89 protein-coding genes and 1 tRNA gene are annotated in these 102298 nt (G+C 33.8%); 25 read left to right on the forward strand and 65 right to left on the reverse strand.

All coding sequences use genetic code 11. The features are described from left to right. Positions 1-118: 118 nt before the first annotated feature. From waaA to ACQY56_RS03095, 11 genes are read right to left on the reverse strand one after another with little or no spacing between them, the layout of a single operon-like run. Entirely contained in the window at positions 119-1288 is a 1170-nt protein-coding gene (gene waaA / locus ACQY56_RS03045) for a lipid IV(A) 3-deoxy-D-manno-octulosonic acid transferase (protein ID WP_428738079.1), read from the reverse strand. 3 nt (positions 1289-1291) lie between these two features. Then, entirely contained in the window at positions 1292-2005 is a 714-nt protein-coding gene (locus ACQY56_RS03050) for a zinc ribbon domain-containing protein (RefSeq protein WP_428738080.1), read from the reverse strand. Between the two features lie 48 nt (positions 2006-2053). Continuing rightward, positions 2054-2776, reverse strand: coding sequence for a Nif3-like dinuclear metal center hexameric protein (locus ACQY56_RS03055; RefSeq protein WP_428738081.1), 723 nt, complete (start codon positions 2774-2776; stop codon positions 2054-2056). Next, positions 2773-3333 (reverse strand): tetratricopeptide repeat protein, encoded by a 561-nt coding sequence (locus tag ACQY56_RS03060; protein WP_428738082.1) that lies wholly within the window; start codon positions 3331-3333, stop codon positions 2773-2775. Before ACQY56_RS03060 ends, ACQY56_RS03055 begins: the two co-directional genes overlap by 4 nt. Then, entirely contained in the window at positions 3330-4199 is an 870-nt protein-coding gene (locus ACQY56_RS03065; protein ID WP_428738083.1) for a M23 family metallopeptidase, read from the reverse strand. Before ACQY56_RS03065 ends, ACQY56_RS03060 begins: the two co-directional genes overlap by 4 nt. Next, on the reverse strand, positions 4196-4651 hold the full coding sequence (gene smpB, locus ACQY56_RS03070; RefSeq protein ID WP_428738084.1) for an SsrA-binding protein SmpB: 456 nt from the start codon (positions 4649-4651) through the stop codon (positions 4196-4198). The genes ACQY56_RS03065 and smpB overlap by 4 nt, the downstream gene beginning before the upstream one ends. A 2-nt stretch (positions 4652-4653) precedes the next feature. Next, positions 4654-5847 (reverse strand): MFS transporter, encoded by a 1194-nt coding sequence (locus ACQY56_RS03075; protein WP_428738085.1) that lies wholly within the window; start codon positions 5845-5847, stop codon positions 4654-4656. 44 nt (positions 5848-5891) lie between these two features. Continuing rightward, a complete protein-coding gene (locus tag ACQY56_RS03080; RefSeq protein WP_428738086.1) occupies positions 5892-6674 on the reverse strand; it encodes a 4-(cytidine 5'-diphospho)-2-C-methyl-D-erythritol kinase in 783 nt (260 codons plus the stop codon). Next, a complete protein-coding gene (csrA, locus tag ACQY56_RS03085; RefSeq protein ID WP_428738087.1) occupies positions 6675-6905 on the reverse strand; it encodes a carbon storage regulator CsrA in 231 nt (76 codons plus the stop codon). Further along, positions 6899-7720, reverse strand: coding sequence for a tRNA pseudouridine(55) synthase TruB (gene truB / locus ACQY56_RS03090; protein ID WP_428738088.1), 822 nt, complete (start codon positions 7718-7720; stop codon positions 6899-6901). The genes csrA and truB overlap by 7 nt, the downstream gene beginning before the upstream one ends. Continuing rightward, positions 7717-9765 carry an ATP-dependent helicase gene (locus ACQY56_RS03095; protein WP_428739981.1) on the reverse strand — a complete coding sequence of 683 codons (2049 nt, stop codon included), beginning with the start codon at positions 9763-9765 and terminating at the stop codon, positions 7717-7719. Before ACQY56_RS03095 ends, truB begins: the two co-directional genes overlap by 4 nt. 147 nt (positions 9766-9912) lie before the next feature. Here ACQY56_RS03095 and ACQY56_RS03100 point away from each other — a divergent pair, with 147 nt between their 5' ends. Beyond that, a complete protein-coding gene (locus ACQY56_RS03100) occupies positions 9913-10815 on the forward strand; it encodes a LysR substrate-binding domain-containing protein (RefSeq protein WP_428738090.1) in 903 nt (300 codons plus the stop codon). A gap of 108 nt (positions 10816-10923) precedes the next feature. Here the strand turns inward: ACQY56_RS03100 and ACQY56_RS03105 are convergent, their stop codons facing one another. The 4 genes from ACQY56_RS03105 to ACQY56_RS03120 are packed head-to-tail and all read right to left on the reverse strand — an operon-like array spanning position 10924 to position 13334. Continuing rightward, on the reverse strand, positions 10924-11388 hold the full coding sequence (locus ACQY56_RS03105) for a hypothetical protein (RefSeq protein WP_428738091.1): 465 nt from the start codon (positions 11386-11388) through the stop codon (positions 10924-10926). Further along, positions 11382-11960 carry an aminotransferase class IV family protein gene (locus tag ACQY56_RS03110; protein WP_428738092.1) on the reverse strand — a complete coding sequence of 193 codons (579 nt, stop codon included), beginning with the start codon at positions 11958-11960 and terminating at the stop codon, positions 11382-11384. The genes ACQY56_RS03105 and ACQY56_RS03110 overlap by 7 nt, the downstream gene beginning before the upstream one ends. Continuing rightward, positions 11953-12876, reverse strand: a complete 924-nt coding sequence (gene cysK, locus ACQY56_RS03115) for a cysteine synthase A (RefSeq protein ID WP_428738093.1) — start codon at positions 12874-12876, stop codon at positions 11953-11955. The genes ACQY56_RS03110 and cysK overlap by 8 nt, the downstream gene beginning before the upstream one ends. After that, positions 12873-13334: a low molecular weight protein-tyrosine-phosphatase gene (locus ACQY56_RS03120; RefSeq protein WP_428738094.1), complete on the reverse strand. Its 462-nt coding sequence runs from the start codon at positions 13332-13334 to the stop codon at positions 12873-12875. The genes cysK and ACQY56_RS03120 overlap by 4 nt, the downstream gene beginning before the upstream one ends. A gap of 56 nt (positions 13335-13390) precedes the next feature. On the opposite strand from ACQY56_RS03120, the gene ACQY56_RS03125 reads away from it, so the two are divergent. Next, positions 13391-13648: a hypothetical protein gene (locus tag ACQY56_RS03125; protein WP_428738095.1), complete on the forward strand. Its 258-nt coding sequence runs from the start codon at positions 13391-13393 to the stop codon at positions 13646-13648. A gap of 11 nt (positions 13649-13659) precedes the next feature. Here the strand turns inward: ACQY56_RS03125 and ACQY56_RS03130 are convergent, their stop codons facing one another. Next, positions 13660-15978, reverse strand: coding sequence for an ABC transporter substrate-binding protein (locus ACQY56_RS03130; RefSeq protein WP_428738096.1), 2319 nt, complete (start codon positions 15976-15978; stop codon positions 13660-13662). A 149-nt stretch (positions 15979-16127) separates the two neighbouring features. Between ACQY56_RS03130 and ACQY56_RS03135 the strand changes: the two genes are divergently transcribed. Further along, positions 16128-17729: an HDOD domain-containing protein gene (locus ACQY56_RS03135; RefSeq protein ID WP_428738097.1), complete on the forward strand. Its 1602-nt coding sequence runs from the start codon at positions 16128-16130 to the stop codon at positions 17727-17729. Here the strand turns inward: ACQY56_RS03135 and ACQY56_RS03140 are convergent. The 14 genes from ACQY56_RS03140 to ACQY56_RS03205 all read right to left on the reverse strand — a co-directional run bounded on the left by ACQY56_RS03140 (position 17730) and on the right by ACQY56_RS03205 (position 36288). Next, a tRNA-Leu gene (locus ACQY56_RS03140) sits at positions 17730-17814 on the reverse strand. Between the two features lie 74 nt (positions 17815-17888). After that, positions 17889-18206: a F0F1 ATP synthase subunit C gene (locus ACQY56_RS03145; protein ID WP_428738098.1), complete on the reverse strand. Its 318-nt coding sequence runs from the start codon at positions 18204-18206 to the stop codon at positions 17889-17891. A 139-nt stretch (positions 18207-18345) separates the two neighbouring features. Further along, positions 18346-20961, reverse strand: a complete 2616-nt coding sequence (locus ACQY56_RS03150; RefSeq protein WP_428738099.1) for an HD domain-containing phosphohydrolase — start codon at positions 20959-20961, stop codon at positions 18346-18348. Between the two features lie 65 nt (positions 20962-21026). After that, positions 21027-23201, reverse strand: coding sequence for a polyribonucleotide nucleotidyltransferase (locus ACQY56_RS03155; RefSeq protein ID WP_428738100.1), 2175 nt, complete (start codon positions 23199-23201; stop codon positions 21027-21029). A gap of 165 nt (positions 23202-23366) precedes the next feature. Further along, a complete protein-coding gene (locus ACQY56_RS03160; protein WP_428738101.1) occupies positions 23367-24023 on the reverse strand; it encodes a phosphoribosyltransferase in 657 nt (218 codons plus the stop codon). 1 nt (position 24024) lies between these two features. Beyond that, complete coding sequence (locus ACQY56_RS03165) at positions 24025-26208, reverse strand: LPS-assembly protein LptD (RefSeq protein ID WP_428738102.1); 2184 nt, start codon at positions 26206-26208, stop codon at positions 24025-24027. Beyond that, complete coding sequence (locus tag ACQY56_RS03170) at positions 26201-26650, reverse strand: RDD family protein (RefSeq protein WP_428738103.1); 450 nt, start codon at positions 26648-26650, stop codon at positions 26201-26203. The genes ACQY56_RS03165 and ACQY56_RS03170 overlap by 8 nt, the downstream gene beginning before the upstream one ends. 8 nt (positions 26651-26658) lie before the next feature. Next, positions 26659-27927, reverse strand: a complete 1269-nt coding sequence (purD, locus tag ACQY56_RS03175; RefSeq protein ID WP_428738104.1) for a phosphoribosylamine--glycine ligase — start codon at positions 27925-27927, stop codon at positions 26659-26661. A 388-nt stretch (positions 27928-28315) separates the two neighbouring features. Beyond that, complete coding sequence (locus ACQY56_RS03180) at positions 28316-30910, reverse strand: ATP-binding protein (protein ID WP_428738105.1); 2595 nt, start codon at positions 30908-30910, stop codon at positions 28316-28318. 60 nt (positions 30911-30970) lie between these two features. Continuing rightward, entirely contained in the window at positions 30971-31618 is a 648-nt protein-coding gene (locus ACQY56_RS03185) for a uroporphyrinogen-III synthase (RefSeq protein ID WP_428738106.1), read from the reverse strand. 17 nt (positions 31619-31635) lie between these two features. Beyond that, positions 31636-33186: a glutamine-hydrolyzing GMP synthase gene (gene guaA, locus ACQY56_RS03190; protein WP_428738107.1), complete on the reverse strand. Its 1551-nt coding sequence runs from the start codon at positions 33184-33186 to the stop codon at positions 31636-31638. A 138-nt stretch (positions 33187-33324) separates the two neighbouring features. Continuing rightward, on the reverse strand, positions 33325-34677 hold the full coding sequence (gene nhaD, locus ACQY56_RS03195; protein ID WP_428738108.1) for a sodium:proton antiporter NhaD: 1353 nt from the start codon (positions 34675-34677) through the stop codon (positions 33325-33327). Then, positions 34678-36129 (reverse strand): L-aspartate oxidase, encoded by a 1452-nt coding sequence (gene nadB, locus ACQY56_RS03200; protein ID WP_428738109.1) that lies wholly within the window; start codon positions 36127-36129, stop codon positions 34678-34680. A 9-nt stretch (positions 36130-36138) separates the two neighbouring features. Further along, complete coding sequence (locus ACQY56_RS03205; RefSeq protein WP_428743719.1) at positions 36139-36288, reverse strand: hypothetical protein; 150 nt, start codon at positions 36286-36288, stop codon at positions 36139-36141. Between ACQY56_RS03205 and ACQY56_RS03210 the strand changes: the two genes are divergently transcribed. The 6 genes from ACQY56_RS03210 to ACQY56_RS03235 all read left to right on the forward strand — a co-directional run bounded on the left by ACQY56_RS03210 (position 36289) and on the right by ACQY56_RS03235 (position 44318). Further along, positions 36289-36741 (forward strand): hypothetical protein, encoded by a 453-nt coding sequence (locus ACQY56_RS03210; RefSeq protein ID WP_428738111.1) that lies wholly within the window; start codon positions 36289-36291, stop codon positions 36739-36741. Further along, positions 36731-38530, forward strand: a complete 1800-nt coding sequence (uvrC, locus tag ACQY56_RS03215; RefSeq protein WP_428738112.1) for an excinuclease ABC subunit UvrC — start codon at positions 36731-36733, stop codon at positions 38528-38530. Before ACQY56_RS03210 ends, uvrC begins: the two co-directional genes overlap by 11 nt. Before the next feature lie 70 nt (positions 38531-38600). Continuing rightward, complete coding sequence (locus tag ACQY56_RS03220; RefSeq protein ID WP_428738113.1) at positions 38601-39011, forward strand: PAS domain-containing protein; 411 nt, start codon at positions 38601-38603, stop codon at positions 39009-39011. A gap of 9 nt (positions 39012-39020) precedes the next feature. Beyond that, on the forward strand, positions 39021-40700 hold the full coding sequence (locus ACQY56_RS03225; RefSeq protein WP_428738114.1) for an Hpt domain-containing protein: 1680 nt from the start codon (positions 39021-39023) through the stop codon (positions 40698-40700). A 3-nt stretch (positions 40701-40703) separates the two neighbouring features. After that, positions 40704-43928, forward strand: coding sequence for an ATP-binding protein (locus ACQY56_RS03230; RefSeq protein ID WP_428738115.1), 3225 nt, complete (start codon positions 40704-40706; stop codon positions 43926-43928). A 12-nt stretch (positions 43929-43940) separates the two neighbouring features. Beyond that, a complete protein-coding gene (locus ACQY56_RS03235; RefSeq protein WP_428738116.1) occupies positions 43941-44318 on the forward strand; it encodes a response regulator in 378 nt (125 codons plus the stop codon). 21 nt (positions 44319-44339) lie between these two features. Here the strand turns inward: ACQY56_RS03235 and lon are convergent, their stop codons facing one another. Together lon and ACQY56_RS03245 are read right to left on the reverse strand one after the other, a co-directional pair. Beyond that, complete coding sequence (gene lon, locus ACQY56_RS03240; protein ID WP_428738117.1) at positions 44340-46757, reverse strand: endopeptidase La; 2418 nt, start codon at positions 46755-46757, stop codon at positions 44340-44342. Between the two features lie 12 nt (positions 46758-46769). Then, positions 46770-47507 carry an outer membrane protein assembly factor BamD gene (locus tag ACQY56_RS03245; protein ID WP_428738118.1) on the reverse strand — a complete coding sequence of 246 codons (738 nt, stop codon included), beginning with the start codon at positions 47505-47507 and terminating at the stop codon, positions 46770-46772. Positions 47508-47744: 237 nt separating this feature from the next. Between ACQY56_RS03245 and ACQY56_RS03250 the strand changes: the two genes are divergently transcribed. The 5 genes from ACQY56_RS03250 to hpf are packed head-to-tail and all read left to right on the forward strand — an operon-like array spanning position 47745 to position 54097. Further along, positions 47745-51554, forward strand: coding sequence for a choice-of-anchor L domain-containing protein (locus tag ACQY56_RS03250; protein WP_428738119.1), 3810 nt, complete (start codon positions 47745-47747; stop codon positions 51552-51554). After that, complete coding sequence (locus ACQY56_RS03255; protein WP_428738120.1) at positions 51548-52171, forward strand: prepilin-type N-terminal cleavage/methylation domain-containing protein; 624 nt, start codon at positions 51548-51550, stop codon at positions 52169-52171. Before ACQY56_RS03250 ends, ACQY56_RS03255 begins: the two co-directional genes overlap by 7 nt. Next, positions 52171-53055, forward strand: a complete 885-nt coding sequence (locus ACQY56_RS03260) for a type II secretion system protein (protein ID WP_428738121.1) — start codon at positions 52171-52173, stop codon at positions 53053-53055. The genes ACQY56_RS03255 and ACQY56_RS03260 overlap by 1 nt, the downstream gene beginning before the upstream one ends. After that, on the forward strand, positions 53031-53504 hold the full coding sequence (locus ACQY56_RS03265; protein ID WP_428738122.1) for a hypothetical protein: 474 nt from the start codon (positions 53031-53033) through the stop codon (positions 53502-53504). The genes ACQY56_RS03260 and ACQY56_RS03265 overlap by 25 nt, the downstream gene beginning before the upstream one ends. A gap of 59 nt (positions 53505-53563) precedes the next feature. Next, the gene (gene hpf, locus ACQY56_RS03270; RefSeq protein ID WP_428738123.1) at positions 53564-54097 is read left to right on the forward strand and encodes a ribosome hibernation-promoting factor, HPF/YfiA family; all 534 of its coding nucleotides are present in this window, start codon (positions 53564-53566) and stop codon (positions 54095-54097) included. A gap of 4 nt (positions 54098-54101) precedes the next feature. Here the strand turns inward: hpf and recG are convergent, their stop codons facing one another. The 8 genes from recG to ACQY56_RS03310 form a co-directional block, all read right to left on the reverse strand. Further along, a complete protein-coding gene (gene recG, locus ACQY56_RS03275; RefSeq protein WP_428738124.1) occupies positions 54102-55889 on the reverse strand; it encodes an ATP-dependent DNA helicase RecG in 1788 nt (595 codons plus the stop codon). A gap of 221 nt (positions 55890-56110) precedes the next feature. Continuing rightward, the gene (glyQ, locus tag ACQY56_RS03280) at positions 56111-56995 is read right to left on the reverse strand and encodes a glycine--tRNA ligase subunit alpha (protein ID WP_428738125.1); all 885 of its coding nucleotides are present in this window, start codon (positions 56993-56995) and stop codon (positions 56111-56113) included. A gap of 63 nt (positions 56996-57058) precedes the next feature. Further along, positions 57059-57838 (reverse strand): hypothetical protein, encoded by a 780-nt coding sequence (locus ACQY56_RS03285; protein WP_428738126.1) that lies wholly within the window; start codon positions 57836-57838, stop codon positions 57059-57061. Between the two features lie 10 nt (positions 57839-57848). Then, a complete protein-coding gene (locus ACQY56_RS03290) occupies positions 57849-58706 on the reverse strand; it encodes a damage-control phosphatase ARMT1 family protein (RefSeq protein WP_428738127.1) in 858 nt (285 codons plus the stop codon). After that, the gene (locus ACQY56_RS03295) at positions 58706-59179 is read right to left on the reverse strand and encodes a DUF3972 domain-containing protein (RefSeq protein ID WP_428738128.1); all 474 of its coding nucleotides are present in this window, start codon (positions 59177-59179) and stop codon (positions 58706-58708) included. Before ACQY56_RS03295 ends, ACQY56_RS03290 begins: the two co-directional genes overlap by 1 nt. A gap of 19 nt (positions 59180-59198) precedes the next feature. Beyond that, positions 59199-59696: a 5-(carboxyamino)imidazole ribonucleotide mutase gene (gene purE / locus ACQY56_RS03300; protein ID WP_428738129.1), complete on the reverse strand. Its 498-nt coding sequence runs from the start codon at positions 59694-59696 to the stop codon at positions 59199-59201. A gap of 47 nt (positions 59697-59743) precedes the next feature. Next, complete coding sequence (locus ACQY56_RS03305) at positions 59744-61036, reverse strand: peptidase U32 family protein (protein ID WP_428738130.1); 1293 nt, start codon at positions 61034-61036, stop codon at positions 59744-59746. Continuing rightward, complete coding sequence (locus ACQY56_RS03310; RefSeq protein WP_428738131.1) at positions 61036-61707, reverse strand: chemotaxis protein; 672 nt, start codon at positions 61705-61707, stop codon at positions 61036-61038. The genes ACQY56_RS03305 and ACQY56_RS03310 overlap by 1 nt, the downstream gene beginning before the upstream one ends. Positions 61708-61780: 73 nt before the next feature. Between ACQY56_RS03310 and ACQY56_RS03315 the strand changes: the two genes are divergently transcribed. Next, entirely contained in the window at positions 61781-62560 is a 780-nt protein-coding gene (locus ACQY56_RS03315; RefSeq protein WP_428738132.1) for a histidinol-phosphatase, read from the forward strand. On the opposite strand, the gene ACQY56_RS03320 is transcribed toward ACQY56_RS03315, so the two are convergent. Continuing rightward, complete coding sequence (locus ACQY56_RS03320) at positions 62557-63000, reverse strand: globin (protein WP_428738133.1); 444 nt, start codon at positions 62998-63000, stop codon at positions 62557-62559. The two genes, ACQY56_RS03315 and ACQY56_RS03320, sit on opposite strands and share 4 nt — an antisense overlap. Before the next feature lie 191 nt (positions 63001-63191). Between ACQY56_RS03320 and ACQY56_RS03325 the strand changes: the two genes are divergently transcribed. Together ACQY56_RS03325 and ACQY56_RS03330 are read left to right on the forward strand one after the other, a co-directional pair. Continuing rightward, positions 63192-64532 (forward strand): hypothetical protein, encoded by a 1341-nt coding sequence (locus ACQY56_RS03325; protein ID WP_428743720.1) that lies wholly within the window; start codon positions 63192-63194, stop codon positions 64530-64532. Further along, positions 64525-66408 (forward strand): hypothetical protein, encoded by a 1884-nt coding sequence (locus ACQY56_RS03330; RefSeq protein ID WP_428739779.1) that lies wholly within the window; start codon positions 64525-64527, stop codon positions 66406-66408. The genes ACQY56_RS03325 and ACQY56_RS03330 overlap by 8 nt, the downstream gene beginning before the upstream one ends. Here the strand turns inward: ACQY56_RS03330 and ACQY56_RS03335 are convergent. After that, positions 66362-67093 (reverse strand): outer membrane lipoprotein-sorting protein, encoded by a 732-nt coding sequence (locus tag ACQY56_RS03335; protein ID WP_428738136.1) that lies wholly within the window; start codon positions 67091-67093, stop codon positions 66362-66364. The genes ACQY56_RS03330 and ACQY56_RS03335 overlap by 47 nt on opposite strands. After that, positions 67090-68991 carry a hypothetical protein gene (locus ACQY56_RS03340; protein WP_428743721.1) on the reverse strand — a complete coding sequence of 634 codons (1902 nt, stop codon included), beginning with the start codon at positions 68989-68991 and terminating at the stop codon, positions 67090-67092. Before ACQY56_RS03340 ends, ACQY56_RS03335 begins: the two co-directional genes overlap by 4 nt. 141 nt (positions 68992-69132) lie before the next feature. Here ACQY56_RS03340 and ACQY56_RS03345 point away from each other — a divergent pair, with 141 nt between their 5' ends. From ACQY56_RS03345 to dapB, 5 genes are all read left to right on the forward strand, one after another. After that, positions 69133-69333, forward strand: coding sequence for a hypothetical protein (locus ACQY56_RS03345; RefSeq protein ID WP_428738138.1), 201 nt, complete (start codon positions 69133-69135; stop codon positions 69331-69333). A gap of 107 nt (positions 69334-69440) precedes the next feature. Further along, the gene (gene trxA / locus ACQY56_RS03350) at positions 69441-69758 is read left to right on the forward strand and encodes a thioredoxin (RefSeq protein WP_428738139.1); all 318 of its coding nucleotides are present in this window, start codon (positions 69441-69443) and stop codon (positions 69756-69758) included. A gap of 10 nt (positions 69759-69768) precedes the next feature. Next, a complete protein-coding gene (locus ACQY56_RS03355; RefSeq protein ID WP_428738140.1) occupies positions 69769-70269 on the forward strand; it encodes a hypothetical protein in 501 nt (166 codons plus the stop codon). A 15-nt stretch (positions 70270-70284) separates the two neighbouring features. Next, positions 70285-71223 carry a thioredoxin-disulfide reductase gene (gene trxB / locus ACQY56_RS03360; protein WP_428738167.1) on the forward strand — a complete coding sequence of 313 codons (939 nt, stop codon included), beginning with the start codon at positions 70285-70287 and terminating at the stop codon, positions 71221-71223. Positions 71224-71271: 48 nt separating this feature from the next. Further along, complete coding sequence (gene dapB / locus ACQY56_RS03365) at positions 71272-72042, forward strand: 4-hydroxy-tetrahydrodipicolinate reductase (RefSeq protein WP_428738141.1); 771 nt, start codon at positions 71272-71274, stop codon at positions 72040-72042. A gap of 1 nt (position 72043) precedes the next feature. Here dapB and ACQY56_RS03370 read toward each other — a convergent pair whose 3' ends face one another. The 21 genes from ACQY56_RS03370 to ACQY56_RS03470 form a co-directional block, all read right to left on the reverse strand. Continuing rightward, the gene (locus ACQY56_RS03370; protein ID WP_428738142.1) at positions 72044-74401 is read right to left on the reverse strand and encodes a DUF7494 domain-containing protein; all 2358 of its coding nucleotides are present in this window, start codon (positions 74399-74401) and stop codon (positions 72044-72046) included. Between the two features lie 30 nt (positions 74402-74431). Next, positions 74432-75940, reverse strand: a complete 1509-nt coding sequence (nuoN, locus tag ACQY56_RS03375; RefSeq protein WP_428738143.1) for an NADH-quinone oxidoreductase subunit NuoN — start codon at positions 75938-75940, stop codon at positions 74432-74434. Continuing rightward, a complete protein-coding gene (locus tag ACQY56_RS03380) occupies positions 75940-77505 on the reverse strand; it encodes an NADH-quinone oxidoreductase subunit M (RefSeq protein ID WP_428738144.1) in 1566 nt (521 codons plus the stop codon). The genes nuoN and ACQY56_RS03380 overlap by 1 nt, the downstream gene beginning before the upstream one ends. Position 77506: 1 nt before the next feature. Further along, positions 77507-79432, reverse strand: a complete 1926-nt coding sequence (gene nuoL, locus ACQY56_RS03385; RefSeq protein ID WP_428738145.1) for an NADH-quinone oxidoreductase subunit L — start codon at positions 79430-79432, stop codon at positions 77507-77509. A gap of 3 nt (positions 79433-79435) precedes the next feature. Further along, on the reverse strand, positions 79436-79744 hold the full coding sequence (gene nuoK / locus ACQY56_RS03390) for an NADH-quinone oxidoreductase subunit NuoK (protein WP_428738146.1): 309 nt from the start codon (positions 79742-79744) through the stop codon (positions 79436-79438). Continuing rightward, the gene (locus tag ACQY56_RS03395) at positions 79741-80313 is read right to left on the reverse strand and encodes an NADH-quinone oxidoreductase subunit J (RefSeq protein WP_428738147.1); all 573 of its coding nucleotides are present in this window, start codon (positions 80311-80313) and stop codon (positions 79741-79743) included. Before ACQY56_RS03395 ends, nuoK begins: the two co-directional genes overlap by 4 nt. A gap of 12 nt (positions 80314-80325) precedes the next feature. Beyond that, positions 80326-80943: an NADH-quinone oxidoreductase subunit NuoI gene (gene nuoI, locus ACQY56_RS03400; protein ID WP_428738148.1), complete on the reverse strand. Its 618-nt coding sequence runs from the start codon at positions 80941-80943 to the stop codon at positions 80326-80328. Positions 80944-80954: 11 nt separating this feature from the next. Further along, entirely contained in the window at positions 80955-81944 is a 990-nt protein-coding gene (gene nuoH, locus ACQY56_RS03405; protein WP_428738149.1) for an NADH-quinone oxidoreductase subunit NuoH, read from the reverse strand. A 3-nt stretch (positions 81945-81947) separates the two neighbouring features. Further along, positions 81948-84434, reverse strand: a complete 2487-nt coding sequence (locus ACQY56_RS03410; protein WP_428738150.1) for an NADH-quinone oxidoreductase subunit G — start codon at positions 84432-84434, stop codon at positions 81948-81950. Beyond that, complete coding sequence (locus ACQY56_RS03415; RefSeq protein ID WP_428738151.1) at positions 84431-86677, reverse strand: NADH-quinone oxidoreductase subunit G; 2247 nt, start codon at positions 86675-86677, stop codon at positions 84431-84433. The genes ACQY56_RS03410 and ACQY56_RS03415 overlap by 4 nt, the downstream gene beginning before the upstream one ends. Positions 86678-86685: 8 nt before the next feature. Then, positions 86686-88722: an FAD-dependent oxidoreductase gene (locus ACQY56_RS03420; protein ID WP_428738152.1), complete on the reverse strand. Its 2037-nt coding sequence runs from the start codon at positions 88720-88722 to the stop codon at positions 86686-86688. A gap of 9 nt (positions 88723-88731) precedes the next feature. Beyond that, entirely contained in the window at positions 88732-88959 is a 228-nt protein-coding gene (locus tag ACQY56_RS03425) for an NADH-ubiquinone oxidoreductase subunit E family protein (protein WP_428738153.1), read from the reverse strand. Further along, positions 88959-90200 (reverse strand): NADH dehydrogenase (quinone) subunit D, encoded by a 1242-nt coding sequence (nuoD, locus tag ACQY56_RS03430; protein ID WP_428738154.1) that lies wholly within the window; start codon positions 90198-90200, stop codon positions 88959-88961. The genes ACQY56_RS03425 and nuoD overlap by 1 nt, the downstream gene beginning before the upstream one ends. A 12-nt stretch (positions 90201-90212) precedes the next feature. Continuing rightward, positions 90213-91019, reverse strand: coding sequence for an NADH-quinone oxidoreductase subunit C (locus tag ACQY56_RS03435; RefSeq protein ID WP_428738155.1), 807 nt, complete (start codon positions 91017-91019; stop codon positions 90213-90215). Then, entirely contained in the window at positions 91019-91528 is a 510-nt protein-coding gene (locus ACQY56_RS03440; protein WP_428738156.1) for a NuoB/complex I 20 kDa subunit family protein, read from the reverse strand. Before ACQY56_RS03440 ends, ACQY56_RS03435 begins: the two co-directional genes overlap by 1 nt. After that, a complete protein-coding gene (locus ACQY56_RS03445) occupies positions 91510-91899 on the reverse strand; it encodes an NAD(P)H-quinone oxidoreductase subunit 3 (RefSeq protein WP_428738157.1) in 390 nt (129 codons plus the stop codon). Before ACQY56_RS03445 ends, ACQY56_RS03440 begins: the two co-directional genes overlap by 19 nt. Before the next feature lie 302 nt (positions 91900-92201). Next, positions 92202-93938 (reverse strand): ATP-binding protein, encoded by a 1737-nt coding sequence (locus ACQY56_RS03450; RefSeq protein WP_428738158.1) that lies wholly within the window; start codon positions 93936-93938, stop codon positions 92202-92204. An 8-nt stretch (positions 93939-93946) separates the two neighbouring features. Then, positions 93947-95152, reverse strand: a complete 1206-nt coding sequence (locus tag ACQY56_RS03455) for an OmpP1/FadL family transporter (RefSeq protein ID WP_428738159.1) — start codon at positions 95150-95152, stop codon at positions 93947-93949. A 10-nt stretch (positions 95153-95162) separates the two neighbouring features. Beyond that, complete coding sequence (locus ACQY56_RS03460) at positions 95163-96482, reverse strand: alpha/beta hydrolase (RefSeq protein WP_428738160.1); 1320 nt, start codon at positions 96480-96482, stop codon at positions 95163-95165. 97 nt (positions 96483-96579) lie between these two features. Next, complete coding sequence (gene nfo / locus ACQY56_RS03465) at positions 96580-97467, reverse strand: deoxyribonuclease IV (RefSeq protein WP_428738168.1); 888 nt, start codon at positions 97465-97467, stop codon at positions 96580-96582. Beyond that, positions 97464-97931, reverse strand: coding sequence for a hypothetical protein (locus tag ACQY56_RS03470; protein ID WP_428738161.1), 468 nt, complete (start codon positions 97929-97931; stop codon positions 97464-97466). The genes nfo and ACQY56_RS03470 overlap by 4 nt, the downstream gene beginning before the upstream one ends. A 144-nt stretch (positions 97932-98075) precedes the next feature. On the opposite strand from ACQY56_RS03470, the gene ACQY56_RS03475 reads away from it, so the two are divergent. The 3 genes from ACQY56_RS03475 to ACQY56_RS03485 all read left to right on the forward strand — a co-directional run bounded on the left by ACQY56_RS03475 (position 98076) and on the right by ACQY56_RS03485 (position 101236). Further along, on the forward strand, positions 98076-98861 hold the full coding sequence (locus tag ACQY56_RS03475; RefSeq protein WP_428738162.1) for a glutaredoxin family protein: 786 nt from the start codon (positions 98076-98078) through the stop codon (positions 98859-98861). Positions 98862-98919: 58 nt separating this feature from the next. Then, positions 98920-100200: a Y-family DNA polymerase gene (locus ACQY56_RS03480; RefSeq protein ID WP_428738163.1), complete on the forward strand. Its 1281-nt coding sequence runs from the start codon at positions 98920-98922 to the stop codon at positions 100198-100200. A 94-nt stretch (positions 100201-100294) separates the two neighbouring features. Continuing rightward, positions 100295-101236 (forward strand): DUF234 domain-containing protein, encoded by a 942-nt coding sequence (locus ACQY56_RS03485; RefSeq protein ID WP_428738164.1) that lies wholly within the window; start codon positions 100295-100297, stop codon positions 101234-101236. Here ACQY56_RS03485 and ACQY56_RS03490 read toward each other — a convergent pair. Continuing rightward, on the reverse strand, positions 101229-102032 hold the full coding sequence (locus ACQY56_RS03490; protein WP_428738165.1) for a J domain-containing protein: 804 nt from the start codon (positions 102030-102032) through the stop codon (positions 101229-101231). The two genes, ACQY56_RS03485 and ACQY56_RS03490, sit on opposite strands and share 8 nt — an antisense overlap. Positions 102033-102298: the final 266 nt, after the last annotated feature.

Genomic DNA, 102298 nt, shown 5'->3' on the forward strand with positions numbered 1-102298 from the left:
TCTTTTTGCCCTACGGGAAGCATAAAAAGAGGCAATCTTGCATAAAAAAATATTTTCACCTTAACTACGGTTAGGCTGAAAAATTTGTTTTACACAATCTTACCTCTTTTTATACTTCTCATATCTTTGTATAGTTTTGCATGAAGTCTATAACTTTTTCTAAATCTATTTTTTCTTCAACCATTGACGGTGGAAGCTCTTTTGCATTTTCGAGCGCTTGTAAAATCTCATAACTTTCTACATATTGCACATGGTGTACATATTTAAATAACTCTTTTTGATGGAAAAAATGTTTTCCAGTAATTATCTTACACCCAAAAGATGCAGGTTCAAGTGGATTGTGTCCACCAACATCTGCTTTAAAAGCACCGCCGAGTATTGCTATATCGCTGATCGCATAGATGTTATTTAACTCACCCATAGCATCAACTAAAACAAGATCACTTCCTATTTCTTGTGTTTGGGAAAATCTTTCCAACGTCAAGTTATGTTTTTTTGCAAACTCTTGCATCAACGTATACACACTCTCAAAACGCTCTGGATGACGTGGAACTATTATGAGTTTTGCATCATTTATGTGTTTATACTCTACAAAAGCTTCAAGTACACTTTGCTCTTCTGTTAAATGAGTACTTCCAGCTACTATCACTTCACATTCTGGCTTTGCATACTCTTTTGTTTTTACAATCTCACCTGCTAGTTTTATATTGCCAATTACTTCTATGTTTTTAGCCCCTAATGCTAAAAATCTGTTTTTATCAATTTCGCTTTGTGCATAGATGATCTCTACGCGTGAGAGCATCTTTTTATAAAACCACGCAAATTGTAAGTAGCTTTTTACACTCTTATCAGATATACGAGCATTGAGTAAAATAATTTTTGCACCCTTATTAAATGCTATAACAAATAGCAAATACCAAAACTCAGCCTCTAATACCACAAGCAGTTTTTGTTTTTTCATCCAAAACGGCAAAAATATCTCATACGGCAAATAACGTACTTCTGCATCGTATTTTTTAGCTTCCTCTTGCCCAGTATGTGTGATCGTTGTGATCACAACCTCTTCATCTAACTCTTTTAAAATCGGTTTTAATGCTCTTGCTTCTCCAAGTGAACATACATGAAACCAAATTTTGTTTATGGAGTGAAAACGGGGATTTTTAAAAAGGAAAAAACGAGCTGGAATAGATTCTTTGTACTTGTACTTAAAAGCTAAAACAAAAAGGAGTGGTAATGCTACTATATAGAGTACTACACCTAAGATGTAGTACAAAAGAGCAAAGAACAAAACTTACTCTTCGCTAGCTTTCACGTAAAGGATACGGCCACAGTGTGGACAAGTTGTAATTTCTTCACCTTTAATTACGTCTGAGTAAACTTTATCACCAATCACCATGTGACAACCCATACAAGCTTGTTCTTCAACAGGAACAACAGTTGTATTTTTTGCCCAACGACGAATTTTTTGGTAAAAAGCCAAACCTTTTTGGTTGATCTCTGAAAGAAGTACCTCTTTTGTTTTAAATACTTCTTGACGATCAGCATCAATTTTTTGAAGTTTTTCATCAACCTCAGCTTTTACACTTTCTAATGAAGCATTTACTTCTGCTAAGTTTGTCTTTGAAGCTTCAATCTGCTCTTTTTTATTTTCAATAATTTTTTCTAAACGCTCAATCTCTTCGTTTGCGAAAGTGATCTGCTCTTTTGCGATTTCTTCTTCAAGTTGCAGTGACTTCATCTCACGTTCTGTTTTTACTTCAGCAGATTTTTTTGCATTCTCTTCAAGTTTTGCAGAGAGTTCAGCAAGGTGAAGTTCATTTTTTGACTTTTTAAGTTCTTCGTCTTTTATCTCGTTACTTAAATTCTCAATATCAGACTCAATGCTACTAGTTTTAGCAAGTGCAGCTTCATATTTATAGTTAGCTTCTTCTATCTGAGGCTCAAACGCATCGATCTCTTTGTCTACTTGTGCAAGGTCGATAAGTTGTTTAAGGTGCTTATTCATTGGGTTCCTTTGGGAGTTTTACTTGTACCATTTTTGTTCAAAATATACTTAGATATATGTAAATGGATTTTCTGATGACGCAATTATAACTTTTAAACCTAAATTTTTCAAATGTTTCGCTAAAATTTCTGCAAAAAAGCGTTCACTTTCAAAATGCCCTATATCAATTAGGGAAAGATTTATACTTTTTGCTTCCATTGCATCGTGATATTTTACATCTCCAGTTAAAAAACAATCTGCTTTTAAACTTCGCATTAAAGAACATCCCGAACCGGTTGTCAGTGCTGCTACTTTAACCTCATCTGAACATTTTACACATTTTGCAAACTTAAGTCCAAAAGCAGTGGATACTTTTTTAGCAAAACTATCGAAATCTTCATTTACTTCCAAATACGCTATAAAACCGTCTTTCTCTTTTATCTCATATCCTAAAACTTCTTGTGCTACATACTCGTTTAGGTGTGTTTGATCAAAATTTGTATGCATTGCGATATTTGATATATTTTTTTGTATCATCTTTTGGATGAGATTTGCTGGATACTTACTAAACTCTAACTGTTTGAGTCCTCCAAAGATAAGCGGATGGTGTGTAATTAAGAGTGCATTGGATTCAAGTGAATCGATCAATGTCTCATCTACATCAATGCTCAGTACTACAGTTGAAATATCGTGTTTAAAGTCCCCAACTAAAAGTCCAGAATTATCCCAAGACTCTTGAAGATCAAACGGTGAGAGTTCATTTAAAAAGTCGTATATCTCTAGTACTTTCATAAGAGTTTCCCCAGTTCTTCTTTAGCTTCTGTAAACTCAGGATTAAGCTCTAGTGCTTTTGTATACATCTCTTTTGCATCATCAAGACTCTGCATATCAACTAATAAGTTTCCATAATTGTAGTAAGTGATTGGATTTGTATCATTGATCAAAAGTGCTGCCTCAAGATTTTCTTTAGCTTTGTCTAAATCTCCCGATTTTCTATAAGCAGATGCAAGTGCTTGATGGATAGCTGGATTGTTATCATCAAGACGTAATGCGCTGTAAAACGCTTCAATCGCTTCATCATAACGCTCTTGTTCAACTAAAGCAAAACCCATTTTAAAAATTATTTCTGCGTTATTTGGAGTTTTATAGTTTGCTTCACTGTAAATAGCTAGTGCTTTTTGAAAATCCCCTTGTTGCATCTGTTCATCACCTTGATCTATAAGATGATCGATATTATTTGATTCATCAGAAGTACTTTGATGTGGGTCCTGAAGTGTTTGAATATGTTCATAAATTTTATATGCAAAAAATGCAGATGCACCAAGCATCAATAGTTGAAATATACTCACTTGTTCTCCTTTAAGATTTTAGTATTGAGCAGTGAAATTAGTTGCAGGGGATCAACTTGAACACCACCAACTCGAACTGCAAAATGTAGATGTGGACCAGTAACTCTGCCACTTTGTCCACTAAGCCCCAGCAGCGCACCTTTTTTTACCATATCACCCTCTTTAATATCAAACTTGCTCATATGAAAATAGCAAGTGTATATCCCATATCCATGATCTAAAACTACTGTACCACCAGAGTAAAAACGATCCGCTACAAGAACTACTTTCCCATCATTACTTGCTTTTATAGGGGTACCTACTTTTGCTCGAAAATCTGTCCCACTATGGTACCCTTTGAGTGAACCATTATAAAGTCTTGCTTTTCCAAAGTCTGAAGTTATATTGCTATCAAGTGGCAGATCAAAAGGCTCTGAGATATAAAGTTTTGGAGTTACAGTGCCATAAACATTCATCGCTTGGTTATACTCTTTTTCTATCCTTTTTTGTACCTCTTTTGACTTTGGATTTACTTTTGAGCTATCTACACTTAACTTTTCATGTGCATACATCCCTTTTTCAACATTTAAAAAAAGTAGCGTTGATTGTTGTTTTTTATTTTCACTATAATTTACATATACCTCTTTTGAAGCCACTTTTTCATAATACCCTATGGGTACAAGTGCAAAGCATCTATTTTGATCTATTGGGGAAGTAATGATTGGAAACTTTTTTTTATCTACTGAAATATCTTGAAGTTTTACACCTTGTTGCTTTTGAAATGTTATAAGTGCTGTTTTTCCATTGACAACCTCATCATCAAAACTTTTTATTTGCAATGCGAAAAGATTGAAAACTAAAAAAACTAGGACAAATAAAAGTCTCACTTATAATCCTTCATAGCACGAGCGATATCTCTTTTTTGATCTTTTTCTTTTAAGTCGTGACGTTTATCGTGAAGTTGCTTCCCTTTTGCTGTTGCTATTTGAATCTTAGCAATATTTTTAGCATTAAAATAAAGTTGTAAAGGTACAACTGTATAACCATCTCGATCAACTGCTTTTTGGATCTTTGCTAACTCTTTTTTGTGCAGAAGAAGTTTTCGCGTACCACGCTCTTCATGCCCATAAAAGTAGTGAGTAGTTTCAAGTCTGCCAATATGGGCGTTAAATAAAAATGCTTCATCTTTTACAAAACGGATAAAACTGTCTTTTAAATTTACACGACCGGCACGAATCCCTTTTACTTCACTTCCGGAGAGTACAAGCCCTGCTTCATACTTCTCTTCTATAAAATAGTCATGATACGCTTTTTTATTTTTCGCTATGGTTTCACCCATAATTATAGATTTCCTTTTAAACTTTTTTTCTCTTTTAATAGAGTTTCATACCCTCTTGAAGGTGCTTTTGGTATTAACAATCCTAACAAAAACGAACTTAAAGCAATCATCGCACCAATAATAAATACCAATTTATAAGAGTAGAGCCAAACCAGTCCTAAAACCACTGGTAAAAACACAGCCGCAACATGGTTTATAGTAAAGCTTACAGCACTTGCACTTGCTATATCTTTTGGATCAGCTATCTTTTGAAAATATGTTTTGAGTGCTATTGCCATAGAAAACAGTAGATGATCTACTACATACAGCGCAAAAGCGATATAAACATTTTCAACATACGCATAAGATACAAACACAAGTATCAAACCTATATATTCTAGTCGTAAACTAGCTCTCTCTCCATAAGAAGCTATAAATTTTCCAATCTTTGGAGCTAGATAAATATTTAAAGCAGAGTTTATCAGTAATAATGCCACCATATTATGGATATCTACACCAAATTTTTCAACAAGTAAGAAACCTGCAAAAACTACAAATATTTGTCGTCTTGCTCCCGCTAAAAATGTTAACAGATAAAAAAGCCAATACTCTTTTTTGAGTTTAAGCGATTTTTCTTGCACCACATCATCTTTAAAATGCTCAAAGCCAATCCATGCAATAACGCCCACAAGAGTAGTAACACCACCAAAGATGATATACACTGTTTTATACTCTACACTATAAAACTGCATCATCACATAAATAAGCCCAAATACCACTAATCCACTTAAAGATTTAGCAGCTGTAATCTTACCTAGAACTACAGGTGCATCTTTTTTATCGAGCCATTGGAGTGATAATGATTGGTTAAGTGTCTCTAAATAGTGAAACCCTATCGACATAATCACTGTAGTTGTATAAAGTCCCAATGCACTTGGATATACACCAGTTAAAGCTGTTCCAACTCCTAAAAGTATCATTGAGATATAGGCAAGACGTTGTTGTGAAATGATAAGAATCACCAAAACAACACTAAAAGCCAAAAATCCTGGAATCTCTCGAAGACTTTGTAAAATACCAATTTGTTTACCATCAAAAGATGCCACTTCAATCACAAAGTTATTTAACAAACTCATCCATGTTGAGAATGAAACTATCATGAAAATAGACAAAAGGTATAGTAGTGCTACTTTTGAGGTAAATATATTTTTAATCATGTGGAATAATATAGCGATTTATCTAAATAGAAAGTAAAGATGCTCTATTTTATGTGGAAAAAGCTACTACCACTTCCACTAAAAAAGTAACCTTGTTTATAGTGATTTTTCAACTCTGGGTACTCTTGTAAAGCGGGTGAAAAGAGATCATTTGCCTCTACAGCCAAGTACGTTTCTAAGACTTTTTTTGAACTCATATTTTTTAATTTTTGTGCTTCAAAAACATCTATAGGGTTATAAAAGTTTTCTCTATATGCAGTATAAACTTTTGGTGTTGATATTTTTACATCTGGAGTGAAGACCTCAAACTCCAAAACTTCTTCATCAAATGGCTCAACAACTTCACCAATACCAGCTACATTAGCACTCTCAAATCCAAAAATAAAAAATGGTACATCAGCTCCAACTTTTAGACCAATTGTAGCTAATTGATTTAAACTTAGACCCAAATCTAAAACAGAGTTACACATCTTCATAAAAGTTGCTGCATCACTACTGCCACCACCAAGTCCAGCATACGCAGGAATATTTTTATCAACAGCAATTGCATGGGTTTGCATCAGCTTTTCTAGGGAAGCTGATTTTGTGTACTCTTTTAAGGCTACATATGCTTTATAGATTGTATTTTGTGTTACTGTACAGTCAAAATCTCCAATGATTTTAAACTCATTCATCTTTGCATCAGTTTCAGCTTTTGATACAAAATAGAGTTCATCATATAAAGAGTTTACTTTTACAAAACGGGAGATTATTTCGTGATAATTATCACGTTTACCTGTAATTTTTAAAAATATATTAACTTTAGCGTATGCTTTATATTTTTTCATCTATTTTCCAAGCAGTTCGCCTAATGATTTTAATTCATTCTCATCACTTTTGTGAAGTGCAGCTTTATTGCTAAGAGCTACTTCACGTGCAAGTTCATCTCTTAAAATAGAGACCTCTTTTGGAGCATCAATTCCAAGTTTTACAACTCCATTTTCAACAGCTATAACTTTTACAACAATATTGTCACCAATTACTATCGCTTCATCTACTTTTCTTGCTAATACTAACATTCTATCTTTCCTAACTCATATCTCACCGAATTGTCGATGATCGTAATTATTGATATATTGTCGCCGTTATCGACAAAATACGTCCCTTCATTTTGCACTTTAAAATCCTCTAAAGCAAGAACTCTTCCAAAGTTGATATTTTCTTGATTACCTAAGTAATAATTTTGCTCTAAGAAGAGTGAAGATTTGATATCTAAAGCCTTTTCATCTTCATAGATAAACTGTCCTTCACATAGTCTCTCTAGTGCACTTAAACTTCCAGCTTCCAGTCCTAACTTTTTTGCTATTAAAAGTCCGAGTGATCGGATGTATGTCCCCTCACTCACAGTTGCTTCAAATGTTACAAAAGGGTGGCAATAGTGAAGCAATTTCATCTCATAAATAGTAGAGTGAATTTTATTTAAAACGACCTCTTTTCCTGCACGAGCAAGATCATAAGCACGTTGTCCTTCTATCTTTTTTGCACTAAAAATAGGTGGTTCATACTCAAGCTCACCTTGTAGAGATTCTACTGCTTTTAAAATCTCATCTTCCTTAAAAGGCTCTACTGTGTTTACTTCTTCTATCATCTCTGTATCGAGTGAATCACTTTTAGCACCTAACCAAAGTGTCGCACGATAAATTTTTGGAGTTTTGTTTAAAAAACGAAAAAGTTTTGTATGCGATCCAAAACCAATAACAAGTACCCCTTTTGCAAAAGGATCGAGTGTGCCTGAAAACCCTGCTTTTTTTACACCATATTTACGTTTGAGTTTTGATAAGAAAAGATTTGAGCCAATTCCTGCTGGTTTATATACTACAAAAAGTCGATTCATAATTTCTCAACAAATGATGCAAGAATCTCTCTTTTATTTCCTGCAAAATTAATATTGAGTTTAAATTCACGTCCAGCTTTACTTACGCCTAGGACACGACCAGTTCCAAAAATCTTATGACGAACAAGATCGCCTTTTTTATATGCAGTATTTTTTTCCACCTTTAATGAGCCATCACAAAGTCCAGCCTCATTAAAAAATCTACTTTTTTCAAGATCACTTCTGCGACCTTTATAAAACCTACTTCCTGCATGAGAAAGTGTTAATGTTTCTTTTGCTCTTGTAAAGGCAACATATCCTAAACGACGCTCTTCTTCAAGGTCACTTCCATCACCAACCAATGGCAAAAAGCCCTCTTCCATACCTATGACAAAAACGTGTTCAAACTCTAAACCTTTTGAAGCATGAATACTCATCATATAAATAGATTCTCCCTCTACCTCATCTTGGTCACTTTGTAATGTAAGCTCATTTAAAAATTCATCTAACGAAGTCTGGGGATTATTTTTTATAAAATCACGGAAAAGTGCATAAAACTCATCCATATTTCGTATACGATCATCAGCATCTGGCATGGCACTATAAATATCTTTGAGATGAAATGTTTCTTCTAAAACATCTATAAACTCATAGGTAGATTCTTGTGCAACTTTTGCAACACTCTCAAGATTAGATATAAACTCTTTAAGTGTTACTGCATTTTTCTTTTTTACAAGATCAACTAGTTGTGTATCGTCCACGGTTGAAAGGTATTCATAGATTGAAGTGCCTTTTTCATGTGCAGCTAACTCAATCTTATCTACACTTGCTTTGCCAAGTCCCCGTTTTGGTTTATTTACAATTCGTTTGAAAGAGAAATCATCATGATGATTTGTGATAACACGAATGTATGAGATCAAATCTTTAATCTCAGCTCTATCGTAAAAACGAACTCCCCCTACAACTTTATATGCAATGTGTGCACGGTTTAATCCATCCTCTATAGAACGAGAAAGTACATTTACACGATAAAGAATTGCAATTTCACTTGCTTTAACACCACTATCTAACAATTTTTGAATTTGAGATGCTACTTTTCTAGCCTCTTCACTCTCATCTTGAGAATTAAGTGTTGTAATCTCATCACCATCTCCGCGTGTAGCTATCAGCTCTTTTCCAAGACGAGAACGATTGTGTTCAATGAGAGCATTTGCAACTTTTAAAATTGGTGTGCGTGAACGGTAATTCTCTTGAAGTTTGAAAACTGTAACATCTGAGAAATCTTCATCAAACTCCATAATATTTCTTATGTGTGCACCACGCCAACCATAAATGGACTGATCGTCATCTCCAACTACACAAATATTGTTATGCGTTGCGCAAAGTTTTTGTAAAAGTTTAAGTTGGAGTTCATTTGTATCTTGATACTCATCAATCATAATATATTGATATTTTTGGCTTGTTTTTTCTGCTAACTCTTCATTGAGGTCTAAAAGTTTATACGTGAGTGCAAGAAGATCATCAAAATCAACTAGATTATTTTCTAAAAGGTGCTTTTCATACTCTCCATATACCTCTGCTATCTGCTTATAATTAAAAAGTTCTGCTTGTTTATAAGCATCATCTGGCGTCATTAAAGAGTTTTTATATCGTGATATTTCAGAAGCAATGAGAGGTGTTGGAATCTCAGAGTTGATATTTTTAATGATTTTTTTCTTATCATCTGTATCGATAACTACAAAGTTATTTTGACGACCTAGAAGATGAATATTAAATTTTAAAAAAAGTAATCCAAATTTATGAAAAGTACAAAGAAGTGGTGGGTATGCAGCATTTTCAATCATAGCCATTGAGCGCTCTTTCATCTCACGTGCTGCTTTATTTGTAAAGGTAAGTGTTAATGTATTTGAAGCAGGGATACCTATAGCTTCTATTAAGTATGCTAAACGTGAAACAATAGTTGTAGTTTTCCCACTTCCAGCCCCTGCAAGGATTAAAACAGGACCTTCTGTTTGTTTAACAGCAGCAGTTTGTGACTCGTTTAGTCTTGCAAATATCTTTTCCATTTCTTCTACTTTAGAGTTCTTACCTATAGTATATAACTATAAATTAAAAATATTATAACAAAAAAAGCTAAAATTATTACAAAACTATTGCAATCATTATAATAATCAGTTATAATTTTAGTATTATTATAACTTATAGGAATTATTATGTTAAGAGATTTTGCGAAATTACAAACTTTTTTGATGGTTATCAAAGAAAAGAGTTTTTCCAAAGCATCGGCTAAACTAGGTATCTCTCAACCTGCCGTTACACAACAAATCAAATTTATAGAAGATTATTTAGATACAAAAATCGTTGATAGAAAAAAGAATGGTATCATCCTTACAAAAGAGGGTGAAGATCTTTTTAGAATTGCACAAAGATTAGAAAAAGCAATCCAAAACTCTGAAAAAGAGCTTTTAAAAATCATCAATAAAGAGTTTACTTTTGTTATGGGTGCATCTTTTGCCATTGGTAACTATATCCTTCCAAATTATCTAGGTGAAATCAAAAAAAGAATCGATAATGAAGTATTTATGAATGTTGATCTTTCATGCAATATCATCGAACAACTAGAAGATAAAAAAATCGATGTAGCACTCATTGAATCTCCTGTATTTAAAGATGGCATTATCTATAGAGAATGGGTTGAAGATGAACTTGTAGTTTTTTCTAACCAACCAATCAAAAAACACTTAAGTGCTGATGATCTACTAGAGTTTGACTGGATTTGTAGAAATGAAGATTCACACACAAGAAAACTAACAAGTGAAGTTTTTGAAGAGATGGGTGTTCAATGTAATAACTTCAATGTACTCGCAGTTTTACAAAGTCCTACAGCTATTAAAGAAACAATTATGAACTCTGATAAAAACTCTGAGAGACCAATTGTTTCTATTATGTCAAAACATGTACTCAAACATGAATTTGAAAATGGTACACTTTATGAGGGACGTTTAAAAAATCATAAAATTACTAGAGAACTTTATATAGCATACTCAAAAGATAGAAAACATGATGCCTTTGTTGATAATGTTGTAAACTATCTTTTAGCACTTCATAGAGTATAGTTTAAACGTTTAACTTCTTCGTAGAGGAAACTCGTATCTGCTCCAGCTAAACTTTTTTACAAAAGTTTGCTCGTCGTAGAAGTTTCCACTACTAGAAAATTCTCAAGTTTATTTTATAAACTTGGAATTTTCTGGATTCGCTAAAAAAGAAGCCATTGAAGTCTCAACCCCTTTTTCATCAATCTCTTCTTGTTTAGTAGTTGTAGGTGCTATCTCTTTTGGGTTTGCCAGATTGATAAATATAGGTGTTTCATCGATAATAACTTGCAAGATACTGAGTAATGGTACACTTACCAAACTTCCAAAGTTTTCACTTCCAAAACCTGCTTCAAAGATGAGATAATCATCATCTACTCGAGCACTCTCAAAAGTATACCCAGCAAGAAAAAAAAGTGTTAAGGGTCGAAACTCTTGGCTAATATCTTGTGGAATTTCAGGATGAAAGATCACATCCTCTATTCTGCATAATATACCAAAGTTTTGCTCTTTACGGAAAAAAAATCCTATCAACTCTTGAACATTTTTTTTCATTAAAAGTGCAAAATCTCTATCTTCAACCAAATTATCTAACAAATTATATCCTCAATGTTATCTTGTGTAATTATATCAAAATCTATCATAGCATTCATCAATGCTACTTTTTTAAATTTATAAATATCTTTATATGAAATATATGTAGCATAAATTTTTTTTTCTTCTAATAGCTTTGCACGCATAGTCCCCTCTAAAAGAGGTTGTTTTGGAGTTAGCCAAATATCCCCATCAAAAAAAGCGACATTGGCAATTGTTGTATCTGTGATAAGTCCATCTTTCACTATCAAAACATCATCACACCCTTCTTTTTTTTCCAAAATGGTATTTAATTTTTCACGGTTTTCAAATTTTTGAGCATACTCTACAGTATCGTCAAATACAAGCTTTAAAGTTTGAATTTCACGTTTTTTATAGGGAAGATATTCAACACTATAAGAGTCTTTATCATAGACAATTCGACATCTCAGCACTCCAGAATCCTGTGGTTTTATAATCTCTTTTAAAGTTACAATACCTTCACCAATGGTTCTATCAAGACGTTGTTGATGGTATTTTAAATTATAAACCTCTCGATCAACTATTTTTATAGTCTCTAAAAATCTACTATTCACTAAAAAGCTCTGTTGAGAGATATCGCTCTCCTGTATCACAAAGAATAGTTACAATCGTTTTGCCTTGAAATTCTGGGCGTTTGCCTACTTGCATAGCTGCATACACATTCGCACCACTTGAGATTCCAACTAAAAGTCCCTCTTTTTTTGCAAGCATTCTAGCCGTTTCAAAAGCATCCTCATTACTCACTTTGACAACTTCACCATACACAGAAGTATCTAAAATATCTGGTACAAAACCAGCACCAATCCCTTGAATTTTATGCGGAGATGGTTGCTCACCAGAGAGGATAGCACTTGCTTCTGGTTCTACTGCAAAAATAGCAATATTTTGCACCTCCTCTTTTAATACCCTTGAAGTCCCAGTAATAGTCCCACCAGTTCCAACTCCAGCTACAAAAGCATCAAGCTTTCCCTCAGTATCTGCAAGTATTTCACGCGCAGTTGTAAGTGTATGAATCTCAGGGTTTGTTGGATTTTGAAATTGTTGTAAGATGATGGAGTTATGTGTTAGTGCTTTTAACTCTTCTGCCTTAGCAATTGAACCTTTCATCCCTTTAGCTGCTGGAGTTAAAACAAGTTCAGCTCCTAACGCTTTTAAAAGATTTCGACGCTCCATACTCATAGAATCCGGCATAGTAAGAATAAGTTTAAGTCCTAATGCTGCACAGTTTGCTGCAAGTGCAATCCCTGTATTTCCACTTGTTGGTTCGATGATAGTCGTATCTTCTTGAATCACACCACCCTCAATCCCCCGACGGATCATATTCATTCCGATTCTATCTTTTACAGAACTTGTTGGATTCATAAACTCACATTTACCCACTATTGTTGCACCACTTAATTCTGACGCTGTGTTTATTTTCACTAGTGGCGTATTTCCAACCAATTCTGTAATATTTTTTGCTATTTTCATCTTTTTTTACCCTCATTTTTTAGTTTCATCTCAAAGATGTTGTTCACACAACTCTCAACCATCTTATACACTTCATTAAATCCATCAAAACCATTAAAAAAGTATGGGTCTGGCACATCAGCGCCATCGTACCCAAACTCCCCAAGTTTTACAAGGTTTTTAGCCCCCATTCTTTGCAGGTCACTGTAATTGCTACTATCTAAAGCAACGATAAGATCAAATTGTTCAAAATCTTGCTTTGTTACTTTTCTTGCTTTATAACTAGCGATATCTATTCCATTTTGTTTAGCAACTTTAATAGAGTTGATGCAAGGTGCTTCACCAATGTGCCAATCCCCTGTTCCAGCTGAGTCAATACTTATATTCAAATTCTTTTCCGCTGCAATCTTGTGTGCCACTCCTTCGGCAATTGGAGAGCGACAAATGTTTCCTAGACATACAAAAATTATAGAATTCATACTTTTGCCTATTTTTTGTTATTATTATACAAAAAAAGTGTTCAAGAGGTCTAAAAATGGCAATTTATTATAGCGATGGGAAAAAACTAGTTGATGTTGAATACGATACTATCGTAGAAGTTGGTGACATAGTTGATGGGATGCGTGTACTTTCAACCAATATCAAATCTTCAGATGAATATGCCGTTTTTTTACTTGAACCAAATACACGTGTGACTTGTTATGTTTTTGATGAAGTGTTCATTGTTGGAAAAATGGATGGTTTTGAAAATCTTGCCGATGCAGTTGCAGCTTGGAATAATGACGAAATCTAACTTTTCAAAAATTATTGTTGATGTACTAAATTTCTTCCTTTATTTTTTGACATATAGAGTGCTTCATCTGCACGTGAAATAGTCACTTCAATAGGTTCAGAAACTCTATAGATTGTTATACCTATACTTATTGTAACTTTGTGCTTTTCTATAAAAAGATGTTGTTCAACTTTTTTTCTCAATATATGTGCAAATGTGCTGATGGATTCTTCATTTACTTGAGGGACTATAATTAAAAACTCCTCTCCACCCCATCTTCCAATGATATCACTTTCACGAGAATTTACTTTTAATATAGTAGCTAAATCTTTAAGTATAGTATCACCTGTATGGTGTCCATATGTGTCATTGATCATTTTAAAAAAGTCTATATCTATAATCATAACTCCAAAGATTTGTCCATATCGATCCGCTCTACTTTTTTCTTTTTCAAGTACTCTATCAAGTTCATGTCGATTATATAATTGTGTCAATTTATCTGTAATAGCCATTTGTTGCAGTTCATAATAGGCCCGTTCAAGTTTTTCATTTGTTTCTTTTAAATTTCGTTTGAGTTTTTCTTGTTTTCTCATTATGTAAATGCCAAGAAGTGCTATGAGAGTAAATACACCGATAACTTTCCATAGTGCAGAATAGTCTTTCCCTTTTTCATACTTAATAGATATCCATCGATTTAATATCTCTCGATGTTGTTCTTTCGTGATTTGGTTGATCCCTTTTTCTAAAATTGTTAATAAGATTGGGTCATCATTTCTTACTCCTATTCCTAGTTCCCAATTCTCTGCAATCTTTCCTGTGATTTTCAAATCACCCCCATATTTATTTTGAAATCTATACCCAATAGTTGCAAGAGTTCCAATATATCCAAATAACTCCCTCTCTTTAACTCTCTGCAATCCATCATCAATATTTTCTACTTCAATAATATTGAGTTCTGGATATTGTTTTTTTAATAATTCTACAAATGCATAATCTTTTGCAATCCCTATCTTTTTACCTTCTAAATCTTTAATGTCATTGATAAATGGTACATTTAAACGAGTCGCTACAACCAAAGGAATCTTTAAATATGGTGTAGTGAAATTCCAATATTTTTTTCTTTGAGGGGTTTGCATCGCTAAAGATAAAATATCACATTTTCTCTCTTTAGCAAGTGCAACTGATTCACTCCAACTAGATGCTTTTATCACTCTAAAATCAACCCCTAAATTTTTTGTTAATACGTTAAAATAATCAGCACTCATCCCTTCATAATTTCCATCTTCATCAAAATGTTCAAATGGCATCCAGTTAGGGTCTATACACATAGTTATTGTTTTTTTCTTTTGAAGATACTCTTTTTCTTTTTGACTTAACTGTAGGGCTGCTATATACTGATCATATATAATCTCATCAAAATCTATTTTTTTTTGAATTAATCCTAAAAGTTTATATACATCATAAACTTTTTCTAATTTATATTTTTCCATCTTACCAAGGGTATCTGTTCTAAAATATGCTAATTTCTTTAACTCATTTGCTTCAAAGTTCAAAGCATTTTTTGATTTTTTTTGTGTATTATATTTTTTATAGATTGTGTGCACACTCTCTTGTATATGTGAAAAGGCGTATTCCCATCCTTTCAAAGTTGCTTCTTTGAAATTTTTCACCTCTTGAGGAGCTTCCAAAAGATGTTTTTGACTTGTAATGATCATGTCGTTATAAAAATTAAAACCATAATCTTTTGGACTAAATATAACTGGTGAACCACCTTTTTCTTTTAATATAAAAGGTTCATTTGAGATATATGCAGCCATCAAATCTGTTTTACCATCTAAAAGGTCTGATGGGTTAAAAGATGGTTTTTGGATATCAAGGTCTTCTAATGAAATATTATGGGAAAACATCATACTTAGTAAAGATGTATCAGAGTTTAAATCTCCAGTTGTCATCACCCTTTTATGTTTAAAGTCTTTGATTGATGTAATTCCAGAGCTTTTGTCAGTTAATAATATTAAAGGGCTAGATTGAAAGATAGTAGCTAGATAGATGATCTTTTTACCATTTGAAATATCAATTAAAGAAGTCGGACGAGCAACTGCATATTCACTATGTCCATTGATAACTTCATCCACCATATCGATATCATAGTTCCACTCTTTTATATCTACATCTAAGCCTACATCCTTGTAAAAGCCTTTCTCTTTTGCCATAATATAACCAGCAAATTGAAACTGATACTTCCACTGCAATTGTAAAGAAACTTTTTTTGTTTCTGTTGCATAACATGATGAGATTATCAAAAAAAGTATAAAAAATATCTTGTTTATTTTTATGTTTAAAAGTTCCATCAAAGATAGTTTATCTATTTTTTCTAAGAAAAAAACTGAAATTTTGAAATTATAAATATTTATATTTATTTCTTACCCTTTATAAGCTATATCTTATTTTGAAACAGCAATAATATAACCATTATTAAAAATTGTTTGAAAGTCGCAGGATGAATGCTACAGATAGATTTAATGATGAGGTATTAGAGATTTTTTTTGATCAATTTGTTAAAAGCACAGTTGAGTTTGAAGAAGCCCTTAACGATTTAAAAGATCATAAAAAATACGAAGCTGCTACTAATACTCTATTTCGTATATTTCACAATTTAAAAGCAAATAGTAAGTATTTTAATTTTAATGAGATGGGACAACTCTCTACAAAAGTTGAAACAGTTTTAAACTCTTTACGCGATATCAATCCACCAATTTCAGAAAATGTGTTAACATGGCTTGAAAAAGTTTTAGATCAATATAGGCTTTGGGAAGATAATATAACCAATAAAGAAAACTTTGCCCCTTTAATGCCTACTCTTTTAGAAGAAATTTCTACCCAAGATACAACAACAGACCCTATACATCTGTTACAACAACAAACTATTTACTATTTTAATGACAATGTTACTCTCTCAACAAAAATCTATGAAGCTTTACAAAGTTATACTACGGAGGTAGTTCATGTCAAAACTTTTGAAGAGTTTGAGAAACTTTTAGAGCAAAATCGTATAAATATATGTATTTTGGACCTTCAAAAAGATTATATAAAAGCAGCCAAAATTTTTTATAAATACACCACAACTGCTGCACTCATAGCTTTTTTAAATAGCAATATAGATAAAACTACAAAAATAAAACTCTCTTTAGCAGGAATTTTTCATACTCTCACTCGTCCTATTTTACTTGATGCTTTACAAAGGGAACTTATCACTGTAACCGAATCACATTTTACTTCAAGAAGATTTATTATCAACAATAAAAAGATTGAAAATTTCATCCAAACTATTGAGCCACTGAGTGATACAATCAAAAAAATTCAAAAAATTTGTAATGATGAAGAATCTTCAATTAATGACCTAGCAAAAGTTGTAAAACACGATCCTATCATCTCAGGTATGGTTTTAAAAGAGGCTAAAAATCCTCTATACCAATTAAAAAATGTCAATAATATCGATTTAGCAGTAAGTCTTTTTGGAAAACGTTATATTCAAGCTATAGCATTAAAAAAAGCAGTAGATAGTTTTGATACAAAAGAGCTCTCTTTATACGAGATGGATTACACAACTTTTTCAAAAGTCTCAATTTTACGACTAATGTTGATGATTAAATGGTATTCAAAGGTTTCGATATCTTCTTTAGAAATTTTATCGAGTACTGCTGTTTTAGGTAATATCGGTCAACTCCTTTTAGCAAAAGAGATACAAAGGATAGATAAAGCAAAAGAGTTTTCATCACTTGCAAATAAATACTCTATAACGTATGCAGAAGGAAAAATCCTTCATACTACAACAACACATGTAAGTAGCGATATCTGTAGTCATTGGAAGTTACATAAAGATATAGTAGATTCTCTACGTTTTAGTGAAAATCCGCAATACGCACCTGTAGAAATCTATGATTTAGCTTTAGCGAATCATGTTGTTTTTCATCTCATACATCTTGATGGGACAATAGAGCCAACTATTCCAAAAAGATTAGAAAAACTACTCTATTCAAAAGGATTATCTTTAAAAGATTTACAAAAAGCACTTGAAAATGTTATAGAAGCAAGTCAATAATGGTGCGCAGAGAGGGACTTGAACCCTCACAAGCGTAGCTTACTACCCCCTCAAGATAGCGTGTCTACCATTCCACCACCTGCGCAATTTTTGAAGAAAAAAAAAGCTTAACTCAAAAAAGAGTTAAGCTTTATGAGGTACTTTGAGATACTCTAAGAGTTACCCTAAGTATGGGTTAGCGTAAAGAGCGATTAATGCAACAACAAGTGCATAAATAACTTGCGCTTCGATCATTGCAAGAGCGATGAACATTGTAGTCATAAGTTTAGCACCTAAACCTGGATTACGTGCAGTACCAGCGATTGTAGCAGCAGCAGTATGACCCATACCGATAGCTCCACCAAGAGCAGCTAAACCAAGACCAAGACCAGCAGCGATCATAGAGTAAGCTTTAAGAGTTTGGTTAGCAACCTCACCACCATCATTAGCTAAAAGTGCAGCAGAAAATGCTACTAAAAGAAAAAGAATTTTTTTCATAATATATCCTTAAAATAATTACAATCCGTTCGGCTAGCGTAACCTCATCTTATGATGAGGCAATCTAAACATAAATGCCTAGATTTCCCTACTAGAAATTGATAAGCGCAATTTTACACAAGAAGTTCTAAATACTTCCTTATAAAACATCTATCTTTTGCTCAATCTTTAAAAAACTATCAAGATTTTCTAAAAATAGATCCACAAGTATTGGATCAAAATGTTTTCCTCGCTGCTCTTTAAAAAATTCTAATATTTTATCAAGCTCCCATGCTTTTTTATATACCCTATCATGCCCTAGTGCATCAAAAACATCTGCTATAGCAGTTATACGCCCAAAAATAGGTATATCCTCACCTTGAAGAGCACGAGGGTATCCAGAACCATCCCATTTTTCGTGATGTGTATAGGCTACAATTGCTGAAGCTTTTAAAATATCTCTGTTTGAATGTTTTAACATATCATACCCTAACTGGGCATGTGTCTTCATAATCTCAAACTCTTGCGGAGTTAATTTCCCAGGTTTATTTAAGATATTATCAGGGATTCCAACTTTTCCTATGTCGTGCATTGGACTTGCTTGTTTTAAGAGTGTAGCCTCCTCTTCACTCAAACCATGTAATAGGGCTAACATATAAGAGTATTCAGCCACTCTTTGAACATGCTCACCCGTTTCTTGGCTTCTTGTTTCTCCAATAGCACCCATTTTTTCTACTACTTCTTTTTGAGTATTGATAATCTCTTCATTGAGTTTATAAATATCTGTAACATCGTACATAACTTGTAAAAACTCAACAACTTCATCTTGTTTGTCTTGAATAGGATAAAAAAGTGTATTGGTAATAAATTCACTTCCATCCTTTGCGATATTAGTCATCACATGCTTTACAGTTTTATTACTCTTTAAATCTTTGATAATTTTTTTACACTGATTTTGATCTCTATGTTTTTGATGGCGAATCTCTTCACAATTTTTTCCAATTAACTCTTCTCTTGTAAACTTACTTAATTTTATAAATTTATCATTTACATAGGTGATTACATTATCAGTATTTGTTCGTAAAACTGCTGTTGATAAGTTAATCGCTTCTTCATATTGTCTAAAATGATTTAAATTTGTCTCAAGATTTTCTTTTGAAGATTTCATCTCATTTTCAAAAAAATCTCTTACTATCTCGAGTTCTGTTACATCATTGCCTATACAGATATACTCTCGAAAGTTTCCGTTTTTATAATAGATCGGTGCAATCTCTGAAACAACCCAATAATCATTTTTACGTTTGCCTTGATTATGGATAAGCCCTTTCCAGATATTTCCAGCTTTAATGGTACTCCACATCCCTTTAAACAAAGTCGCTTCAGTATCAGAATGTTTAACAATACTATGCGGCTTTCCAATAAGTTCTTCTTTTGAATAGTCTGAAATTCTTTCAAAATTTTCATTTGCAAAAGTGATCTTACCTGAAGCATCCGTAGCAGAAAAAATTGAAGCTGAAGAAACAGCATTTTTAAACTGCTGTAAGTAGAAAATATTTTCATCTAAATCTTTACTTGTTTCTTTGATTAACGTTGTTAATGCAGAAAAACGAATATCATCGTTTGAAGGTTTTATGTCATTAGCAAAATTTATCACTTTTCCATCAAAACTACCTTCATTCAGAGTTACATATGTTGTAGTCATATTTAAAAGATTATTTTGACAGTTACTATTGTTATGAAAAAACTCCCCATAAGTTATAAATCCAGAAGTAGGTCCTATAGAACTTAATGTATGTATTTCCTTATCTATAAAGCCACCTAAAACTTGTCGTCTTGCAGCACAAGCATATACAAAAGTCACCTCATTTGTTGTAGAATTGTTTTGTTTTAAATAGTGAATATTCTTATTTTCAATCGTATCTATATCTACAAAACCAAATCTTACTTTTGTACCTTCTGGAATTTTACCTGCAAAAGTGATACTTCCATTTTCATAATCAACTGCCACTAAAGCTCTTGCAACATCAATATCACCACTTTTAAAAACTAAAGGAAATTGACTCCCATATTGCAGTAAATCATCTCGAACTATTTTGCCTAAATATCTTCCAAAAATATCGATAGTTGGTATATGATCGAGTTCATAGATAATTCCTCCATCTGCTCTAGTAACTACCATCTCTTGTCCAATTGTTTCTAAATTAAATAGATAACCAGTATCTACTTGAAGTACTTTTGAGTCTATAACTGCAAAAACTATATCAGCATCATCTTGTTCATTTGAACTTACATAGTTACTTTGATATTGGAAATCATCACCTGCATTTCCACCTACAATCATTAGATTAGGTTTGCTAAGGGCGAGTTGTTGCAGTAAATTAGAAGCATCTAATTTAAAAGTGTTTGCAAAAGAGATAACTAGCTTCGTATCATCACAAATATAGTTATTCTCTAAATCTTGTAAAATATCTTCTATAGCAACATTGCTATACCCGACACTTCCAACTACTGAATGTTCAAAAAGGGAAAATGATAAAACAATTTTTTCATCAAAAATCTGCCCATTATCAACAATTCCAGCCGAGCTAGTAGTTATGATAGCACTTTGTTTTAAAAGTGCTTTTAACTCATTTTTTATACTTAAAACTTTTTCGTATGTTATGCTTGAACTAAAAATCTGAACTAAAATATTTTTTTGGTTATTAAACTTAATGTTTTGCTTTACGAATTTCTCTAATGAAACTGCATTACAGTACTCATAGTTAATTTGCTGCATTGCAACTCCATAAATAAAAAAAACTTATTTTATTGTAACATATTTAGCGATAAAAGAGTTTAATTTTATACCATAGATAAAGAGATTTTGTTTCCTTTAAACTCTATAATTTCTACTGTAACTTTATCACCTTCATTTAATACATCTCGAACATTATCAACTCTCTCTTTAGAGATTTTCGAGATATGTAAAAGTCCATCAGTACCATCAGGAAGTTCAACAAAAGCACCAAAATCTACTATACGTTTTACAGTCCCTTCATATTTGTCACCAACTTCATACTTGATCTTAGCTACTTTTGGTTTTGAAACGATAGAGTTTATATGCTCTTTTGCACCCTCAATTTTTGACTTACTTGTACCAGTGATTTTTACTTTTCCATCTTTTTTATCTATGTCAATCGCAACTTCAAACTTCTCTATAATTTCACGAATAGTTTTTCCAGCCTGACCAATAATCTCACCTATAAAACTAGGATCGATATGGAAAAAATCTGTTGTTGGGAGCACTCCATCATTGAACTCTATTTGAGACTCAGCTTCTAACATAATGTCGATGATGTGTGAACGCCCCTCTTTTGCTTGGTAAAGTGCTTCTTTTAATACCTCTAGTGAAATACCGCCAAGTTTAATATCCATCTGCATAGCAGTAATGCCATCTTTTGAACCTGTTACTTTAAAGTCCATATCGCCATCATGATCTTCAAGACCCATAATATCTGATAAAACAGCATATTTATCACCTTCACTTACCATACCCATCGCAATTCCAGCAACTGTATCTGAAGTTTCTATATCAGCAGCACGAAGAGCCATATAACCACCACATACAGTAGCCATTGAACTTGAACCATTTGATTCTAAAATTTCAGACACTAAACGGATAGTTTTTCCATCTGTGTTTACAATTGACTCTAGTGCACGTTTAGCCAGATTTCCATGACCCAATTCACGACGTTTTACACCAGTAATTGGACTCGCTTCTCCAACAGAAAAACCAGGGAAGTTATAGTGCACCATAAACTCTTCATTTTGTGTACCCTCATCTGTAAGTGTTTCAAACATCTGGGCATCTTTAGGACCACCTAAGGTAAGTACTACCAAAGCCTGTGTCTGACCACGAGTAAAGAGACATGAAGAGTGTGCTGATGGAAGTACATTTGTCTCAATTGTAATTGGTCTTACCTCATTTAAAGCTCTCCCATCTGCACGCACTTTTTCATTAAGGATTTGTGAGCGAACTTGAAGTTTTTTTACACTCTCAATTGCCGCTTTTAGCTCCTCTTCATCCCACTCCTCTTTTGTTTTTAAAATAGCTTTTCTTAAATTTCTAAGTGCTGATGAGCGTTCAGATTTCGCCATCTGATTCATTGCTTCTTTTATATCATCCAGATGATTTTGTTCTATGTATGCAACCATCTCAGAGTTGAGCTGATTCACATTTAACTCTAATACTAAAGTATCTTTTTTAAATGGTGTAAAACTCTCTTCATATTTACTATTTGCTTCAAATAAAACCTCTTGCGTTTTACCAAGAATCTCTATAAGTTCATCTTCTGCTAAAGCATTAGAGATATGTTGATCTATAACTACACCACCCATACCTGCATTAATAGGGTCAAGTATTGGTTCAATACTAGGTTCAATCTCTACATTTTCACTGCCAATCGAGCGCATCTCTATCATTAAAAGATCATCTTTTGTTCCTGAAAGATATAGATCAAGCGTAGAGTTATTTAGTTGTGAGAGTGTTGGATTTAAAACGAGTTCTCCATCAACTTTTGCAGCGCGAACTGCTGATACACTTCTATTTATATCAATATTTGAGACATAGAGTGCTGCTGAAGCGGCATTAAGTGCTAGTACTTGTAAATCTGCCTCACTATCTACACTAAATACCATAATAGTTATCTGTGTTGGATGTCCAAAACCTTTTGGGAACAGTGGACGTAAACTTCTATCAACTATACGAGACGTAAGTGTTTCAAAGTCACTTGGTTTTGTTTCACGTTTAAAAAATCCACCTGGAATCTTTCCAGCTGCATATGTTTTTTCTATGTATTGTACCGTGAGTGGTAAAAAATCTTCACTTACTGTTTCATTCTCTTCAATCACAACTGTAGCTAACATTACAGTGTTACCAGATTTTAACCATGCTGCACCATTTGCTTGACGTGCTACCTCATTAAAACTGTACGCTTCTTGTTTATTTTGTAATTCTAAACTTACATCATATTTCATCATTAAACCTTATTTTTATACTTACTCTATTATTCTTCAGTAAATTATACAAACGTATCAAAAAGATATACTTGTATAATTTACCCGAAGTGAGAGTTAAAAAGAATCAAGCTTACAAAATTTATGCTTAACTCTTTTTAGCTCTCTAAGCAGAGTATTTAAACTCTACTTATTCTCTTCTAAAATTTTTTCTACTATCTCATCATCTATTTTTTCCAGTTTTTTGTAATACAATGACGTTTCTACATAATCGTCAATATCATAGAGAAAAAATATATCATCTACAAATGGTTCTAGCGTTTCAAATACATCGCTTGGGATTACAGGAACAGCAATATAAACGGCTTTTGGTGATTGTGCCAAAATAGTTTTAACAGCTGTCATAAGCTTTGTTCCAGTCTCACTTCCCTCATCAATAAGTAAAACAACTTTATTTTTCATCGAGGGAAAAGGGCGACCTTTTCGAAACTTGTATATATTGCTAAGTATACCCTCTTCATGCTTTCTATGTGCTTCACCATAGATATAGTCAAGCTGAATCTCAAATGACTCGATCAAATTTTCTTGAATAACTATCTCTTCTGTTTCGCTTACACGTGCAACTTCACACTCAGCATTATTAGGTGCCATAATTGGTTCTAAAAAAAGGATGTTGAGACGATTTTTCAATCTATTTTTTAAATATGAGCCTAAAACTAATCCACCATGAGAAACTCCAACTAATTCCCACTCTTCATCTTTCATTTTGTTCATTGGAATTACATCAGATAGCCTCTTAGCCGCATCTTCTCTGTTAAGTAATATCTCTTTGTATTGTTTCATTTTAATTACTCTCTTTTGCTGGTAATTTGTACTCTACTAAAGCATTATTTGGATCAGACTTCATAAATGGTTTAAGTACAACACTTACAAATATATAGCGATCGTTCACTGAGGATGCATCCCCATTACTATCAAGGATTGGTCTTGTATTTTCACTATACTTGACACCAAAATCCCAACACCGTTTTTTATACATAAAACCTATTGAACCTGTTTTTAACTTACTGAGTTCAAAATCGTAGTTGTATACAGCTGAAAAACTATAATGTCTATCGTAATCATACTCTAACGATGCAGTTAAATATTTCGTAAAAGGATCATCAGTTGTATTTACTTTTGCAATATCATACTTAAAAAGATGAGAAATATTCAAGTTTAAACCATAATTATTATAATTTATGGAGTTAAAAACTTTTGTAAAGCGATGTTCTTGATAGTTATAAAACATATTATTATAATAAGAAAGGTACTTTGTAACTTTATAATCTAACTCATTTTCTAATTCACCCAGTTTATCTGCTCCTGTTTCATAAGAGAGCTTTTGTGAAAGTCTATGATATAAAATTTCATTAGCAGAAGTATCGTAAAAATATTGTGTAAAATCTAAGTATGCTTCATCATCTACGGCATTAATACTGTAAAGCTCACACCGTGCATCATTTTGATTTTCCTCTTGAGAACAAAGATCAGATACATCATCATAAAAACCTGTTTTAGCACTTTGGTCAAACCTGTTATATCTAGCTGTAAAACCTACAACATGAATAAAATCATCAAATGCCTTAGTTAATTGAGTTGAGGCACTTAAGGTATGGTAATTACGCAAAAAGTAACCATCTGTATAATCAAAATTCGGTATAGAACTAACACTTCCACGAAATGCAGAGTGTTGCATATATAAATTTGCTTTATAAGATACATTAAGATATTCATCAAAAAGATATCCTTGTAGTGTTACTGGTAAATTAATATCTGTTTGAATTACATTTGTATCAACACGTCTAAAAATATTTTTGCTTTGAACATCTAAAGAATAAAGGAGATGATCTTTTAAAAAAGTGTCTAAATAATAGTGATAATGTAAATTTGGTAACTGTTGTAAAACATCCTCATTTGTCTCTTGCTCCAAATCTTGGTAGTATTTAAAATAAGCAGCCACGTAATGATTGTCTGTATTGTAAAAAGTATTTATTCGAGAGAGTACTTGATTTGAAGTTACTTGATCTTGAGCATTATTTGAAGAAAGGTTGATATACTCAACATCATTCATATGCCCTATATCAACATATAACCCTGATTGCCCTTGCAAATCTGTATTAAACCATTGGTTGAGAATATCCGTGTTTTCATACTTTAAACTTGCACCATAATGTTGTTTATTTTTTAAACCTGTTGTTAATGAATTTAGATATGAATCATATTCGTTAAAAAAACCAACATTGATTTCCCCTTTAGAAACTGGGGAATCAACAAATCGAAATTTTGAATAAATTCCATTTCCACGATCAGTTCTAATTTGTGGTTTTAATTCTAAGTCCCACCAATTATACTCTGCAATGAAAATAGGTTGTTCATAATATAAACCCTCAGCTTGAGAGATTCCAAGAGAAGGCATCAATAAACCAGTACGTCTTGTTGTATCTAGTGAGTAACCAAAATAAGGGGTATAAAAGATAGGGATATCGTAAAAATAAAATCTTGCATTATAGAGATTTAACCATTTTGAGTGCGTATTATAATCTGAAGAAGTAAAAGCCATTTTCCACATTGGATCAATAGGATTACATCCACTCACCATTCCAGAGCGAATATCTACATCTGTATCTTTAGACTCTCCACTTAATCCACTTATCCAAACCTCAGAAGAGGTGTCAAGCATATAAAATGGTTTAAAGACTTTCTCTTTTTTTTCTAAATTAATTCTTGCATATTCACCTAAAAGTTTATAGTTCCCTTTATAGTTGATTTTGATATTATCAAAAAGTTCTAAATCAGAAGTACTTCGATTGTATATTGCTCGTGATGCAGTTAAAAAATAATCATTGTAAATAACCGTAACCTCACCATTTGCCATCACTATAGAGCCATTTGTATCCATCTTTGATGCATATACCTCTACTTTAGAAGATGCAGCATAGAGACAAGAACTCAAAAAGATAAGAAAAAAAAGAAAAAATTTAAACATCTACAACCAAAGTTTTTGCTGTTTTATCATGCCAAGTTTGTCGAAATGGGTCTAATACTCCCCATAAAAAACCAAGGTATAAAAATATTTCACTTATTACTTTGAAAATTGCACGATTGAGTGCACTAAAAATAGTAGGATTATCGAGTGTTTTTATCTCAATCACTCGAATTTTCATAACAAGTTTTCCAATAGTTGCACCATATTGCATAATAAAATATGTATCATATACTATCTTCATCATCATTATTTCAAAAAAATATTTTTGCATAAAAAGAATCTGTGCTTCTAAATCTTTATTGGCACTCATTTGTTCATATAAAGCAATATTGAGTAAAAATGAGAGTAGCATAGTATCAATGAGTAAAGCTATCGCTCTTTTGGTTATACTAGCTAAAACAATATCTTCACGATGTAGTTTGCTCTCTATCTCTTCATTCAATGTTATTCCTATAGTGCTTGATAAGCAATATCCGTTCTGAATTTTTTACCAGCAAAATGAACTTGTCCACATCGCAGATATGCACGGTCACGAGCTTGTTTAATTGTATCACCTAAACCTATACAAAGTAAAACTCTACCACCTGTAGCATACAGTTTACCATCATCCTCTTTTGAAACACCAGCAAAAGAGATATGTGTATATTTTTCAATCTCTTCATGATGCACTTCATCTAAGATAATCTCCGCTGGTTTTGAACTTCCATATGGATAGTTTTCACTTGCCATTACAATACCAACAGCGTATTGCTTTGAAAACTCTACCTCTATCTCACCTAAGCGATTTGTTGCAGCTTTATAAAACATATCACTTACACTTGAGTTCATTAATGGCATAAGGATTTCACATTCAGGGTCACCAAAACGTACATTAAATTCTAGTGTAATTGGCTCACCATTTACAACCATAACTCCAATAAAAAGTACACCCTCAAAAGGTGCACCCTCAGTTTTCATCCCATCGAGTGTCGGGCGAATAATACGATCTTTTACTTTTTGGTAAAGCTCATCATCTACAAGAGGAGTCGGAGCATAGGCACCCATACCACCAGTATTTGGTCCAGTATCACCATCTCCTATACGTTTATGATCTTGCGCAGCTTGTAGTAAGATATAATCATCACCATCACAAATAGCAAACATTGAAAGCTCATATCCATCTAAGAACTCTTCAACAATCACTTTTTTACCAGCATCACCAAACGCTTTTCCACTCAACATCTCACCGATAGTTTTCTTTGCTTCATCGTGAGACTGAGCGATAATTACACCTTTTCCACCACAAAGACCATCTGCTTTTACGACGATTGGTGTACTTAAGGTATCTGTAAATTTATATAACTCTTCAATCGAATCACTTTCAATATAACGAGCTGTTGGGATATTGTATTTTGCTAAAAAGTTTTTCATATAAACTTTTGAACCCTCTAATTGTGCAGCCTGTGCACTTGGTCCAAAAATAGTTAAACCATTTGCTTTAAAAATATCTACAACACCATCAACAAGTGGAGCTTCTGGTCCTACAATTGTTAACTCAATCTCATTATCTTTTGCCCAAGTAGCCAACTCATTATAGTCTTTAATATTTATATTTGTACCAAGCTTATCAGTCGCACCGTTACCAGGTTGAAAGAAAATCTCATGTCCAGCATTTTCATTATAAATTGCTAAACCAATAGAATATTCACGACCACCAGAGCCTAAAATCAATATTTTCATCTATTTCTCCACTAAAATATATAATCAACTCATCTCAATAAATTCAATATATATTTTTATCGAAAACTGAAAGTTTTTTTGTAATATGAGAAGGTTTTATCATAGCCCAAATGACCGTCACACGAATGGCTTTGGTTCTAGAAAGCCTAAAGTGTGTGAAGAGAGATCTATCTCAGGCGGCAGTTTCTCGGCTGCATTGGCATACCTCAAACGAAATTACCGACACACAATAGATCTACATATTCACAATATGAAAATGTAGAACCCTCATATTTGTGCTGGCACGTGCCATTCAGACTAGTAGAATTCTTGCAAAACCACACATCGTACAGCTTCTCAAGAAGTCTAATACAATTATACAAAAAAGATACTTGAAGTTTTTTTATTTCTATTCACTCTCTAGTAAATATTTATCTATATCTTTAAAAAGTTTTTGTAACTCTTTATCATAAAAAGGGATAAACTCACTCCAACTACTTCGTTGCCCTTTTTCAAGTTCATACTCCATAGTTGCTGCTGCTTCAAAAACATTATATGCTCCAATGTTCAATGCAGTATCTTTAATTGTTCTTGCCATTTTCCGAGCAGCATGAAAATCACCATCTTGGCACAGTTTTAAAAGTGTTTTTGCAGAGTTAATGTACATCAGTTTAAAATCTTTTAAAACAGATTGATAAAACTTTGCACTTTGATTATATTTTGCAAGGCCTACTGATATAGATATTTCATTATAAAGTTGATTTTCTTGTGAAAAATCTTCCTCTTCACCACGTGATGGAGCACTAAAACCAAATTTTAGACTATCTAAAATCTTTTTATAAAAAATATCTACAACTATCGGTTTTGCTATATGACCTTGCATACCTGATTCTAAAACTTTACGAATTGCTTCTTCCATAACATCTGCACTCAGTGCAATAATCGGTAATTTATCATATTTTGCATTTTGTCTAATTTTTTGAGTCGCTTTATATCCATCCATTGTAGGCATATTGATATCCATTAAAACAAGATCAAACTCTTGTTCATCCAGTTTTTCAAGTGCCTCTTCTCCATTGAAAACAAAACAAAGTTCTATTCCTGTATCATTTAACAACCCTTTAATCACTTTATGATTTAGTTCATTATCTTCAGCGATTAAAACTTTTTTCCCCTGCATCTCTTTGAGTTCATCTTTATAGCTACTGATATGTGACTTTTTCTTCTCTTTTTGTTTTGTATATAACTCTATAAGTAGATTTAGAACACTTAGCTGTGTGAGAGGAACTTTGAGATAACCATCTATCTCTAAACCATCAATATTTCTTGCTGATGATGTACTGATTCTGTCATTGAGAAGGACCACTTTTGCAGGATGCTTTTTCTGAAACTCTTTTATATTCTCAATAGCCAATGGTGATATACACTCTTGACCTATAACTATAATGTCATAATTTAACTCTTCATGCAGTGTAGCCTCTTCAAAAGAAGGGATTTTATACGTTTCATAATTAAAATAATCAAAAGCACGAATCAACATCAATATATTTTTATCAATAGGATGTACAATGAGCACTTTTTTGTGTAAAAGATTCTCTGAAGGAAATCTATATTGACGATGATTTTCAAGATCTTGTTGTCTAAAAGATGCACTAAAAGTAAAAACTGTCCCTTTTTCTTTTGTGCTATCTACCCTTATTTCACCCTTCATTAGCTCAATTAACTGTTTTGAGATACTTAGTCCAAGACCTGTCCCACCATATTTTCTACTCACAGATTCATCTGCTTGTATATACGAGTTAAAAATCTTTTCTATTTGATTTTGACTCATCCCTATACCAGTATCACTTATGATAAATTTTAAAATCACATTTCCATCAAAAGAGGAGTGTAGTTTTATCTCTAAACTCACCTCTCCATTATGGGTAAATTTTACAGCATTTCCAACAAGATTGATAATCACCTGCCCTAAACGGAGGGGATCACCTAATAATTTTGCTGGTATATCTTGTTCAACATCTAAAGAGAGCACATTGCCATTTTTTTGTGCCTGTACTGAAACAACATTTAAGACATACTCTAACACATCATTGAGATCAAATTCCACCTCTTCTAATTGCAATGCTCCTGCTTCTATTTTTGATACATCCAAAATATCATTTATAATATTTAAAAGATGGTTTGCTGAACCTTCAATTCTTTGTAGATAATCACTTTGTTGTACAGTTGGTTCATCTTCAAGTGCCAAATGTGTTAAACCCATAATAGCTGTTAAAGGTGTACGTAACTCATGACTTACATGTGATAAAAGTTTCTCTTTATTTTCTATAGCTCGATGTGCTTGTTCAAATTTCTCACGAGTGATCATTAAAGTATTTTCACGTCGTTCATTCTCTTTTTTTGTTTTTAAAATATATGCAAGTAATACCACAAAAAGAGTCAATAAAATCCAAAAGAATATATCTATTATATTCCCACTATGTTGTTCTTCTTGTGTCTTTACTACACTCACGACTTTAGCTTGTTTTTGAGGTTGCACAACTTCTACAGAGGATTGTTTTGGTATAGAAGTCTCTAAAGTATAAGTTGGTTGTGTTATTTGAATAGGTTTTTGAACAACTGTTTTTGGTGTTGACTGTTTTAAATTTTCCATTATATCTAGATTATTCTCTTCTAGATAACTTTGTGTTAATTTTGTAACATAAATTCCCTGATATTCTAAACGAAGAGTATCAAGTACCTCTTGGAGTACAACTCTATCATAAAAAGGTTCTATAATAGTGATAAAATACTTTCCAGAGGAACGGGTTCTATATACAAAATGGTGCTTTTCTTGTAGAGATATTATATTTGGATGTTCTTGTACAAACTCTTGTAAAGTAACTAATGCGGTTTGTGCATCTTCTTGTGTAGGGAAAGAGCCAACACGAATACTTCGAATATACGAAGCTTCTATTAATGCCTCAAAAAATAATAACAACAAAAAGAAAGAAAAAACTCGCATCTATTTCCTTATATTTATTTCCCCACGAAATTGAACAAGTTTATCTAAAGTAAAATTAATTTATTTTAAATCTGCTAGTTTTCTCGCTAGTTCAACACAACTTTCTATGCTTTGTAGGGATGCGGTTTTGTATTTCATCCCATTTGGAAGTGCTTTTGCTGTTGTTTTTCCAATCGTAACAAGAGAGTTTTGTTCACTTAGTTGATGTGTTTGTAAAAAACACTTTACACTTGATGGAGATGTAAAAATAAGTACAGCATCATTTTCAATTTGAACATCTAAAATCTCTTGAGAACAAGAAGTTTCATATACTATTGCTTCATCTATAAAGTAATCTAATTCTCGTATTTGATTTACAAAATCAGATGCTGTCTCTTTTGCTCGTAAATAAAGCCATTTTGCCTCTTTTGGATACTTTGTAATAAGCTTGATAAAAGTATCACTATACCCCTCACCTCTTTCTAAAACTTCACCTCCAAGTACTTCAAAACTTTTTGCAGTTTGTTCTGATACGCATAAGGCTGGTTTGTCTATATACGCTTTTATATCATACTGTTCTAGTGCTTTTGCAACTTGTTTTGAACTAATAATCAAATAATCGTATTTTGAAAAATCTATATTTGGAGTGAAAAATCTTGTGTTTAATGAATTAATATGAATAGTATCTAAATAAGGAGTTGTTGAGAAGAGATATATTTTTTTAGACATGAGAGAAGCCTTTTGGCTTACTCCCACTCAATAGTAGCAGGTGGTTTAGAACTAATATCGTAAACTACGCGATTTATCCCATCAACTTCATTGATAATTCTTCTTGAAATTCTCTCTAACAAATCATGTGGTAAATGAGCAAAAGTTGCTGTCATACCATCAACTGCTTCAACTACGCGTACACACACTGTATTATCATATGTACGATTATCCCCCATTACACCAACAGACTTTACATTTAAAAGTACTGTAAATGCTTGCCATGTTCTTGTGTAATAACCACTTGCTTTTAGCTCATCAAGCATAATTACATCCGCTTCACGAAGCAAATCTAAATCTGGCTTATTTACATCACCCATGATACGGATTGCAAGACCAGGCCCAGGGAATGGATGACGGTTAATCATAGATTCTGGAAGACCAAGTTCAAGACCGATTTTTCTAACCTCATCTTTAAAAAGTTCACGTAAAGGCTCAATCAGTTCAAAATCCATCCAGTCAGGTAATCCGCCAACATTATGATGTGATTTGATAACTTCAGATGGACCATTTACTGAGATAGACTCTATAACATCAGGGTAAAGTGTCCCTTGTGCAAGGAATTTAATACCATCATGTTTTTTTGCTTCTTGCTCAAACACTTCGATAAAAGTATGCCCAATAATTTTACGCTTTTGCTCAGGATCGCTGATACCAGCAAGACGGCCTAAGAAAAGTTCACTTGCATCTGCTACAACAAGTGGCGCTTTTAAATTTAGTTTGAAAACTTGTTCAACTTGCTCACGCTCACCTTTACGCAGTAGTCCATTGTCAACAAATACAGGAATTAATTGATCCCCAATCGCTTCATAAAGCATAGCTGCAACAACAGAGCTATCAACCCCACCACTTAGACCACAAAGAACTTTCCCATCACCTACTTTTTCACGAATGATTCTGATTTGTTCTTTTAGAAAATGCTCCATTTTCCATTTTTCACTAACCCCACAAATATTTTTTGCGAAGTTACGAAGCATTAAATAACCCTCTTCTGAGTGTTGTACTTCCGGATGAAACTGCATCGCATATACATTTTTTGCTTCATTTGCAATTGCAGCAAATGGAGAGTTTGCAGATGTTGCAATCACTTCAAATCCTTCTGGAAGTGTATCTACCCTATCTGAGTGGGACATCCATACAATACGATCGTTATCACAATCAGCAAATAGTTTTGAAGCATTTGATTCATAATTGTTGATATTAAGTTCTGCTTTGCCATATTCATGGTGCGATGAACGGATAACACTTCCACCAAAATCAACCGCTATTCTCTGCATACCATAACAGATACCAAGAACTGGAATACCCATCTCATAAACACCTTGATCAACTTCATAAGCATTTTCACTGTACACAGAAGATGGTCCACCTGAAAGAATAACACCTTTAGGATTTTTTGCTTTTATCTCTTCAACTTTTGTATGGTAAGGAAGAATTTCACAATAGATTTGATCTTCACGAAGACGGCGTGCGATCAATTGCGTATATTGAGACCCGAAGTCGAGTACTATAATGCTAACATTTGTCATTAAAATGCCTTTGGGAGTAATTAATTACGAAAGGATACTATAAAAAAGATAAAGAAAAGATTTGGTGCCCCTAGCATCAACGGAGGAAATTTTTTTCAAAGAAAAAAATTTGACCGTAGTTGATAGTAGAGCTTGGGGCTAATACAACCCCATAACCTCAAATTGAACATACCAAATTGCGATAGATGCAATATAACCAACTAAAATAGTCCAAGCATGTTTCATATGTGAACCAAAAGTATAAATTCCATGGAGTCTACCCATTACCCCAACACCAGCAGCTGAACCAAAAGAGATCATACTTCCACCAATACCTGCAGTCATTGTCACAAGTAACCACTGATCTAGTCCCATAGCTGGAGAAGATTTTAAAATTGCACTCATAACAGGAACATTATCTACAATTGCAGAAAGAAAACCTACACCAATATTTGCAGATGTTGATCCTATAAGTTCATAAAGATTATGTATGTAATGTAAGAAACCTAAGAAATGTAATGCTCCTACTGCTGAGAGGATACCAAAGAAGAAAAGTAATGTATCGTTTTCAACTTTTTGCATATTTACATAAATATCAAATCCATTTTTCCCTGATTTTGTAAGAAAAACTGAGTACATTTTTAAAATTGCCAAACCAAACATCATACCCCACATTGCTGGAAAGTGAAAAAATTGGTGCCCCAAAACAGCAATAGAAATTGTAAAAACACCAAGATATACAGTCCCCATCGCACCATCTAAAAGTTCTGGTTTGCTCTCAGTTGTTGGGTCAAACTCCGGTTGTCCTTGAGGAACTGAAAGAGAAAGCAAGTAAGCAGTAATCAACCAACCAATTATAGATGCTGGGAAGAGATAGAGGAAATCTATAAACTGTCCTTTTCCTGCTGTCCATGCCATTAACGTTGTGATATCCCCAAAAGGAGACCATGCCCCACCAGCATTTGCTGCTACAACTATATTGATAGCCCCTGGAACTAAAAATGAGATATTTTTCTTATCAATTGTAAAAAGTACAGTTGATAAAATAAGTGCTGTAGTTAAGTTGTCTGCTACTGGAGAGATAAAAAATGCTAAAAGACCTGTAAGCCAAAAAAGCTTCTTGTATGTATAACCTTTTGAAACAAGTTTATACTTCATAAGATCAAATACACCGCGTTCTATTAAAGTTTCGATGAAAGTCATCGCAACAAGTAAAAAGAAAAAGATTTCAGCAATCTCTAGTATTAAAGTCTCTAACTCATCATGTAACGGATCTGGATTTAGTCCATTTAAAGCATAATAAATACCTACAAGCATAAACATAAAAGTACCCGCAAAAAGCGCTGGTTTAGCTTTATTTACACTGTATTTTTCTTCAGCTGCAATAAAATAATATGCTACGATAAAAGCGATTAAACTTAACCACCCTACCCATGTTGTTGCTAAATTTACATCTGTTGCTGCTTGAGCAACTACATCTGTAGCAGTTTCAACTACTGAACTATGTTCCATCTAATTCTCCTCTTGTATGGTGTGAACACCTATCGATTCAGTTCTATTAAGTGCAGAGATTACAATCTCTCTCGCTGTCAATAAACGAAATTTCAATAGTTTACCAATTTTTTCTTTTAAAAGAGCATTAATTGTCTCTAATGCATCGTTTAAACCTCTTTTTGTACGGATAATTGAAACATTTTCCCACATTATTCGTCTGAGCTGATTCTTTTTCGCTTTATCATCTTTGTAGCTCATCACTTCATCAACGATAGGAAACTCTACTATTTCATCACTAAAATTATTAGTTTTTAAAATATCTTCAACAGCTAGTTTTGCAAAGACAAGCCCTTCAAGTAATGAGTTAGATGCTAGTCTATTTGCCCCATGTACCCGTGTTGAAGCGACTTCACCAATGGCGTACAACCCTGCAATATTTGGCACACGCCCTTTTAAATCTGTTTTTATCCCACCAATCGCATAATGAAATGCTGGTGAAATTGGTACTCTTTGCTGGGGCACTTTAAATCCAAGTCCTCGGAAACTTTTATAAATATTTGGAAACCTATGCGCAAAATACTTTTCATCAAAATTATCAAAGTTTAAGTACACATTTAACCCTGTCTTTTTTTTGTAAAGAAAAATTGACTTACTTACAATATCGCGAGATGCAAGTTCTCCTCGTTCATCATACTCAAATAAAAATCTTTTTCCATTTTCATCTGTAATAGTCGCACCCTCACCTCTTAGAGCTTCCGTTAAAAGCATCTTTTGAGCATTCGTTGAGTTTACAAATACAGTTGGATGAAACTGTAACATCTCCATACGGTCAAGTTCGATCCCTTTCATCACACAAAGCCCTTGCATATCAGCACTGATACATGGTGCATTTGTATGGTATTCATACAGAGAACCAACCCCTCCACTTGCTAATATGACGTTATCCGCATATATATTTTTAGTTTGCCTATGGTCTAAAACAGTCACACCATAACACTTTTGATCTTTTATAAGCAGATCAACTACACGCGCATCACTGAGCATTGCATGTTTATTATGTGAGAGTAAAAAGAAATGCAAATAGCGTCCTGTTGCATCTCCACCAGCATGTACTATTCGCTCACAAGAGTGAGCCGCTTCTTTTGTAAATAAAACATTTCCCTCTTTATCTTTATCAAACTCAAAACCATTATTGATAAGGTCATCAATTGCTGCAAAAGAGTATTGACTTAAAACTTTTACTGCTTCCTCATCACACAATCCATCACCAGCATTTAAAGTATCTTGAATATGTACAGGGATATCAGCTTCATCTCGTGCTAAAGCAATTCCACCTTGAGCGTAAAAAGTATTACATTTAAAAGTTTCTCGTTTATTTATAATGAGTACTTTCTTATCTGCTGGAAGCTTCATAGCTGCATAAAGACCAGCTACTCCAGCACCAACTATAATCACATCATATTTATACATTAGACCTCTCTACTCGCAAGTTTCATTTGTGTCAAATTTTTTCTCTTGCATGTGAAACTCAATATTTTCATCACTTTGGGGAACCTCTTTTTCATAGTATGGTGGTGCTTTATAGCCACACCCACTTACACTTAACAAAAAGCTTGTTATAATTAGCATATGAAAAATAGCACTGATATTATAAAAAATCTTCAAAATCAACCTCAATTTTCTAAACTATCTCATTTTAACTGTATCAAAAAAATACAATCCCTTTTTAATGCACCCTTGCAAAAGATGGTAAAGTTCGCATACATAAAAAATCAGACACTTTTTTTCGTACTCAACCATCCAGGTGCTAAACAAGAATTTGATAATAATATACAATCGATTAAAAGTGCTTTAAAATTTGTAACTCCCGATGAGTGTAAAGAGTTTATCATAAATGATATAAAAGCTTTTGTAACACATACACCAACTTTTAAACAAACACCTCAAACCATGAAAAATGAAACAGCCCCTAGCTATATTGAAAGAGCAAGTGGTAACCTTGAAGTCACTATCTCAGATGAACGCTTGAATCAACTTGTAAAATCTATATTTAACATTATAAAAGAGAAAAATGGATCTTAAAACTACCATTCAACAACTTCCATCTTCCGCTGGAATATACCAATATTTCGATAAAAATGGACGATTACTTTATGTTGGAAAGGCAAAAAACCTTTCAAATAGAGTAAAAAGCTATTGGTTATTTACCCCTGATTTACACCCAAATAAAAATCTCTCATCCCGTATCACAAAGATGTTGGAACAAACTGTTTCACTTGAGTATATAGTTGTAAATTCAGAGCATGATGCACTTATTTTGGAAAATTCTCTTATAAAACAACTCCATCCAAAGTACAACATATTACTTCGTGATGATAAAACATATCCATATATCTATCTTGATAACTCCCAAAAGTACCCTCGCCTTGATATAACAAGAAAAGTGATTAATTCTAAAGAAATTACATATTTTGGTCCTTACTCTGTTGGTGCTAGAGATATCTTAAATTCGGTCTATTCAATTGTAAAACTAGTACAAAAAAAAGGATGTTTACGTTCAAAAAAACTTTGTTTGTATTATCAGATAGATAAATGCCTAGGTCCTTGTGAACTTCCTATATCTCAAGAGCGTTATAACCAAGAAGTTGCACTTGCAATTTCACTTATTAAAAATAAAAAACTTCTCATAAAAAAACTCCAAGAAAAGATGGAGTTTTATGCAGAGGAACTTCGTTTTGAAGAAGCAGCCCAGATGCGAGACACGATAGATAAAATATCTCGCTCGGAGATTAATTCAGATATAGACTTTGCAAGTAGTGAAAACTTTGATATTTTTGTACTAGGGCATAATGAAACTCGTGCAGTATTGGTCAAAATATTTATGCGCAATGGAAAAATCATCTCCTCTTCACACGACTTTATCAACCTAATACAAGGGTTTGATTCAAATGAGATTTTTACACAAGCTTTAGTGGATTTTTATAGAGATGAAAAACCACCTATCATTGCTCCGATACTTCTCAATATGGAATTTGAAGATCAAAAACTTATCCAAACTCATTTAAGTCAAGTATTTGAGAAAAAAGCATCAATCATTGTACCTCAAAGAGGAAAGAAAAAAGATCTCATTGATTTAGCCCTATTAAATGCTCAAGAGCTTCTTAAAAAGGAAAAAAATTCTGATCAAAAAACTTTGCAAGAACTTCAAGAGTTATGTCATTTAGAAGTTGTACCAAATAGGGTTGAAGTATTTGATAACTCTCATATGGCTGGGATGGCAACTGTTGGGGCTATGATAGTTTATGACAATGGAGCGTTCGATAAAAACTCTTACAGAGTGTACCATTTAGAAGCAAAAGATGAATATGCGCAAATGAGAGAAACACTTTCAAGACGGGTAGAAAGTTTTAAAAAAAATCCAGCTCCTGATCTTTGGATACTTGATGGAGGGGCTACACTTTTAAACTTAGCACTTGACATTTTAGCTTCTAATGGTGTTCATATAGATGTTATAGCAATCTCTAAAGAAAAAATTGATGCAAAAGCGCATCGTGCTAAAGGAAAAGCTAAAGATATCATCTATACAAAAGATGAAATCTTTAGACTTCAAGAATCAGATAAACGTCTACAATGGGTACAGAATTTAAGAGATGAAGCACATCGAAGTGCCATTACTTTTCATAAAAAAACAAAACTCAAACTTGATCAAGAGAGTAAACTTTTAAGTTTAAATGGCATTTCAGCACCAAAAATCCAAAAACTTCTCAACCATTTTGGTAGTTTTGAGCTTATTAAAAGTGCCTCTTTTGAGGAACTTGCGAGTATTTTGAACAAAAAAGATGCAAAAAATATAAAATTATCATATAAATAAGTTTTATTTTTATATGAATATGATATATTTGTGACAATTCTAAAATTTTTGCTAAATATAAGGTTTAAATATGGAAAAAGTTACTCCTATTGATGAAGAGTACATGTTTGAAAACTTAGTGATAGTGAGTCAAACAGATGAAAAAGGTGTAATCACCTATGCAAATAAAGCATTTTGCGAAGTTTCTGGTTATACTGTTGATGAACTAGTTGGTCAACCTCATAATATTATTCGGCATCCGGATATGCCAGCTGCTGCATTTGAAAGATTGTGGAGCACTGTAAAAGGTGGTCAAGTATGGAATGGTATTGTTAAAAACATGAGAAAAGATGGAAAATACTACTGGGTAGATACTGAAGTTTTACCAATAAAAGATAAAGATGATAATATTACAGGTTATATTGCAGCTCGTCGTGCGGCATCACGTAAAGATATAATCGACACTGAAGAAGCTTATAGAAAAATGTTAGAAGCAGTTTAAGGGGTAAGAATGCTAATATACAACTACAAAAAAGAGTTTATAGGAATAGATGAGAAAGATCTTAAGACATTAGGGCTTGAAAATTTAGCTCAGTTACGTTCAGAAGCAGCAGATTTTGCTGACCTTTTTGTAAAAACACCTGGTTTTGTACATAATTTCCAACATGTTCATTGGATAGATTATATTTCGTGTGCAGACTCTTCAGAACAACCACAAGTTGTCATTAATGCCAATGGGAACTTATTTAAAGCTACTGTTACAATTTCTTCATCTTATTTAGCAGATAGTCCTACACAAAAAGCATATATAGTTAATTTAAACCATTTAAGAGGTTTAACTGACGCAGAGAAAAACTCTATCTCTGCTGATTTATTAGATAGACCAATACCTAGTAATGCTGCACCAATTGAGCCAGTTAGTTTTACAAGTGAAGTAGACACTTATGATGAAACTCCTAAATCAACACCATCGAACGACCTAGTTGAAGATGAGTATGATACTGTTGCTGAAGAAACATTACAAAGTCCTGATACTGAGATGGATTTACTCAGTATTGATGATGTTGTTGATGATGCTTTTGAACTTCATCCAGAGCTACAACAACAAGAAGATGTATCAACTGAAATTCCAGATAGATTAGATATTCCAGAATCAATTGAAATGGAAGAAAAGATTGAAGATGTTATTGCAGAAGTACCACAAAAAGAATTTGCACAACCGCAACCATCTACAGAAATAGATGAAGATCTTGAAAAAGCACTTCATAGTGATTATGTATATAATCCTCAAATTGCTTCAGATGAACTTGGTTTACCACTTGATCTTATCGAAGAGTTTATTGAAGATTTTATCAACCAAGCAAAAGAGTTTAAACCTGGTTTATATAGTGCTTTAGATGAAGGTGATATAGATAATGTGAAAATTCTTTCACATAAACTCAAAGGTGTTGCGGCCAATCTTCGTATAGAAGATGCTTTAGAGGTTTTAACAACAGTTAACACTACATCGGATATCAATGCCATCAAGAAAAATTTAGATATTTTTTATGTAATTATCGCAAAACTTGCTGGTGAAGAATTAGCTTTAAATGTTGCACCTCAAAATGCACCTGAAGAGGTTGAAGAGGAGATGGTGTTTGATCTAAAAGATGATACTTCATCAAATGATGACATCTCTTTAGTAGAAGAGACAGCTAAACAAGAAGAAAATACAATTGAAGAAAATGATTACTCAATTGCAGATGATGATGTCCCAGAGCAGATAGAACTTCCAGAACTTGCTGATGATAATTTTGTGGTACAAAATGAAGTAGAAACTGACCTTTTAGATACCTCTTTTGAAGATGAGTTATTACTCAAACCTGAAGAAACAAGTGCTCCACAAAGCTATTCAAAAGAGCAAATAGCTAACGAAATAGGTGTTGACTCAGAAGCACTTCAAGAGCTTCTTGGAGAGTTTAATTCTGAAGCAAAAGATATGATAGCAACTATGAAAACTGCCCTGCATAACTCAGATTTAGATCTAGTAAAAGCACAAGCACGTCAGTTAAAAGGGATGAGTAGCAATATAAGGTTTACAAACCTATCCAATGAAATTCAAACACTTTTAGATGTTGATAATGTTGAAAGTGCATCCAATGAGGTATCTAAAATCGAAGCACTTTTAGAACAAATTTCTGTTGAGGATTAAGATATGCAACTAGGACTTAAAAATAGACTTAGACTCATCTCACTGTTACCTATTATTATTCTATTTTCGATTACGAGTTACTTCGTATATGATTCGTATGCAAATTATAGAGCTGCACAACTTTTACAAGATAGACTTGCAGCAAATAGAGAGTTAAATTCACTTGTAAATAATATATCTCGTGAAAGAGGTATGACAGTTATGTATCTTGGAAACTCATCTCCAAATACACTCAAATCACTTGTAAAACAGAGAAATATTGTTGATGCAAAAGCAAAACTTTATTTTCAACATATTGATGCACAAGCTACGATAAAAAACTCTTCAACTATAGATAGTGAAACTGCTCAGCTTAAAAAAGCATATAAAGACATTGTAACCATTAGAACACTTGTAGATGAGCAAAAAACAAACTTTAAAGATGTATACGAAAAAGTTTATGGTCATGCTCAACAACTTGCCATCAAACAACTTGAAGAGATTACATATAATCAGTTAGATACAGCAATCAATGACTACTCATTTAAATACATTAATCTAGTTCGTGCGAATGAGTTTACTGCAGCAGAACGTGATTTTATCTCCTTCGCAATTGCACGTTCAACTGAACTAGATGAAGAGGAAGTCAATAAGTGGATTAACCTTGTTTCAAAAGCAGATGCTATTACTTACGATACTTTAAAAGATCAAGAATTAATAGCAACACTCAATGGAATTTTTAAAACTGAAGATGCCCTCGAACTTTTTGATGATATCAATACAGAAAGAGCTTCTGTTATGATCTCAGCTGCTGCTGGTGAATATGAAACAAATCCAGGTGTTTGGTTTGCAATGTTATCAGAGAAAACAAATCTTCTCTCAGATGCTCAAGAAAAAATTCTTGAAGCGATGGATGCAAGAGCAATTAGTGTAAAAACAGATGCTTTACAATTCTTAACTATCACTCTAACAATTTGGTTAGTTATTATTGTCCTTGCTATTTTGGGTTATTTACTCTCAAATGAGATTGCAAAAAATATCAAAAACCTTGAAGAGGTTCTTATCCGTGTTGCCGAAGATGCGACAGAACACGATGCGGAAAATATCAACCTCGATACTGCAAAAGGGACAACAGAGGCATATAATCTACTTGAAAAAATCATTGAACAAACAAGAGAAGATAAAGAGCTTGCACAAGAGGCAAGTGAAGCAAAATCTATGTTCTTGGCAAATATGTCGCATGAGATTCGTACACCACTTAATGGTATTGTTGGATTTACGGAACTTCTTAAAGATACAGGTCTCAAAGAGGAGCAACAAGAGTTTGTTGAGATTATTGAAAAATCTTCTGAGAATCTTCTTGAGATTATCAATAATATTCTTGACCTTTCTAAAATTGAATCTAATAAACTTGAGATTGAAGATATTATATTTAACCCTATCGAAGAGTTTGAAAGCGCTGTTGAAGTTTATGCTGTACGTGCGAGTGAAAAACATATTGACCTTGGTTGTTTTATCGATCCTGAACTGGAAAAACCTATCAAAGGGGATCCAACAAAAATTAAAGAAGTTATTATCAACCTTCTCTCAAATGCTGTTAAATTTACAAGTAGCTCAGGTGCAATCAATGTTGACATTAGAAAACTTGAAGCACCTCAAGATGGTATTACACGTGTTAGATTTGAGATTCAAGATAGTGGTATTGGTGTAACTAGTGAGCAAAAAGCAAGAATCTTCGAGGCATTCTCACAGGCCGATACTTCAATTACACGTAAATATGGTGGTACTGGTCTAGGACTTACAATTTCATCAAGATTTATTGAACTTATGGGTGGACAACTTGATCTTCATAGTGAAGCAGGTGAAGGGACTACATTCTTCTTTACACTTGATTTTGAAGAGGTTGAAGCTACACAAGAGTCTTCTAAAGGTGTTTACTCAAGTATTAATGCTCTTGTATATGAATCAGCACAAAAACAAAAAACACAAGATAGATATTTACGTGAATATTTAGACTTCTATGGTGTTAGTTATACATTGTTTAAAGATTTAAATGAACTTGAAACACTCCAGCGACAAGTGAGTTATGATCTCTTATTTATTGACTATGATTATGCAACTGAAAATGATCTAAGTACATTTAGTTCAATGCCTGAAGAGTTAATTCTTTTAACAAAATCGTACTATATGAGAAAAATAGACTCTATGGGACTTGATATTTTCAAAACCCTTTATGAGCCTTTAAATACGACAAAATTAAAACAAGCATTAGAAAACTTTAGCTCATCAAACTTCAATGCTAAAAAATCTAAAAAAGTTGCTCGTAAAAAGTATAACGTTGAATCTTCAAGATTCAATGCAAATGTCCTTGTCGCAGAAGACAATATCATTAACCAAAAACTGATAAAAAGAACTTTGGAAGATTTAGGTTTAACTATCGACATTGCATCTAATGGTCTAGAAGCATTCCAAAAACGTAAAGATGGAAATTATGATCTCATCTTTATGGATATCCAAATGCCTTTCTTAGATGGTATGGAGGCAACAAAAGAGATCTTAGAGTATGAAGAGGTTTATAATCAACCACACGTTCCAATCTTAGCACTTACTGCCAATGCACTTAAAGGGGATCGTGAAAGATTTTTAGAGGCTGGACTCGATGAGTATACAACAAAACCTCTTGTTCGTGCAGAGATTGTAACTTTACTCAACCACTTTTTAGGTGATTATATTATTTATGAAGAGGAGTTAACTCCTGAAAATACTGAACATCCAGAAGTGGTAATTACAGAAGATGATTTAGCAGATAATAATTCTCAAGAGATTATTGAAGAGGTTACTGAATTAGCAGCAGATAAGTTTGTTGAGGAAAATCTCACTGATACTGAAGTTGAAATACCAACAGAAGAAGTTTTTGAGAAGATCATTGAAGAAGATTTCGAAGAACCAAATGAGTTAGATGAAGAGGTGCAACCTATTGCTTATGATTCAGATGTATTAATTGCAAACTATAGTAAATTTAATTCAAAACTTATAGGTAGAATACTAACAAACTTAGCTTTTGATTATGATATTGCAAACAGTGTTGAACTTGTGAATGAAAAACTTCAAACAAATAGATACAAAGTAGTACTACTTGATTCTTTACTTAAAGATGCAGTGGATGTGTCAACAGATACTGACATTCTTATCTTAGAAGATTCTATAAATAAAGAAAAATTACAGTCTGCTTTAGAAAAATATATTTAAAGGATATAAACTATGACAAAGAAAGATTTAGTAGTACTTGCAGTAGATGATGATTTAATCAATTTAAAGCTACTAAAGTCAATGCTCTTAAAAACTGGAAATGTTAAAGAAGTTATAGAAGCAAAAAATGGTTCTGATGCTATTAGTGAGCTCAAAGGACGCAGTGATATTGATCTTATTCTTTTAGATATTATCATGCCTATTATGGGTGGAATTGAGATGCTAAAAGTTGTGCGTGCAGATGCTTCTTTAAATCAACTTCCTATCATTGTTTTAACAACTGATGAAACAAAAAAAGCTGAAGCACTTGAAGCTGGAGCAAATGGGTTTTTAATGAAACCAATTAGAAACGATGAACTCATTACTAAAATGGGAACGGTCATCGTCTAAGACTAATTAAAAAACAAGTTCTTATACAAGAACTTGTTTCAGTACCTCTTCTATCCTTTTAACCCCAACAATTTTCATAGCATCTTTTACTTCTTGTGGTATCTCATCAAGATCTCTGTCATAATTTTTTTGTGGGATTAAAACTTTACTCATATCTGCTTTATGTGCAGCGATAAGTTTCTCTTTAAGTCCACCAATTGGTAACACATCGCCATTAAGTGAAACTTCACCTGTCATTGCAATATCTGAGCGTATTTTTTTCGATGAAAGTATAGAAGCTATAACACTTACCATCGCAATTCCTGCACTTGGACCATCTTTTGGCGTTGCACCATCTGGGACGTGTACATGTAGGTCATAACGTTTATATACTTCACTAGGATCAATTGCTACACCATCTTCTTTTTCTTTAAAAGAAAGAGGGATATTATCTTCAGAAATTTCAATTTTTCTTGTATCTATTAAAGTTTTCACAACACTAAAAGCGATACGAGCTGACTCTTTCATAACATCTCCAAGGCTACCTGTGAGTTGCATAACACCTTTACCTTTTATACGGATAGACTCTATTTTTAAAACATCACCACCAACTGCTGTCCATGCAAGACCATTGACTACACCAATGACTGGAACTTTATCTGTTTTTTCAATCTCAAAAACACTTTTGTCAAAAAACTCATCTAAATTTTTTACACCTACAGAAATTTTTGAAAGTGTTTTATCTTTTAACATCATAAGTGCAGCTTTTCGTCCAAGTTGCGCAATTCTACGACGTAGGTTACGTACACCTGCTTCGCGTGTATAACTATGGATAAGCTCTTTTAATGCTTGTTTAGAGATAGTTACTTCCGATTTTTTAAGTCCATGTTTTTTTAACTCTTGAGGGATCAAATAACGCTTTGCAATCTCAAATTTCTCCTGTGGTGTATATGAACTAACTGTGATAAACTCCATTCTATCAAAAAGTGGTTTTGGTATACGTGCTACATCATTTGCAGTTGCTATAAAAATCACATTTGAAAGGTCGATGTTGAAATTTAAATAATAATCACGAAATGCATTGTTTTGCTCAGGGTCAAGTATCTCTAAAAGTGCTGCAGTTGGATCACCTCTCCCATTTCTAGTTACTTTATCGATCTCATCAAGAACAATAACTGGATTCATTTTTTTCGCGTCAATTAAACCTTGAACTATACGCCCTGGCATTGCTCCAACATATGTACGACGATGTCCACGCAACTCATTCACATCTTCCAATCCACCTAAAGCTATACGCACTAACGGTCGCTTCAATGCTGTAGCTATTGAATTTGCTAAAGATGTTTTACCAACACCTGGAGGTCCTGAAAAACATAAAATTGCACCAGCAGCTTTTGTCTGTTTAATTCCTCGAAGTTCTAATAACTCTTTTACAGCAAAATACTCAACAATTCTCTCTTTTGGTTTTTCTAAAGAGAAATGATCTTTGTCAAGTTGTTTTTCTACATCTTGTATATCAAGTGGTTTTTTACTCATAGAGCCATATGGCACATCTAAGACCCAATCAAGATATGTTTGTGTCATAGAAGCATCAGAAGAATCTGGATGCATTCTTGAAAAACGCTCTAGCTGTTTACTTACCTCTTTGTAAGCATCTTCAGACATTTTAGATTTTTTCGCCTCAAGTTTTTTACGATACTCTTCGATCTCTTCATCACGAGCAGTATCAGTACCTAACTCTTTTTGAATCTGTTTGAGTTGCTCTTTTAAAAAGTACTCTTTATTTACTTTTTCTATATGTGTATGTACTTTTGAACGTATCTCTTTTTGGAGCTTATTTGCTTCTATCTCATCAATAAGATAGTCGATCAGGTCTAAAAATCTTTGTTCTGTATCTGTTTGTGTAAAAAGTTTATACGCTTGCTCTTTTTTAAGTTTTACAGTTGAACAGATCAAGTCAATTATACGATTATGATCGTGATTTTCCTCAATAGTTCTTAAAAGATCAGGTGGAAAATAGTTACTTACACCAGAGAGTGTACGCACTTTCTCACGAACTACTTCTAAAATCGCATCAATTTTAAGAGTATTTACCTCAATAGAAGGGATCACATCAACATGAGCTATAAGTGGGCTATCTGAGATTTTATGTAACATCTTAGCACGTGCTAAACCTTGAAATAAAACTTTCACCCTACCATCCGGCAAGGCAACTTTTCTCATGATAGAGCCTACAACTCCTGCATCATATAAAGACTCATACTCACGTTCACCCTCTTGCTCAGGTTTTGTAGGGCAAACAATCACTAAAGAGTTATCTTCTATAGCTTTTGTTGCAGCATCAATATTTTTCTCATCATTTAAAAATAAAGGGGAGATCATAAAAGGGTATAAAAATATATCATCCTCTGCTATTACTGGAATATCAGCAGGAAACTCTCCATAATTACTCAAATTCATCTGTTTTTGTCCTTATTTTGTACTATTATCATCTTGTATAGAGTTTCGTGAGACCACACTTTGCGTATCTGGAATCATAAAACCATACCAACTTGCACGTCCATCGCCCTCAAACCACTCTCTATACCATGGTGTGTTTGCACGTTCAATCTCATCCCATTTTATCCAAGGTTCAGGTTTAATATCTCTATAATACTGCGCAGATTTATGCTTATCAACTCTGTCATACAATAAAGCGATAGTTTCGTTTAAAGCAGCCTCTGAAAGACACAATTTTGTAAGCATCGAATCCACTAACGCATAATACTCAGAGCGTGGATAGTTTCGTTTAAATGCCTCTGCACTTTTTATCGCATCTTGTATAAGCACTTGATCGCGCCTTGGATTTGGCAGTGAAAGGTATTTCGCCTTTATTTTCAAAAACTCTGCAAACTCTCTTTCATTTTCATTTGCATATCTTTTTACATACTCATCTAAAAAATGCTCACTTAAAAGATACTCTTCGTTATACATATGTGAAATTGCTAGTATCATAGTAGCTTGTGGTAAAAGAGGTGAGCCTATATGTTCCCCTTGCAGTGAAGCATAATAATCATCCGCTTTATCAAGATTTCCATCTGCTATAGAGTTGATGATCTTGCCATACCAATATACCGCTGGTTTATTGTATTCCTCAACATCTTTTGAACAAGCACTAAAAAATAAAACAATCCCTATAAATAAAAATAAAACTCTAAACCTGTTTTGCATAAAATATTCCTAGATATTAATTAGATTGTTATTTTATCCAAAACTTCTATAATAGTGTTTAAACAAAAAAATTTAAAAAAAATAACAAAAATATCACAACTTATGTTTTTTTTAAACTTTTTAAGCTATACTTAAGTAGGAAAGTTAGACAATTGGAATGTAGGCAATTGTTTACATGCTACTGAGCCCTGTGGTTTGGTGCAGTGATTTTTCTACTTTGAAACGAAGGGGTGTATTATGAAAAATCTATTTACAAAACTCATTCTACTTTTTTTATTTACCTTATCTTCATATGCTGATATAGCTTGTACAGGTACAACTGCCAATTGTACTTATGATGTAAGTGCTGCAACTTTAGCATCAAAAATTGAGGGTATAGGTATTACTATTACAAATGCAAAGATTACACATGGTGATGGAAAGCAAGTGGGTGTATTTTCTAACGGTATTAACGGAGCTGGATTAGAGATAGACGAGGGGATTATCCTTACTGGTATGAATGTAAAAGAATCTTTTACTACAAATAGTTCATGGCGAACATCCATCCAAGAATCAGATATCTATTCTGATACAGACTTAATAGCAATTGCTAGCGATGCAATCTACAATCCTGTTATTTTTGAATTTGATGTTACTTTAGATGCAAATACTCGTTTATTACTCATTGATTATCAGTTTGCATCAGAAGAGTATAATGAATATGTTGGTTCTCAATTTAATGATGCTTTTGGCTTCTTTGTCTCTGGTGGTGATCTTCCACAAACATACAATATTGCTAGAGTAATTGACAACCAAACCTATGTTACTATAAATAATATTGATAATTATCAAACTGTAACTGTTAATAACGTAAACAACGGCTCTGTAGGTATCTATGATGATTCTACTGCAGAAAATTTAACAAACACTAGCTTTTTTATAGATAACTGTAAAAAAGGTACTGGTGTACCGAATTGTACTCAAAACAATCCACCTGTAGATGTAGAATATGATGGAATAACACACATCTTACATGCAACCTTAGATAACTTAACTCCAGGACAAACGTATCACTTTAAAATGGCTATTGCTGATACAGGTGATTCTGCATGGGATACTGGAGTATTTGTAAACAAAATCACAGGTTTACGAGAACCTAGTTTATGTTACGACTATGCATATAAACAAGATGATGTCTATCTTACAGAAGGCTACGATCCCAATAAAGGGCCATATATAAGTGCTGAGTCTCTCTCTAGTAATCCTATTCAAGTAGGTATGTACATAAAAAATACCCAAGAATCAGAAATAGAAGCAACTAATATCACTATAGATATTATAGACATCAATACTACTCAAGCTAGTTATATTTCAAACAGTACCTATGTAACAGAACCTGGAAGTTTTTATCCAGCGCATATTTCAGATTCATTTTTAACGTTAGGGACAGATTATATAAATGGGGTGCCTATAACTTCTTTTAATGCCTTTGAGTACTTTTATATTTACTTTTTCTTAACACCTCATGTTTCTGATATGTCTTTACCTATTGTTGCAAGAATCAACTATGATCTAACAGTACCACTCTCTGCAACTCAAACCCAAACTATTTATAGATCAAGTATAATTGATGAAGATGTTCCTATCTGTAGTGGTTCATCTGACTTTGATCCAGTTTATGGACTTTTCAATGTTATTGAAAATGGTCTTTATACTAGTGATTCTAGCTATTACTACAACCTAAATACTCAAGTGGTCAATAGACAAGGAAACTTAAGTGTAGCTACAGTCGATGCAAATAGTTCTGACCTTCATGACCTCATTCCAGCTACTACTATAGTTGGTGTTGATATTGTTGATCTTAACTCTTTTCATGACACCGCGGCAACATGTAGTGATGTTAACAATACCATTTCTGATAGAGTATGGGTTCTTTTTGATAACCAATCATTAACACCTTTAAATGTAAGTGGATTTAACCAAAAAGCCTCAAAAAATGCAGCATTTCGTATTAGTTATTTTGATGATGGGAATGGTACCCTTCTTCAACTAGAAAAAGTGGAAAAAGATGGTGAAACAAGATGGAATGTAAAAAACTTTCCAACTCTAGTTAAAAATGGCCAATGTATGGCAGACATCGCATCTGGTACAGATACTGTTGCACAGTACTGTAGTAATGCTGGTAGCTCTTTTGCTTCTGCTATGACTTGGAGTGATCTTCAAACATGTATGGATTGTGTTTATGGTTACAATACATACTCCGTTTGTAGTAGGGATAACTTTTCAATCAGACCAGAGGCATTTCAAGTCCATTTATCTGATCAAAACTTAAGTGGAGGTCCACAACTTAATCTTCTTACACAAAATTTCACTGGTGTTACAAATCCATCTACAAACCGACATATAGACTTGGCTTCTGGTTATACCTATCAACTTGATGTCAATGCAACAAATCATATAGATAACAATGCATCTTCTGGCTACAATGCTCAATATAGTAATGCTTCTGCGAGTTTAACCGATGCAAATGTAGCAGTTTCTCGATACGTATGGACTCCTCAAAATGGACAAGATGTGAGTGGATGTAACGACTTAACAGATAAAGATGTTAACCTGACTATCAACAGCGGAATAGATATTGCAGACACTTCAGTTGCACAAGTGGGAGACTATATATTTAGCATGGTAGACAGTTCATGGACTGCTATCGATAGAATAGAACAATCTCATCACTATTCATCATCATATTTCCAATCTGGTTCAGACTGTGTTGTGGGGAGTAGTTTTGTAGCATCTACATCTGCATATGATAACTTAAATGGGTGTAATATAAGTAGTACACATATAAACCAAGATACATTTGTAACATATCATGACCTCAATGTAACGTTTCATCCTTACCAATTTAACCTATCAAATACATTATCTGTAGGAGATAGTAATAAAACGGATTCAGATATGACAGATACTAGAGATCTTTTTGTTTATATGGCAAATATTGACCAAAACGAGTCTATCTCTGTTCACTTAGATACAACTGTTACAGCAGCAAGTTTTTCTGGTACTGCACTTAGTAATTATGTTGCTAACTGTTTTTCCAGACCTCTACATATTACCATTGACAAGTCAGATACTACAAGTGTAGACTTAGCATATCAATATTTAGTACATAATTTAGATAGTAACAGTTCTACATTAACAACATTTGATATTAACAGTACAATTGCAAAAGGTCATACAACAGAAAATGCTGACTTTAATACAACAGCTGCATTTTTCCAAAAAGATCAAAATGGGACAATGCGTCTACGCACTAATCTTAACTTCAATAGAGATATAAATGTTTCAGCAGGACCAGAAGATATCAACTATAGTTTTATAGCAGCAGAAGATAACGCTACACTATTTAATGCTGACTTAGTGAACAATAAATTTGCAGAAGGGAATCGTACAGTAGGACAAGTTGTGCATCATTATTATGGAAAAACTGTTGCTCCAAAAGTGACTATAATATGTAACGAACTCCCATGTACTACAGGAACTGCTACAAGTAGTGATACATCTACAAAAGTTTTAGCTTATTTCACAATCTACTGTGATCCAACAGATGCAGCTTATACATGTCAAGCAGCAACAGTTGCAACATCAGCAACTTTACCAATAAATTCATTTCAAACAAACGACATACGTTGGTGGACAAACCCTTATCATGATGACCCTACTGCATCTGGTGTAAATATTAGTGGAACACAAACTAATGATGGTGATATAGGTGCTATTTCAGAAGTCGCGAATTCTCAAGTGAATGCGTCTGCATTAGTTGAACAAGAGCCATATATGTATGAACTACCATTGACATATCAAGGTGGTAATGGTTTACCATATGATGCAACTATGCAGATGCAATCAGACCCTTGGCTCATATATAATGCAAGCAATGGTAATGCTACTGCTAATAGTTTTATAGTAGAGTTTATAGGTGCTAGTGGTTGGAGTGGAATTTTTGAAGAGGATAGTACAACTGATACAAAAGGGGTAGCTCCAAAAAATAGGAGAATCATGTGGTAAGAAGATATGCCTTTACTATGATAGAACTCATCTTTGCTATTGTTGTAATTGCTGTTGTTGTGATGTCACTACCAACTATGACACAAAGCGTCGACCAAAGCAGTGAAGACAATATTGTCCAAGAGGCTGTTTTTGCTTCTCAAGCGATTTTAAGTGAAGCTATCTCAAGTTATTGGGATGCAAATTCACAATTTGATGCGATTATCTCTGGAGGGTTATCAAGAACTATTAATACAGGAAATTGTAATATTGGGCTAAATGGTCAACCAAACCAACGAACTGGAGATGTTACAAGAAGATGTCTCAGTGATCTTACAGTTGCTGTATCAAATAATGCCGCTATTGCTTATACGATAGACAATCTTGCTGCTCAATGGAATGGGAATAACATTTTTACAAGCACTGCTTCCAAAGCTGCTTATAAGTCAAACTATACTGCAACTGCTGCAGTGACACAATGTTCTAATGGTGCTGGATGTGGTTTTGGTGCTGTAGCTATAAACCCTGATCTAAAACAATTACGCATAACTATAAGAGATGGTGGTGTAGCTGTTGTTGTACTTAGAGCTTTTAGTGCTAATATCGGAGATATATCTATAGCAAAGAGGACGTTTTAATGTCTCGATTACGTTATGCATTTACAATGCTTGAACTTATCTTTGTGATTGTAGTCATTGGTATACTTGCTCACTTTGGAGTTGAACTACTTAGTAATACATACCAAAACTTTATTTTTACAAAAGTCAATAATGATCTACAAAGTAGAAGTGGAAGTGCTGTAGAGTTTATAGCTAAAAGACTAGAAAACCGTATAACAGGTTCTGTAAGTGCGGTTAATGCTGCTGGAGGGCGAACATATTTACTTGGTGGTGTTGCTCCTAATGTACCAACTTTTGAATGGATTGCTACTGATATTGATGGCTTTAGAGGGACTAATCAACCACTTTGGAGTGGTGTGATTGACCTTCAAAATAGTAATGCAAATCTTCTTGTGTCACCAGGGAGTAGTTTTGCAACTTTAACGAATCGTATTAGTGATCTCTCAAATGGAGGAACTAATCTTAACAGTGCAGCACTTTATTTTATAGACTCACCTTTGGCTGCAAATAACCCTTGGGGATTTGCAGGTGCTATAGGTGATCAAAATAGTAATATTCATCCCATCAATATGGTAGGAGGAAGCAATACACAATTAGTTCCAAGTGTAGGTAGCTTTGCAAATGTGGAGGTCTCAGAATATTATAAACTTGTTTGGACTGCATATGCTGTAGCTCTAGAGAACTATAATGCAGGAACAAATATGGGAGAGTTAGCTTTTTATTATGACTACCAACCTTGGTTAGGAGAGACTTATCTCCAAAATGGTACAAGAACCGTATTGGCTAGAAATGTGAGCACTTTTCGTTTTCGTGCTGAGGGTTCTTTAATAAAAATACAAGTATGTGCAAATACTAACTTAGTGGAGAATTACGCGCTATGCAAAGAAAAAACAGTATTTTAAACCGTAGTGGTATAGCTATGATAATGGCTATATTTGTTATAGTTATCATCTCTACAATATTGGCTATTTCTATATCTCTCTCTTCCCAAATGAGCCAAAAAACAACCAATCTCTATCTATATGAACAGTCTGTACTATTATCTCGTTCTGCAACAGAGTATAAAATGCTACTACTTTCTCAATCAGCAAATCCATGTACTCCATTAGCAACAAACTTTGTTTACGATGGTATTTATACTGTTAATATAACTACTCAATTTATTCCTGCTGCCGCTACTACTTGTGCTGTAAATTCTGCAGGAAATCAACTTGGAATAACAAGTGATTTTGTCGCTCCAAATGGGGTCAGTCTAGATGGAACTGTAATTATGGATGTAACAGTAACAGCAAATCCAGCTGGAACAACTGAGCCTGTAAGATATTTTAGACGCTCTATACAAAAACTCTAAAATATTGCTTTTTTATAAACTTTGAAATGTTATAATTCTTATAAAAAAAGGATTATGATATGAATATCTCTTTAACTGGTAGAAATATCGAACTTACAGAATCTATGAAAGAGCATATGAAAAGCTCTATAGATGCTTTTAAAAAATATAACTTAGACATTATCTCAACAAGTGCAGTAGCTAGTTCTTCTCATAAAAAGGGAAAAGAACACTTCAACATCGAATTTGTACTCAATCTCCCTCAAAAACACACTATTGTTATTAATCAAAATGATGGTGATTTACATGCTGCTATTGATATGGCGTTAGAGCGTGCAGAGAAAGCACTTCGTCGTTTACATGATAAAGAGGTAGACCACCAAAAAGTTGGTCTTAATGAGATAAAAGCAGAGCTAAGTGATGTAAAAGAAGCTGAAGCTGAGATGGAAGATGAGATTGTTCCTGTTGAGCTTGATCTTTATAAACCTCGTGAAGTTGAAGATGTTTTAAATGACCTCAAAGAGTCTGGAAAAATGTTTGATATCTTCATCGATCATGAGGATAAAACACGTGTGCTTTATAAAAGAAATGATGGGAAATTTGGCTTGTATTAATCCTTTAGGCTTTTAACAAGTCGCTTTTTACCTCACTAACAATTTCTTCATCAAGTGCGAAGTCAAAATATTTAAATTGACTTCCACTTTGACTTTCCCCTTTTAACAAGTCACCACTTTTTCTATAACGCAAGTCTAAATTTGCTATATCAAAACCATTTGTCGTTTTTACAAACTCCTCTAACCTTTGAGATTCTTGTCTATTTGTATATAAAAAACAATACCCTTTAAGTCCTGTACGACTTACACGTCCACGAAGTTGATGCAAAGTCGAAAGCCCTAATCGCTCAGCTCCTACAATGACAACTGTTGAGAGTCTTGGTAAAGAGATGCCCACTTCTACAACAGTTGTAGCTATTAAAATGTCACCATTATCTCGAAAATCAAGTAGGACTTGCTCTTTATCTTTATCTTTGCCATGTGTTACATATACATTTTCAAAATTCTTTTCCCAATAACTTCGTGCTTCATCTATACTTTGATACTCTAATGCTTCACTTTGTTCCACTAATGGATATACTAGTAACACTTGATTTTTTTGTGCAATCTCCTCTTTGATATGTTCAAGTAAATCTTTAAAATCTTTTTTTTGGATAACTTGGGAGTCTATATCTTTTTTATAAGGAGTTGATGTTATGAGGCTTACATCTATATGTGCTGATTCTATCATCGCTTGTGTTCGTGGGATAGGGGTTGCTGAAAATTGTAAAAAATGGGGCTTTTTATTACCAGAACTTACCAACTTTTCAAGTAAATTTCTCTGTGCCGTTCCAAAACGATGTTGTTCATCAACCATAACAACTCCAACTTCTGGAAGCTCTCTATATAAAAGTGCATGTGTGCCTATAATAAAATCATACTCTGATAAATCAACTTTTTTCGTTTTATTGGTAACGAGTGCAACTTGCATATCTAAATATTTTTGTGCTTCCTCATAAAGTTGATTTGCCAAAATAGTAGTAGGAGCCATCAACACACTTTTATATGGGTGCATCATATAAGCAGATGCAAGTATCACCATTGTTTTTCCACTACCAACATCACCAACTATCATACGTCTAGCAGCCACCTCTTTGCTAAAATCTTTTTGTATATCTTCTATAGCATTTTGTTGCTCAAGAGTGAGTTCAAATGGAAGTTTTTTTGTCCAAGTTTTATACTCACTTTGTTTTGAAACTAAAGTTTTAAAATATCTTCTTTTTTTTCTCAGTTGCAAAAGGTAGATAAAAAGTTCTAAATATTTAAGTGCTTGTAAACTTGTTTCATTTAACTCTTTTGGTGGTAATTCTGATGGAAAATGAAGTTTTAAAACTGCCTCTACTATCTCTTGTTTTAAACCGCTTTGAAAGAGATTTTCTGCTGTTACAAGTTTTTGCACAAGTTTTGCGTGTGTATCATTTCTGAGTTTTGATTTATATTTTGGTGTGATTTTCCCAATATGTGAAACTTTTCTAGGCATAGTTATAGTACACTGGCCCATTTTACAATCTATAAACCCATAAAAATAATCTCTTTGCCCAGTATGAAATGCATGGAGCATATACGGCTGTGGTTTAAATATAACTCCAGAGAGTGTATGTCCAAAATTATGAGCAAAAAAAGTGATTTGTATAGAGTTTGCAGAGCGATAAACCGACTGAACAGTTGCGTCAATCACTTGATATTTTTGAGGTACAAGAGTAGAGGTAACTCTATGATCTTCATAACTAGAGGGAATATGAAGTGCTAACTCCGCTAAAGAGTGAATACCAAGTTTTTTAAATTTTGCTTCTTGTTCTTGTGTTAGTTCCATAACTGTTTACTTTTATGATATAATTCCAAGTATAGGAGTGGGCTATTGCCCACTTACCTTTATAGTTAGGCTGAAGGGTCTAAGTTTCAACCTAACCTTTAGGGTAAATCGCTTCAAAAGCGACCTCCTTATACTTGGTTTTGTCCCACCTTTTTTAGGTGGTGACAGAAAATTATACAAAAAAACTAAAAACTCTTTGAAAAATATGTCAATGTGACATACTATCCATTTACTCTCTTATTTCTATCTTCTTCTTGTGCTTTATAAAGCTCTGCGCAACCACGTGAAAGTTCACGAATTTTTAAGATATAGTTTTGGCGTTCAGTTTGAGAGATAGCTTTTCTTGCATCAAGTACGTTAAATACGTGTGAAGCCATCATACAAAGATCATACGCGGGTAGTGGAAGTCCAGCCTCAAGTGTACGTAAACACTCTACACTCTTTGCGTTAAACTCTTCAAAAAGCATCGCTGTATCAGCTACTTCAAAGTGGTATTTTGAAAACTCGATCTCACTCTCTTTATGCACATCTTTGTAGTATGTTTTGTTACTATTTTTATCGATATTCCACACGATATCAAAGACAGTATCTACACCTTGAAGATACATCGCAAGTCTCTCAGTTCCGTATGTGATCTCAGCAGTTACAGGTTTACACTCAATCCCACCAACTTGTTGAAAATACGTAAACTGAGTTACTTCCATACCATTAAGCCATACTTCCCAGCCAAGTCCCCATGCACCAAGTGTTGGCGATTCCCAGTTATCTTCTATAAAGCGAATATCGTGTTTTGAAACATCAAGCCCAAGATACTCTAGCGATTTTAAGTATAACTCTTGAATGTTATCAGGTGAGGGTTTAATGATAGCTTGAAATTGATAGTACGATCCAAGACGATTTGGATTTTCACCATAGCGTCCATCAGTTGGACGACGTGATGGTGCTACGTAAGCTGTTGCCCATGGAGTTGAGTCAAGTGATCTAAGAAAAGTAGCAGGATGAAATGTTCCAGCCCCAGCTGGAATGTCATAAGGTTGTACGATATTACACCCCTCTTTCATCCAAAACTCTTGTAGTTTTAATAACATTTCGCTAAATGTAATCATTATCGTCTCACTTCTAAATTAATTGCGAGATTATACAATGTGGAGGCTTTTTAATTTATAAAGTTAGTATTTAATGGTTACACCAAGTTTTAAATAATGATCGTTTGTACTACTTCGAGGTTCCCAGTATTTATAAGCATCTATAATGATTTCATCTGATTTATCAATACTTTGATGTGAATAAGTATAAGATGTATATATATCTACTTGATTATTTAATCTATAGATTAAAGGGATTTCTATATCTACAACTTCTGCACCACCCAATTTAAACTCTTGTGAGATTAGATTTAGTTTCATAGTTGGACTCAAACCATACTTATATTTCATATTGATTCCAAGATTCATATCTGAAAAAATATCTTTTGAGACTCCTATCTCAGGCATCAAATAAAACCAAGAATAAAGCTCGTTTTGCGAATCAGAAAGCTCCCTATACCAAGAGTGAAATCCTATTCCAATTCCATAGATAAAATTAAAGTATCTCAAGTTATGCTTATTTTTATACTCTACACCCACATCATATAAGGCATTAAAAGTAGTAGATGTATAACTTCCATATCCAAGGGATGAACTTATAAGTGAACCAGTATAATCGCTATCTCCACTATATGCAGAGAGAAAAAATGTTACATCTGAGCACATCTCATTATCACATTCAACAATACTTTTGTAAGAAAGATCAATGCCTAAAAGCATATTTGTTTTTTCTCTATCTAAAAGAGTACCAGAGTCATCATATTCTCTATAATCCATCATCATATTTGACAATGCAAAAGAAAAACTTCCTTGCTCAGCATATAAAAAACAAGAGAAAATCAAAAACAATATATACTTTTTCAACTCTATTCCTTTAGATCAATTTACAGATAATATCCCCAATATTTTTTCCTAAAGATGATGCAACTACATTACATTTAACTTTAAGTAAAAAACATATACCTTCTCTATGTGATGGATGGATACATTCATAATTCCCCATCCCCTTTGAGATGATAAGATCAACATTGTCGAAAAGATTTTTTGCTTCATTAGTTGCACGAGTATATGTAAATCCTGGAGTATTTACACCACTATCAACTAAATTACATAGTGTATCAAAACCTGCCTCTTTAGCTTCTTTCATAGTTACATCATTAATGATAGGATTGCCTCTAACCATATACGAAAACTCTATATTTGGATACAGCTCTTGAAGTGTTTGTATAAAGAGATAATCAAAGATGTGTTCCCCTACATTATCACCAATTACCAACACAGTTTTTGCATTTTCCAACTTTGATTTTAAAATTTCAAAATCATTATGGGCAAAATCAATATGAAAAATATTTTCTAACTCTTCATGCAAATCAAACTCAACCTCAGCTGCTAAATCTATAACATTTCCAGCAACAGCTATTTTTGTAGCAGTCAATAGTTTCTCTTTAGTTTGAAAAAGTTTTTTGTGTAATAGTGGTACAAATGAGAGTGCTTTTTGTGTTGAGTGTTCTTTTACCTCATCGTACAAGTCATACTTATTTGCGATATGAGCCATTTTCTCATAAACATCAGCTGCAATTTCTGGAGGGGTTTGTTCATATGAAAAAGTTTTACTCATCTTCTCAACAGTTGAAGTAAGTTCAAAAGAGAGCCGTTTATTGGCATTGATTGCATTTGCAACTTTAAAACTTTGATTGACTATACAACCTATACACGCTTCATCTATCTTCATTAAGATGTATGCTCATCAATCGCTTTATTCCACATCAATTTGTATTTTCTTCGCATAAACTCAACCTCTTGTTGAGAGAGTTTGAGTTGCTCTTGAAGTGTATGGATAGTTTTTCTATCTTCATCGTAAAGCTCTTGCAGTGAAGCGAGTGCTTCTCTTAAAAACTCATTTTCTGTTTTAATCGATTCTATCGTTTCATCTTTTGCATCAAGAACTTTTTCGTGAAGATTGATAATTGTCCCTATAGTTTTTTCAACAAATTCGGGTTGTACTATCATCTCATGAGTATTTTTTTGAGAGAGTTCTTGGAGTTTTGCAGGAACAACAACCTCAGTAGCGCCTTTTGATGGATCGATATAGCGAATACCATCTTCAACTTTTACGCTCAATTTTCCACGCTCGATCAGGTCTTCGATTGCGTTCATATCAAGACCAGTCATTTTACTGTATTCATCATCAAGCATCCACTGCATTGTTTTTCCTTAGATTGTTTTAGCTAATGATAGTCTCTATCTCTTGAGAATCCATCTCAACTTTTTTTGCTTTTGCAATTCTATCTTCTTTAAGTTTTATAGCTAACTCTTCGTTTTCAAGTGCTAAAATCTGCATCGCTAAATATGCTGAGTTTATAGCTCCTGCTTTTCCTATAGCTACTGTAGCAACTGGCATTCCAGCTGGCATTTGTACAGTTGAAAGAAGTGCATCAATTCCACTAAGCGCAGATGCTGACATCGGTACACCAATGATAGGTTTAACTGTTTTTGAAGAGAGTACTCCCGCTAAATGTGCCGCCATCCCAGCAGCTGCAATGAACACTTGTGCACCTTTTTTCTCAGCAGCATCAATATACTCTTTTGTTCGTTCTGGAGATCTATGAGCCGAAGAGATAATCATCTCATAGTTTACTCCAAAAGCCTCCAATGTGTCAGAACACGACTTCATCACCTCATAATCACTTCTTGAACCTATAACAATAGAAACAAATTTCATTGTTTTTTTCCTTATTTTATTTTATAGTGAAAGTATAACAAAAAAAGCTATTTCTTTGGATAAGTTCCCATATCTGGGTGTGACGGTATTCTAAAAAATGTAAATGGTGGAAATTTCGCTGGAAGTTTTATAGGATTTATATTTCCACTATGTACACTTTCCCAAACTTTTCCATTTTGTGCTTGAAGTTTTGCAAAACTCATATAGATACGTCCATCTCTTTCATATGTTTTTCCAAACTCATTTTCGACAAATTCTATTTTACTACCAAGTGGCATCACAATTTCAAGCTCATCTTCTGGTAAAGTTTTATACTTACACATATAGTATTCACCATCTTCTGTACCCTCACCTGTAACTTGGTGAGTACCAAGTTGCATAGTAAAATCTAAACTTTGCGTATCATTTTTTTCAAATGGACGAGAGATAAGATATGCATCTGTATATCCACGATTTTGAAGTGATTCTAATTCATACTGATACTTTTGAGTATCTTCCTTTCCAGCATAATAATCATCGATCGCCATTCTATACGCTTTTGCAGTTACAGCTGCATAATACGATGTTTTTGTACGCCCTTCAATTTTTAAACTATCAACTACACCACTCTCTAAAATCTCTTTAATATGTGAGCCAAGATTAAGGTCTTTTGAGTTCATTATGTATGTACCCACGCCCTCATCCTCTTGAAGTTTAAAAAGCGTCCCAGTCTCAGGGTTTGCGGCATACATCTCATAAGGGAAACGACAATCATTTGCACAAGAACCACGATTTGGTACACGTCCACTTTGTAGTGTAGAGATCAGACATCTTCCACTATACGCAAAACACATACTTCCATGTACAAACACTTCTAGTTCAAGATCAGGCAGCTCTTTTTTGATCTCTTTTAAATCTTTTAAAGAGATTTCACGTGCAGTGATGATACGAGTCGCCCCCATATCTGCATACACTTTAGCATCAAGTACATTCATAACATTTGCTTGAGTTGAGAGATGTAGTGGCATATCTGGTGCTATTTCATGTGCTAGTTTTAAAACCCCTGGTGTTGCTACTATAAAAGCATCAGGTTTTAGTTCTGCCATCTTTTGTATATGTTTTTTAAGTAAACTTATCTGGGAATTAAAAGGAAATCCATTAATCGTAGCATAAACTTTTTTGCCACGCTCATGAGCATACTTTATACCCTCTGCAAAATCTTCAAATGTAAACTCTTTACCACTACGTATACGCAAAGAGAAATGACTGACTCCTCCATAAACCGCATCTGCTCCAAAATCAAGAGCAATTTTTAATTTTTCCAACGTACCTGCTGGAGAAAGTAATTCAACTTTTTTCATTATTTCCCGAACTGTTCTAAAAGTGCTTCAATATCTTCTGTAGAGGCTAAATCATTATTATCATCACCTGCTAAATGTTTTGCTGATGGTACACGTGCACTATCATCAACTTGTGACTCAAATAAAGAGTTCATATAATGAGAAAGTGTTCTCATAACATTGATAACTCTCTCAATTTTTTGACGATGAATATCTTGATATTGCATAATATCCATAACATTCATAATCGAATCACCAGAGTTTTGTAAACACTCAATAACCCCTTGTAACTCTTCTAAAGCTGCTGTATTTTTTTCTAATTGAGTTTGAAATGTTGCAACATCAGGAAATTTTGCTATCAAATTAGTAAAAAGTGTTATATTTGCCTCTAAATTTTCTACAACTGAGTTTAAACTTTCCTCTTTTTCCATCAAGTCATTACTGATACCCTCAATGATATCAAAAATCTCTGTCGCTTTCTCTTCAGACTCTTTAGTTACATCATCTAACTGATGTACTACTTTGTTTTCATGTGTAGCTGGAGGTCCCCACTTATGCTCATCTTTTTCTTCGATAGAACTCTCTAATGCTGTTATATCATCTATCGCTTCTGATTCCTCTGTAGCCTCATCCTCAATACTTTCAAGGTCTACATCACCACCCATTAACGCATCTAGTTCTTCTTGAGTCATAAAAGATCTCCAAAATTGAATAATTTATTAATTAACACTATAATAGCATAAAATATATAACAAAGAGGACACAATGGTTGTTGATCTCCATAACCACACCCCTTTATGCAACCATGCCCAGGGCAGTATAGATCAGTATATCGAAGCAGCTATAAAATCAGATACAAAAATTTTTGGTTTTGCAGATCATGCTCCGATGGATTTTGATCCAACATATAGAATGGGTTTTAATGATATGGCTATGTACGAAGCCGATGTACTCGCTGCCAAAGAAAAATATCAAGATAAAATCAAAATTTTATTGGGTTATGAGGTTGATTATTTACAAAACCATATGGATGAAAGAGTTCTAAGTGCTAAAGTTGATTATCTTATAGGTTCAGTGCATTTTATCGATGGATGGGGATTTGATAATCCAGAGTTTATTGGAAGATATGAGCATGAGAATATTGATGAAATTTGGGAAAAATATTTTAAAGCTGTTGAAGATATGGCAAAAACAAAATTCTTTGATATTGTTGGACATTTAGACCTTATAAAAGTTTTCAAATTTATGCCAAATAAAAATATAAGTACACTTGCAAAAAATGCACTTATTGCTATAAAAGAAGCAGATATGACTTTAGAGCTTAATGTTGCAGGATACAGAAAACCTATCGGTGAGCCATACCCATCAAAAGAGTTACTTCAAGAAGCCTATAAACTAAACATCCCTATCACTTTTAGTTCCGATGCGCACAAACCTGAACAAGTCAATCTTTTTAATAATGAAATTGTACAACTTGCTCGTGAAATTGGTTACACTGAGTGTGCTTACTATGAAAAAAGAAAGCGAAAATTTCTAAAATTTTAGCTTTCAGTATTGACTAACCACATTGAAAAAACATTGAGATAATCCCAAAAAGACTCTATATATTCAGGTGTTATCCCCTCATCAACCAAACCTTCCAAAAGCGGTTTATAAAGTGCCAACCAAGATTGTCTTGCTTGTTCATCTATACGAAATGGGGCATGACGTCCAACCATCTGATGTTGCCCACGTGATTGTGTAAAATAGTCTGGTCCTCCGCTAATCTCTATCAAAAAATCAAATGCATGTTTTTGTGCTTCTGCAAAATCTTCCTCATCAAAAATAGGAAATAAAAAAGCGATATCACTCGTTTTAATAGATTCATAATGAGCATATACAAGTTCTCTAAAACGCTCCTCTCCCACTTCATGTAAAAAACCTGGATGAGGTTTTGCTACAGGTGGTCTTACACCTATCTCTCCATCTGTAATTTGTAGATTCACACTATCACCTTCTTTTCAAAATTCTACAAATAATTATACAGATTTATATTTATTATTACTTTATAATGATTCAAAACTCTCTTGTTATATTTAAATTATCACCAAAATACACATAGAAACTTGCTATAATATAACAAAGAATTATTCTGGATAATAACATTAACTTGAAAAAAAATACTCTCATCATTCTTTTGTATTGCTCTTTTCTTTCGATACTTCATGCAGATGATTTTGATGATTTTGCAAATATCCAACCACAAGCTACATCAAACTTTAACTCACAACAAACTTATCTAGCTCGTACACTCTCAAATCATGACATGTTTTATGATCCTTATACATTTGTTCTTTTAGAACTTCAATATAAAACTCCCCAGGGGATACATTTAGATTTTGGTGCTGATATGTATAGTGACTCTACTACACAAGGGATTGCACTCAACCAAGCTTCATTACAGTATTCTACAGATCGTTTTGATTTTAAAGTTGGAAAATTTGTTGAGACACTTGGAGTACTTGATTATCTTAGTATAACAAATATCACCAATCCTCCTCGAACACCTTTTTTCGATGATTCAAATATCAATATTCGTAAACTTCCTTTACTCATGGCAAGTGCATCAACCTATCTAACTAAAGAGTTTAAAGTACAAGCAATTGCACAACCATTTGATAAAAACCTAAACTATACCAATGTCTACCTCAATACAATTTTAAAATCTCTTCTACCGTTTTATCTTAACTCTGTTGAGTTTCAAAACAATAATTTTAATATAATACGAGATGAGATATTTTTACCTAGTTATAATGAGCAAATTGCAGACGCTTTAAATACACATATACAAAATAAATATAAAGCAAATACAACGTTAGCACTCAATAAAGCCTCTTTCTTTCTTCTTATGCAATATGATGATTTTGATGCTACTTATGGTTTTATATGGACTAATCATTACTCAGAAGTTCAATATATACAAATAGATGAAAACTTTTTTAACTCCATAAATGACATATTAAATGAACAAGATAGTGGTGCCTTGGATGCTTATTTGTCACAAGAGAATCTTGATCCAATCTCTAGTATCTCTACATATCGATACGATCAAGTAACTGCATACTATGAAAGTTCTTATAAAGAGATAGGTATCCGCTCTGAGATAAGTTATAGAGATAAAATTCCTACAATCAATACACTCTCAAGTCTCTCAAGTATAGCGATTGGTCTTGATCATAAAAGTACAAATATGTACAATAGTATGGAGTTACAGTATTTGCATGTACCCTCTTTACCAAAAGATGTTTTTACATCCACATTTGTCAATAAAACAGATAGCTGTAAATCAGGTGCTATGGAGATGTATATGAAAACATATATTCTTGGTGGTTATTATAATGGGGAGTTTGAACTTAGTGTATCTCCAAGTGTTGTTATAGACTTTGAGGTATTTAATGCTACACTTCAATTTTATCATTCAAAACTTCGACCTGAACTTGATACATTTAGCTTAACTCTAAAGGCTACACTTGAGTAAAATAGTAAAAACAATTATTTTTGGAGTTTTACTTTTTTTAAATCTCTTACTTATCAACTCTATCACTATGCAAAAAACTGATTGGGGAACTTTTTTTCCAAAAAATACGAACAATGAGACACAAACAACTTTATTTACCCAAAATATACAATATCTCTTTATCTCAATGAATAACCAAACCATTCTTGAACAATGGTTAGAAGAAGACACTATTTTAAACTATTATCAATTAAATCAAAAAAAAGATTTATACCTTTTACTTTTTAATAGGACACAACAAACAAAAGTTTTGCAAAATATAAAACCTTTTGTATATAGTGGTACATCTGTTTTAGGTGAAGTTGTTGTCAAAAATTTTCAAGAGGAATTTTCATTTTATCTTCTATATATAGCACCTATTTTATTACTACTTTTTTGGTTTTTAAGCTCTTATGAATATCTCCTAAATATTCTCTTAGAACTTTTCTCTTTTAATTTGATACTTTTAACAACTATAAAAGTGCTTGATTTTCATATAGATATTGCTTCTTTGATGACATTTCTTTTTTTATTTGTATATGCATTTACACTTTTTCATTACATCTATTCTAAAGAGTTTGATAAGAAAAAACTCCAGTTTGGCATCGGTATCTCTATCTTTACAACACTCATTAGTGCTATTTTTTTAACCCTTTCTCAATTTGGTTTTATTAGCTCATTTGGAGCGACACTTATCTTAGGTCTTATAACACTTCTCATTTATACTTTTATACGCTTACATTTTCTAAAAAAATCCTCTTGTACGTTTAGAGGGATATACCATTTTAAATACACAACAAAAAAACGCTTAAACGTTATTATTTTATCTACTATGTCTGTACCGTTTATAGGTTTATTATTGTTTCACTCAAATCTGCATTTAAACCTCAACCCTTTGACACTGATTGGAAAACAAACAAAGGCATTTCAAGAGATTGAAAATTTTGAATCAAACTATATCAACTCTCTTCCTATTGTGATTGAACTATCATCTAAAGACAGTTCTTTTAAAGAACTCAAAGAGGTGCAACAATTACATCAACTTGTACAAGATTTACAAACAGTTCCTACACTTTTTCAACTCTATAACCCAGATATCGCTTATAAAAATTTTGCATCTAGGGAGATTACACAAGCAACCCTGCAAAGTTATGCACAATTTCTTTTAGCAAATGAACTAAGCAATTCACAAATGTCACTTTTCTCAAGCGATATGAAAAAGAGCTATATTTATCTACTTATTCCAATTACAACAGATACTTATTCAGTGAAACAGATTTTGCAACAAATTGATCTAAAAGCACAAAAATATCCACAATTTGATTTAAAAATCAAAGGAAAAGTATCTGATTTTCATCATCACACACAACTCTTTTTACAGGAGTTTGCAAGTGGACTCAGTCTCTCACTTGGGTTTATTTTTTTATTTTTTCTATTTTATTGCCGCTCTTATAAAACACTTATTATTATCATCTCAGCACTTGTATCATTTGTATCTCTTTTAGGTATTCATGCATTATTTAACTTACAAGTCACACTTATGACATTACTCAGTGTTATACTCTTTAGTGGATTAGTAACAGACAATATTGTTCATATATTTATCTGTTATAAAGAGAAAGAGGAAAGTTGTTTTAACTCCGTCACAAAACCTATAATCGTTTCAAATATCAGTATGCTTTTAGGGTTAGGTGGTATGTTTTTTGGAGGCTCTTTATTGTTTGAATTTGCTTTAGAGTTAGGGATACTACTCACGATAAATCTTTTATTTATCCTCTATATCCTTCCCTCACTTTTACGATTAAAAGTTTTTAAAAATTACACTGCTCAAGGCGATTCTTATAAAACAATGATGTAGATGGTTTCGTTTGTAGAGAATCTAACTTAATCCTATAAAGATATGTTTTGTTGTTTTTATGATCTATCACATGCCATTGGGTAACTAAAGGTTTATCTTGAAACTGTGTCACTTTATCAATGAACACTTCTTTTTCTAGAATGTCTCTTTTAAAAAATTCTATCTTATCAATCACTTTATCATTTTTATCGATGAAATAATAAGAGCGGTACTTCCCTTTTTGTTTAGATATTTTATAAAACTCTTTTCCATCATATTTTAGTTCATCTACTAATGTAAATATACCATCATATGTTTGGAGATCAGCATACGAAATCCCTAAACCAAAAACCTCTGAATTTTGCTCTTTTTTTGGAATAATTCGCACCTTATCCAATGCAGGAAAGTAGACATAGTTTGTTGTTTGATCATCTTTTTGTACACTTAAAATTGATGTACATGCGATATCTTTAGGGTATGAAAAACGTATAAGTAATGAGGAGTTATTATTCTCCTCTTCTTCTTGCGCGATCAAAAAACTTCTTAGCTCTTTTGAATCATCGGTTTTTATAACTGATTGCACCTCAAAACGCATATTTTTATATGCAAATAATTTTGTGCTTTGCTCATAAATCTCCTGCGCACTTTGTGCTACAAGTGTAGAGGAAAAAAGAGAGATGGCAATCAAGCAATCTCTTAAAATCATTCACCTACCCAATCTAATGCACTTAAAGTGATCTCACGAAGTGATGTCTGATTTTCAAGAACTGTTAACGCATAAGTATTCATATCTTCCATCATCTGTTGTGTAGTTTCACCAATAAGAGTAACGATTTGGTCTTCTCCATCAGCTGAATACCACTCACGATCAAGTACAAGTGCTAGACCCATAAGCATAGTGTTTGAGATAGTTTTCATTCCACCATAAATCATTAGACCAAAATTTTGAATTAAAATTTCTGTATTGACTATCAATTGTTCAGTATACACAATTCTATCTGCCATCTCACCGATTCTATCTGCCATTTGTCCAATTTGAACAGACATGAAAAGAATTCTATCTGCCATTTGACCGATATCTTCTGCTTGAGAAGCAAATAAGTATCCATACTCCATCCCTTGCATAGCAAAAGTATACGCATCATCTTCTATTTTCATCGTAAATTTGTATGCTAAATCTGCTAAATATGTTGCAAAATTATATGCATCTGTTTCTGTTTGCGATGTAAAGTCATATGAAAGTTGTGAGAGTTGTGAAGCAAAAAGATATGCATCACTTTCAGTATCACTTGCAAAGGTATCTGCCTGTGTAGAAAATGTAGTACTCAATCCAGAAATAAGATCATAAATAGCACTCAAATCAGAATCAGCCTGTAGTGAACTCTCCAAAGTTTCCATATACGTTGCAAATGCTTCATCTTGTGGAAGTGCATCATTTCCAAATAAAATCCAAAATTGACTTGCATCACCATCAGTTTGGAAGTTCGATTCATCTGTTTGTAAAGCAATCGCACTTGTTGCACTTAAAGCAAAAAGTGTTTTAAATGCCATCGCTATAATTGCCAAAAACTTTGAACGATTTGTCAACTCAGTTTGCAACTGTGTTATCATATCTTGTTCCTCTGTTGTCAGAGTTGTAGAAGCTTCTAATTGTTGTAAGGTTTGCATACTTGTTACCATACTCTCAATAGTACTATTTACATAACTTTGTACTACCCCAGAGAGTAAAAGGATAAGTTTACTTTGCAGGGAAACTATTTGTAATTGTATATTTGTTTCCGTTGTTCCAGATGTTTGCAGTTTATCTAAAGATGCACTCCCTAAAAGTGCCATCGAAGCTATACTCATTTTTACAAAACTCATTATAATAGATTCATTATTGCTAAAATCAAGATTTTCTAACGATTTTGTTTTGATAGTCTCTAACAATTTATCTAAAGAGAGAAATGTTGCAAGTGCATAAATAGTCGCATCAGAACCACTTTTAGATAAAAGTACCTCTTTTAACTTTGTTAGTATTGCTGTTACTGCATCAAGTGCAGCACTTCCTAAAGAACTAGCTACCAATGAAATCGCAGACTCTAACAGACTCATATCTACACTGCTTACAAGTGCTGTTTGAGAAGCAAATAAACTTGTTTGTAAATCTTGTTGTGCTGTATCTTTTTTGTATCCATAAACTCGTAAAGCAGCTAAAAGCTTGGCATACTGATGTGAAAATTGTGTATATGAAAGTGACTTATATGTTTCATATTGCTCTAAAACACTAGCATCTTCATCATCTAAATAATGTGGAATCTCTAAAGATGTATCTTTTGCATCACTCATTATTTGATTTATAAAATCTGTTGCTTTAGAATTTGCTACACTTGTTGTAGCAAATGCAGTCATAAAAGATGTTGCACTTTGAGAGTCTTGACTTTGACTTTGTATAGAATCACTTGTTGCTTTTGCACTTTGTAAATCTGCTACGACACTATCTATACTTGATAAAGTTGCTGCTGTAGTTTCTGAGCCTCCGCCACCACAAGCAGCTAACATTGACATTGACCACACTGAAGCAGCCACTGATATACTTGAATGTAAAAAGTCCCTTCTTTGCATATTTTTATATTCCCCCAAATATAAATATAATAAGATAAAATTATAGCATAATTTACCTTTTTTTATTTTAATAGATACCTAATTTTAGTTTTGGAATATATTATGTAGAGTCTAAAATAGATTACTTTCAAAGGATAAGCTATGGTACATCATGTAGTAGTAGAAAAAATGTGTGGTTGTGCAAAAAGAAAAAATATGCCACAAATTAAAACTTTCGAAGATAAAGAGGATGCTTTTAAAGTTGCTAATGCTTGGGCGAAAGAATTGAACGAAACTTTTTGTGGTGAGCACGAGTTTAATGTTGTAGAAGTAGATGCAAACTACGTTATTTCTGTTGAATAAAATATTAAGAAATTTCTAAAAACAAATCTATACAAATGATATAAAGTTAGCTTTAATATTATCATTTGTATAATACATCCATATAACAAATGTAAAAGGAAATCCGAATGGGTAAATATATTGAATTAACAGGTGCAGATTTTGAATCAACGGTAGCTGAAGGTGTTACACTAGTAGACTTTTGGGCTCCATGGTGTGGTCCATGTCGTATGATTGCTCCAATCATCGAAGAATTAGCTGAAGAGTTTGACGGTAAAGCTAAAATTTGTAAAGTAAATACTGATGAAGAGCAAGATATTGCTGTTAAATTTGGTATCCGTTCTATTCCAACTATCCTTTTCTTTAAAGATGGTGAGATGGTTGAACAAATGGTAGGTGCTGCTTCTAAACAAGCTTTCGCTGACAAACTAAACGCTCTTTTATAATTTTTATTAAATGATTGAAAAAAGGGAGAGAAAAAAGGGAAAATCTCTATTTTCTCTCTCTACACTTCTTGCCTCTTTTTTTGGCGCAGCTATGATAGCTGGGGCTTTTGCTTATTTTAACTACAAATTTTCCGAATATAAATTTATCGATTTTAAAGAGTGGGTTTTTTACGAAAAAAATGATCTTTTTACTCCAAAGGAAGACAAATATCTCGTAGTTTTTTACTCTTCAAAACAAAAAAATGCGATTAATGAAATTACTAACTTACAAGCTGAATTTCCAACTTTAGCTATTGATTACTATAACCATGTTATACCCAATACAAATAGAGTTACGTTTTTACGTACAGGAACTAACACTAGTTTAAAATTTATCCAAAGGTTTAATATTTATAAAACACCATCTATTTTTTTTATAAAGAAACAAAAAGATTCTCTTTATAAACAAGATAGTATGATACATAAACTCGATAATTTACGAGATATTTCTAAGACTATTCAAACTCTTTAAAAAGGAATTTATATGATATTAGATTGTGCTATAGTTGGTGGTGGACCAGCAGGACTAACAGCAGGACTCTACACTACTCGTGGTGGACTTGAAAACGTTGTAATGTATGAAAAAGGTATGCCTGGTGGTCAAATAACACAAAGCTCTGAGATTGAGAACTATCCAGGGGTAACAGGAGAAATCACAGGGATGGATTTGATGATTCCTTGGCCACAGCAATGTCAAAAATTTGGTCTTAAGCACGATATGGTTGAAGTGCTTCGTATTACAAAAGAGGGAGATGTTTTTACTATCCATAAAGGTGATGGGACAAGCGATCAAGCACATAGTGTTATTGTAGGTACTGGTTCGTCACCAAGACGTGCTGGTTTTAAAGGTGAGAATGAATTTTTTGGAAAAGGTGTAAGCACTTGTGCTACATGTGATGGATTTTTCTATAAAGGTAAAGAGGTAGCAGTCATTGGTGGTGGCGATACTGCTCTTGAAGAGGCACTTTATCTAGCTAAAATATGCACAAAAGTATATCTTATTCATAGACGTGACACATTTAGAGCTTCACCAAACACTGTAAAACGTATAGAAAATGCTGAAAATATCGAACTGATTACAAATGCAACACCTGATGAAGTATATGGCGATACTATGGGTGTAACTGGGATTAGAGTTGCATTTACTGATGGAACAACTAGAGAGATAGAAGTTCCTGGAGTTTTTACATTCGTAGGCAATAATGTAAACAATCAAGTACTCATTCAAGAAGATGGCAGTTTTTTATGTGACACAAATGAACAAGGACAAATCATCGTTGATCTAGGTATGAAAACTTCTGTAAGTGGTCTTTTTGCAGCTGGAGATATGCGTATACAAGCTCCAAAACAAGTGGTTTCTGCAGCAGGTGATGGTGCCGTTGCAGCGTTGAGTGCGATTAGTTATGTTGATGAACTTTTAAACTAAGAGATGGTAATATTTCAAAAAAGAAAATATGCTTTTAAAGGATAAGAGATGATCAAAGTTGGTATATTTGGTGCAAGTGGGCGTGTAGGTAAATTATTATTAGAAGATTTAAAAATAACTCCAAATATGGCTGTAAGTACTGTTTTTGTTCGTAACTCTTTAGATTTTGCAATTGATCCTTCTATTTTAGTAACTTCAGATATGAAATCATTTTTAAATGGCTGTGATATTGTAATAGATTTCTCACTCCCTGATGCATGTGAAGCACTTCTAGAACAAGCTGTAAAGACACCAAAACCATTAGTAATAGGAACAACAGGACTAAGCACTCATCAACTCAATCTTCTTAAACAAGCAAGTGAAGCAATGCCCGTACTTTATGCAACAAACATGAGTTTAGGTGTAGCTCTACTAAATAAACTCGTATACCAAGCTTCAAAAACTTTAGAAGGGTTTGATATAGAGATAGTTGAAATGCACCACAGACATAAAAAAGATGCTCCAAGTGGTACTGCACTTACACTCAGTGAGTCAGCAGCAGCTGGACGCAATTTAGATATTGATAAAGTTCGTGTAAGTGGACGTGATGGAAATATAGGAGAGCGTTCAAGTGATGAGATTTCAGTTATGGCTCTTCGTGGTGGAGATATTGTTGGTCGCCATACTGTAGGATTTTATAATGATGGCGAGTTTATAGAGCTGAACCATACAGCTACAAGTAGGAACACTTTTTCTAAAGGTGCTATACGTGCTGCAAGTTGGTTAGTGAGTCAAGAAGTTGGTCTGTACTCTATCTCTGATTGTTTGGAGTTAGACTAGTTTACATATTTTTGGCACTTTGTGCCAACTTCGCCCAAGCAGATTTTTCATCTGCTTTAATCGCTGCGTCATACGCTTTTTGAGCTTCTTCATCTCTCCAAAGTTTAGCATATACACAGCCAAGTAAATACTTTTGTCTTGCACTATCCTCTTTTGAAAGAGTTGCACTATTCAATGATTGAATCACTTCTAAAGCATTGTCATAATCGTTTTTATCCATATATGCTTGATAAAGTGAAAACTCTATATATGGTGTTTGGGCATGAGATGATGATTTTTGCTGCATATCGTATACTTTTCGCCCATACTTTATAATCATGTTGTCATCTTTTTTTACTATCCCTACTGCTACCATATTGGCATAACGATCTATATCTTTGTAACTATCTTTAAAAGTCTCTTCAACTTTTGTAATCGCTTGGATCATCTCCTCTTGCTTTTCAAGTCTATCGTAAGTATCAAAGAGTATTCTATAAACATCCAAGTACGCTTCATTCTTATCGAGTTCTATAAGTGATATTAAATCTTTTGCAGCTTGTATAACATCTTGGTAATTCCCAATTGCAAAATCAACTTTCACAAATCTATAAAGCCATTTTTCCTTTTCTTGAACATCTTTTGTATCAATATTCTTTGTTGTCATCTGTTTTGCTAATTGGTAATCTCCACCTTTCATAGCACAAGTATAAATTTGGTCATCCCACTCACTAGATAAAGTGACATTATAATCACTCGATATGATTAAAACCTCTTCACAGTTTTTATTTTTTAAAGAGTCTTTCATAGCACCAATAGCAGCTGTTTGTATAATTTGATTTATATCAGGGTAATCTATATCATTGAGTACTAAGAGTTGATCTTTTAATGCAAGTGCATCATTGTATCTTTCCAAATCATTGAGTAATTTTGCTTTTTCATACAGAGCTTTATGCCCTATACTGTCATCTCCATACTCTTGCATCAATTTATCAAACTCTGCTAGTTTTACACTACTGTTCATATCATCAATATCAAAAAAGAGTTGATCTTTAACTACTTCCACCTCTTGATAAAAATCTCCATCTGGAAATTTTTTCATATAATTATTTAGCGCAGTTAATGCTTCTTTTTTATTTTTTGTATTTGCTAGATATAATCCCCGTTTTGCCAATACCTCTTCAAATTCATCATATGTAGGATTTATATCATTTAATAATGCAGTTGCTATATCTGCAGCAGTTTGTTCTTGACTCGCATCTGCATATAATTGCATTAATTCCATTGAGAGTTGTAGTTTTTTTGCAAAATAACTTGGTTTCACTGTGATGATTTTTTCTAAATAAGCACTCGCTTTTGTAGGTGATTTTTGAAAAGTTGTGTTTGCAAGATGATATGCGGCCTCAACTGCTACATCAACATCCTGAGTTTCATAAAGTGCTCTTTTATAAAACTTTTCAGCCTCAGATACACTACCCTCTTCTTCTAAAGCTTCCCCTTTATAGATAAATCCTTGCTGTGCAAATTTACTTCCAGCATGTTCACTAAAAAGTCTATCAAAAAAGTAATCAGAATCTGAACTCATCCCTATTTTTGCATAAGCATTAGAAACAAGTGAAAGCACTTCAGCTACATTTTCATCAGCAGAGTACTCTCTTAAAAATATTTTTGCATTTTCAATGACATTATCATAGTCTTTGAGCTTTGCATATATTTTTATCTCGTAGTAAAGGAGTTCTGCTTTAAAAAGTGTATTTGGATATCTTTTTAAAATATCTCTTGTAACCTCTAAACATTTTTCATAATCCTCTTGTTCAAAATATTTTTTTACTTTAATGTATTCAGAAACATCTTCAACTTTTTTGATTTTAACAGGGTTTCCTTTGATATCTAAACTTCCAACATATGGAAGCTTATCTCGTTGTGTATAAAAAGGAAAATTAACAGCTATATCAGAAGATTCTTCTGGTTTAATAAGTGGAAATTTTTCTTTATAACCAATAACAACCCAAGAGTTTGTCAAAGAAACTTTTGGATTAAAAAGTGTATCATCTTCACTAAGGTCAAAAATATTCGAATACAGTTTCATCTTGTGCTTTGGTTTTATTGAGAGAAAAAAAGTATCTTTTTTAACAAAAGTGTTCACTTTAAAAAACTCATCTTCTAAATTTTTTACATTTTTAGATGATCTTTTTGAAAATGCACATATGATCTCTTTTACTTCAAAAAAATCGTTTTTCATCTCTTTACAAGTAAATTTATCTTGATCGCTTAAGTGAAGTGTAGCGTATTTTGTGAAGTTGTCTTTTGCACTATCGATAGAGATTTCAAGTGCAAAAGCTATAATAGGGGTCAAAAGAGTTAAGAGTATCTTTTTTACCAATGCTCTCCCCCTTTATGAAGATTTTATCTATTAATAACCACTATTATATACAAAAGCTGTAACAAATTCTAAAAGTGGATTTACAGCTATAAAAGCAAAGATTGTTCCCATAACTGCGATACCAATGATAGTTTTGAGTGCTTTTGTTGAGTTGGCAATATAGATGTGCCCACCATTTTCCATAACTGGCTCTTTCATAAACATATAAATAATAAGTTTTAAATAATAATACCCAGCAATTGCAGAGTTAAGTGCCATGATAAGTGCAAGAATAGTATAACCACTTGTTACAGCCGAACTAATCATATACATTTTACCCCAGAAAAGTGCAAATGGAGGAAGTCCAGCTAAGCTTAACATAAACAGTGCCATAATCATTGCTGCAATAGGAGCAGTTTTAATCATACCCGCAAATTTATTATATGAGTGATCTGAGTCTTGATGATCTGGAAGTTTTTTCTGTCTTGAAATCCAAAGCATTGAGAATGATCCAAGATTTGTAAAACTAAATAGAATCCAGTACAAAAAGAGTGCTGAATTTGCTTGTGTAGTCCCTATTAAAACAGCAGCCATTACAAAACCAGCATGTGATATAGAAGAGTATGCGAGCATACGTTTTACATCTGTTTGCACTAATGCCCACAGATTTGAGATAGTCATAGTTACAACAACGAAAATGTAAAGAACAATTTCTAACCAAACGATGTGACTATGTACCAAGAATTCAAAAAGTCTCATAGTTACAACAAATGCTGCAATCTTTGGAACAATTGACATATATCCAGCCATAGCAGCTGAACTTCCCTCATACACATCTGGTGCCCAAGTGTGAAATGGCACAAGTGAGAGTTTGAAACCAAAAGAAGCCAACATAAATGTTACTGCAATAAGTATATACCCAATATCTGCATAGTTATTGTTTGCTAGTACTAAAGCAATTTTATTGATCTCGATTGAACCTGTAAGTGCATAAAATATCATTGCACCAAAACTAAAGAAACCTGCTGCTAATGCACCCATTGTAAAGTACTTAACTGCTGCTTCAAAAGATTTGTCACGGTTGTGCATAGCGATCATTGTATAAAGTGCTAAAGATGCTGTTTCTAGTCCCACAAAAATCATAATAAGATTATCAGACGATACCATAAACTGGAATCCACCAATCATAAATAAAAACAGTGCAAAGAACTCAGGATATGAGAACTCATGGAAACGTTTATGTGTAAGTGCTAATGGTATAAACAACATAGATGCTAAAACAATAATAAACTGAGAAAGTATTGCTAAACCATCTATAAGCATCACATCAAATACACCTAAAGTAATACCGCTTTGTGTAAAGATTTCACTAGAATCTACTAAAGCGATAAAATCCATGCCTAAAAAAAGTAATGATAAAACTACATATAAACTTTTGTGAAGACCACCTTTAAAAAGATCAACAACTAAGATAAGTAGTGCACCCACGATTGGCATTAACATTGGTGCAAGAGTAAGTAAGTTTAACGACTCTAAAGAGATATTAATTGGTGATAACATTAGTGTGCCTCCTCAGTAGAAGTTTCATCTTCATCGATTACTATTTCTTTTGTCTTAACAAGATTTGGTATTCTCTCTTTTGCTAAGTCACTTTGTGATTTGTTATGCATCAACTGAACAATTGCTTTTACAGAGTTATCAATTGGTCCTAGAACTGGTTTTGGATATACACCTAACCAAATTGTAATCACTGCTAATGGCAATAATGCAATAAGCTCACGTTTACTAACATCTGGAAGATTTTTATTCTCCTCTTTGATCTCATTTCCAAAGAACATTTTTTTATACGCTGAGAGCATATATATAGCACCAACGATGATAGCTGTACCAGCCAGTAAAGTTAACATATGTGATTGGTTATAAAATCCAAGTAGACTTAAGAACTCACCAACGAAGTTAATAGTAAGTGGCATACCAACTGAAGCCATTAACATAATTCCAAAGATAGTTGCATATCTTGGCATTACATTTGCTAAACCACCAAACTCACTCATTAGCTTCGTATGACGTCTATCATAGATAACACCAACCAGTAAGAATAATGCACCTGACACAACACCATGAGCAATCATTAGAAAAATCGAACCAGAGATACCTTCAACATTCAATGCAAATGTTCCAAGGATGATAACACCCATGTGTGAAATAGACGAGTAAGCAACAACTTGCTTCACATCTTCTTGTGCATACGCTACCATCGCAGTATAGATAATCATAATGATGGCAATAATCGCGATCGGTACCATAAAAAATGCAGATGCATCTGGAAACAATGGTAATGAAAAACGGATAAACGCATATGTACCCATTTTAAGTAAAATCGCTGCAAGTATTACAGAACCGATCGTTGGTGCCTGACCATGCGCATATGGTAACCATGTATGGAATGGAAACATTGGAACTTTGATCGCAAAACCGATAAAGAATGCTACAAATAACCATAATTGGAAACTCTCTGGTAATATAAGTCTATACCATTCAAGAATTGAAAAACTCCATGTACCTGTAGCTTGGTAGTAGAAAAATGCCATAAAAAGCATACCAACTAACATTACAAGTGAACCTGCAAATGTATATAAGAAGAACTTAATCGATGCATATATACGAAGTGGTCCACCCCATGCACCAATGATATAAACCATTGGTACTAAAGAAAGTTCCCAGAACACATAAAACACAATAGCATCTAATGCAGCAAACACACCAACCATTGTCATTTGTAAAAATAGTAGTGTAATAATCATATTCTTTTCATTTGGAGTATCAGTAAGAGACGCTATACCAATCATTGTAAAGAATGATGCTAAAATGATAATAAACAGTGAAATCCCATCTACACCTAAAATATAGTTAATTCCATATGAAGGTACAAGTGGTAAATTCTCCATAAATTGCATACCAGAAACATTTCCATCAAATGCGAACCAAAGCCATAATGAAAGTGTAAACTCAACAACAGCTACACTCACACCATAAGCACGGATACTATCTTTTTGGATAATAAATCCTAAAATCCCTGCTAATGCTGGAAAGAAAATTAAAATTGATAAAATATGATCCATCATTTTACATAACTCCTAAACTTGATAAGATCGGTTTGATCACATCAAAATATCTAACTGTTAATCCAAAAACTACAGCTACTGATAGTAGTCCTATAGTACCAGCTACCATCCATTTTAGCATTGTAGAAAGATTTCCACTTTGCATACCTCTAGTATTCTCACCTGTACTGTAAAGAATTCCTGCAATCCCATCAACTGTTGCATCAACAATTTTAAGATCAATTTTTTTCCAGAAAATTTCTGAAATCTCTTTGTATGGCTGTACTAAATATTTTTCATACGCATACGGGATATAATACTGGTTAAATAAAACTTTGTAACAAAATCTGTTTTCCATTTTACTCGTACCATCTGGAACACCACCTTTCCATGCTGCATATTTTTTATATGCATACAACACTGAAAGAATTACAAAAAGTTGTGTACCAATTGTCATACCCCAGTAAACTCCAGGATGGTGAATATGATACTCTATCGCTGGTAATAGGTTTGTAATCATTTCAAAATATGAAATTTTAAATGAACCAGCAATAATTGCTAATAATAATAATGGACTCATCGCAACAAGCATAAATTTATACGCTTCATGTGGATGGATACCAAAAAGTTTGTAACGCTCTTCACCGTGGAAGATCAGTGCAACAAGTCTAAATGAATAAAATGCTGTTAAACCTGCAGTAACTAACAACACAGTGTAAATAATATAGTGATGTTCAACAAATGCCGCTTCAATGATAAGATCTTTTGAGAAGAATCCAGCAAGTGGGAAGATACCAGCAAGTGCAACTGAAGCTAACGTCATCATAATAAACGTACCTTTCATAACCTTACGAAGTCCACCCATTTTAAATGGATCAAGTTCATCATGCATTGCGTGCATAACATTACCAGCTCCAAGGAATAATAACGCTTTAAAGAATGCGTGAGCCATAAGGTGGAAAAGCGCTACCCAGTATGCACCAAGCCCTGCTGCAGCGAACATATACCCTAACTGTGAAAGAGTTGAATATGCAATGATTCTTTTCATATCACGATTCACTAACGCCATAGATGCAGCAAACATTGCAACAAATGCACCAAGAGATGCAATAAATAAACCTACATTTGGAATAAGATGATACAGTTCATGTGAACGGATAACTAAATATACCCCAGCTGTAACCATTGTTGCCGCGTGGATAAGTGCAGAAACAGGAGTTGGACCCTCCATTGCATCTGCAAGCCAAGTATGTAATGGAAACTGTGCAGATTTACCCATAGCACCGATAAATAGAAAGATTCCAATCCAAACAAGTGTAGTAGTATCTAAATGTGCCATTACAGCAAACGCTTCGTGGTACTGAAGTGAACCAGTATTCCAGTATATTAAAAAAAGTCCAATTAACATACCAAGGTCAGCGATACGGTTCATAATAAACGCTTCATTTGCTGCCCAAGTTGCACTCTCTTTGTGAAACCAAAAACCAATAAGTCCCCATGAACAAAGACCAACACCTTCCCATCCAATGAAAAGCCCTGCAAAGTTATCACTCATAACAAGTACCATCATTGAAAATACGAAAGCTGAAAGCCAAGCAAAGAATCTATTGAAACCTTTATCATGATCCATATACCCAATAGAGTAGATATGTACAATTGTAGATACTAATGTAACAACCATCATCATAGTTACAGATACTTCATCAACTATAAAACCAAATGGGATATATAAATTCCCTGTAGCCATCCACGTCATAAGTTCAACATGAATTGCTTCACCACCACCAAGTATATGTACTAATAAAATAGAACTACTTACAAATGATGTAAAAATAAGTAAACTTCCTACAATACCAGTAAAAGTTTTTTTCTTTGTTGCTGTAAAAAGCGCAGAAAATAAAGAACTTACTAGTGGTGCAAAAAGTGCAATATATAAATATTTTTCCATATTTTATCCTCTCATACTTGCCATAGTGTCAAGATCAATAGTGTGATGACGTTTATGCCATACAATTAAAAGACCAAGTCCAACTGCAACTTCACTCGCTGCAATAGCAATAACAAAAAATGCAAACATTTGACCTGTTAAATCACCATAATAGTGTGAAATAGCGGCAAAAGCTATATTTACAGCATTTAATAAAATCTCTGTTGAGAAAAACAATAAAAGTAAGTTCTTTCTTCTCATAACACCTGCTAAACCAATAGCAAATAAAATTGTAGATAGAACAAGATAGTGATTTAAACCTATTTCCATCATGAAAGCACCTTTTTATTTTTTTCTTCAAGCTCTAAAATCTCATCAGCACTCATAAGAGTAAGTGAAAGATCCATTTTCTTACCAGCTAAGATAATACCAGCTATCATTGCTACTAGTAACATTACAGCTGCTACTTCAAATGGAATAAGGTACTTCGTAAAAAGTACCACACCCACTTGTTGCGTATTTCCAACATCTTGAAGTTGTGGAGTAAAAGCCATCATATTATCAGATACAATTGGAGCTGCAAACATTGCTACAACTAAAATAGCTGCTAAAGTTGCCATTGTAACTACAATGTATTTATTCCCTTGATGCTCTTTAACCTCACGGGTCGTATCAAAAAACATCATACCAAATGCATATAGAGCCATTACAGCACCTGTATAGACGATAATTTGTATCGCACCTAAGAAATCAGCACCAAGGATAAAGAAAAATGCCGATATAAAAATCATTCCCGCCGCTAATGCACTTAATGCATATAACGCATGTGATGTCGTTACTGTAATAAAGAACATCGCAATCGTTAAAAATGCAAATAAGTAAAACGCTACCGCTTCAAACATAATCTAAACTCCTTAATACGCTAGAGGTGTCTTTTTGACACGCTCATCTTCATGTGGTGTAATAGACCCAAAGCCTTCAAACTCTTTTTGAGCATTTGCTTTCATAGTGTCTAATGGTGTTAACATATCATTATAAAGAATGAAATGCTCTCTTTGATCACTTGCATTTTCATACTCACCACCATGAGTAATAGCAAGTTCAGGACATACTTCTGCACAGTATCCACAGAAAATACATCTACCAAGATTGATTGAGTATTCGCTCACCTCTTTTCTTTGGTTTTCATCGTATTTTGTCTCCATACGGATACAGTTTGAGATACAAATCTTCTCACAAAGACCACACCCAATACATCTCTCAGTATCACTCTCCCAAAGACGTTTCATCTCATGAACAGCACGGTATCTAGGTCCAATTGGCATCTTCTCTTCTGGATACTGTACTGTGTGAATATCAAACTTGATCATCTCACGAAGTACTACCCAAAGTCCAACAAAAAGTTCCCCTTTAAAAGTTCTTTTTGCAACTCTTGCAAATTTTCCCCATGGTGTAGTGGGATAATCTTCAACATCTACTAAAAAATAGCCATTTTCAGCTACATTTCTATCGTTAAATGGTTCTAAACTCATCCATATCCCTCCTAAAACATCATCACAAAACCAGTGATTACAACATTAACCACTGCGATTGGCATAAGCACTTTCCAACATAACCACATCAATTGATCTGGTCTCACATCTGGCCATGCAGCTCTTGTCCACAAGAAAAAGAAGAAGAAAAATGCAACTTTTGCAAGTAATCCAAGTGCTCCTAAGAAACTTCCATCTCCATATCCACCTAAGAAGATAAGTGGAATAACAAATGAGATAAAGAACATATTTGCATATTCACCGATAAAGAACAGACCCCATCTCATACCAGAGTACTCTGTACCAAAACCATCAATGATTTCGTGGTCATTCGCGATTAAGTGAAACGGTGTACGACCAGTTTCAGCAAATGCTGCGATCCAAAAGAGTACAAATGCAACAGGCTGAGACCATACAATCCAACTTGTAATTCCACCAGCTTGATATTCATTAAAGTCAATAAGTGAAAGTGAACCAACCATCATAATTGGAGCAAGGAGTGATAAACCTGTCACAACCTCATATGAGATAAACACAGCAGCTGTACGCGCAGCAGAGATAAGTGAAAACTTATTAGCTGAAGACATACCACCAAGAAGTGGTCCATATAAACCAACAGCCATTACACCTAAAATATAAAGAATTGCGATATTAATATCTGCTACAATTGGATGTACTTCATAACCAGCTATACTAAAAGATGGTAAAAATGGAATAGCAGCAGAAGCCATAAAAGCAGTTGCTGCTGTAATTACAGGAGCAATTTTAAAAATCTTTGCTACAACACCAGTTGGGATAATATCCTCTTTTGTAAAAAGTTTGATACCATCAGCACCCACTTGCAATAAACCAAATGGACCAACATTTACAGGTCCTAAACGACGTTGCATAAATGCTAGTACTTTTCTTTCAAAGTATGTACCAATACCAGCTAATGCTGAAAATACTAGTAAAATTACAACAATTTTAATTATCGTTTCTATTAAATATGCGATATCCATACACTACACCTTTTCTATCGAAGCTGAACTAAAACGGTATCCGTCAAATAAAGCCTCTGAATTTAAATTTGAATCAAAAGTTGGAAGAACAATGATTGAACCAGCTATTTTATTATCACTTACTACTGATGCTGTAAGTTCCCCTTTTGCTGTTTTCACACATACTGTATCACCCTCATTAAAATCTGAGTTAGATAAGAACTCTTCTGACATATACACGCCACTCACTTCATTAAGCTCTGTAGCTTTGTTTGTGAAACTATTAAATTGTCTTACAGGGTTAGCAAGATAGATTATACTGCCTTCTAACTTATCTTCGCTGAATTTATTAACAGTTTCATCGCCACTTGTTTTTACTGCTACATTTTCTAACACATAACCTCTTACCTCAACACCATCATTGTCATAGTGATTTGGTAGATTATCAAACATCTCAGCTTTAAAACCTTTTGAAGTTGGAAGTTTTGCAGTATAGTCAATTACATTCTGAGCAGTAATTTCAAGAGCATTTGCGATATCATTTAACTCATACCCATTATATGCGACTGCTGCATTTGTAGGATTTACACGTTTATTAATTGATGTAAGTGTACCCTCTTGTTGATTGATTGCTGGCATATCAAGGTCACCATCACCTAAAGCACTAAGAGTGAAATCTGCTTTGGCGTTGTAACCGATTGTATATGTACCAGCTATATCATCAAGTTCACAAATAAGGCTTACACCTAATGTATTTGTAAGTGATGGAATCATTGTTACTGTAAACTCTGAATATTTCTCTACAAGTGCTACTAATCTTGCTAAATTTTTAGAGTTTGGATGGCTGTAAAGATCAGGTCCAACCACAAGTGCAAATGTTTCTGCTTTTTTAAGATTTTTTTCTAAATCTTCCATAAACTTATCACCAGCTCCGATAAGCTCTAAAAGTTTGTTCTCATCAATGACAACTTCTTTAGAAACTGTTTTAGAAACCATAGTTGATTTTTCTACCTCAACCTCTTCCTCTTCCCCAGTCTCTTCATTGAGTTTCATCTCTTTAACAACTTCTACCACTTTCTCTTTTACAGTCTCTTCAACTGTGATAGTCTTTTCAGAGTGGAAAGATGCCAAATATTCAGCTAAATCACTTGGCATAGTTTCTTTGTTTCCAAATAGATCAAGAACGAGATAAAGTGCTATCTCCTCTTGAAGTGGAGCATGTTCTACACTCATAATAGATTTGCCAAGACCTTCAATAATAGGGTCTTTTACAGGGTGGAAATAAAGTCCAGCACCTTTGTTTACAGTCATAGAGTTGTTCAGTGCGTATCTTGCATTTGGATTGTCAGATTTAAGTGCTGATCCAACTGAAACAATGAAATTAGAATCCATCGTAACTTTTAAATCACCTCCATAAAGTGATTTTCCACTTACTTCAGAGTAATCTTTTAAGAAAGTTTGGAATGCTTTTGCTTCATCATTTACAAGTTTATAACCAAATTTTTCTTTCATAGCTTGTAAGAGATATGCCTCTTCATTTGTAATCGTTGAAGTAAACTTGATCGTATCTGCTTTTTTGAATGCTTCAATCGCATTAGCAAATGCAACTTCATCCTTTGTCGCATCACTGTTTTGGTAATCAAACCCATAACGTCCAGCTCCACATAGAGATACATAGTTATACTCATTTGTTACACGATAGATTTTTTGTGTATCATCGTGTAAATCTGTATGTTTTACATCATAAAAGATTTGGCATCCTGCACTACAATGTCCACAAGTAGCAGGTACTTGTTTTAACTCCCATGCATTTGATTTATACATAAAATGTGTATCAACTAAAGCACCAACTGGACATACAGATGCACATTCTCCACATGATGTACAATCAAGCTCATCTGTACCGTTTGTTAAACCAATAACAGATTTATTTAACTTGTTCCACATTGCATATGAATCTTTTGGCATACTCTCTTTAAATTCTGCATCAATTGCATCAGCACCACGTGCAATAGTTTTTAAAGAGTTATCTCCAATCATATCTTTACAAACAGTTGCACATCTCTCACAAACTATACATAAACCTGGATCGTAGTGTAAGTGTCCCCAATCATGAGCACTTCTATCTACATCTTTAATTGAATAACTTTGAGAATCTACACCCATTTCAAGTGTATAGTTTTGTAACTCACACTCACCTGATTGATCACAAACACCACACTGTAATGGATGATTTACATCATAAACTTCCATAATTGCACGACGCTCTTTTTCGATGTTCTCAGTCTTAGTTACGATATTCATCCCATCTTTAGCTTTGGCATTACAAGCATATACCTGTTTACCATCAGCTTCAACAAGACAAATACGACAAGCTAATGTTGGCGAACATCGTGTCAAATAACATATAGCTGGTATAAAAATATCATTCGCACGAGCAGCGTTTAATATATATTCGCCCTCTTGCGTCTGTACTTCACGGCCATCAATATTTATACTGATCTTACTCATTGTACCACTCTTTCTATCTTGGATTTTGCAAATCTATATGCACTCGCACTCTGCGTTATATCAAACACAGGATTAAGTGCAATAGTCCCTTTTAACTCACTATCAAGTTGAAAAGTTCTTTTTAATGTTGTACTACCAAAAGTGATTGTTACTTCATCACCATCAGATATTTTAGCAGCTGTAGCAAACTGTGCTGAACCTCTGAGTGTAGTATCTTTTGGTAGTTGTTTTGTTTTATTTGTGTAATTATTGAACTGTAAAACTGGATTTGCGTTGTATATAACTGTACCGTTATACTCTGGTAACTCTTCTACCTCTTCAAGTGTGCCATTTGCATCTACTTCTACTTCATCGAGTAGATATCCTCTGACATCTTCGCCTAAGCCAGTTAAGAAATTTTCTAAATCATCAAAATCAATCGCTTTAAATCCAGCTATATTAGCTAGTTCTTTTGTATAATCAATCGTATTTTTAGCCTCTAAACCTAAACAAGAAGCTATATCATTTAATGTATACCCATCGAAAGCAACTGCAACATTAAGAGGTAACACTCTGTTATCTATGCTTACAACAGTTCCCTCTTGTTGATTCAGTGCTGGTACTGCTAAATCTGCATTACCTAAAGAGGAGATAACAAACTCTCCACTAGCGTTATAACCAACTGTATTTACAGTTAGTTCATCAACATCTAAATCACAAATCATACTTACACCAGCTGTATTTACATCTGATGGGACTACAACTAATGAATATTCTGAATACTTTTCAATTGTAGCTGCTAGTTTAGCAATATTTTCACTACGCTCATGCGCTAAAAGATCGCTACCTATTACAAGCACTTTATTATTAGCACGTTTAAACTGCTTAGTCATAAATGCCAACTCATCATCACCAATATTGCTCTCAGCAGATAAATTACCTAAATCCAAGTTATCTAAAAATGCTTTTGTATCTTCATCGATATCAACACTCGCTAAAAGCTCATTTGCAATAAGTGCTAATACACCCTCTTCAGTTCCAACTTCATACTTCATAAACTGTGTTACTGTATTTTGTAGCAGTGCATCTTCAATTGGGTGTGCATATACAATTTTTGCACCGTTATGGCGAGATGCAGTTGTAAGGGCATATCTTACACCAGGATTATCAGTTGCAATTCTTGAACCTACAACTATAACAGCCTCCGCTTGTTTGATTGCATCGAGTGAACCGCTATGGTGTAGTTTTCCACTTACAGAGCTGTATGCTTTCATAAAGTTACTATACATTCTTGCATCTTCGTTAAAAAGTTTAAGACCAAGTATCTCTTTTAGTTTTTGTAAGATATACGCTTCTTCGTTTGTAATCATCGAATTAAAACGGATAGCTTGTGCATTTTTTAGTGCTTCAACTGCTTTTTCAAATGCAACTGCATCACTTTTTTGTCTGTTTGCAAAGTCAAACCCAAAACGTCCAGCACCGCAAAGTGATGTAAACTCAAAGTTATTTTTCACTCTGTAAATCTCTTTATCCCCATTAAGACCACTGTGACGTACTTCATACTCTAAAGGACATCCAGCCGAACAATGTGCACATGTTGATGGGACACGTTTTAACTCCCATGCGTTTGCTGAGTATTTAAAGTCACTACTTACAAGAGCACCAACTGGACAAACTGCTATACATTCACCACAGAACGTACAATCAAGTTTCTCAGAATTTTTAGGGATGATAGTTGAACTATATCCACCAAAATATACATCGATTGCATCATCACCAATTGCTTCATTACAAACATGTGTACATTTCTCACACATGATACAAAGCGCTGGATCGTAAGAGATGAGTCCCCAGTCTTTTACAGTTTTATGTTGGTCACGTGCAGAGAAGTTTTGTTGTGAAACACCAAACTCTAAGGTCATATTTTGTAGATCACACTCACCAGATTTATCACATACACCACACTCTAATGGGTGATTTACATTATAAAATTTCATGATGTTTGTACGCTCTTGTTCGAGAGCTTCTGAGTTTGTTCTAACGATAATACCTTCAGTTGGAGGTGTATTACATGATAATATAAATCCATCAACACCTTCAACTTCCACTGAACATATACGACACGATGCACAAGGACTTGTTTTTGTAATGTAACACATAGTTGGAATATATATCCCCACTTTACGTGCAGCTTGTAAAATAGTCTCACCCTTATTGGCACTTACTGCTTGACCATCAATTTTAAAGTTAATTGTCTTACTCATAATGCCCCCTACGCCTGTACCATAGCGATGTAATAACAACGCATACAACGTTCAGCTTCGCTAAGTGCTTGTTCTTGTGTAAACCCAAGATTTACCTCTTTGTTGTTGTTTTTTCTTACATCAACATCTAAAACTTCAGCTACTTCACGAGGTAATCCTGGGAGCCAACCAGTGATTTTTTCATTTTTATCGTACACTTTTAACTTCATAAGATGATCTTCCATGATCTCCTCATCGCTTAAAGTGATCTCACCACTTTGTACATATCTTGCCATTACAGAAGCTGCACGTTTTGCTTGACCTACTGCATTTACAATTGTCATTGGACCATATTCACAATCTCCTGAAGCAAAGATACCTTTGCGAGATGTCATATAATCTTTACCATTTGTTTTTATAGTAGCCCATGAAGTCATCTCGATATCCCACTCCTCTGGAAGCAACCCTAAATCAGCTGATTGAGAAACTGCAGGAATTAAGTAATCCGCTTCAATCGTGTACGATGCACCCTCAACTTTTTCTAAATTCGGACGACCACCATCTGGATCTGGTACGAGTTCATACTTGTCAATTAAAAGCTCTGTTAAAACATCATTTTCATCTGTCGTGATCTTATTGACCGCTGAGTGGAAGAAAAACTCTACTCCCTCTTCAACTGCTTCATGATACTCTTCATAGGTAGTGTTACGGATGATAGTTTTCTCATCACGACGATAGATCATAATTACACGAGCAGCTCCAGCACGGATAGAACAACGTACAACGTCCATAGATGTAAAACCACCACCAACACATACAACTGTTTTACCGGTTAAATCCACGTGATCCGTTGGAAGCATCTGCTTCTCTTGAACATGTTTTGGAGTTTTAATATCAAACTTCTCATAAAGGTTAACCCAGTCAAGAAAATCAATTGCCCCCCAGTACCCTTTAATCTCTTCACGCTCGTTGTCACAACGAACTTTTTTTGAAATTCTCGTACCAGTTGCAACCATTACTGCATCGTAATCTTGCTCAAACTTACGCATATCATCAGCTGTGATTTTACTGTTAGTAATGAAGTTTACACCCATATCGCGGACACATTCGATGTCTTGCGCGTATTTATCCCAAGGCATACGGTACTCTGGAACTCCAACTGTCACCTCACCACCAAGAACTGGAAGCTCTTCATAACAATCAACTTCGATCCCTTCAGCAGCTGTATAATAAGCAGTTGTAAGTCCAGCAGGACCAGCACCTATTACGGCAATTTTTTTACCAATTGAGGACTTTTTCTCCATTGGATGGAAAAAGTCGTACCCATGATCAGTTTCATAATCAGCACCAAGACGTTTAAGTGCCATAATAGAGATAGACTCATCAAGATTTGTTCTACGACAAGCATCTTCACACGGGTGTGGACAGACACGACCACAAGTGTGAGCTAATGGCATAGTTTGACGAGTAGCTTCTAGAGAATCATCAAAACGTAAATCTCTTACACCTTCGATATATCCAGGGATATCAACATGAGCTGGACATGCATCACTACAAGGTGCAGTGATTTTAGCAATGTAACTAGCATCTCCATCATAATGTTTTGATGGCATTTTTTTGTTAATACACTCTAAAAATGTATCTTCAAAGTGAGTCATCAAATCTAAAATAGGATTTGGAACAGTTTTACCAATCTCACATTTAGAAGTAATCTGCATACTTTTTGAGATCTCTTTTAAGTGGTTAAAATCAGCAATTTCACCTTCACCACGAGCAATTTTATTGAGCTGATCGTATAAAATACGTCCACCCCAACGCCCCGGTGCACAACGACCACATGCTTCAGAGTATTCCTGATACTGTGCAGCATATTCCATTGCAAGGCGGATAACATCTACATCTTCATCAAAAAGTGTAACACCATCCCACCCAATAAACGCACGTGACGATCTATGATCATCGTATTGTGCTGGTAAGTTATATGCTGATTCTTCCCACTTATCCTGTGGTTTACCGACATTATTAATCAGCTCCCCATTCCAAGTAGAAAAATATACTTTGCTCAAATCAAATTCCTAATCTTTTTTAACAACGATAGTCCAGTCAACTTCGTTAAACTTTAATGAGTTATATAACTCCCAACCACACTCTTTTACTAAATCTGCACTTCTTTGCACTGGAGTAAAGTCACCAATTTCAAAAAGAAAAATCAATGTCTCACTTGCTTTATGAGTCTCACCTAAAATCTCTTTCATACGAGGTTCAAAGTCGTTTTTTAAATGTCTTAAATCATATCTTTTCATTATCTATCAACCTCTCCAAATACAATGTTTGTCGTACCAATAATAGAAACAACATCCGGAATATAATGCCCTGGTAAAAGATCAGTTAAAATTCCTGTATGCCAGAACGAAGGCGCACGAAGTTTTAGTCTGTATGGGTATGGTCCACCTTGAGAGTTAATGTAAAAACCAAGTTCCCCTTTTGGAGATTCTGTTGGAACATATACCTCACCAACTGGTGGTCTCATCCCTTGTGTTACAAGTACAAAGTGTTGCATTAAAGAGTAGTTCTGCGTCATGATATCTAGCTTTGGAGCTGAGATATATTTAGGTGCATGGACCATTAACTCCGTTTGTCCCTCTTTTACACATCTCTCATACATCTCAATTGTTTGGTAAAGAATTTTTGCAGTTTGTCTCATCTCTTCCATATAGATGCGGTAACGTGCGAAGTTATCCCCTTTATCAGAGAATGGTACATCAAACTCTACTTCATCATAAAGCTCATAAGGTTCCTCTTTACGGATATCCCATGCTACACCCGAAGCACGAAGCATTGGACCTGTACATCCCCATGAAAGTGCCATATCTGTTGGAATTGTTCCAACATCTTCCATTCTCATTCTCCAGATACGGTTAGAATCTAGTAGGTCTTCGTAATCTTTGATGTTTTGTGGAAGTTTGTCCAAGAAAGTTCTTAGTTGCGCTAGAAAATTATCTTGAATATCCAAAGGAACACCACCAATGCGAATAGCAGCATGAGTTAAACGAGCACCACAGTACCCCTCCATAATATCCATTAAATATTCACGCTCACGGAATGCAAATAAGAAAATAGTCATCGCACCGATATCAAGCGCAGTTGTTGCTAACCAGAAAAGGTGAGACATCATACGATTGATCTCTAAGATCATCATACGGATAACTTTTGCACGACGTGGAACTTCAAGTCCAACTAATTTTTCAACTGCAAGTGCAAAACCGTAGTTATTTGCAGATGAAGCGATATAATCCATACGGTCAGTAGTAGGCATAAACTCGTTATAGATCATATTTTCAGCCATCTTCTCCATACCACGGTGAAGGTATCCAACATCTGGATGTGCTTTTACGATCTGCTCTTGTTGTAAGTGAAGCATTAAACGTAACTGTCCGTGAGCAGATGGGTGCTGTGGACCGAAGTTTAAGATAAGCTCATTATCGTCTCTGTCAAATGTAATATTTTCAAAAAACGGTGTTAATCTGTTTTTTACTTGTGCCATATTTCTACCACCCTATCTTTGCGGATCATCAATAACTTTTGATGACTCTTTTGTATATTTTTTGATGAGGAATACTCCACCCTCTTCTTGGTAATCTTGGTGAGTTCGCTCCATATTGTCAGTGATTTCAGTTCCTTTAGGTACTTCAAAACCAAGACGTGCAAAACGCTGTGAATCGTATCTGTCAACACGCGCCGTATCACGAAGTTCAGGCCCGATAATATCACGAGCTTCTTTTCCGTAGATTTTATCAACTTCATACCAAGCAGCAAATTCATCACCTTGAAGTGGATATGTTTTGCGAAGTGGATGTCCCTGCCAATCATAAGGCATAAGGATACGTTTCATAAATGGGTGTCCGTTTGCCTCAATTCCAAACATATCAAACATCTCACGCTCAGACCAGTCCGCACTTCTAAAAAGTTTTTCAACAGAATCAACTGCTTGACCCTCTTTGATAAAGTATTTGATACGGATACGTTTACGTTTTGTCATAGAAAGCATCTGATAGAAAATCTCAAAAGTTCCATCTTTTGCTAACCAATCGATCGCACTAAGTTCAGAAAGCTGAGTATATTCAAGCTCATTTTTCATAAGTTCAAGTACGCCATAAATATCGTTTGCATTGATATATACAACCATCTGTTCAACTTGAATGTAAACATCACTTACTTCAAACTTTGCTTTTATAGCAGCTAAATCTGTTGCAAATGTAGCATCTTCTTCAACCGCAGTTTTAGGAACTTGTGGAGCTACATAAAATCTATCTGTATAGTACGCTTTTTTCTGTACATCATCTTTTGGTGTATACGCTCTCATTACATTAACCTTTTAGCTTTTTGTGCACGACCAGCTTTTTGTGCACGAATTTTTTGCTGTAATAACATAACACCATACTGAAGTGTCTCTGGACGTGGTGCACAACCTGGTAGATATAGATCAACAGGGATGATTCTATCTGCACCTTGAACAGTTGCATACGTATTGAACATTCCACCAGTGTTTGCACAAGAACCCATGCTTATTACCCAACGTGGCTCAGTCATTTGATCATAAAGACGTTTAATGAATTCAGCGTGTTTTTTTGTAAGCGTACCAGCTACAATCATAACATCAGCTTGACGAGGAGATGCTCTAAAGATCGTCCCATAACGGTCAAAGTCATAACGTGAAGCCCCTGATGCCATCATCTCAATACCACAACAAGCAAGACCATATGTAAGTGCCCAAAGTGAGTTTGAGCGTCCCCAATTTACAACTTTATCGATCGATGTAAGTGCAACTGGCAATCCACCATCTTGTGTATAATTTACTTTATGTTGTGCCATTCTAGCGCTCCTTTTTTCCATGCATATACAAATCCTATTGCGAGTAAGAGGATGAACATAATCATCTCAGCAAATCCAAACCATCCAAGTACTTTAAAATCTACTGCCCAAGGAAACATAAATACTATTTCCACATCAAACAGTAAAAATAAAAGTGCAAATAGATAAAACTGAGGGGAAACTCTATTTGGTTGTTTCGTTATCTCAGGTCCACACTCATATACTGAGAGTTTAATTTTTTCAGTGTCTTTTGCTGCTAGTGCGCGTGATGCAAGTCTTGCAATTACAGTTGTTGCGTAAAAAGCACCAAATGTTATAACAAAAAGTACAAATACCCCAAAGTAAGGATTTGCAGTACTAATATGCTCCATATAACCTACCTTTTTTCATAAGAGTCCACTCTGATGTGTAACCCTATTTTTATATTGTTTTCTAATATCTAATAACACTTCAAATTATAAAACTAAAGTGTTCTGTAAATATTAGAAAAAACAGTTACTGCACTATATCAAAAAGAGTATTAAAAAAAAGTTTATACGAAAAAAAAGTAGTTTGTGATGTCACAATTTGCAACATAAAAATGATGAAAAATTAGCATATGTGTAGTTTTGTAATACTTATTATAAGAAAAAGTATAGAGTGTTACAAAAAATACTCTATGGAACTCTATACTTTATTTATTTAAGAATCCCATAGATTTTTCACTGTCAAAGTTACCAGTTTTTTCGCGTTCAATCTCACCTATAAAATCTTTCATCAAAAAGATAGGCTCCTCTTTTACTGCAACTTTATACGCAGTATTTTTTACGATTAAGTTAATTTGTCCACCCGTTAAAGAGTACTCAGCCAATTTTTCTTTACTAAAATCCTCTTCATATGGTGCATCTTTTGGCAACATTTTTCCCCAAAGCTGTACACGTTGTTCATAATCTGGTTTTTTAAACTCTATTTTGTAGTTAAATCTTCTTGAAAATGCTGTGTCTATGTTTTCAAGTAAGTTTGTAGTTGCAATGAGCATCCCTCTAAAGTTTTCAATCTGTTCTAAAAAGATATTTTGCATCTGATTATGCATCTGATCTGAGCCTGTTATATTTCCACTACTTCTTGCACCTAAGAACTGATCTGCTTCATTTAGCAGCAAAATAGGCTCTGTTTTTGTTTTTTCTGTAAGTTCATAAAAAGTGTCAAAAATCTTTCTTACATTTTTTTCACTCTCCCCTACATACATAGAGAGAATTTTTGAACAATCAAATGCGAGTACTTGGCGTTTTAATGATTTTGCTAGAGAGTATGCCGTCATAGTCTTTCCTGTTCCAGCCGCTCCATAAAAAATGATACGTGCATCGATACCAGATTTTTTATTTTTTATTCCCCATTTGACTAAACGAGCTACAACCTCTTTATCTACTTGTTTCATCAAGTTCTCTAGTGTTTCTCTTGTTTTAGCATTGAGTACTACATCCTCTAGTGAACTCTCAGGCTCAACTAATTCAAAGATATCTTGTTCCTCAATCAAAGCATTGAGTTTCAGACGTGTCACTTTTTTCGTTTTTTGTGGATGGATGATACTTTGAAGCACCTCATCAACAATGTAAAATGCACGTGAAATTCCCCCAAAAGGATTCAGCATCTCTTCATAATCGATGATGTTATTTTCGATCAAATTAGAGCCATCTTCTAAAAGTGAACGATTTTTTATACGCTCATACTCATCTAATGATATAAGGTCTATAAGTGTGTTCATCTCACGAAGTGAAATGTCAGTTGAACTATACTCTTCACGAAGCAGAGCTATAAAGATCACCTGTTCGTAATTGTTCATCTTCTTTTGTCTAAAGAAACGATCGAGTACTAACTCTTCATCAGTTTGTGCAACTCTTTCATCTATTCTTTTTTCTAAAAGTTTAAGTTTATTTTGTAATCTATCGATACCTAAAGAGTGTTCATGCACATTTTGACGAATAACACTCATTTTTTGGTATAGCTCTATTCTAAAAAACTGATCTTGCAAATACTCAAGATGATCTGCATATGGTTTTACCTCTGGTAAATCAAGATCAAGTGTACCATCTTGAAGCAAACGTAAAAATGAAGGTGTAAGACCTACTGCACCATTTAAAAGTTCAAGAGGTGTTACATCTGCAATTTTGATAGGGGTAAAACTTTGTTGGTGCAACCAACCAAGTTCAAGCAAATTTTTCACATGTTTTAAATTATCAAGATACTCATAATCTGCATGTGTATAAAGATCTTGAAGCAGTTGAAAGACCAAGACATCGTCTTGACCTTCAACATATTTTTTTGCAACATAACGAAGTATTTTTGCTTCATCGATACTACATTTTAGATGTATAAAAATTCCGCTTTTTGCTACATCTTTTGTATTTAAAAAATCAGTTAATATTTTCAAAAAAATCCTTAAAATTTATATCCTAAACCAACAGAGACTAGTGTGATGTTTGAGTTAGATATTGTACCTACCATAGTGCTATTTGATACATCTCTATCTTCATGCATTGAATAGATTGCAGATAGTCCAACATCTAAATCTTGATTTACTGGGTATCTTATACCAAAAGAGATCGCCATACTATCACTATCTGGTAACTCAAAGGTTACTTTATCATCTGGAACAGGATTTTGATCATACACAAAACCAGCCATGAGTGTCATACTGTCCAACTCTTGTGTAACTCCTACACGATACGCATTCACATCTTTCCAATTTTTTGCGATAGGGTCATCAAATGAAGAGACTAAAATAGCAGGTATTGCACTTGCATAATCAAAATCCAATTCATCATATGCAGACCAAAAGTTTCTCTCTATTACAACCTCTACTGTAGTTTTTGTGTCAAATGTATATGCAGCTGCTAGTGATGCAGATGCTGGAAGTGGTACCATAACATTTCCCCCACCATCATACACACGTGTTCCACTTACATCTAATTTTGCATTTCCACTTACTGTTAAGTTTATATTTGAACGATATGTTAGTGCTACATCTATTTTAGAAGTTGGTTTGTATGAAAGTGCTAGGTTGTACCCAAAATCCATACTATCCCCTTGTAAATCCCTAGAAGCTGTATATTCACTTTGAACAATTCCTGATGAGTATACAGCTCTAACTCCAGCTGCAAAAGCGATATCATCTGTAAGTTTCATCGCAACACTTGGATTAAGCTCTACAACTTCTAACGAAAACTTTTTAGCACTATATACTGCTGGTGCATCATCCCATCTTTTTGTCAGCCCTGCAGGAACAACAATATCAAAACCTATTCTATATCCATTGATATCCTCTGAAACATAATGTAATGATGGAATTAAAAATTTCTCTGAATGTGCATCTATATCAATCCCACTATACGCTCCACTGCCTGTAAATTTTGTAGCATCAAGTCCTATGTAAGTCGTAGCTACTTCTACATAATTTTTATTTTCCATAAAAACCATATTTGCTGGGTTATAATAAGCCGCATCTGCCCCTTTTGCATGAGCGATATTTGCAGCACAAAGCCCTACTGCATTCATTGAATTTTCAGGAATTTTATATCCACTTGCTAATAAAGTTGAACTTGCTGCAAGTGAAAGAAGTGTATATTTTAAAATTTGTTTTTTCATCATCTCCACCTTATCTTGATCTTATTTCATTAAACCATGTTACTGCAGCGCCATACGCTTCTGTTGCACAATTTGCATGTACAAATGGGTGTGTTGCATCAACTTGTTGAGAAAGATACGCTGTTGGTATCGGTGAAATTGTCACATTTACATCATTTGCTAATAAGTTTGTATATGCTGTAGTTGTTTGAGTATATGGGATAATCTCATCATCTACACAATGAATTAACTTAAACTCTGATCTTGGAGACCAATCATTTACAATATTATCACCTAAACGTACTTTTACAGAATTATTTACGTTGTTTTGATAGTCATTTATAAAAGTTGTTGAAAAAAGATTATCTGCTGTATAAGTTCCATAACCATAACCAGTTGTTAAACCAAGTGCAACATGAATCTCTGTGGAGCTATAACCACCTGCAAAAAGTGCTGGAAATGTTGTTGTATTTATATCAGTTGCCAAGATATCACTCAAGTCAACATCATTATAATAAGCTGCATATGAATTGGCAAGATACCCTAAAAATGCAGGATATACCATTGTTTTTGACGCATTGAGTTCTTGATCTGCTAAATCTTCTGGGCTATACGGTCCAGCCATTGGAGCTACACCCATTAGTGTAAATTCATCCGAATGGTTTTGCTCAATATCTTTAGCAAGACTCATCGCTACATATCCACCTTCAGAGTACCCTGTTACATAAAGCTGACCATTGTAAACAATGTTATTATCAGTCATATATTTTACACTTGCACGAATCATATCAAGTGATGCTTGAGCAGAACCATTTTTTAAGATATATGGGTGTGAAGTACTATTTGAATCACCATACCCTATATAGTCTGGTAAAACTGCGGCAAATCCTGCATAACCTGTCATTAAAACAGCTACTGAATAGTTTGGAAGTCCATCTGTAACCTCTACCTCTGTTGGTGCTTCACTATTTAAAAACATTGTTCCATGATTATCACAAATCATAGAGATAGAAAAACTTTTATTTAGTAATGCTAAAGTTGCTTTATACGTATCTGTTGCACTTGGAATAACTAATAATCCTGATGCTGTTACACTTGCACCATCTTGGTTTGTTGTTGTATAAATTATTTTAACAGCTTTATACCCAAATGCATTTGTGGCATCTGCTTTTATCGAAGCTTGAACAATACTTAACATTGTTGAAGCATTAACTTCTTCTACAACCTCAGCACTTACTAAGTTGTTACCAACACTATTTTTACCCTCATTTCCATAGTCCCCACAACCACTAAACACACCAAGTGTTAGCAGAAGCAATGTGACTAAACCATTTCGTAATTTCCCCGTCATTACTATCCCTTTTTTTTGAAGTGAAGGCACAGTGTAACACATCAAATATTAAAAAAACTCTTCCCGTGTAATAAACTTACAAAAATGTATCTTTCGGTTACTTTTGAAAAGAATACAACATTGCAATCTCATCTTTCCAGATCGTTTCATCGATTGTTTCTAGTATAAGTGGTATATCATCCATACGTTCATCATTCATTATAAATCTAAACGCATCAAGCCCTATTTCCCCTTTTCCTAAAGAGTGATGTCTGTCAACTCGGCTACCAAGGGGTGGTTTCGAATCGTTTATGTGCATTCCGCTTAGATACTCAAACCCTACAATCTCACCAAAACTACTCCAAGTTTTATCGTATGTTTCACGTGTTCTGATGTCGTATCCTGCTGTAAACATATGGCAGGTATCTATACACACGCCAACACGACTTTTATCTTCCACTTTCTCAATAATACGTGCTAAATGTTCAAACTTATACCCTAGATTTGAACCTTGCCCAGCTGTGTTTTCGATCACCGCTCTTACACCACTTGTTTTATCTAATGCGATATTTATCGACTCTGCGATTACATCTAAACACTCATTTTCTACTTTTGTAATATACTCTATATCCTTTTTCTCTTTTGCAGAGAGTTTTACTAGATGACTCCCTGGATGAAAATTAAGACGATCAAGTCCAAGTATCTCACAACGCTGCATCTCATCTATAAAGGCTTCACGGCTTTTTTCTAATTTATCTGTTTCAGGGTGACCAAGGTTAATCAAGTAAGAATCGTGTGGAAGTATATGTTTGGGTTGTATACCTGATTTTTCTAAAGTATCAAACCAAGTGTCAAGTGTTTTTGCATCAAATGGTTTTGCATCCCATCTTTTTTGATTTTTTGTAAAAAGTGCAAATGCCTTTGCCCCTATCGCCTCAGCATTTATAATCGCATTAAATACTCCACCACTTGCACTTGTATGTGCCCCTACAAATTTTGCCACTATATATCCTTTATTTTTATAAGTATTTTATTAATTGTGTCTTTGAAATAGATTTGATTTTCTTCCACTTTATATGCAATATCTACACCATTATCAGAAATATTTTGCTCAAACCCATTTGCTGTCTTATGTAAATTTCTACCTTCATAAATAGGTTTGCCCAAAAAAACATTTTTAAGAAGATCATCTGGATATGCTGATGAGAGGTATTCTTCATTAAAAGAGGATTTTCTCATACATCCTTCTCTATCGACACATACCATACCATCAATACTTATCTTTTTAAATGCATTTCCTGCAACATACAAATCAATCTCTACACTATCATCACTTTTTGTAAGATATGCCACATCTGAAAACTTGATTTGTTTTGTTTTAAAGACTACAATTTTAGATTTTTTAATAGTTGGTTGTACACTACATCCATAAATAAATACCAATAATAATGAAGCTACCAAATATCTCATCAAATTCTTTACTTTTAATTTTTCAAAAATTATATTCAATATATCTACAAATACTTATAAAGTGACAAGATTACTTTTATTGTTTTAATCTTCGGTAAAAACATCAATTATGATATACTGATAAAAATTATTTTAGGATTTCAAATGCGCTATATTTTTACTCTATTACTTTTACTTTTAAACACACACTTGTATGCAAATGAAGTATATCCTATCTGGTTTTCAGAACAAGGTACACCTCTTTTTCAAGCAACAAAAAATTTTGAAAAACTTAATAAATACGACTCTATGAAAACTGAAGTTATAAAGTATTCTAAAGTCTCTAAAGAAGTGCAAGAGCTAGGTCATAAGGCAGATAAATCACAAAATAAAAAAGATATCCAAACGTATTTAAAATCATTAAGATCATTACAAAAGCAACATGACAATATTGTCAAACTCAATATGATTGCTATTTTAAAAAGTATCAAACAAAATAACTACAAAGAATTCACACTCTTAGCTGATATTGGTGCACCTTATTTTAAAGAGCAAGATCGGCTCAAAGAGCATATACTCACTTACTACAAAAAAAATAAAAAGCCAAAAAGGATTGCTTCACTTGATCGAATGATTAGAGCAGATAAGACTACGATAACACGCTATACAGCTTCTAGATCGTACAGTGATAGTGATGAAGATTTTGGACCTGATGTTTTTCTAAAACAACACGAGATTATCGTAGTTTCAAGATCAGGATGTCCATACTGTGACAAAGCCAAAGCATTACTGCGTGCAAATGGTAAATCTTATCGTGAAGTTAATTCAAACAGCAGTGAAGGTTCATCTTTACTAAAAAAACATAGTGCAAGAGGAGTGCCTTTGGTTATCATAGATGATGTGGTAATCAAAGGTTTTAGTGAAAGTCGTATTTTACAAGCTATTAAATAAAAATGTCTATTTGTCATAAAACTAAACTTTAGTCACTTTTTCTTATATTATTCTATCTATGAAGATCCACATAGATATAGACTGCTTTTTTGTAAGCGCTATCCGTACCATTGATCCCTCTTTAGAACATAAACCTGTGGCGATTGGTGGGCGGAGTGATACGAAGATATTTGACAATAGTGCTAAACAACAAACCGTAAACCTTGAAAATAGTGGGAGTTTTGTGCCTACTTTTTTTAAAGCGTATGAGAGTAAAGATGATGATATAGATGCTTTTAGAGATAGTGATGGGAAAATTCGCGGGATTTTAACAACCTCTAGTTATGAAGCTCGTGCTTTTGGTGTCAAAACGACTATGCGAATTGAAGAAGCATTACAACTTTGTCCTGAGCTTATCATCAAAGCACCAAATATGTCTTTGTATCAAAAACTTTCCCATAAATTGCATGAGTATCTGATGCTTAAAATCCCTTTGATCGAACAAGCGAGTATAGATGAGTTTTATGGTGATTTGAGTGGTTGGATTGAGGATAATGAAGTGCCTTTTTTTATAGATACTTTGCGTCATGATATCAAACGTGAACTAGGTTTACCAGTTTCTATAGGAGCGGCACCAACACGCTATATCGCAAAACTAGCTACTACATATGCAAAACCTTTTGGCTCTAAAACGATCTATCCTTGGGATTTTGATAAGTTTGTCAATCCGATCAAGGTAGAAGATTTTGCTGGTATTGGGCGAAGTATGCGCCAAAAACTTTATGATGTTCAGATACATACACTTGGTGAACTCCGCTCTCGTCGTGGTACATTAGAATCTTGGGGACCGTATGCAAAAGAGCTTTATAGACGTGTCAATGGAGAAGTTGATGCAGAGATACAAACAAAAAGGGAACGAAAATCGATCGGTATCTCACGTACAATTGAACCACTATTTGATCGAAATGAGTTGCGGCGACGTGTCCATATCTTGGCAAGGCATCTCAGTTTTGCAATCTTAAAACGTGATGTTATTCCAACTGTATTTCATCTCTCTTTGCGTTACGAAATGAATCAAAAATCTCATATAAACATCTCTTTAGCTGAAGTTTTTACCGATAAAAAGTTCGATACTTTATGTCAAGAGATGTTCAATAAAGCCGATACACAAAGACGTTTGCGAGTAATCCGTCTAACTATTCAAGCCAGTAGTTTTACAAAACACTCAAAAAAAGAGCTCTCGCTTATAAACTTCCACGATGAGCAAAAAATGCATAATCTCACACGCTCTTCACAAAAACTACGTGAAAAATATGGACTTGATGCTATCAAATGGGGGAGTGAAATGCTCTTGACTTAAGCGTATGGAATACTTTTTTTAAAAAGTATTCACGGGAGCTTAAAATAGAGTCAAGAGTACACTTTAGTGTATAACTTATGATAAAATACTTTTCATGACAAATTTGAGGCTTCTTGAGCAATTTCGCTCTTTTTATTTTAAAAACTATCCTGATGATATGGAGAGCATGATTGATTACTTCTCTGTATTTGGAGGAGTTGATTGGCAAATAGACACTACAAAAGATATCAAAGAGCTTGTATTGGAGCTTGTACTGGAAAACTTTGATGCACTCTATGACAAGGTACAAGAACTCACCCTTGGCAATAAAGATTATAAAAGACTACTACGCGCTTTAGCTGTTGGAGATCGTAGAATCTTTTCCGCATTTAACAAAGCTGGTTTAAATAATGGAAATGGTGGAGCAGCCCTTAACTACTTACAAGAAAAAGGGCTTATTGAAATGGAGTATTCAAGAGAAGCAGCTCCAAGAAAAAACTCACCTAATGAAAAACTCAAACGCTCCGATGCTAGACATCGTATCTCACATAAAGTATTTTTCACCTACCCTTTTATACGTTTTTGGTTTTATTTTATCTCACCAAATTTTAAGTATATTCAAGAGGAGAAATTTGAAAAAGTATTAGAAGATTTTGAGCAAAGACACAACTCCTATACAAGTCTTGTCTATGAAGAGCTTTGTGAACTTTTACTCAACTATAACCTTAGAGACGCTTACATAGCAAGTTCAGGAAGTTACTGGGATGCAAATGTAGAGATAGATATCCTAACAACTACACAAAATGGAAAAATTTATGTGGGTGAGTGTAAATGGACAAATCACAAAGTTAATAAAAAAGAGTTGCATAAACTTGATGACAAATGTCAAAAACTAGGTATCTCTCCAACACAACGGGTACTATTTTCAAAACGTGGATTTTCTAAAGAGCTTGAAGCTATGGCAGGTGTTGATCTTGCACTCTACACAAGCGAAGACCTTAAAGTCCTTGTAAAAAACAACTCTCGAGAAAACAATGCAAAAATGCTTTTTAGCTAACTATACGGAGTGCTTCGTACGCTTCTTGTAGAAGCTGAAATTTATTTGTATAGTGTTCAACCATATGTGGTGCTTCATGGTAAACTTTATCTGGATGATATACTTTTGTAAGTTTTTTATAACTTTTTTTAAGTGCATCCTGACTTGCACCAATTGGACATTCTAAAATAGTATAAAAATGTTTATTGACATCTATTGCATTCTCTTTGACAAGATCACCAAAACTAAAATTAGCAAAGTCACTATAAAGTTTTGACATAAATTTATTGTCATATGTGTATTGAATTTGATAATGTAAAATATGACGTTTGTTGAGTGTTTTTTCTAACCTTGCTTTTGCTTTATAATCACTTACATCTACAACAAGTGAGACATCTGTTCCACGCTCAACATATACCTCTAATTGTGAACGCATATAGTTTACTACCCAGGCATTTGGTTTTTCTAGTGAGATTAGAACTGTATTTTTATCATACGCATAAAGATTTACTTTTATATTTTCTGCCTCTTGTACTTTATCGAGTTCTATTTTGATCGGTTGTGATCCATACTTTAACATTGAACGTAGAAAAAAGTGGTGATTAAAGTCGTGCACTTGTGCGTGATGCGCACTGAGTTTATGTAAAAACTGTTCTCGAATCTCTATCAAAGACTCGTTTCTAAATACTAAAACTGCCTTTGGTAAAAAAAGCATACCACGTGTATGATGATTTAAAAATTCTACCATCCACGGGGCATTTAAGGTATCAAAATTTGTAGTAATAAGAATAAGATTATTGCGCAGTACTATATCCATATTAGCTACCTTTATTTGAATTTCATAGCATTCTTATAGCAAATATAGTTCCATAAGCTATCTTAAAAATCCCTTGTTTGAATTATTTAGCAAATTGCTTTTTCATCTTCTTTATAGTTTTTTTAAGTTTATATAGAGTTTTAGTAAAATTTTAGTAATTTTTAAGCAAAAGTGTTTAATTTGGTAACACTTTTTAGCTTTTTGGCATATAGAGAGAGATGAGCAATTCTAATTGTCCTTTTAGCTCATGGAGAATAGCAGTCTTT

Origin of the sequence: Sulfurimonas sp. (assembly GCF_050296975.1) — a bacterium.
Taxonomy (GTDB): Bacteria; Campylobacterota; Campylobacteria; order Campylobacterales; family Sulfurimonadaceae; genus Sulfurimonas.

Bases quoted from the DNA above. Each gene is read 5' to 3' on its own strand.
- ACQY56_RS03050 (WP_428738080.1), bottom strand. From the start codon at position 2,005: ATGAATAAGCACCTTAAACAACTTATCGACCTTGCACAAGTAGACAAA.
- ACQY56_RS03055 (WP_428738081.1), bottom strand. From the start codon at position 2,776: ATGAAAGTACTAGAGATATACGACTTTTTAAATGAACTCTCACCGTTT.
- smpB (WP_428738084.1), bottom strand. From the start codon at position 4,651: ATGGGTGAAACCATAGCGAAAAATAAAAAAGCGTATCATGACTATTTT.
- ACQY56_RS03075 (WP_428738085.1), bottom strand. From the start codon at position 5,847: ATGATTAAAAATATATTTACCTCAAAAGTAGCACTACTATACCTTTTG.
- ACQY56_RS03080 (WP_428738086.1), bottom strand. From the start codon at position 6,674: ATGAAAAAATATAAAGCATACGCTAAAGTTAATATATTTTTAAAAATT.
- csrA (WP_428738087.1), bottom strand. From the start codon at position 6,905: ATGTTAGTATTAGCAAGAAAAGTAGATGAAGCGATAGTAATTGGTGAC.
- truB (WP_428738088.1), bottom strand. From the start codon at position 7,720: ATGAATCGACTTTTTGTAGTATATAAACCAGCAGGAATTGGCTCAAAT.
- ACQY56_RS03095 (WP_428739981.1), bottom strand. From the start codon at position 9,765: ATGGAAAAGATATTTGCAAGACTAAACGAGTCACAAACTGCTGCTGTT.
- ACQY56_RS03100 (WP_428738090.1), top strand. From the start codon at position 9,913: ATGTTAAGAGATTTTGCGAAATTACAAACTTTTTTGATGGTTATCAAA.
- cysK (WP_428738093.1), bottom strand. From the start codon at position 12,876: ATGAAAATAGCAAAAAATATTACAGAATTGGTTGGAAATACGCCACTA.
- ACQY56_RS03120 (WP_428738094.1), bottom strand. From the start codon at position 13,334: ATGAATTCTATAATTTTTGTATGTCTAGGAAACATTTGTCGCTCTCCA.
- ACQY56_RS03125 (WP_428738095.1), top strand. From the start codon at position 13,391: ATGGCAATTTATTATAGCGATGGGAAAAAACTAGTTGATGTTGAATAC.
- ACQY56_RS03130 (WP_428738096.1), bottom strand. From the start codon at position 15,978: ATGGAACTTTTAAACATAAAAATAAACAAGATATTTTTTATACTTTTT.
- ACQY56_RS03135 (WP_428738097.1), top strand. From the start codon at position 16,128: ATGAATGCTACAGATAGATTTAATGATGAGGTATTAGAGATTTTTTTT.
- ACQY56_RS03145 (WP_428738098.1), bottom strand. From the start codon at position 18,206: ATGAAAAAAATTCTTTTTCTTTTAGTAGCATTTTCTGCTGCACTTTTA.
- ACQY56_RS03150 (WP_428738099.1), bottom strand. From the start codon at position 20,961: ATGCAGCAAATTAACTATGAGTACTGTAATGCAGTTTCATTAGAGAAA.
- ACQY56_RS03155 (WP_428738100.1), bottom strand. From the start codon at position 23,201: ATGAAATATGATGTAAGTTTAGAATTACAAAATAAACAAGAAGCGTAC.
- ACQY56_RS03160 (WP_428738101.1), bottom strand. From the start codon at position 24,023: ATGAAACAATACAAAGAGATATTACTTAACAGAGAAGATGCGGCTAAG.
- ACQY56_RS03165 (WP_428738102.1), bottom strand. From the start codon at position 26,208: ATGTTTAAATTTTTTCTTTTTTTTCTTATCTTTTTGAGTTCTTGTCTC.
- purD (WP_428738104.1), bottom strand. From the start codon at position 27,927: ATGAAAATATTGATTTTAGGCTCTGGTGGTCGTGAATATTCTATTGGT.
- ACQY56_RS03180 (WP_428738105.1), bottom strand. From the start codon at position 30,910: ATGCGAGTTTTTTCTTTCTTTTTGTTGTTATTATTTTTTGAGGCATTA.
- ACQY56_RS03185 (WP_428738106.1), bottom strand. From the start codon at position 31,618: ATGTCTAAAAAAATATATCTCTTCTCAACAACTCCTTATTTAGATACT.
- guaA (WP_428738107.1), bottom strand. From the start codon at position 33,186: ATGACAAATGTTAGCATTATAGTACTCGACTTCGGGTCTCAATATACG.
- nhaD (WP_428738108.1), bottom strand. From the start codon at position 34,677: ATGGAACATAGTTCAGTAGTTGAAACTGCTACAGATGTAGTTGCTCAA.
- nadB (WP_428738109.1), bottom strand. From the start codon at position 36,129: ATGTATAAATATGATGTGATTATAGTTGGTGCTGGAGTAGCTGGTCTT.
- ACQY56_RS03205 (WP_428743719.1), bottom strand. From the start codon at position 36,288: ATGCTAATTATAACAAGCTTTTTGTTAAGTGTAAGTGGGTGTGGCTAT.
- ACQY56_RS03210 (WP_428738111.1), top strand. From the start codon at position 36,289: ATGAAAAATAGCACTGATATTATAAAAAATCTTCAAAATCAACCTCAA.
- uvrC (WP_428738112.1), top strand. From the start codon at position 36,731: ATGGATCTTAAAACTACCATTCAACAACTTCCATCTTCCGCTGGAATA.
- ACQY56_RS03220 (WP_428738113.1), top strand. From the start codon at position 38,601: ATGGAAAAAGTTACTCCTATTGATGAAGAGTACATGTTTGAAAACTTA.
- ACQY56_RS03225 (WP_428738114.1), top strand. From the start codon at position 39,021: ATGCTAATATACAACTACAAAAAAGAGTTTATAGGAATAGATGAGAAA.
- ACQY56_RS03230 (WP_428738115.1), top strand. From the start codon at position 40,704: ATGCAACTAGGACTTAAAAATAGACTTAGACTCATCTCACTGTTACCT.
- ACQY56_RS03235 (WP_428738116.1), top strand. From the start codon at position 43,941: ATGACAAAGAAAGATTTAGTAGTACTTGCAGTAGATGATGATTTAATC.
- lon (WP_428738117.1), bottom strand. From the start codon at position 46,757: ATGAATTTGAGTAATTATGGAGAGTTTCCTGCTGATATTCCAGTAATA.
- ACQY56_RS03245 (WP_428738118.1), bottom strand. From the start codon at position 47,507: ATGCAAAACAGGTTTAGAGTTTTATTTTTATTTATAGGGATTGTTTTA.
- ACQY56_RS03250 (WP_428738119.1), top strand. From the start codon at position 47,745: ATGAAAAATCTATTTACAAAACTCATTCTACTTTTTTTATTTACCTTA.
- ACQY56_RS03260 (WP_428738121.1), top strand. From the start codon at position 52,171: ATGTCTCGATTACGTTATGCATTTACAATGCTTGAACTTATCTTTGTG.
- ACQY56_RS03265 (WP_428738122.1), top strand. From the start codon at position 53,031: ATGCAAAGAAAAAACAGTATTTTAAACCGTAGTGGTATAGCTATGATA.
- hpf (WP_428738123.1), top strand. From the start codon at position 53,564: ATGAATATCTCTTTAACTGGTAGAAATATCGAACTTACAGAATCTATG.
- recG (WP_428738124.1), bottom strand. From the start codon at position 55,889: ATGGAACTAACACAAGAACAAGAAGCAAAATTTAAAAAACTTGGTATT.
- glyQ (WP_428738125.1), bottom strand. From the start codon at position 56,995: ATGATTACATTTAGCGAAATGTTATTAAAACTACAAGAGTTTTGGATG.
- ACQY56_RS03290 (WP_428738127.1), bottom strand. From the start codon at position 58,706: ATGAAGATAGATGAAGCGTGTATAGGTTGTATAGTCAATCAAAGTTTT.
- ACQY56_RS03295 (WP_428738128.1), bottom strand. From the start codon at position 59,179: ATGCAGTGGATGCTTGATGATGAATACAGTAAAATGACTGGTCTTGAT.
- purE (WP_428738129.1), bottom strand. From the start codon at position 59,696: ATGAAATTTGTTTCTATTGTTATAGGTTCAAGAAGTGATTATGAGGTG.
- ACQY56_RS03305 (WP_428738130.1), bottom strand. From the start codon at position 61,036: ATGAAAAAAGTTGAATTACTTTCTCCAGCAGGTACGTTGGAAAAATTA.
- ACQY56_RS03310 (WP_428738131.1), bottom strand. From the start codon at position 61,707: ATGACTCAAGAAGAACTAGATGCGTTAATGGGTGGTGATGTAGACCTT.
- ACQY56_RS03315 (WP_428738132.1), top strand. From the start codon at position 61,781: ATGGTTGTTGATCTCCATAACCACACCCCTTTATGCAACCATGCCCAG.
- ACQY56_RS03335 (WP_428738136.1), bottom strand. From the start codon at position 67,093: ATGATTTTAAGAGATTGCTTGATTGCCATCTCTCTTTTTTCCTCTACA.
- ACQY56_RS03340 (WP_428743721.1), bottom strand. From the start codon at position 68,991: ATGCAAAGAAGGGACTTTTTACATTCAAGTATATCAGTGGCTGCTTCA.
- ACQY56_RS03345 (WP_428738138.1), top strand. From the start codon at position 69,133: ATGGTACATCATGTAGTAGTAGAAAAAATGTGTGGTTGTGCAAAAAGA.
- trxA (WP_428738139.1), top strand. From the start codon at position 69,441: ATGGGTAAATATATTGAATTAACAGGTGCAGATTTTGAATCAACGGTA.
- ACQY56_RS03355 (WP_428738140.1), top strand. From the start codon at position 69,769: ATGATTGAAAAAAGGGAGAGAAAAAAGGGAAAATCTCTATTTTCTCTC.
- dapB (WP_428738141.1), top strand. From the start codon at position 71,272: ATGATCAAAGTTGGTATATTTGGTGCAAGTGGGCGTGTAGGTAAATTA.
- nuoN (WP_428738143.1), bottom strand. From the start codon at position 75,940: ATGTTATCACCAATTAATATCTCTTTAGAGTCGTTAAACTTACTTACT.
- ACQY56_RS03380 (WP_428738144.1), bottom strand. From the start codon at position 77,505: ATGATGGATCATATTTTATCAATTTTAATTTTCTTTCCAGCATTAGCA.
- nuoL (WP_428738145.1), bottom strand. From the start codon at position 79,432: ATGGAAAAATATTTATATATTGCACTTTTTGCACCACTAGTAAGTTCT.
- nuoK (WP_428738146.1), bottom strand. From the start codon at position 79,744: ATGATGGAAATAGGTTTAAATCACTATCTTGTTCTATCTACAATTTTA.
- ACQY56_RS03395 (WP_428738147.1), bottom strand. From the start codon at position 80,313: ATGTTTGAAGCGGTAGCGTTTTACTTATTTGCATTTTTAACGATTGCG.
- nuoI (WP_428738148.1), bottom strand. From the start codon at position 80,943: ATGAGTTTAGAACCATTTAACGATAGAAATGTAGCTGAAAATGGCTAT.
- nuoH (WP_428738149.1), bottom strand. From the start codon at position 81,944: ATGGATATCGCATATTTAATAGAAACGATAATTAAAATTGTTGTAATT.
- ACQY56_RS03410 (WP_428738150.1), bottom strand. From the start codon at position 84,434: ATGAGTAAGATCAGTATAAATATTGATGGCCGTGAAGTACAGACGCAA.
- ACQY56_RS03415 (WP_428738151.1), bottom strand. From the start codon at position 86,677: ATGAGTAAGACAATTAACTTTAAAATTGATGGTCAAGCAGTAAGTGCC.
- ACQY56_RS03425 (WP_428738153.1), bottom strand. From the start codon at position 88,959: ATGAAAAGATATGATTTAAGACATTTAAAAAACGACTTTGAACCTCGT.
- nuoD (WP_428738154.1), bottom strand. From the start codon at position 90,200: ATGGCACAAGTAAAAAACAGATTAACACCGTTTTTTGAAAATATTACA.
- ACQY56_RS03435 (WP_428738155.1), bottom strand. From the start codon at position 91,019: ATGAGAGCGTATACACCAAAAGATGATGTACAGAAAAAAGCGTACTAT.
- ACQY56_RS03440 (WP_428738156.1), bottom strand. From the start codon at position 91,528: ATGGCACAACATAAAGTAAATTATACACAAGATGGTGGATTGCCAGTT.
- ACQY56_RS03445 (WP_428738157.1), bottom strand. From the start codon at position 91,899: ATGGAGCATATTAGTACTGCAAATCCTTACTTTGGGGTATTTGTACTT.
- ACQY56_RS03455 (WP_428738159.1), bottom strand. From the start codon at position 95,152: ATGAAAAAACAAATTTTAAAATATACACTTCTTTCACTTGCAGCAAGT.
- ACQY56_RS03460 (WP_428738160.1), bottom strand. From the start codon at position 96,482: ATGACGGGGAAATTACGAAATGGTTTAGTCACATTGCTTCTGCTAACA.
- ACQY56_RS03470 (WP_428738161.1), bottom strand. From the start codon at position 97,931: ATGAGATATTTGGTAGCTTCATTATTATTGGTATTTATTTATGGATGT.
- ACQY56_RS03475 (WP_428738162.1), top strand. From the start codon at position 98,076: ATGCGCTATATTTTTACTCTATTACTTTTACTTTTAAACACACACTTG.
- ACQY56_RS03480 (WP_428738163.1), top strand. From the start codon at position 98,920: ATGAAGATCCACATAGATATAGACTGCTTTTTTGTAAGCGCTATCCGT.
- ACQY56_RS03485 (WP_428738164.1), top strand. From the start codon at position 100,295: ATGACAAATTTGAGGCTTCTTGAGCAATTTCGCTCTTTTTATTTTAAA.
- ACQY56_RS03490 (WP_428738165.1), bottom strand. From the start codon at position 102,032: ATGGATATAGTACTGCGCAATAATCTTATTCTTATTACTACAAATTTT.